The sequence below is a fragment of the Streptomyces sp. NPDC029152 genome, from assembly GCF_055564355.1.
Map to the genome: position 1 here is coordinate 119643 of NZ_JBVHWR010000008.1, position 115343 is coordinate 234985.

General features: G+C 73.6%; 93 protein-coding genes and 1 riboswitch (1 of these 94 only partly in view). Of the genes, 61 read left to right on the forward strand and 32 right to left on the reverse strand.

The features are described from left to right. Nucleotides 1-189 precede the first annotated feature (189 nt). Complete coding sequence (locus ACZ4V6_RS18840; RefSeq protein WP_467828480.1) at nt 190-744, reverse strand: hypothetical protein; 555 nt, start codon at nt 742-744, stop codon at nt 190-192. Between the two features lie 154 nt (nt 745-898). On the opposite strand from ACZ4V6_RS18840, the gene tsaB reads away from it, so the two are divergent. From tsaB to ACZ4V6_RS18890, 10 genes are all read left to right on the forward strand, one after another. After that, nucleotides 899-1552: a tRNA (adenosine(37)-N6)-threonylcarbamoyltransferase complex dimerization subunit type 1 TsaB gene (tsaB, locus tag ACZ4V6_RS18845; RefSeq protein ID WP_467828481.1), complete on the forward strand. Its 654-nt coding sequence runs from the start codon at nt 899-901 to the stop codon at nt 1550-1552. Nucleotides 1553-1581: 29 nt separating this feature from the next. Next, nucleotides 1582-2055, forward strand: a complete 474-nt coding sequence (rimI, locus tag ACZ4V6_RS18850) for a ribosomal protein S18-alanine N-acetyltransferase (protein WP_467828972.1) — start codon at nt 1582-1584, stop codon at nt 2053-2055. Continuing rightward, entirely contained in the window at nt 2048-3145 is a 1098-nt protein-coding gene (gene tsaD / locus ACZ4V6_RS18855) for a tRNA (adenosine(37)-N6)-threonylcarbamoyltransferase complex transferase subunit TsaD (protein ID WP_467828484.1), read from the forward strand. Before rimI ends, tsaD begins: the two co-directional genes overlap by 8 nt. Then, entirely contained in the window at nt 3142-3396 is a 255-nt protein-coding gene (locus ACZ4V6_RS18860; protein WP_467828487.1) for a hypothetical protein, read from the forward strand. Before tsaD ends, ACZ4V6_RS18860 begins: the two co-directional genes overlap by 4 nt. An 82-nt stretch (nt 3397-3478) precedes the next feature. Continuing rightward, nucleotides 3479-3874: a CU044_2847 family protein gene (locus tag ACZ4V6_RS18865; RefSeq protein WP_467828490.1), complete on the forward strand. Its 396-nt coding sequence runs from the start codon at nt 3479-3481 to the stop codon at nt 3872-3874. 3 nt (nt 3875-3877) lie between these two features. Continuing rightward, nucleotides 3878-6025, forward strand: a complete 2148-nt coding sequence (locus ACZ4V6_RS18870; RefSeq protein ID WP_467828493.1) for a VMAP-C domain-containing protein — start codon at nt 3878-3880, stop codon at nt 6023-6025. Then, nucleotides 6022-6972 carry an AAA family ATPase gene (locus tag ACZ4V6_RS18875; protein ID WP_467828495.1) on the forward strand — a complete coding sequence of 317 codons (951 nt, stop codon included), beginning with the start codon at nt 6022-6024 and terminating at the stop codon, nt 6970-6972. The genes ACZ4V6_RS18870 and ACZ4V6_RS18875 overlap by 4 nt, the downstream gene beginning before the upstream one ends. Before the next feature lie 2 nt (nt 6973-6974). Beyond that, nucleotides 6975-10301 (forward strand): SAV_2336 N-terminal domain-related protein, encoded by a 3327-nt coding sequence (locus tag ACZ4V6_RS18880; protein WP_467828498.1) that lies wholly within the window; start codon nt 6975-6977, stop codon nt 10299-10301. 124 nt (nt 10302-10425) lie between these two features. Next, the gene (locus ACZ4V6_RS18885) at nt 10426-11478 is read left to right on the forward strand and encodes a LacI family DNA-binding transcriptional regulator (RefSeq protein WP_467828501.1); all 1053 of its coding nucleotides are present in this window, start codon (nt 10426-10428) and stop codon (nt 11476-11478) included. Between the two features lie 207 nt (nt 11479-11685). Continuing rightward, nucleotides 11686-12708: an LCP family protein gene (locus tag ACZ4V6_RS18890; protein ID WP_467828974.1), complete on the forward strand. Its 1023-nt coding sequence runs from the start codon at nt 11686-11688 to the stop codon at nt 12706-12708. A gap of 38 nt (nt 12709-12746) precedes the next feature. On the opposite strand, the gene ACZ4V6_RS18895 is transcribed toward ACZ4V6_RS18890, so the two are convergent. Next, nucleotides 12747-13922 (reverse strand): class I SAM-dependent methyltransferase, encoded by a 1176-nt coding sequence (locus tag ACZ4V6_RS18895; protein ID WP_467828504.1) that lies wholly within the window; start codon nt 13920-13922, stop codon nt 12747-12749. A gap of 90 nt (nt 13923-14012) precedes the next feature. On the opposite strand from ACZ4V6_RS18895, the gene ACZ4V6_RS18900 reads away from it, so the two are divergent. From ACZ4V6_RS18900 to groL, 4 genes are all read left to right on the forward strand, one after another. Beyond that, entirely contained in the window at nt 14013-14963 is a 951-nt protein-coding gene (locus tag ACZ4V6_RS18900) for a polysaccharide deacetylase family protein (RefSeq protein WP_467828507.1), read from the forward strand. Next, entirely contained in the window at nt 14960-15655 is a 696-nt protein-coding gene (locus tag ACZ4V6_RS18905) for a polysaccharide deacetylase family protein (protein ID WP_467828509.1), read from the forward strand. Before ACZ4V6_RS18900 ends, ACZ4V6_RS18905 begins: the two co-directional genes overlap by 4 nt. Nucleotides 15656-15938: 283 nt before the next feature. Then, entirely contained in the window at nt 15939-16247 is a 309-nt protein-coding gene (gene groES / locus ACZ4V6_RS18910) for a co-chaperone GroES (RefSeq protein ID WP_077796719.1), read from the forward strand. A gap of 145 nt (nt 16248-16392) precedes the next feature. Beyond that, on the forward strand, nt 16393-18018 hold the full coding sequence (gene groL / locus ACZ4V6_RS18915; RefSeq protein WP_467828512.1) for a chaperonin GroEL: 1626 nt from the start codon (nt 16393-16395) through the stop codon (nt 18016-18018). 477 nt (nt 18019-18495) lie between these two features. On the opposite strand, the gene ACZ4V6_RS18920 is transcribed toward groL, so the two are convergent. The 4 genes from ACZ4V6_RS18920 to ACZ4V6_RS18935 all read right to left on the reverse strand — a co-directional run bounded on the left by ACZ4V6_RS18920 (nt 18496) and on the right by ACZ4V6_RS18935 (nt 22317). Next, nucleotides 18496-18990: a hypothetical protein gene (locus ACZ4V6_RS18920; RefSeq protein WP_467828977.1), complete on the reverse strand. Its 495-nt coding sequence runs from the start codon at nt 18988-18990 to the stop codon at nt 18496-18498. Between the two features lie 385 nt (nt 18991-19375). Beyond that, nucleotides 19376-19837, reverse strand: a complete 462-nt coding sequence (locus tag ACZ4V6_RS18925; RefSeq protein WP_467828514.1) for a hypothetical protein — start codon at nt 19835-19837, stop codon at nt 19376-19378. Nucleotides 19838-19926: 89 nt separating this feature from the next. Beyond that, the gene (locus tag ACZ4V6_RS18930; RefSeq protein ID WP_467828516.1) at nt 19927-21846 is read right to left on the reverse strand and encodes an alpha/beta hydrolase; all 1920 of its coding nucleotides are present in this window, start codon (nt 21844-21846) and stop codon (nt 19927-19929) included. Nucleotides 21847-21852: 6 nt separating this feature from the next. Continuing rightward, nucleotides 21853-22317 carry a hypothetical protein gene (locus ACZ4V6_RS18935; RefSeq protein WP_467828518.1) on the reverse strand — a complete coding sequence of 155 codons (465 nt, stop codon included), beginning with the start codon at nt 22315-22317 and terminating at the stop codon, nt 21853-21855. 992 nt (nt 22318-23309) lie between these two features. On the opposite strand from ACZ4V6_RS18935, the gene ACZ4V6_RS18940 reads away from it, so the two are divergent. Then, entirely contained in the window at nt 23310-23705 is a 396-nt protein-coding gene (locus tag ACZ4V6_RS18940; RefSeq protein ID WP_467828521.1) for a hypothetical protein, read from the forward strand. Nucleotides 23706-23865: 160 nt separating this feature from the next. On the opposite strand, the gene ACZ4V6_RS18945 is transcribed toward ACZ4V6_RS18940, so the two are convergent. The 3 genes from ACZ4V6_RS18945 to ACZ4V6_RS18955 all read right to left on the reverse strand — a co-directional run bounded on the left by ACZ4V6_RS18945 (nt 23866) and on the right by ACZ4V6_RS18955 (nt 27252). After that, nucleotides 23866-25566, reverse strand: a complete 1701-nt coding sequence (locus ACZ4V6_RS18945; protein ID WP_467828523.1) for a hypothetical protein — start codon at nt 25564-25566, stop codon at nt 23866-23868. Nucleotides 25567-25713: 147 nt separating this feature from the next. After that, nucleotides 25714-26487, reverse strand: a complete 774-nt coding sequence (locus tag ACZ4V6_RS18950) for an SDR family NAD(P)-dependent oxidoreductase (protein WP_467828526.1) — start codon at nt 26485-26487, stop codon at nt 25714-25716. A 96-nt stretch (nt 26488-26583) separates the two neighbouring features. After that, a complete protein-coding gene (locus ACZ4V6_RS18955; protein ID WP_467828528.1) occupies nt 26584-27252 on the reverse strand; it encodes an MOSC domain-containing protein in 669 nt (222 codons plus the stop codon). A gap of 81 nt (nt 27253-27333) precedes the next feature. On the opposite strand from ACZ4V6_RS18955, the gene ACZ4V6_RS18960 reads away from it, so the two are divergent. Next, the gene (locus ACZ4V6_RS18960; RefSeq protein ID WP_467828531.1) at nt 27334-28254 is read left to right on the forward strand and encodes a LysR family transcriptional regulator; all 921 of its coding nucleotides are present in this window, start codon (nt 27334-27336) and stop codon (nt 28252-28254) included. Between the two features lie 74 nt (nt 28255-28328). On the opposite strand, the gene ACZ4V6_RS18965 is transcribed toward ACZ4V6_RS18960, so the two are convergent. Next, nucleotides 28329-28673 carry a WhiB family transcriptional regulator gene (locus tag ACZ4V6_RS18965; RefSeq protein WP_467828534.1) on the reverse strand — a complete coding sequence of 115 codons (345 nt, stop codon included), beginning with the start codon at nt 28671-28673 and terminating at the stop codon, nt 28329-28331. A 380-nt stretch (nt 28674-29053) separates the two neighbouring features. Here ACZ4V6_RS18965 and ACZ4V6_RS18970 point away from each other — a divergent pair, with 380 nt between their 5' ends. From ACZ4V6_RS18970 to ACZ4V6_RS18985, 4 genes are all read left to right on the forward strand, one after another. Beyond that, a complete protein-coding gene (locus ACZ4V6_RS18970) occupies nt 29054-29665 on the forward strand; it encodes a response regulator transcription factor (protein WP_003948568.1) in 612 nt (203 codons plus the stop codon). Nucleotides 29666-29945: 280 nt separating this feature from the next. Further along, a complete protein-coding gene (locus ACZ4V6_RS18975; protein WP_077796710.1) occupies nt 29946-30533 on the forward strand; it encodes a sigma-70 family RNA polymerase sigma factor in 588 nt (195 codons plus the stop codon). 139 nt (nt 30534-30672) lie between these two features. Next, nucleotides 30673-32178, forward strand: coding sequence for an IMP dehydrogenase (gene guaB, locus ACZ4V6_RS18980; protein WP_467828537.1), 1506 nt, complete (start codon nt 30673-30675; stop codon nt 32176-32178). 116 nt (nt 32179-32294) lie between these two features. Further along, nucleotides 32295-33419 (forward strand): GuaB3 family IMP dehydrogenase-related protein, encoded by a 1125-nt coding sequence (locus ACZ4V6_RS18985; RefSeq protein WP_467828540.1) that lies wholly within the window; start codon nt 32295-32297, stop codon nt 33417-33419. A 68-nt stretch (nt 33420-33487) separates the two neighbouring features. On the opposite strand, the gene ACZ4V6_RS18990 is transcribed toward ACZ4V6_RS18985, so the two are convergent. After that, nucleotides 33488-34696 carry a nucleotide sugar dehydrogenase gene (locus ACZ4V6_RS18990; protein ID WP_467828541.1) on the reverse strand — a complete coding sequence of 403 codons (1209 nt, stop codon included), beginning with the start codon at nt 34694-34696 and terminating at the stop codon, nt 33488-33490. Nucleotides 34697-34980: 284 nt separating this feature from the next. Here ACZ4V6_RS18990 and ACZ4V6_RS18995 point away from each other — a divergent pair, with 284 nt between their 5' ends. The 8 genes from ACZ4V6_RS18995 to ACZ4V6_RS19030 all read left to right on the forward strand — a co-directional run bounded on the left by ACZ4V6_RS18995 (nt 34981) and on the right by ACZ4V6_RS19030 (nt 50152). Beyond that, nucleotides 34981-36687, forward strand: coding sequence for a glycerol-3-phosphate dehydrogenase/oxidase (locus ACZ4V6_RS18995; RefSeq protein WP_467828544.1), 1707 nt, complete (start codon nt 34981-34983; stop codon nt 36685-36687). Nucleotides 36688-36891: 204 nt separating this feature from the next. Next, nucleotides 36892-38877, forward strand: a complete 1986-nt coding sequence (locus ACZ4V6_RS19000) for a serine/threonine-protein kinase (RefSeq protein ID WP_467828546.1) — start codon at nt 36892-36894, stop codon at nt 38875-38877. 168 nt (nt 38878-39045) lie between these two features. Continuing rightward, the gene (locus ACZ4V6_RS19005) at nt 39046-41631 is read left to right on the forward strand and encodes a protein kinase (RefSeq protein WP_467828548.1); all 2586 of its coding nucleotides are present in this window, start codon (nt 39046-39048) and stop codon (nt 41629-41631) included. A 186-nt stretch (nt 41632-41817) separates the two neighbouring features. Next, nucleotides 41818-43533 carry a serine/threonine-protein kinase gene (locus tag ACZ4V6_RS19010; protein ID WP_467828979.1) on the forward strand — a complete coding sequence of 572 codons (1716 nt, stop codon included), beginning with the start codon at nt 41818-41820 and terminating at the stop codon, nt 43531-43533. 115 nt (nt 43534-43648) lie between these two features. After that, entirely contained in the window at nt 43649-44803 is a 1155-nt protein-coding gene (locus ACZ4V6_RS19015) for a serine/threonine-protein kinase (protein ID WP_467828550.1), read from the forward strand. Between the two features lie 87 nt (nt 44804-44890). Then, nucleotides 44891-46552 carry a serine/threonine-protein kinase gene (locus ACZ4V6_RS19020; RefSeq protein ID WP_467828552.1) on the forward strand — a complete coding sequence of 554 codons (1662 nt, stop codon included), beginning with the start codon at nt 44891-44893 and terminating at the stop codon, nt 46550-46552. Nucleotides 46553-46681: 129 nt separating this feature from the next. Continuing rightward, on the forward strand, nt 46682-48295 hold the full coding sequence (locus ACZ4V6_RS19025; RefSeq protein WP_467828554.1) for a succinic semialdehyde dehydrogenase: 1614 nt from the start codon (nt 46682-46684) through the stop codon (nt 48293-48295). A gap of 39 nt (nt 48296-48334) precedes the next feature. After that, nucleotides 48335-50152: a GMC oxidoreductase gene (locus tag ACZ4V6_RS19030; RefSeq protein ID WP_467828556.1), complete on the forward strand. Its 1818-nt coding sequence runs from the start codon at nt 48335-48337 to the stop codon at nt 50150-50152. 88 nt (nt 50153-50240) lie between these two features. Here the strand turns inward: ACZ4V6_RS19030 and ACZ4V6_RS19035 are convergent, their stop codons facing one another. After that, a complete protein-coding gene (locus tag ACZ4V6_RS19035; RefSeq protein WP_467828558.1) occupies nt 50241-51230 on the reverse strand; it encodes an LAETG motif-containing sortase-dependent surface protein in 990 nt (329 codons plus the stop codon). Nucleotides 51231-52422: 1192 nt separating this feature from the next. Further along, complete coding sequence (locus ACZ4V6_RS19040) at nt 52423-52710, reverse strand: chorismate mutase (RefSeq protein WP_467828561.1); 288 nt, start codon at nt 52708-52710, stop codon at nt 52423-52425. Nucleotides 52711-53058: 348 nt separating this feature from the next. Here ACZ4V6_RS19040 and guaA point away from each other — a divergent pair, with 348 nt between their 5' ends. Then, complete coding sequence (gene guaA / locus ACZ4V6_RS19045; protein ID WP_467828564.1) at nt 53059-54639, forward strand: glutamine-hydrolyzing GMP synthase; 1581 nt, start codon at nt 53059-53061, stop codon at nt 54637-54639. A gap of 9 nt (nt 54640-54648) precedes the next feature. Here guaA and ACZ4V6_RS19050 read toward each other — a convergent pair whose 3' ends face one another. Then, a complete protein-coding gene (locus ACZ4V6_RS19050; RefSeq protein WP_467828566.1) occupies nt 54649-55137 on the reverse strand; it encodes a pyridoxamine 5'-phosphate oxidase family protein in 489 nt (162 codons plus the stop codon). A gap of 77 nt (nt 55138-55214) precedes the next feature. Beyond that, nucleotides 55215-56153, reverse strand: a complete 939-nt coding sequence (locus tag ACZ4V6_RS19055; protein WP_467828568.1) for a DUF4429 domain-containing protein — start codon at nt 56151-56153, stop codon at nt 55215-55217. Between the two features lie 192 nt (nt 56154-56345). Here ACZ4V6_RS19055 and ACZ4V6_RS19060 point away from each other — a divergent pair, with 192 nt between their 5' ends. Both ACZ4V6_RS19060 and ACZ4V6_RS19065 read left to right on the forward strand, forming a co-directional pair. Then, nucleotides 56346-57641 carry a hypothetical protein gene (locus ACZ4V6_RS19060; protein ID WP_467828571.1) on the forward strand — a complete coding sequence of 432 codons (1296 nt, stop codon included), beginning with the start codon at nt 56346-56348 and terminating at the stop codon, nt 57639-57641. Nucleotides 57642-57801: 160 nt separating this feature from the next. After that, entirely contained in the window at nt 57802-58332 is a 531-nt protein-coding gene (locus tag ACZ4V6_RS19065; protein ID WP_467828574.1) for a DoxX family membrane protein, read from the forward strand. Between the two features lie 6 nt (nt 58333-58338). Here ACZ4V6_RS19065 and ACZ4V6_RS19070 read toward each other — a convergent pair whose 3' ends face one another. Next, a complete protein-coding gene (locus ACZ4V6_RS19070; protein WP_467828576.1) occupies nt 58339-58587 on the reverse strand; it encodes a hypothetical protein in 249 nt (82 codons plus the stop codon). Continuing rightward, entirely contained in the window at nt 58574-59980 is a 1407-nt protein-coding gene (locus tag ACZ4V6_RS19075; RefSeq protein WP_467828579.1) for a PspC domain-containing protein, read from the reverse strand. The genes ACZ4V6_RS19070 and ACZ4V6_RS19075 overlap by 14 nt, the downstream gene beginning before the upstream one ends. Before the next feature lie 180 nt (nt 59981-60160). Here ACZ4V6_RS19075 and ACZ4V6_RS19080 point away from each other — a divergent pair, with 180 nt between their 5' ends. Together ACZ4V6_RS19080 and ACZ4V6_RS19085 are read left to right on the forward strand one after the other, a co-directional pair. Then, nucleotides 60161-61453 (forward strand): ATP-binding protein, encoded by a 1293-nt coding sequence (locus ACZ4V6_RS19080; RefSeq protein WP_467828581.1) that lies wholly within the window; start codon nt 60161-60163, stop codon nt 61451-61453. Continuing rightward, nucleotides 61450-62169 carry a LuxR C-terminal-related transcriptional regulator gene (locus ACZ4V6_RS19085; protein WP_077801178.1) on the forward strand — a complete coding sequence of 240 codons (720 nt, stop codon included), beginning with the start codon at nt 61450-61452 and terminating at the stop codon, nt 62167-62169. Before ACZ4V6_RS19080 ends, ACZ4V6_RS19085 begins: the two co-directional genes overlap by 4 nt. A 42-nt stretch (nt 62170-62211) precedes the next feature. On the opposite strand, the gene ACZ4V6_RS19090 is transcribed toward ACZ4V6_RS19085, so the two are convergent. Then, nucleotides 62212-62631, reverse strand: a complete 420-nt coding sequence (locus ACZ4V6_RS19090) for an ATP-binding protein (protein WP_077801177.1) — start codon at nt 62629-62631, stop codon at nt 62212-62214. Between the two features lie 130 nt (nt 62632-62761). Here ACZ4V6_RS19090 and ACZ4V6_RS19095 point away from each other — a divergent pair, with 130 nt between their 5' ends. The 3 genes from ACZ4V6_RS19095 (at nt 62762) to ACZ4V6_RS19105 (ending at nt 65120) form a co-directional block, all read left to right on the forward strand. Next, nucleotides 62762-63577, forward strand: a complete 816-nt coding sequence (locus ACZ4V6_RS19095) for a helix-turn-helix domain-containing protein (RefSeq protein WP_467828584.1) — start codon at nt 62762-62764, stop codon at nt 63575-63577. Beyond that, nucleotides 63577-63825 (forward strand): DUF397 domain-containing protein, encoded by a 249-nt coding sequence (locus ACZ4V6_RS19100; protein WP_467828587.1) that lies wholly within the window; start codon nt 63577-63579, stop codon nt 63823-63825. Before ACZ4V6_RS19095 ends, ACZ4V6_RS19100 begins: the two co-directional genes overlap by 1 nt. Nucleotides 63826-64067: 242 nt before the next feature. Then, nucleotides 64068-65120 carry a hypothetical protein gene (locus tag ACZ4V6_RS19105; protein WP_467828589.1) on the forward strand — a complete coding sequence of 351 codons (1053 nt, stop codon included), beginning with the start codon at nt 64068-64070 and terminating at the stop codon, nt 65118-65120. Here the strand turns inward: ACZ4V6_RS19105 and ACZ4V6_RS19110 are convergent. Together ACZ4V6_RS19110 and ACZ4V6_RS19115 are read right to left on the reverse strand one after the other, a co-directional pair. Then, nucleotides 65108-66664 carry a pectate lyase family protein gene (locus ACZ4V6_RS19110; protein ID WP_467828592.1) on the reverse strand — a complete coding sequence of 519 codons (1557 nt, stop codon included), beginning with the start codon at nt 66662-66664 and terminating at the stop codon, nt 65108-65110. The two genes, ACZ4V6_RS19105 and ACZ4V6_RS19110, sit on opposite strands and share 13 nt — an antisense overlap. 318 nt (nt 66665-66982) lie before the next feature. After that, a complete protein-coding gene (locus ACZ4V6_RS19115; RefSeq protein WP_467828594.1) occupies nt 66983-68032 on the reverse strand; it encodes a C40 family peptidase in 1050 nt (349 codons plus the stop codon). A 314-nt stretch (nt 68033-68346) separates the two neighbouring features. Here ACZ4V6_RS19115 and ACZ4V6_RS19120 point away from each other — a divergent pair, with 314 nt between their 5' ends. Continuing rightward, complete coding sequence (locus tag ACZ4V6_RS19120; protein WP_467828596.1) at nt 68347-68700, forward strand: hypothetical protein; 354 nt, start codon at nt 68347-68349, stop codon at nt 68698-68700. Here ACZ4V6_RS19120 and ACZ4V6_RS19125 read toward each other — a convergent pair. After that, complete coding sequence (locus ACZ4V6_RS19125) at nt 68678-69691, reverse strand: tellurite resistance/C4-dicarboxylate transporter family protein (protein ID WP_467828599.1); 1014 nt, start codon at nt 69689-69691, stop codon at nt 68678-68680. The two genes, ACZ4V6_RS19120 and ACZ4V6_RS19125, sit on opposite strands and share 23 nt — an antisense overlap. Nucleotides 69692-70124: 433 nt before the next feature. On the opposite strand from ACZ4V6_RS19125, the gene pcrA reads away from it, so the two are divergent. Then, on the forward strand, nt 70125-72617 hold the full coding sequence (gene pcrA, locus ACZ4V6_RS19130) for a DNA helicase PcrA (RefSeq protein WP_467828602.1): 2493 nt from the start codon (nt 70125-70127) through the stop codon (nt 72615-72617). Between the two features lie 76 nt (nt 72618-72693). Here the strand turns inward: pcrA and ACZ4V6_RS19135 are convergent, their stop codons facing one another. Then, the gene (locus ACZ4V6_RS19135) at nt 72694-74307 is read right to left on the reverse strand and encodes a M23 family metallopeptidase (protein WP_467828605.1); all 1614 of its coding nucleotides are present in this window, start codon (nt 74305-74307) and stop codon (nt 72694-72696) included. A 284-nt stretch (nt 74308-74591) separates the two neighbouring features. Then, nucleotides 74592-75596, reverse strand: a complete 1005-nt coding sequence (locus ACZ4V6_RS19140) for an esterase/lipase family protein (RefSeq protein WP_467828608.1) — start codon at nt 75594-75596, stop codon at nt 74592-74594. Nucleotides 75597-76090: 494 nt separating this feature from the next. On the opposite strand from ACZ4V6_RS19140, the gene ACZ4V6_RS19145 reads away from it, so the two are divergent. Beyond that, on the forward strand, nt 76091-76507 hold the full coding sequence (locus tag ACZ4V6_RS19145; protein ID WP_467828611.1) for a cobalamin B12-binding domain-containing protein: 417 nt from the start codon (nt 76091-76093) through the stop codon (nt 76505-76507). A gap of 318 nt (nt 76508-76825) precedes the next feature. Here ACZ4V6_RS19145 and ACZ4V6_RS19150 read toward each other — a convergent pair whose 3' ends face one another. Together ACZ4V6_RS19150 and ACZ4V6_RS19155 are read right to left on the reverse strand one after the other, a co-directional pair. Then, nucleotides 76826-78445 carry a DUF5691 domain-containing protein gene (locus tag ACZ4V6_RS19150; RefSeq protein WP_467828613.1) on the reverse strand — a complete coding sequence of 540 codons (1620 nt, stop codon included), beginning with the start codon at nt 78443-78445 and terminating at the stop codon, nt 76826-76828. A gap of 23 nt (nt 78446-78468) precedes the next feature. Next, entirely contained in the window at nt 78469-79833 is a 1365-nt protein-coding gene (locus ACZ4V6_RS19155; protein ID WP_467828616.1) for an SWIM zinc finger family protein, read from the reverse strand. Between the two features lie 143 nt (nt 79834-79976). Between ACZ4V6_RS19155 and ACZ4V6_RS19160 the strand changes: the two genes are divergently transcribed. From ACZ4V6_RS19160 to sucD, 5 genes are all read left to right on the forward strand, one after another. Continuing rightward, nucleotides 79977-81110, forward strand: coding sequence for an ATP-binding protein (locus tag ACZ4V6_RS19160; protein ID WP_467828618.1), 1134 nt, complete (start codon nt 79977-79979; stop codon nt 81108-81110). 96 nt (nt 81111-81206) lie between these two features. Next, complete coding sequence (locus tag ACZ4V6_RS19165) at nt 81207-83570, forward strand: DUF5682 family protein (protein WP_467828620.1); 2364 nt, start codon at nt 81207-81209, stop codon at nt 83568-83570. An 11-nt stretch (nt 83571-83581) separates the two neighbouring features. Next, nucleotides 83582-84736 (forward strand): VWA domain-containing protein, encoded by a 1155-nt coding sequence (locus ACZ4V6_RS19170; protein ID WP_467828981.1) that lies wholly within the window; start codon nt 83582-83584, stop codon nt 84734-84736. A gap of 676 nt (nt 84737-85412) precedes the next feature. Further along, on the forward strand, nt 85413-86594 hold the full coding sequence (gene sucC / locus ACZ4V6_RS19175) for an ADP-forming succinate--CoA ligase subunit beta (protein ID WP_467828623.1): 1182 nt from the start codon (nt 85413-85415) through the stop codon (nt 86592-86594). A 28-nt stretch (nt 86595-86622) separates the two neighbouring features. Beyond that, nucleotides 86623-87507 (forward strand): succinate--CoA ligase subunit alpha, encoded by an 885-nt coding sequence (gene sucD / locus ACZ4V6_RS19180; RefSeq protein ID WP_467828625.1) that lies wholly within the window; start codon nt 86623-86625, stop codon nt 87505-87507. Nucleotides 87508-87575: 68 nt separating this feature from the next. On the opposite strand, the gene ACZ4V6_RS19185 is transcribed toward sucD, so the two are convergent. Beyond that, nucleotides 87576-88625: a helix-turn-helix domain-containing protein gene (locus ACZ4V6_RS19185; RefSeq protein ID WP_467828628.1), complete on the reverse strand. Its 1050-nt coding sequence runs from the start codon at nt 88623-88625 to the stop codon at nt 87576-87578. Nucleotides 88626-88721: 96 nt separating this feature from the next. Here ACZ4V6_RS19185 and ACZ4V6_RS19190 point away from each other — a divergent pair, with 96 nt between their 5' ends. Continuing rightward, on the forward strand, nt 88722-90368 hold the full coding sequence (locus tag ACZ4V6_RS19190) for a cell division protein PerM (protein WP_467828630.1): 1647 nt from the start codon (nt 88722-88724) through the stop codon (nt 90366-90368). Between the two features lie 142 nt (nt 90369-90510). Here the strand turns inward: ACZ4V6_RS19190 and ACZ4V6_RS19195 are convergent, their stop codons facing one another. Beyond that, complete coding sequence (locus ACZ4V6_RS19195) at nt 90511-91299, reverse strand: hypothetical protein (RefSeq protein ID WP_467828633.1); 789 nt, start codon at nt 91297-91299, stop codon at nt 90511-90513. Between the two features lie 307 nt (nt 91300-91606). Between ACZ4V6_RS19195 and purN the strand changes: the two genes are divergently transcribed. Both purN and purH read left to right on the forward strand, forming a co-directional pair. Beyond that, nucleotides 91607-92245: a phosphoribosylglycinamide formyltransferase gene (gene purN, locus ACZ4V6_RS19200; RefSeq protein WP_467828636.1), complete on the forward strand. Its 639-nt coding sequence runs from the start codon at nt 91607-91609 to the stop codon at nt 92243-92245. Further along, complete coding sequence (gene purH, locus ACZ4V6_RS19205; RefSeq protein ID WP_467828639.1) at nt 92242-93810, forward strand: bifunctional phosphoribosylaminoimidazolecarboxamide formyltransferase/IMP cyclohydrolase; 1569 nt, start codon at nt 92242-92244, stop codon at nt 93808-93810. Before purN ends, purH begins: the two co-directional genes overlap by 4 nt. Before the next feature lie 390 nt (nt 93811-94200). Here the strand turns inward: purH and ACZ4V6_RS19210 are convergent, their stop codons facing one another. Then, nucleotides 94201-94821 (reverse strand): tetraspanin family protein, encoded by a 621-nt coding sequence (locus tag ACZ4V6_RS19210; protein ID WP_467828642.1) that lies wholly within the window; start codon nt 94819-94821, stop codon nt 94201-94203. A 282-nt stretch (nt 94822-95103) separates the two neighbouring features. Here ACZ4V6_RS19210 and ACZ4V6_RS19215 point away from each other — a divergent pair, with 282 nt between their 5' ends. From ACZ4V6_RS19215 to ACZ4V6_RS19255, 9 genes are all read left to right on the forward strand, one after another. Then, on the forward strand, nt 95104-95958 hold the full coding sequence (locus ACZ4V6_RS19215) for a bifunctional methylenetetrahydrofolate dehydrogenase/methenyltetrahydrofolate cyclohydrolase (RefSeq protein WP_077800383.1): 855 nt from the start codon (nt 95104-95106) through the stop codon (nt 95956-95958). A 13-nt stretch (nt 95959-95971) separates the two neighbouring features. Then, on the forward strand, nt 95972-96469 hold the full coding sequence (locus tag ACZ4V6_RS19220; protein WP_467828983.1) for a DUF3017 domain-containing protein: 498 nt from the start codon (nt 95972-95974) through the stop codon (nt 96467-96469). A 559-nt stretch (nt 96470-97028) separates the two neighbouring features. Further along, on the forward strand, nt 97029-98297 hold the full coding sequence (locus ACZ4V6_RS19225) for an XRE family transcriptional regulator (RefSeq protein WP_467828645.1): 1269 nt from the start codon (nt 97029-97031) through the stop codon (nt 98295-98297). Between the two features lie 618 nt (nt 98298-98915). Then, a complete protein-coding gene (locus ACZ4V6_RS19230) occupies nt 98916-99905 on the forward strand; it encodes a malate dehydrogenase (protein WP_467828648.1) in 990 nt (329 codons plus the stop codon). Nucleotides 99906-100725: 820 nt separating this feature from the next. Beyond that, nucleotides 100726-102246, forward strand: a complete 1521-nt coding sequence (locus tag ACZ4V6_RS19235) for an aldehyde dehydrogenase family protein (protein WP_467828651.1) — start codon at nt 100726-100728, stop codon at nt 102244-102246. A gap of 48 nt (nt 102247-102294) precedes the next feature. Further along, nucleotides 102295-103827 carry a GMC family oxidoreductase gene (locus ACZ4V6_RS19240; protein ID WP_467828653.1) on the forward strand — a complete coding sequence of 511 codons (1533 nt, stop codon included), beginning with the start codon at nt 102295-102297 and terminating at the stop codon, nt 103825-103827. Beyond that, the gene (locus ACZ4V6_RS19245; protein ID WP_467828656.1) at nt 103824-105062 is read left to right on the forward strand and encodes a quaternary amine ABC transporter ATP-binding protein; all 1239 of its coding nucleotides are present in this window, start codon (nt 103824-103826) and stop codon (nt 105060-105062) included. The genes ACZ4V6_RS19240 and ACZ4V6_RS19245 overlap by 4 nt, the downstream gene beginning before the upstream one ends. Further along, nucleotides 105062-107005, forward strand: a complete 1944-nt coding sequence (locus ACZ4V6_RS19250) for an ABC transporter permease (RefSeq protein WP_467828658.1) — start codon at nt 105062-105064, stop codon at nt 107003-107005. The genes ACZ4V6_RS19245 and ACZ4V6_RS19250 overlap by 1 nt, the downstream gene beginning before the upstream one ends. A 1-nt stretch (nt 107006) precedes the next feature. Then, nucleotides 107007-107957, forward strand: a complete 951-nt coding sequence (locus ACZ4V6_RS19255; RefSeq protein WP_467828661.1) for an ABC transporter substrate-binding protein — start codon at nt 107007-107009, stop codon at nt 107955-107957. A gap of 3 nt (nt 107958-107960) precedes the next feature. Here the strand turns inward: ACZ4V6_RS19255 and ACZ4V6_RS19260 are convergent, their stop codons facing one another. Genes ACZ4V6_RS19260 through ACZ4V6_RS19270 form a run of 3 tightly spaced genes read right to left on the reverse strand, consistent with a single transcriptional unit; the run spans nt 107961 to nt 109629 of the window. Beyond that, a complete protein-coding gene (locus ACZ4V6_RS19260) occupies nt 107961-108680 on the reverse strand; it encodes an isocitrate lyase/PEP mutase family protein (RefSeq protein ID WP_467828664.1) in 720 nt (239 codons plus the stop codon). Then, complete coding sequence (locus ACZ4V6_RS19265) at nt 108677-109123, reverse strand: carboxymuconolactone decarboxylase family protein (RefSeq protein WP_467828666.1); 447 nt, start codon at nt 109121-109123, stop codon at nt 108677-108679. The genes ACZ4V6_RS19260 and ACZ4V6_RS19265 overlap by 4 nt, the downstream gene beginning before the upstream one ends. Continuing rightward, complete coding sequence (locus tag ACZ4V6_RS19270) at nt 109120-109629, reverse strand: carboxymuconolactone decarboxylase family protein (RefSeq protein ID WP_467828669.1); 510 nt, start codon at nt 109627-109629, stop codon at nt 109120-109122. Before ACZ4V6_RS19270 ends, ACZ4V6_RS19265 begins: the two co-directional genes overlap by 4 nt. A 47-nt stretch (nt 109630-109676) precedes the next feature. Here ACZ4V6_RS19270 and pdxR point away from each other — a divergent pair, with 47 nt between their 5' ends. From pdxR to ACZ4V6_RS19290, 4 genes are all read left to right on the forward strand, one after another. Further along, entirely contained in the window at nt 109677-111062 is a 1386-nt protein-coding gene (pdxR, locus tag ACZ4V6_RS19275; RefSeq protein ID WP_467828671.1) for a MocR-like pyridoxine biosynthesis transcription factor PdxR, read from the forward strand. A 77-nt stretch (nt 111063-111139) separates the two neighbouring features. Further along, entirely contained in the window at nt 111140-111490 is a 351-nt protein-coding gene (locus tag ACZ4V6_RS19280; RefSeq protein ID WP_467828673.1) for a hypothetical protein, read from the forward strand. Nucleotides 111491-111496: 6 nt separating this feature from the next. Next, nucleotides 111497-112681, forward strand: coding sequence for a glutathionylspermidine synthase family protein (locus ACZ4V6_RS19285; RefSeq protein WP_467828675.1), 1185 nt, complete (start codon nt 111497-111499; stop codon nt 112679-112681). Between the two features lie 172 nt (nt 112682-112853). Continuing rightward, a riboswitch (ZMP/ZTP riboswitch) is annotated at nt 112854-112940 on the forward strand. Between the two features lie 29 nt (nt 112941-112969). Then, nucleotides 112970-114415, forward strand: a complete 1446-nt coding sequence (locus ACZ4V6_RS19290; protein ID WP_467828678.1) for a glycine hydroxymethyltransferase — start codon at nt 112970-112972, stop codon at nt 114413-114415. A 14-nt stretch (nt 114416-114429) separates the two neighbouring features. Here ACZ4V6_RS19290 and ACZ4V6_RS19295 read toward each other — a convergent pair whose 3' ends face one another. Next, on the reverse strand, nt 114430-115089 hold the full coding sequence (locus ACZ4V6_RS19295; protein WP_467828681.1) for a hypothetical protein: 660 nt from the start codon (nt 115087-115089) through the stop codon (nt 114430-114432). A 111-nt stretch (nt 115090-115200) separates the two neighbouring features. On the opposite strand from ACZ4V6_RS19295, the gene trpS reads away from it, so the two are divergent. Further along, nucleotides 115201-115343, forward strand: the start of a protein-coding gene (trpS, locus tag ACZ4V6_RS19300) for a tryptophan--tRNA ligase (RefSeq protein WP_467828684.1). The gene runs 871 nt beyond the window's last position; the window shows 143 of its 1014 coding nt (coding positions 1-143); it begins with the start codon at nt 115201-115203; the stop codon falls past the right edge of the window.

The window sequence follows — 115343 nt, forward strand, 5'->3', positions numbered from 1 at the left end:
ACCTGCTGGCCGATCGTCGCGAACCGCCACATGGCGTCGCCGTCCGCGCGGGACTCCCGGATGCCGCCGGTCCGCAGGCCCGGGGAGGGCTTCGGCGGCGAGCCGTCCACGGCCGCGCTGAAACCGACGACCACGCCCTCGACGCTGGTGACCTGATCCGGGGGTGCCGCCGGGGCGCGGCGGCACGGATCAGGGGATGACGACGACCTGCTGGCCGATCGTCGCGAACCGCCACATGGCGTCGCCGTCCGCGCGGGACTCCCGGATGCCGCCGGTCCGCAGGCCCGGGGAGGGCTTCGGCCGCGAGCCGTCCACGGCCGCGCTGAAACCGACGACCACGCCCTCGACGCTGGTGAAGCGCACGACGTGCTCGACCGGGACGCCGTCCGATCCGGTGATCCTCTTCGAGCGCGACGTGACCGCGTAGGTGCCCGGTGCCGGATCGACCTTGCCGGGGGTGACCGTGAAGGTGTCCTGGACCTTGCCGTCCGGGCCGACCAGCCACACCCGGTCGTCGTCCAGCGAGTACACCACCCGTTCGCCCCGTCCCGAGCCGAGGGGCAGGGCGTCCGGGTGCCGGGCGTCGCGGGGCGCCTTGGAGGGGCCGGGGGCGGGGGCGCCGGTCGCGTGCGGCCTGCTCGGCTCGGCCGGCCCGCGCTCCGACGCCTGGTGGGCGAGGAACCCGACCGTGCCGAGGGCCGCCGCGGTGAGCGCGGCCACCCAACCGGCGCTGCTGCTTGCCACTGGGACCACCTAGGCGTCGTACGTCCTGCTCACGGGCGCGGCGTCACGCACAGTGCGAGATATGTCACACAGAGTGCTTCCGGTGACGGTAGCAGCAGCCGGCCGTCCGACCCGGTCGTCCGACACGGGCCCGTGAGCGCCGTAGGCTGTTTGCGTGCTCTTGCTCGCTCTGGATACCGCCACGCCCGCCGTGACCGTCGCGCTGCACGACGGTACGGACGTCATCGCCTCGTCGAGCCAGGTGGACGCACGCCGGCACGGTGAGCTGCTGCTCCCCGCCGTCGACCGGGTGCTCGCCGAGGCCGGACTGCGGCTCGACGCCGTCACCGGCGTCGTCGCCGGCATCGGCCCCGGCCCGTACACGGGACTGCGGGTCGGCCTGATGACCGCGGACACCTTCGGGCTCGCGCTCGGCGTGCCCGTGCACGGCGTGTGCACGCTGGACGGACTGGCGTACGCCGCCGACCTGGAGGGCCCCTTCGTGGTGGCGACCGACGCCCGCCGCAAGGAGGTCTACTGGGCGCGCTACGCCGACTCCCGCACCCGTCTCACCGACCCGGCGGTCGACCGCCCCGCCGACATCGCGCGGCAGGTGGCCGGAGTCCCGGCCGTCGGCGCGGGCGCCCTGCTGTACCCGGACACCTTCCCGCGGGCGCACGAGCCCGAGCACGTGTCCGCCGCCGCCCTGGCGTGCCTGGCCGCCGAGAAGCTGGCGGCGGGCGAGGAGCTTCCCGCGCCCCGCCCGCTGTACCTGCGCAGGCCGGACGCCCAGGTGCCCAAGAACTACAAGGTGGTCACCCCCAAGTGACCGAGTCAGCCGCTGCCGTACTGCGCGAGATGCGCTGGTGGGACATCGACCCCGTGCTCCGGATGGAGCGGGAGCTGTTCCCGGAGGACGCCTGGTCGCGCGGCATGTTCTGGTCCGAGCTGGCCCACGCGCGCGGCCCCGGCGCGACCCGGCGGTACCTGGTCGCGGAGGCGGACGGACGGGTCGTCGGCTACGCGGGCCTGGTGACCTCCGGGGAGCAGGCCGACGTGCAGACCATCGCCGTCGCCCGCGACCACTGGGGCACCGGCCTCGGCGCGCGGCTGCTGACCGAACTGCTCAGGGCCGCCACCGCCTTCGAGTGCACCGAGGTGCTGCTGGAGTGCCGGGTGGACAACACCCGCGCCCAGCGGCTGTACGAGCGCTTCGGCTTCGAACCCATCGGCTTCAGGCGCGGCTACTACCAGCCGGGGAACGTGGACGCCCTGGTGATGCGCCTGACCGACCCCGCCAACTCCGTACAAGGAACCGAGACCCATGGCTGACGAACCCCTGGTGCTGGGGATCGAGACCTCCTGCGACGAGACCGGCGTCGGTGTCGTGCGCGGCACCACCCTGCTGGCCGACGCCGTCGCCTCCAGCGTCGACGAGCACGCCCGGTTCGGCGGCGTCGTCCCGGAGGTGGCGAGCCGCGCCCACCTGGAGGCGATGGTCCCCACCATCGACCGCGCGCTGAAGGAGGCGGGCGTCAGCGCCCGCGACCTCGACGGCATCGCCGTCACCGCCGGCCCCGGCCTGGCCGGCGCCCTGCTGGTCGGCGTCTCGGCGGCCAAGGCGTACGCCTACGCCCTCGGCAAGCCCCTGTACGGCGTCAACCACCTCGCCTCCCACATCTGCGTCGACCAGCTGGAGCACGGCCCGCTGCCCGAGCCGACCATGGCGCTGCTGGTCTCCGGCGGGCACTCCTCGCTGCTGCTGTCGACCGACATCACCTCCGACGTCCGCCCGATGGGCGCCACCATCGACGACGCGGCCGGCGAGGCCTTCGACAAGATCGCCCGCGTGCTGGACCTGGGCTTCCCCGGCGGCCCGGTCATCGACCGGTACGCGCGCGAGGGCGACCCGAACGCGATCGCGTTCCCGCGCGGGCTCACCGGGCCGCGCGACCCGGTCTACGACTTCTCCTTCTCCGGCCTGAAGACGGCCGTGGCCCGCTGGATCGAGGCCAAGCGGGCGGCGGGCGAGGAGGTGCCGGTGCGGGACGTGGCGGCCTCCTTCCAGGAGGCGGTCGTGGACGTGCTGACCCGCAAGGCGGTGCGCGCCTGCAAGGACCAGGGCGTCGACCACCTGATGATCGGCGGCGGCGTGGCCGCCAACTCCCGGCTGCGGGTGCTGGCCCAGGAGCGCTGCGAGGCGGCCGGCATCCGGCTGCGCGTGCCGCGGCCCAAGCTGTGCACGGACAACGGTGCGATGGTCGCCGCGCTCGGCGCCGAGATGGTCGCCCGCGACCGGGCCGCCTCCGACTGGGACCTGTCGGCGGACTCCTCGCTGCCGGTGACGGACCCGCACGTCCCGGGACGGGGCCACACCCACGACCACGTCCACGAGGCCGGCGAGGAGAACCTGTACTCGTGACCGTCGCGCTGATGTGGGAGGCCCGGGCCGTGCCCGGCCGGGGCGAGGACCTGCTGGCCTGGGCACGGGCGCAGCCGCTCGACGCCGAGCCGCTGCGCCGGGAGACGCTGCGCGCCCCGCAGGACCGGGTCCTCGTCATCACCTGGTGGGACGCCGCCTACGACGCCGACCTGCCCGAACTGCCGGAGCCGGACGGGGAGCTGGTCACGCGGGCGGTGCACCGGTGGCGGTTCGAGTCGGCCGGTGACTGACCCGGTACGGAAGGCATCGATCCGATAACCGAGTTGGCCGAGATCCAGGCCGAAGTCCCGCCCGCCGAGGACAATATGCCGCGTGTCCACTACACCTGACCTCGAACTCGACGACGGCACGCCGGTCCGGTTCCTGCTGGGGCCCGCCGACGGCACGGTCCCGGTCCCGCCCGACGACGACCTGCCGGAGGGCATGGGCCGTGCGGTGCCCGTGGCCCGGGGCACGGGCACGGTCGCCCGCTTCGCGGCCGGGGCTCTGCGCGGCGCGCTCAGCCCACTGGGGCCGCTGATCCAGGAGGTCCACGACGCGGCCACCGCCGTGCCCGACCCGCCCACCGAACTGAGCGTCACCTTCGGCGTCCAGGTCGGCCAGGACCTCAGACTCGGCGTCGTGGGCGGCACGGGCCAGGCCCACCTCACCGTCACCGCGAGCTGGAGACCGGCTCCCGGAACCGGCGCCGCGCCCGCCGCGGACTGAGGCGTGGGATGGTTCATCCCGGCGGAGGACGGGGCCGACGATCCCTCCCGGTACGTCGTCTCCGTACGCCGGGCCGAGGACGGCAAGACCGTCGGGGCGGGTTTCGTGCTCGGCGCCGACACCGTGCTGACCTGCGCCCACGTGGTCAACGCCGCCCTGGACCGGCCCCTGCTGGAGCCGCGGACGCCCGGCCCGCACGAGGTCTGCGTCCAGATGCGCCCCCACGGGCACGCCGTCCGCCGGTACGTCGCCCGCGTGGCCCACTGGATCGCCCCGCGTGCCCGTGACGGCGGACCGGTGCCGCCGGGGGACGACGAGTGGCTCGGCGACCTCGCCGTGCTGCGGGTCGACGGCCCGCCCGGCGGACTGCCCGCCGGACCCCGCTCGTCCCCCATGACCGCGGGCCAGGAGGTCGAAGCCTGGCACGGCACCGGTGAGGCGGCCACCTTCGCCCGCCTCACCGTCCACGGGCCGGACGGCTCCCGGGCCTACCTGGACGGCGCCCCCACCGGCATGGCGGTGGGCCCCGGTTACAGCGGCGGCCCGCTGTGGTGCCGCAGGGAGCGGGCCGTGGTCGGCCTGGTCGTCGCCCACTTCATGCCGCCCCGGAACGCGGCCACCGGCGCCCCGCTCCCGCACAGCCCCCAGCATCTGGTGCGGCGCAGCTGGGGCGTGCCCTGGCAGCGCGTCGAGGCCGAACTGGGCCCGCTGGGCGTGCTGGACGGCGCGTCCTCGGACCTGCCCGACCCGGACGACCCCGCCTTCCTGCTGCTGGTGGAGGCGATCGAGGACATCTTCCCCTCGCCGAGCAGCCGGGTGACGGGCGCCCAGCGGCTCGCCCGGGCCTGTGGGGTCTGGCCGGGCAGTGATGTCGTCCCGCCCACGCCCGAGGAGTTCGCCGCGTTCCTCCTCACCCATCCGCGGGCCCTCGCCGCGCTCTCGGGCCACCTGCGGCGCGACGCCCCGCAGGACGCCGACCGCGTCCTCGCCGCGGGCGGCCTGTCCCGTACCCCCCGGCTGCTCTCCCCGCAGGAGTACGCCGCCCTGCGGGGACACCTGCGCTCCATGGAACCGGACGTGCTCGCCCGCTTCCCCGAGGCCGTCCGGGCCGCCCTGCCGCACGTGGCGGCGCTGCCCGGCGGTGACACCGCGGAGGCCCTCCTCGACCGTCTGGAGGCCCTGCCCGGGGACGGCCGCGCCCACGGCGGAGAGCGCAGGGTCCCCGCGCTGCTGCGGGTGATGGAGTACGTCGGCGCCCTGTGCCCCGGCGCCAGGCGCGCCGGGCTGCGGCTGTGGGCGGACGGCGTGGCGTCCCGGCTCGGTATCGCCCGGGCCGCGCTCGGCGAACGCCGCTCCGACGCCCAGGAGTGGGTGCGCTCCCTGCGCGCCCGGTCCGCCCGCGTCCGTGTCCTGGTCCAGGTGACCCGGGCCGGACAGGGCCGGCACCGGCTGCGGATCTGGTGCGACGAGGGCGCCGGGCCGCGCCAGGTCTCCACGGACAGCGTGCGCTCGTACTCCGCGCCGGAGGCGGCGCGCGAGGTGCTGCGCGTGCTCGACTCCCTCACCCCGCCCGCCGAGGACGAGAGGCCGCCCCTGGTCGAGGTGCTCGTCGACCGGACCGGCCTCAACCTGCCCGTCGACGAGTGGACGGCACGGGGCCCGGACCAGCTGGTGCCCGGAGTGCTCGGCGTGGAGTTCCCGCTGGTGGTGCACTGTCCCGAACTGCTGCGCAGGCACGGACGTTTCCTGTCCCACTGGCGCAGCCGGTGGAACCGCCTCGACTCGGGCAAGACCTTCGTGGTCTCCGAGTCGATGGACCGGGACACCATCTACTCCCGGCTGGTCAACCAACTCGACACCGTACGCGTCTGTGTGGACGTGCCGCCCGGCCCGCGCGACGGCATCGTGCAGACCTGTCTCGCCCTGGGCATACCGGTGGTGGTGTGGGACCGCGGCCGGGACGGCGCCGCGCACGCCGTCCGGTACATGGCGGAGGTCGCCACCCGGGAGATGCCCGACGGCGTACGCGACTACCGCGCCCACGCCAAGGCCAGCCCGCCCGACTACCCCGGCCGCCCGGTACTCGCCTGGGCCGACGCCGACCGCACCGTGCCCCGTCTGCACCTGACCGAGCCCCAGGAGAGCGCATGACATCCGCAGCCGACGCCGAATGGCGCCTGTTCCGCGGCAACGGCGTCCCCCGGTCCGTCGCCCTGCCCTCGGCGCCGCCCTGGCGCCGCTTCGCCCCGGCCCCCTCGACGCGGCCGGAGCTGCCCTACGTGATCGCCCCGCAGCACGCCGACGTCGTCAACGCGGCACTGCACCTGCGCCGCCCGCTGCTGGTGACCGGGCCCGCCGGCACCGGCAAGTCCTCGCTCGCGCGGGCCGTCGCCCACGAACTGCGCCTGGGCGAACTGCTGCGGTGGCCCGTCAACAGCCGGTCCACCGTGAAGGACGCCCTCTACCAGTACGACGCGATCGGCCGCCTGCGGGAGACGACCCTCAGCCGGGACCGCGGCGAACGCGAACCGTCCATCGGCACGTTCGTCCGGCTCGGCCCGCTCGGCACCGCCCTGGTGCCCTCGGCCGGCCCCCGCTGCCTGCTCATCGACGAGATGGACAAGGGCGACGTCGACCTCCCGAACGACCTGCTCACCGTCTTCGAGGAGGGTTTCTTCGACATCCCGGAACTGACCCGGCTGCCGGAGGACATGGCCGACGTCGAGGTGCAGACCCACGACCACCGGGGCACCGTCCGCGTGCACCAGGGGCTCGTGCAGTGCGCCGAGTTCCCGGTCGTCGTCATCACCAGCAACGGCGAGCGCGACTTCCCGCCCGCGTTCCTGCGCCGCTGTCTCCGGCTCGACCTGCCGCTGCCCGACGAGGAGCGCCTGCGCACCATCGTCGTCGCGCACCTCGGGCAGGAGGCGATGCGGGAGGCGGACGACCTGATCGAGGCGTTCCTGCGCCGCCGCGCCCTCGGCGAACTCGCCACCGATCAGTTGCTCAACGCGGTGTTCCTGCGCACCGGCGGCGTCGACCTGGACGCGGAGGGGCTGCTGGACGCCGTCCTGCACCAGCTCACCGGGGCGATGTGACCGTGCCGGCCGGGGGAGAGCGGCTCGCCGAGATGCTGCGGCTTCTCGGCGCCTGCCGCGTGGACCTGGACGCCGACCAGGTCCTCGACGTGCTGTGGCTGGCCCGGCGGCTGCCCGCCGGCCCCGGGGCACCCCTCCACCGGCAGGCGCCCGCCCCTCCGCAGCCGCCCTCGCCGCCCGACGCCCCGCAGGCGGAGGACCGGGCCGCCCCGCAGCAGCCCCCGCCCGAGCCCGGCGACCCCGAGCTGCCCGATCTCACCAGCCCCACCACCCTGCACGCGGCGGCCCGCAACACCCCGGAACCGCAGTTCCGGCCCGTGTCCACCGGCCAGGAACCCCGGCGGGCCCTGCCGGTCCGGGTCCCGGAGGAGAAGGCCCTCGGCGACGAACTCGAACTGGGGCGGTCGCTGAGGCCCTTGCGCCGCCGTCACGACAGCCGCCACCGCACGGAGATCGACGAGGACCGTACGGCCGCCGAACTGGCCGAGACCCACCTGCCCGACGTGGTGGAGCGGCCGGTGCGCGAGCGCTGGCTCGACCTCACGCTGCTCGTCGACGACGGCCTGTCGATGCTGCTGTGGCACCGTCTCGGCACGGAACTGCGCACCCTGCTGGAACGCCTGGGGGCCTTCGCCCTCACCCGGGTCCTCGGCCTCGACACCCGCGCCGCGGGGGGACCGCGCCTGCACGCCCGGCCGTTCCGCCCCGGCAGCACCGAACTGCCGCTGAGCACCGTCAACGACCCCTCCGGACGCTCCCTGCTGCTCGTCGTCAGTGACGGCATGGGCCCGGCCTGGCGGTCCGGCGCGATGCACGCGCTGCTGGCCGAGCGGGCGGCCCGCGGTCCCGTCGCCGTCGTGCACACCCTCCCTCCGGACATGTGGGAGGCCTCCGGTGTCTTTGCCGAACGCTGGCAGGCCACCACCAGGCGGGTCGGCGGCGCCAACACCTCGTGGAGGATCGCCGACCCGGTGCTGCCGTCGGAGCTGAGCCGGTTCGACGACATCCCGGTCCCCGTCCTCGAACCCACGCCCGACTCCTTCGGGGTCTGGGCCCGCCTGCTCGCCTCCCCGGGCACCACGGTCGAACTGCCGCTGCTGGCCCGCCCCGACCGGTACGCGGCCGTCGCTCCCGCGCAGGACCTGAGCAGCGCCCAGCACTTCCGGGACGCGGCCACCCCGGAGGCGTACCGCCTGGCCGCCCACCTCGCGGCGGTCGCCCCGCTGTCCGTGCCCGTGATGCGGCTGGTGCAGTCGGCGGTGCCCTGGCAGGCCACCACCTCCCACCTGGCCGAGGTGTTCCTCGGCGGCCTGGTCCGGCCGCACCCGGCGCCCGTGTCGGGCCCGCTGCCCGCCAAACACCGGGTCTTCGACTTCTCCGAGGCGTCCAAGGCCGTCCTGCTGGACGCGGTGCCGCAGGCGGAACTGCTGCGCACCGGCCGCCGGATCGGGCGCCGGCTGGAGGAGCTCGCCGGCCGCTCGCCGGACTTCCCGGCCTGGCTGCTCCACCCGGACGGCACCGACCCGCTGCCCGGTTCCCAGCACCCCTTCACGCGGGTCGAGCGCAGGCTGCTCAGCCGGTTCGGGGTGTCGCTCGGCGGTACCCGCCCCGCCGGGCCGGGCTCGCCGGCGCCCGGCACCGGTACCGACGACTGGGAACCGCTCACCGAGGGCGACCCCCGCCACATCGGGGGCTACGAGCTGCGCGGCCGCCGGCGCGGGCGGCGTACGGTCGTCTACCGGGGCGTCGACGCCCGGGGCCGGGAGGCCGCTGTGCGGGTGCCGCGTCCGGACCTGCCCGCCGTCAACGCGGGGCTCGTCGCGGTCGAGGCCGAGGCGCTGGCCCGGCTCCAGGGCCAGTACGCGCCCGCGCTGCTCGCCGCCGGGCTCGAGGACTCGCCGCCCTGGCTCGCCATGACGCCGATCGCGGACGCCCAGGCCCCCGACGCCCGGCCGCTGCGGCTCGCGGAGGTCTTCACCAGGGCCCTCACCGACGGCACGGCCCCCTTCGACATCCTCCAGGGCCTGCTCGTCTCCTGCTACCTCGCCAACGCGGTCGCCCTCTGCCACCTCAACGGTCTCGTGCCCGCCGCCCTGGACGCCGAGAGCGTGTACGTGCTGCGCCGCACCGTCGTCCTGGGCGGCCTGTCCGACTGCGCCGTCGACGGCGCGTACCTGGGCTCGGGCCCGGCGCCCACCCGCGAGGACAACGTACGCGCCCTGGGCGAGCTGCTCCAGGTCATCAGCAGCAAGGCCGGCTGGGACATGCCGGGACTGCCCGAAGGCATGCACCTGTGGCAGGGCGACACCTGGGAACATCTGCGGCGGCTCGTCCTGCGCTGCACGGACCCGGACCCGTCCGTGCGGCCCGCCGCCAGCGAGGTCGCCGAGGTCCTGGCCCGCTACGTGGCCCGCACCCGCCTCCAGCTGGGCGAGGCCGGAGCGCGCGGCGCACAGGGCGGACGGGTCCCGCGCGTGCCGCTCACCCCGCCCGGCACCGCCACCGCGGCGCCGGGCCCCGCGCTGCGGCTGCCGCGCTTCGGCGCCGCCCGCAAGCAGGCCCGGAACCGGCTGGAGCGGCTGCGGGCGCCCGTGGCGCACAGCAGACGCCTCACCCTGATCGGCGCCTACTACTACAGCGGGCGCGCCACGACGACGATGCTGCTCGGCTCCGTCCTCGCCGCCGCGCGCGGCGAACCCGTCCTGGCCCTCGACGGCTCCGCCTCCGAAGGGTCGCTGGACGCCTTCCTCACCGACCGCAACCCGGCCGTCGTGCGAGACCTCGGCGTCCTGCCTCCCGCGCCGTCCTACGAGGAGATCCGCGCCCGCACGACCCGGTTGCCGTCCGGCCTGGAGGTCGTCGCCCACCGCAGCGGGCACTTCGGCTCCAACCCGGCCCACCAGCAGGAGTACGCGCACGTCCTCAGGCTGACGGCGCCCTACTACCCCTTCGTCCTCACCGACTGGTCCCCGCTGCGGCTCGACCGGTCGGCCGACGTCGTCCTCGACCACACCGACCAGCTGATCCTGTGCTGCGGCACCGCGGAGTGGTTCCTGGACGCGGCGGTCCGCACCCTCGCCATCGTCCGGGGGAACGGCCGCGAGGAACTGGCGCGGCGGGCCCTCGTCGTCGCCACCGACCTCCACGGGCCCTCGGGACGGAGTCTTCCGGGGGCGTTCGCCCGGCGGCTGCGCGTCGAGCCGGAACAGGTGGTGCACATGCCCTTCGACGCGGCCCTGCAGTCCCCCGGCTGGGAGCTGCACCGGCTGCGCCCGGCCACCACGGAGGCGCTGCTCGCGCTGGCCGAGCTGGTGACGCGGGACGACTGACGACGGCCGACCCGGAGGAGCCGAATGTTTCGGAGTGGATACCGAACGACCCGAGGGTCCGTGGGAGGCCCGTAGGGGATCCGAAGTGTTCGTCAGAAACGCTCGCGGGGATACGATCGCCCCCATGACTTCCCCCCAGCCCGCGGAAACCGGCTCGCGACGGCGGTCCGGGCAGACCGCGACCCTCGCCGAGATCGCCCGCGAGGCCGGTGTGTCGGCACCGACTGTTTCGAAGGTCCTCAACGGCCGCGCCGACGTCGCTCCCGCCACCCGGGCCCGCGTGGAGGAACTGCTGCGGACCCACGGCTACCGGCGCCGGCGGGCCGAGGCGGCCCGCTCGCCCCTGATCGACCTGGTCTTCCACGAACTGGAGAGCGCCTGGGCGATGGAGGTCATCCGGGGCGTGGAGAACGCGGCGCGGGACGCCGGGCTCAGCGTCGTGCTCTCCGAGAGCGCGGGCCGCCTCACGCCCGGCAGGACCTGGGCCGACCAGGTCGCCGCCCGCCGTCCGCACGGCGTGATCCTCGTGCTGTCCGGGCTGGACGAGTCCCAGCGGGCCCTGCTGACCAGCCGCTCCATCCCGTTCGTGGTGATGGACCCGGCCGGCGACCCGGGCGCCGACGTGCCGTCCATCGGCGCCACCAACTGGCAGGGCGGACTCGCCGCCACCCGCCACCTGATCGACCTGGGGCACACCCGCATCGGCGCGATCAGCGGACCGACCCGGATGATGTGCAGCCGCGCCCGCGTCGACGGCTACCGCGCCGCCCTGGAGACGGCCGGGCTGCCGGCCGACCCCGGCCTGATCGTGACCGGCGACTTCCACCACGAGGCCGGCTACCGGCAGGGCCTGGAGCTGCTGCGCCGCCCCGACCGGCCGACCGCGGTCTTCGCCGGCAACGACCTCCAGGCGCTCGGGCTGTACGAGGCCGCGCGCGAACTGGGACTGCGCATCCCGCAGGACCTGAGCGTGGTCGGGTTCGACGACCTGCCGGTGGCGCGCTGGGTGGGGCCGCCGCTGACGACCGTGCGGCAGCCGCTCATGGAGATGGCCGAGGCCGCGGCCCGCCTGGTGCTGGACCTGGGCCGCGACGGAGGCGCGGCCACGACCACCCGGGTGGAGCTGGCCACCAGCCTGGAGGTGCGCAGCAGTACGGCGCCGCCGCCGTCCGCCTGAGGGAGCGGACCGGCCGGCGGACCGGGGCCTTCACCCGGGACCCGCCGGTGCCGCCCCGTCCGCCCCGTCCGCCGCCCGCGTGGCGAGAAGTCTGAGAATTTCCGCAGAATCCCGTCCGCGCCTACCGCCGTCCAATAATTCGGACTTATGTTCCTCCTGGTGGGGGCACTCGGGCGGGGACGCGAGCGGGACGGGCGGGGGCGGCGCATGGCTGCGCGGGCGGGGCGGAACGTACGGTCGACGACACTGAGGGCCGTCGGCCTCACCCTGGCGGGCGCGCTGCTGCTGGGAGTCGCCGCGGCGGGCTGGGCGTACTGGCACCTGAGCGGCAACATCAGGAGCGTCGACATCGACGGCGCGCTCGGTGACGACCGCCCCGCACGGCCCCTCGCCGCACCCTCCGCGTCCGGTTCCCCGACGCCCGCCGGCGCCCTGAACATCCTGGTCCTCGGCTCGGACTCGCGCAGCGGCGAGGAGAACCGGGAACTCGGCGGCGGCGACAGCGAGGGCGCCCGCTCCGACACGGCGATGGTCGTCCACCTCGACGCCGGCCGGACCTCCGCCACCGTCGTCAGCATCCCGCGCGACACGCTCGTCACCCGCCCGTCCTGCCCGCTGCCGTCCGGCGGCACGACCCCGCAGGCGGACGGCGCGATGTTCAATACCGCCTACGCCCTGGGCGGGCCCGTCTGCGCCGTCAAGACCGCCGAGTCGCTCACCGGCGTCCGCATGGACCACTACGTCGAGATCGACTTCTCCGGCTTCGCCGAACTGGTCGACGCGCTCGGCGGCGTCACCGTCACCGTCGACGAGGACATCGACGACGACAAGAGCCACCTCCACCTGGACGCCGGCACCCGCCACCTCGACGGCGCCCAGGCCCTCGGACTGGCCCGCACCCGGTACGGGCTGGCCGACGGCAGCGACCTCGCCCGCATAGAACTCCAGCAGAAACTGGTCAAGGCACTGCTGGAGCGGGTCTCCGGCGCCGGACTGCTCACCGACCCCGCCCGGCTGTACCGGGTCGCCGACGCGGTCACCGGCAGCCTCGTCACCGACTCCGGCCTGGACTCGCTGGGCGAGCTGACGGAGCTCGGCCGCAGCCTCGCGGGCCTGTCGGCGGACGCCGTGCGGACGGTGACGATGCCGGTGCTGCCGGCCCCCTGGGACGTCAACCGGGTGGTGGCCAGGGAACCGGACGCCCGGAAGCTGTGGGAGTCGCTGCGCTGACCCGCCCCGCGACGCCGGCCCGATCCGGACGGCGGGGCCTAGCGCACCGGACGCCCGATCAGCATCGTCGGCGCCCCCGCGACCCGGGTCAGGAACACCGTGGCCGCGTTCGGCCCCTGGGGCCTGACCTTCTTCCGCAGTTCCTCGGGCTCGACCGCCGAGCCGCGCTTCTTCACGGTCAGCGTGCCGACCCGGCGCTCCCGCAGCAGGGCCTTCAGCTTCTTGACGTTGAAGGGCATCCGGTCGGTGATCTCGTACGCCGTGGCGTACGGCGTCGGCACCAGCTCGTCGGCGGTGACGTAGGCGATGGTCGCGTCGAGCAGCCCGCCGCCGACCTGTGCGGCGACCTCGGCGACCAGGTGGGACCGGACGACGGCGCCGTCCGGCTCGTACAGGTACCGGCCGGGCGTGCGGACCTCCGGGTCGGGCAGGCCGGTGCCGAGCAGGGTGCGCGGCCCCGGCAGCAGCGTGGCCCGGACCGTCCCCGGCGCGGTGGCGAACCACAGCACCGCCTCCTTCACGTCCCCGCCGTCCGAGATCCACTCGGCCTCGGCGTCCGCGGGCACCGCCTCGTGCGGGATGCCGGGCGCCACCTTCAGCGCGGCGGCGCGGGACGCCGTACGGGCCGCCTGGACGGCCCAGGACAGCGGTGGCGAGTAGGCCTCCGGGTCGAAGACGCGGCCGCGTCCGCCGCGCCGCGCCGGGTCGACGAACACGGCGTCGTACCCGGCCGTGTCCACCTCCGTGACGTCCGCCTCGCGGACCTCGATGAGGTCGTCCAGTCCCAGCGCCTCGGCGTTGGCGCGGGCCGCCCCGGCCGTCGCCGGGTCGCGGTCGACGGCCAGGACCCGGATGCCCGCGCGGGCCAGCGCGATCGCGTCGCCGCCGATCCCGCAGCACAGGTCGGCGACGGAGGCGACGCCCAGCTCCTTGAAGCGTTCCGCCCGGTGGGCGGCCACGCTCGCCCGGGTCGACTGCTCCACCCCGTTCGGGGTGAAGAACATCCGCCCGGCGTCCTCGGCCCCGAACTTCGCCACCGCCCGCTGCCGCAGCCGCGCCTGACCGAGCGCGGCCGACACCAGCCCGGCCGGGTGGTCGCGGCGCAGCCGGGTGGCGACGGCCAACTCCCGCGCGGGGTCGGTGTCGCGGACCTCGTCGAGCAGGGCGCGGCCTTCGGGGGTGAGCAGGGCGAGGAGGGCGTCGAGGTCGTTCACCGGCCCATTGTGGGCCAGTCGGTGGATGGTGCGCCTCCGGCGCGGTGTCGGGCGCGGGAGGGGGGCCAGGGACTGCGAGGATCCGGCACCATGCGAGTAGTAGTACAAAATGACAAAAGCCGGGCACGTGGAGTGTCCCGGGCCGCCTCCAGGATGTCTTCGGGGACCAGGGCGCGCGGCGGCCTTGCCGTGCTCCTCGTCGCCGCCCTCGCCTCCGGCTGTGCGCAGGACACCGCCGAGGTGCGGGGCGCCCCCGGCCGGCAGCCCCTCCAGGCGCCCCCGGCCCACGCGCTCGACACCTACGCGTCCGAGCTGCGCGCCGCGCAGGCCGCCCGGGCCGCCGCCGCCGAGCGCTGGAACCTGAGACAGGTCCCGCTGACGGCCCCGCCGCCCCCCGCGAGGAAGCCGGAGATCACCGCGCGCGAGGGCTTCGAGGTGGACGGGCAGGAGGACCTCCCGCCGGTCTTCACCACCGTCCCCACGAAGGAGAGGATCCTCTTCCTCACCATCGACGACGGCGCCGAGAAGGACCCGGCGTTCCTGCGCATGATGAGCGAGCTGGAGATCCCGTACACGGTCTTCCTCACCGACGACGAGATCAAGGACGACTACGGCTACTTCGAGGAGATGCAGGCCCGCGGGGTCACCCTCAACAGCCACACCCTGAGCCACCCCTACCTCCCGGCGCTCTCCTACGCGCAGCAGGAGCACGAGATCTGCGGCATGCAGGAGGTGATCGAGAAGCGCTACGGCAAGCGCCCGGCCCTCTTCCGCCCGCCCTTCGGCAACTACAACCGGGACACCCTGCGCGCCGCGAAGTCCTGCGGCGTCAAGTACGCGCCGATCTGGAACGAGGAGGTCTACGTCGACCACTGGGAGTACCGCGAGTGGGACCAGGACCTCCACCCGGGCGACATCGTCCTCACCCACTTCCGGGGCCGCGGCGACTGGGACGGCACGATGACGGACATGGTCCGCCGCTTCCTGGACCGGGTCACCGCCGAGGGGTACGCGGTGGCCCGGCTGGAGGACTACCTGTGAGGCGGGGGCGGTTCCGGCCGGCCGGGGCCGCCCTGGCCGCCGTACTGCTCACGGGCTGCGCCCAGTTCGCCGGCCCCGCCGGCCGGTCCACGGCAGGGAAACCGGCCGGGGACGGCGGGCGGGGCCGCGCGACGCCCGCCGTCCTGGACCACGTCCGCACCACCGACAGGGTCGTCTTCCTCACCTACGACGACGGCGCCGACCGGGACCTCCGCCTCGCCGCCCTGGTCCGCGAACGACGGCTCCCGGTCACCCTGTTCCTCACCGACACCGTGGCCGGGCCGGCGTACGGCCACTTCGCCCGGCTGCGCTCGGCCGGCGCGAGCCTGCAGAACCACACCCTCGACCACCGCTCCCTGCGCGGCCTGCCCCGCGCCGGCCAGCGCGCCGAGATCTGCGGCCAGCAGACCAAGCTCCACTCCCGCTTCGGCGTCCGGCCCCGCCTCTTCCGCCCGCCCTACGGCCGGTACGACCCGACGACCCTGCGCGCCGCCGCCGACTGCGGCATCACGGCCGTCGTCCTGTGGCGGGCCGAACTGACCGCCGACGGCACCCTGGCCTACACCCGCGGCGCCCCCCGCCTGCACCCCGGCGACATCGTCTCCGTCACCGCCCCGGCCCGCACGGAGGAACTGCTGCGGCGGATCGAGCGGCAGGGGCTGCGAGCGGGCCGCCTGGAGGACTACCTCTGACCTCCGCGGACGGGCCGCCGTTCCGGCGCTCCGGACGACGCCCGCACCCGCGCCGGGCGGGCCGAAGAACCGGTGTCCGCGCGAGAAAGTCCGCCGACGCGCCGCGGGCATTGGCACTCCGCTTGACCGAGTGCTAATCGCGGTCATAGTCTCGGCTCTGGCACTCCCCCCCGGAGAGTGCCAACAACGCGACGGGCAGGTCCGGCACCCGCGACGACGGATCCACCTGGTCGCCACCTCAGACAGTTAACCCCGTGAGATCTCCGAAGGGGGAGGTCGGATCGTGACGACCGCCAGCTCCAAGGTTGCCATCAAGCCGCTCGAGGACCGCATCGTGGTCCAGCCGCTCGACGCCGAGCAGACCACGGCTTCGGGCCTGGTCATTCCGGACACTGCCAAGGAGAAGCCCCAGGAGGGCGTCGTCCTGGCCGTGGGCCCGGGCCGCTTCGAGGACGGCAACCGTCTTCCGCTCGACGTCACCGTCGGCGACGTCGTGCTCTACAGCAAGTACGGCGGCACCGAGGTGAAGTACAACGGCGAGGAGTACCTCGTCCTCTCGGCCCGCGACGTGCTCGCGATCATCGAGAAGTAAGACGTCGAGAAGCACGTCGTAGGTCGACTCACCTCGACTCTGCTCGACAGCTGCGCCCCTGGCCCCCGCGACCGATGAGAAGCCGGGCGCGAGGGGCGCAGTCTGTTTTCCGTTAGATCAGATTTCCGAGAGGGCTCCCGCTCCCATGGCGAAGATCCTGAAGTTCGACGAGGACGCCCGTCGCGCCCTCGAGCGCGGCGTCAACAAGCTTGCCGACACGGTCAAGGTGACGATCGGCCCCAAGGGCCGCAACGTCGTCATCGACAAGAAGTTCGGCGCCCCCACCATCACCAACGACGGTGTCACGATCGCCCGCGAGGTCGAGATCGAGGACCCGTACGAGAACCTCGGCGCCCAGCTGGTGAAGGAGGTGGCGACCAAGACCAACGACATCGCGGGTGACGGCACCACCACCGCCACCGTCCTGGCCCAGGCGCTGGTGCGCGAGGGTCTGAAGAACGTCGCCGCGGGTGCCTCCCCGGCGCTGCTGAAGAAGGGCATCGACGCGGCGGTCAAGGCCGTCTCCGAGGACCTCCTCGCGACCGCCCGCCCGATCGACGAGAAGTCCGACATCGCCGCCGTGGCCGCGCTGTCCGCCCAGGACCAGCAGGTCGGCGAGCTCATCGCCGAGGCCATGGACAAGGTCGGCAAGGACGGTGTCATCACCGTCGAGGAGTCCAACACCTTCGGCCTGGAGCTGGACTTCACCGAGGGCATGGCCTTCGACAAGGGCTACCTGTCGCCGTACTTCGTGACGGACCAGGAGCGCATGGAGGCCGTCCTCGAGGACCCGTACATCCTCATCAACCAGGGCAAGATCTCCTCCATCGCCGACCTGCTGCCGCTGCTGGAGAAGGTCATCCAGACCAACTCCTCCAAGCCGCTGCTGATCATCGCCGAGGACGTCGAGGGCGAGGCCCTCTCCACCCTCGTCGTGAACAAGATCCGCGGCACCTTCAACGCCGTCGCGGTGAAGGCCCCGGGCTTCGGCGACCGCCGCAAGGCGATGCTGCAGGACATGGCCGTCCTCACCGGCGCCACCGTCATCTCCGAGGAGGTCGGCCTCAAGCTCGACCAGGTCGGCCTGGACGTGCTCGGCTCCGCCCGCCGTGTCACCGTCACCAAGGACGACACCACGATCGTCGAGGGTGCCGGCAACGCCGAGGACCTCCAGGGCCGCGTCGCCCAGATCAAGGCCGAGATCGAGAACACGGACTCCGACTGGGACCGCGAGAAGCTCCAGGAGCGCCTCGCGAAGCTGGCCGGCGGCGTGTGCGTGATCAAGGTCGGCGCCGCCACCGAGGTGGAGCTGAAGGAGCGCAAGCACCGTCTGGAGGACGCCATCTCCGCGACCCGCGCCGCGGTCGAGGAGGGCATCGTCTCCGGTGGTGGCTCCGCCCTGGTCCACGCCGTCAAGGTCCTCGAGGGCAACCTCGGCAAGTCCGGCGACGAGGCCACCGGTGTGTCGGTCGTCCGCAAGGCCGCCGTCGAGCCGCTGCGCTGGATCGCCGAGAACGCCGGCCTCGAGGGCTACGTGATCGTCTCCAAGGTCGCGGAGCTCGAGAAGGGCAGCGGCTACAACGCCGCCACCGGCGAGTACGGAGACCTGGTCAAGGCCGGCGTCATCGACCCGGTCAAGGTCACCCGCTCCGCCCTGGAGAACGCCGCCTCCATCGCCTCCCTCCTGCTGACGACCGAGACCCTGGTCGTCGAGAAGAAGGAAGAGGAAGAGCCGGCCGCCGCGGGCCACGGCCACGGCCACGCCCACTGAGCGCTGCGCTGAGCTGAGCTGAGCCGACGGTGCCCGGTGCCCCCGCGGGGGCACCGGGCACCGTGCGTTCTTCAGGGGCGCCGGGGTCGCGTCCGCCCCGTCCGGCCTGTTGCCGGGTGCGGCTTCGCTCTTCGAGTGATCAGGACCGCTCGGCTTACTGGTCGGCCGGGAAGCATCGGACTTCTCCCCGCAGAGGGTCGTGGCGCTCAGGTGAGCTTGGCCTTTGGCCTGATCAGGACCTCCAGTTGAAACCCGTCCTGCGTCTTGAAGCGGGCAGTCGGCCCGTTCGGACTCGATGCAACATGATGGCTGCACAGGTCGTCGACAACAGAAATCCTGACCGCCGGCTCTCGTGCATGGCCGTCGCACGTCCCGCGAGAAAGTCCTGGTCGTGCTCGGCGCGCAGCGCAGTACGGGAACTTCGGCCCGTCGTCGGTCCGAGCGCGCAGGTCGTCTTTCAGAGGGCGGGCTGGTTCCTCAGCCCGAAGACGTCGATGGGAGGGGTTCACTGGAGGACCAGAAGGCGTCTTCCATGTTGGGCCTCGGAATCGCCTCACCGTAGTAGCTGCGGCCGTTCACTTTCGTCGCCGGCGGGGCCACGCTCGACTCCTTGACGCAGGAGGTTTGGACGTCCAGGAAGAACTGGCCCTCCCCGCCGACCACCAAGCTCATGCGGAGCAGTCCGTCACCGCTTTCGGCGTAAATTTCCGGGAAATCGACACTCGGGTTGACGTCGGTGATTTTGTTTCCGTTCTTCTTCCAATGGCGCTCGATGATGCCGAGCAGGGCGCCCCTCCTCTCCTTCGAAACCTTTGTCATGACAACCGCGCGGCGCGTAACGTCCCCCAGCCCGGTCGACTCTCCACCACAGCTGCCGTGATCCGACACGTCGTGAGTCCACTCGATGGGAGGCTTCACCGTCGAGAAAGTTTCGTGAACAAGCGCGTCGGCCTTGTCCGCCGCCTCCTGCATGTTCACATTCGAAGCCTTCCGTGCGTCTTCCGAACGCCCATGGTCACCGCCGCAACCGACGGCGGTGAGGAGTGCGAGTGAGGTTCCGATCACTCCGATGGGAAACCTTTTCATCGTGACTCTTCTGTCGTGACTAGATCTGCTCTTCCGGAGACGATCTTGGCGATATTGTTTGCAGCGGACGGATTTCTCTCGGAATCGAAGTACCCCGAGTGGGCCGGGCCCCACGGCCCGCACCCCGTCCTGCCAGTGCTGCAGGAGGCTCCGGGCGACGACCGAAGGCCGCCGACAACCCCGCGGAACCACTCAGACGCGTGAGCGGCTTGTATGGGCGACCCTGAGCCGACCTGACACGTTGGGGCGCCGGCGATCGGGTGCGAGCACCTCACGAAGAGATCGGCGTCGTCTCCGACCAGAACTCGGACTTGACGTCGGGATCCGGAATGGGGCCACCTGCGTAGTCGGGCCCCACGGTCTTACTTTTCGGCGGCGACACAGAAGATTTTTCTACACAAGGAGTGGCCACCTCGAAAAACACTTGCCCATTGCCGCCGACAAGAAGTCGTACGTTGAACTCATCTGGCGTCTGAAAATACATGGCAGGGCTTTCAGTGCTACGGTTGACGCCGAGTTGCCGAAACCCCTCTTCCTTCCAGTGTCGTTCCACGACTCCCATAAAGTTGCCGCGGCGTTGCGGGCTGATGACAGTCATCACCGCCCGACGGCGCGACACGTCACAGTCACCCTCAGTGGATTCACCATGGGTCCAGTGAACCGTTGGCTTGATGGCATCGAACGTACGGTCCAGGATCTTGTCGGCATGCTCAGCAGCCTCCTGCATGTCCATCTCGGCACGCTCTCCTCTCGGCTGGCTTGAAGTACACCCTGTTACCAGGAGCAGTATCCCCGCCATGGCCAAAGGTGCCCGGAAGCTTCTCATCGCGGACGCTCCAGAATGATCTCGTCGGACTTACCGGCGACGATCTTCGCGATATTGTCGGCTGACATTTGGTCCTTTGTGGGGGTGAAGTACTGTGAATGGGCGGCAGTTCCGGCTTCAGTCAGAGTGGGGCCGTCGCTCACCAGGAAACGCGTAGCACCGAACTGCTTGTTGGCCGGGTCGGTTCCGAACCATATCTGGCTGGGGTCCGTCTGTTGGTCCTGAGCCGAGTAACCGGCGATACCGCCGATCAGAGTGCCGCTCACGCCACCGACAAACCCTCCCACCGGACCACCCATACCCAGACCCAGCACTAGCCCCGCCGACCCGCCGCCGGCGGCTCCGGCCCCCATCCCGCTGGCCTCCTCATGGTTGGGGAGCTTCGTGACGATGTCGTTGTCCGCAGCGCCGACAAAAACGTGTCGGCTGCCCACATTGAGTTCATCCGCGTGCTGCGCTCCAGTGCCTGGGCTTCCGACAAGGATGATGTCGTCGGCGCCGGGCACACCGCCTTTTTCCTGAGCTGCCAGGCCAACAGTGAGGGAGCCGTAGGAGTGCCCAATGGCTGTGATATGTGGATCATCGTTCGTGTTCGTGGCGGATATTCCGGCCATAAAGCTGTTATATGCAGGAGCGCCGGCTTCGGCGTTGTCCCGGAACATGACGTCGGTGTTGGCGGCGAGGTCATCGACGGAAGTCTGTGGTGCGTCGTAACCGAGCCAGACTATCGAGGCCGTCGAACTGTGGGGGTCCGCCTCAGCGGCACCGAGTGCTGTGTCTTGGGCTCTCTTCATCGTCTCGCCGGCGAATCCCTTGTCCAGCTTGGTCCCGAGCCCCGGGACGTAGGCCGAAACATTCTTCGCCGTGTCGGGATTCCCGTACGAGACGATGGCGCGCCCGTTGCCTTCGAGGCCGATGCCCAAGAGGTACATCGGCGGCACACTGGGTTTTCCGAGCTTCTCCTGGATTTTCTCCAGACCACCCAGCTTGGTCTGCGACGCCTCGTCGTGCCGGCCCTCCAGTGACGCGATGAGCAGGGGCAGGTTCTCGCGGTTCGCCTCGTCGCGCACCGCTGCCGGAATGCCGTCCAGGTTTCCGATGATCTCCGGGAACGCCATCCTGTACTCGTCGCGTTCCTCGTCGCTGAGGCTGTCCCACCACTCTTTGCGGTCGGCGGGAGGCTTGTCCAGCGGGATGGTGTCCCGGAGGTATTCGCTCGCGGCCGAGCTGACGGCACCGACGTCGGACGCCACGTCCGCCCACGTCTTCGTGGTGACGCCCAGCCCCGGCGCCGCCTTGAGCTTGCCGAGTGCCTCGCTGTAGCGCTCGTCGATCTCCGTGGCTTCCCGCAGGGCGTGGGCGATGCGGTCGGCGATGTCCTGGGCCTTCGCGTGGTGCGGGTTGCCGTGGTGGATGTCGATACCGCTGGTTCCCGCGTCCGGCGAGTACAGCCCGTCGGGGCCAGGGCCGTACAGGGCTCTGTTGCCGGGACTCAGCATGCCGTTGTTGCCCACGGCCGTGCCGCCCGGGACCTCGCCTCCGGTCGCCTTGTTCTCGCCACCGGCGGGAAACGTGACGTCTCCAGCCGGGCTGACCGGATACCCCAGGGCCGCCGCGTCGTCCAACGCCTCGATCAGACGGCGCCTGGGGGAGGCGATCTCGGCGGAGAAGCCGTTGAGCGCCCCGCTGACCAGACCGCACTCGACCTGGGTGTAGTGAAGGTTCTCGGAGAGCTTCTTCAGCTGCTTCTGCGCCGCGTCAGCGGCCTCGCCCTCGTTGGCCGCGTCCATGGCCTTGGTGATCTGCTTGCCGATGCGCTCCGCGGCTGCGTCGGACGCATCGCTCACCGCGCGGTATCCGTCCGCGGCCTCCGCGTACTCGGCCGGCTTGAGCGCCTTGAGCGCCTTGATGTCCACGACCGGTCACCGGTCCTTGCCGTGGCCGGCGGACGCGTCCTCGGAACCGACGCTCAGCGCGGCGATCTCGGCCTCGATCGCCTGGTCCGTCCTCAGCTGGTCGTTCCCCGTCTTCTCCAGGACACCGGCGAGACCCTCGCACCACTCGTCGATGTCCTTCACCCGGCGCGCCCACGAGTCGAAGACCCCCTTCTGCGCCGCGGCGGTCAAGAACGCGGAACCCTCGTCGAGACCGGTCTGGGATTCCTCCAGCTTCGTCAACGCCTTGCCGATGCTGGTCTGCACCTCGCCGAGGCCCTCCCCCGCCTTGGACCATGCGGACTTGTCCGACCGCAGCCTGCCCGACGGAGGACCATAGGTGCCGCCACCGCCCGCTCCTGCCTGGTCGGCCGGCAACTGGTTGAGCTGCGTGTGCGCGGACTGACGCTCGGCTGCCGCAGTTTTGAGCCGCTCCCACTCCTCCCACGCCATGCGTGGCCCCTCCCCGACTTCCTGGCCCCACCACCGGCCCGAACAGCCCTCGTTCACCGGCAATGGTGTGTGAACGGAGTGAACGCTAATGTGCCGTCACCACCGGCCCCACCCGTATCCGGCATCAAGAAGTCTGAGTAGCCGTACTCAGACTGGAACAAGCCGCGAACTGGCCGGATCGTCGTTTCTCGTCGCAGCGCCGTCGCGCACCCGTTGCCCGAGTGCGTGCGCACGCCCTACCTCGGCACCGCCGACAGGTGGGGAACGTCCGTGCGGAGCCCGTGACGCAGCCGAGGAATCCGTGGACGCGCGATGAGGCGGATTCGGCGAGGCGTCGAGGGCCCTGGACTCCGCGAGCAGTCGCGCGTCCTTCTCCTGGTCCAGAGCGACCTCGAAGACCCGCAGGGAACTCTCCGCCGGGGGCCCTCCGCTCCTTCGTCAGCCGTACTGCGCACCAGCAGGGCGCGGGCCGTCGCGCCGGTACCGAGCACACGGACCACGGACCAGGCACCGTTCAGGCGCTGTCCGGGCTGGACGTTGGGGGGATCTGCCTCCGGTCCGCCGGCCCCCTGCGGAGCCGTCGCGTCCAACTCGGCGGCGGCCAGGAGTTCGAGGAACTCGTCGACGGAAGCGAGACGGTCCTGCACGTCCGCCGCGGTGGCCCGGAAGACGAGCGTGTCCAGGGCGGCCGAAACGGAGTCGGAAACGGCGTGGGGACGCAGCCCCTTGCCACTCTGCAGCCGTTCCAGCAACGCGCTGCGGTGATCGGCGGGTGGACGTCCGGTGGACAGGACCACCCGGCCGGCATGCCCTTCCAGCTCCAGCAGATACAGCCCGCCCCGTCCGCCGGTCCGCCGCTCCGGTTCGTCGCAGGGGGCGGCGCCGTGGGGTGTTCGCGCGGTTCCCCGCGCCCGAACCGTGATCAAGGAAGTGGTCCCTCTTCCCGCCCCGCCGTGAATACTGTCCCGAACCGTCGACACTTCGGGATGGACATGACCACCACCAAGCTCCTGGGATCCGCACTCGTCGCCGCGCTCCTGGCCACGGTCACCGCCTGCGGCGCGTCGTCCGGGCCGGACGCCCCGGCGGAGACCACGCCGCCCGCGTCGGGGAACACCGAGGCGCGCCGTTCGGCGGACCCCGAACCGGTCGCCGCGAGCATGCCCGACGTCATCGGCGGCAACGCCGGGCGCGCGCAGGAGCAGATGGGCTCCGAGATCGACATGGCCTTCGAGGACGCGAGCGGACGGAACCGTCCCGTGGACGACCCGGCCGAGTGGAGGATCTGCGCGTCCCGGCCGGTGCCGAACCAGCAGATCACCGACTACCCGGTGGTCTTCGAAGTGATGAGGACCTCGGAGAGCTGCGAGGACGCGTCGCCACAGTGACGTGTCCGGGGCCTTTGGCGTCCCGCCGCCCGTTCTCCGACGGGCACGTCCTCCCCGGACGGACCGCCGGTCCCCGGCGGGGAGCCCGCACGACGGGTGGCCACCGCGGACCGGCCCGTCGCTCTCCCGGCCGGACCGGGCGGGACGTGCGCCACCGGCGTCACAGCAGCCCTCCCAGCGGCAGGACCCGCTCGGCGAGCCGGCCGCGCAGCCTCCCTCCGGCGGTGTCGGCCTCGGTGAGCCAGTCGGCGGCGACCAGTCGTTCGACGTGCCCGGTGACGTCCTCGGGCGGCACGGCGCAGAACGCGGCGACCGCGGTCAGGTCCAGCCCGTCGTCCCCGGCGCCTCCGAGACGGCCGTCGGGGCTGCAGTGGGCGGCGGTGTAGAGGGCGAGGAGCCGGGTGGCGGCGTCCGCCCTCTTCTTGCGCAGCTTCCGGTCGCCCACCACCTTCTGCGCCCAGCCCGAGAGCCTGGCGCGGGTGACCTTGCCGAACGAGAACGGGCGGGGCCCGGTGGGCAGGAGCGCGGGGACGGTGACCGGGGCGGGGTCCTCGGGCCGGGCGGCCAGCACTTCGGCGGCCGTCCCGGGCAGACGCAGCCAGCCGGCGTCGACGAGCCGCTGGAGCACCGGCTCGGCATCGTCCCGCAGCCAGCCGGTGAGGTCCTGTCCGGTGACGTTCCCCACGCCCGCGCGCGCGGCCCGCAGGGTGAGCATGAGCACCGCGAGGCGCGCCTCGGCCCCGGGGCACGGCGCATGGGCCCCGACGTGCTCCAGTACGGCGCGGGCGTGCGCTCCCTGACCCCGGGTCAGCAGAAACTCGACGGCCGGACCGCCGTCGACCGCCGTGACGCCGACGCGGTTCCGGTGCATCTCGAGGGTGGCCTGCACGGCCTTCTCGGCCCGGTGCGCCTCGTCGCGCAGGGAGTCGTCGCCCGTGACGTCGGCCCACAGGGCGAACGCGCGGGCCTTGCGCTCGTGGAGCCCGGCGAGGAGGGCGAGGTCGGGTTCGGGGCGCCGCTGGTAGGCGCGGAAGGCGTCCCCCAGCTCGACGAGCTCCACCCGCAGCGCCTCGGGTCGCAGGTCGGGCGGCACGACCCGCTGTGCGATCTTCCGCCACCGCGTCGTCCTCGTCCGCCGGGACGCTTCCCGGGGCGAGGCGGCCCGGGGGACCGGCGGGCCGGCGGGGGCGGGGACGGACGGGGCGGGGGCGCGGTCGGAGAACACCGCCGCCATCCCCGGGCCCGCCGCCACTCCGGGGCCCGCCGGCTGCCCGCCCGGTGCCGGGACCGGCCCGCCCGTGGGCGACGGCGGGACGGACCGGGGCGGGGGCGGGGCGGTGTCCAGGACCCGGCAGTCGTGGGTGGCGGCCGCGCAGCGTGCGCACACCTCCGCGATGCGCCACAGTCGTCCGGCACGGTCCGCGTACACCGTCAGCACCACCGGCCCCCCGCACCGCACGGTCCCCGCGGCCGGCCGCGCCCCGGCGCGCCGTCCGGCCGGAACGCCGGGGGAGTGCCACGCGCAGTCGGCGGCCCGGCAGCCGCACCAGGCGTCGCCGCGCGGTCCGCCGCCCTCCCGTACCCGGGCCAGATGCCCGTTGACGTGCGCGGTCGCGGCCCTGCGCCCCGCGGAGGCGTCGGACAGACGCTGATCGGCGCAGTCCGGGCCGGAGCACGTGAGCCGGACCGTGCCCGAGGAGGTGCCGCCGTGCGGATCCAGGCGCACCGTCCACACCCGTCCCGCGACGCGCTCCTGCTGCGCGCCGTCCCTCACCGCCCCGTCCGCACGGCGCCCGTCGGCGTTCCGCCCGTCGGCGCCGTCGGCGAACAGCCCGTCCCGGCCGCCGGTGTCCGCGATCACGCGATGCCGTCCTCTCCCCTGCCACGACCTGCGCACGCTGCGGCGCAGACGCCTGGACGTTACGTCGCATCCGTACACCTGGTGAGGGCCGAGCAAGGGCAGACCACACGTTCGGGTGACGGCCTCACCGGGTCGCCCGGTCTTCCCCTACTGCGGCCCGTACTTCCGCCCCGTCCGGGACGAGATCCCGCCCAGCATCCCCCGCGGCACCAGCTTCGCCGCGCCCATCAGCGCCTTGTAGCGCGGGTCGGGGATCGACAGGGACTTGCCGCGGGACAGGTCGGCGAGGGCCGCCGAGACCAGTTTGTCGGCGTCCAGCCACATCCAGTTCGGGATGTTGTCCGTGCCCATGCCGGCCCGCTCGTGGAACTCCGTGCGCACGAAACCGGGGCACAGGGCCATCAGCCGTACGCCGCTGCCGGCCAGGTCCTTCGCCACGCCCTGCGTGAACTGCACGACCCACGCCTTGGACGCGCCGTACGTGCCGCGCGGGACGAAGGCCGCGACCGAGGCCACGTTGACCACGCCGCCGCGGCCCCGTGCCCGCATCGCCTCCGTCGCCGCCGCGGTCAGCCGCAGCACCGCCTCGCAGTGCACCTTGAGCATCGTCAGCTCGTCGGCCATCGAGACCTCGAGGAATCGGCCCTTGTTGCCGAAGCCGGCGTTGTTGATCAGCAGGTCGACGGGGTTCCTGCGGTCGTCCAGCCGGGCGGCCACCGCCTCGATGCCCGTGTCCGTCGCCAGGTCGGCCGTCAGCACCTCGGCCTCGATGCCGTGCCGGTCGTGCAGTTCGGTCGCCTGTTCGCGCAGCCGCTTGGTGTCGCGGGCCACCAGCACCAGGTCGTGCCCGTCGGCCCCCAGCCGCCGCGCGAACGCGGCGCCGATGCCCGCCGTCGATCCCGTAATCAATGCCGTTGTCATGGCGCAAGGTTATGGGGCCGGACCAGGCGGGTCCGTTTCGCTCACCAGGACTGCGGATCGTGAAGGGCGTGTGGAGGGGGCCCTGGTGAGCCCGGGTCAGGCTCCCTGCCGGTCCATGTACTTGCGCGCCGCGGCCAGGGCCTCCGGGTGCAGGGCGTCGCCCGCCGCGAGCAGCCGGGGCAGCAGCTCCCGCTCCGTGGTCACCGCCCGGAACTGAAGCGCCACCGTCACCTCGTGGGCGGGCCGGTGCACGATCTCCACCGGGTCGCCCGCCCGTATCCCGCCGGGCTCGATCACCCGCAGGTACGCGCCCGGCGCGCCCTTGGCCGTGAAGCGCCTCACCCACCGCCGCTCACCCAGGTGGCCCTGGAAGGTCCGGCAGGGGATCCGGCCGCTGGTGACCTCCAGGACCAGGTCGGGGCCGACGCGCCAGCGCTCGCCGATCAGCGCGCCGGAGACGTCCACGCCCGTCGTGGTGAGGTTCTCGCCGAACGAGCCGTGCGGCAGCGGACGGCCCAGCTCGCGCTCCCAGTCGTCCATGTCCTCGCGCGCCACGGCGTACACGGCCTGGTCGACGCCGCCGTGGTGGCGGGTGTCGCACACCGTGTCCCCGGCCAGCCCGCTCGCGCCGGTCCCCTTCGGCCCGGGCGCCGTCACCCGGACGGGTCCGTCGGCCGGACGCTTGTCGATGCCGGTGACGCCGTCGGGCTGGTCGGTGTACGGCACGGCCTTCGGGCGGCCCAGGTTGACTGACAGAAGCCTCATGGACGAACGGTAGGACAGGCCCCGTCAAAGCGGCGACGCATTATTGGGCGTCCGGTCAAAGGGTCGCTTATCCTCGGCGGTGTGATCGAGGCCCGTCATCTCCGCGTCCTGCGCGCCGTGGCATCCACCGGCTCCTTCTCCGCCGCGGGGCGTGAGCTGGGCTGCACCCAGCCCGCCGTCAGCCAGCAGATGAAGGCCCTGGAGGCCTCCGTCGGCACGCCCCTGCTCGTGCGCACCGGCCGCGCGATGCGCCTGACCCAGGCCGGTGAGGCGCTGGTGCGGCACGCCGCCGGGATCCTCGCCGGGCTGACCGCGGCCGAGGAGGAGGTCGCGGCCATCGCGGGCCTGCGGGCCGGGCGGGTCCGCCTCGTCTCCTTCCCCAGCGGCAGCTCCACCCTCGTCCCCACGGCCCTGGCCGCGCTGCGCGCCGCCCACCCCGGCACCCGGGTCTTCCTGGAGGAGGCCGAGCCGCCCAGGTCCGTGGAGCTGCTGCGCGAGGGCGACTGCGACGTGGCGCTCGCCTTCCGCTACGAGGGCGCGGCGGGTGCCGAGGAGTGGGACGACCTGGTCGTCCGGCCGCTGCTGGCCGACCGCCTCGTGGCCCTGGTGCCCGAAAGCCACCGGCTGGCCGGTGGCGGCGCCGGGGCCTCCGTGGCCATCGGGGAGCTGGCCCGGGAGCCGTGGATCGCCGGCTGCCCGCGCTGCCGCGGCCAGCTGGTCGAGGTCTGCGAGGGCGCCGGCTTCACCCCGCGCATCGACTTCGCGACCGACGACTACCCGGCGGTGGTCGGCCTGGTCGGGGCCGGTCTCGGCGTCGCCGTCCTGCCGCAGCTCGCCGTCGAGTCCGTACGGCCCCGGGGCGTGCGCACGGTGGCGCTGGAACCCGAGGTGCGGCGGGAGATCGTCGCGCTGACGCTGCCCGACCTCGCGCAGGTGCCCGCGGTGACGGCGACGCTGGACGAGCTGGCCAGGGCCGCCTCGGGCCAGGCCGCCGCGCGCTGAGCGGAAAGGGCACGCGTGCGCGTGCCCCGGCCGGCTTTCGCCGGTGATCGACGATCTATCGGAAAAACGTTCCTTCAGTGGTGTGCGGCGGCGTCCCCGCCGACCGACACCGTCCCCTGCGCGGACGCCGCCACCAGGCGGTTGCGCGCCCGTCCCATGAGCTCCTCGCGCTCGTCCTCGGTCAGCCCGCCCCACACGCCGTACGGCTCGCGCACCGCCAGTGCGTGCGCCGCGCACTCCGCGCGGACCGGGCACCTCATGCAGACCTCCTTGGCCGAGTTCTCGCGAGCGCTCCGGGCCGCACCGCGCTCGCCCTCCGGATGGAAGAAGAGCGAGCTGTCCACCCCGCGGCAGGCAGCCAGGAGCTGCCAGTCCCACAGGTCCGCGTTCGGTCCGGGAAGGCGGGAGAAATCTGCCATTGCGTGACCCCTTGTAGCCGATCTGGGTGGATTCGGTGTCCACGACCGTACAAGTACGATCTAAGGAGATGAAAATATGACCCATTGCGAATCTAGCCGCAGACACCAGCGAAGCGGAAGAAAAGCGGCCAAATAGGGCATGGCTTGTGATGAAAGGGCGTGGGTCCGCCGCGCATGTCTGCACCGTGAGCACCCCCTCACGTAGAGTGCCGAAGACGACACACAGCCCCGTAACTCTTTCGAGTGACCGTCGTTGAGAGTGCGGAGGCGGTTGAAGGAACAGGTGCTCGGGCGGGCGTCCGGGACGGTCGACCGCACAGGTGAGATTTCGTAACAGCCTGGAGGCTCAACGTGACGCGCATCAGCTGCGGAGGACGGCCATGACTTCCGTCCTCGTCTGCGACGACTCCCCGCTTGCCCGAGAGGCGCTCCGCCGCGCGGTCGCGACCGTGCCCGGCGTCGAGCGCGTGACGACGGCCGCCAACGGCGAGGAAGTCCTCCGCCGCTGGGGCGCCGACCGCTCGGACCTGATTCTGATGGACGTGCGCATGCCCGGCCTGGGCGGCGTCGAGACCGTCCGGCGCCTGCTGTCCGCCGACCCCGGTGCGCGCATCATCATGCTCACCGTCGCCGAGGACCTGGACGGCGTCGCCCTCGCGGTCGCCGCCGGCGCCCGTGGGTACCTGCACAAGGACGCCTCGCGCGCCGAGCTGCGCGCCACCGTCACGCAGGCCCTCGCCGACCCGACCTGGCGGCTCGCCCCGCGCCGGCTGCGCTCGGCCGAGATGGGCGCCGCGCCCACGCTCACCGCGCGGGAGATCCAGGTCCTGGAGGGCATGAGCCACGGCCGGTCCAACGCGGAGATCGGACGCGAGCTGTTCCTCTCCGAGGACACCGTCAAGACGCACGCCCGGCGGCTCTTCAAGAAGCTCGGCGCATCGGACCGGGCACACGCGGTGGCGCTCGGTTTCCGGTGGGGCCTCGTCCGGTAGGGCGTCCCCGTGCGGTGGACGCCCGCGGGGTCCGACGGGGACGCCCGGTTCCCCGCTTACCGCGAGGTGGGCGGGGGTGACAAGCCGACCCGCCGGATGCCCGCTGCTCGTTTCGCCGCGGATGACGCATCCTTGAGGTGTGGAGTTCCTCGGGGACGAGTCGGTCGAGCGGAAGGGGAGGGCGCAGGGGATGGGTTCCGGCGCACCTGCTCATAACGCTTCGGTGCACAACAACGGGCACGGAGCCACGGATCGGACAGCCGCAAGGCACCATGGACCGATGCGTGACGACGAGGCGGCCCCCGGCCAGGGGACGGTCGGTGGGCTCGTGCACCGTGCCGTCGACGGGGACGAGCAGGCCACGCACGACCTGCTCGCCCATGTCCATCCCCTGGCGCTGCGCTACTGCCGGACACGTCTGTCCCGGCTGCCCGGCGACGCCAGGCACTTCGTCGAGGATCTCGCCCAGGAGGTCTGCGTCGCGGTGCTCCTCGCGCTGCCGCGCTACAAGGACACCGGGCGCCCCTTCGAGGCGTTCGTCTTCGCCATCGCCGCCCACAAGGTCGCCGACCTCCAGCGCGCGGCGATGCGGCACCCCGGCTCCACGGCCGTGCCGTCCGACGAGATGCCCGAGCGGCCCGACGACTCGCTCGGGCCGGAGGAGCGGGCGCTGCTGAGCAGCGACGCCGCCTGGGCCAAGAAACTCCTCGCCAACCTGCCCGAGAACCAGCGCGAGCTGCTCCTGCTGCGCATCGCCGTGGGGCTCACGGCCGAGGAGACCGGACAGATGTTGGGAATGTCACCCGGGGCCGTGCGCGTCGCCCAGCACCGGGCGCTGAGCCGTCTGCGGGCCCTGGCGGAGCAGTAGTCCGCCGCGCGGACGGGCGGAGCGGCCGCTTCGTACGAAACCACGAACGCCGCGGGCTCCCATGATCGTGGAATGAGCCACGTCCGGTTCCCGTTAGCATGGACATCCGCACCGATCAAGGCCATTTGGGGAAGGTGTCATGACTGCCAACGTCGACGGAGTGCCCGAGAAATTCGCGACACTCGGGCTGACCTACGACGACGTGCTGCTGCTGCCGGGCCCGTCGGACATGGCACCCGACGAGATCGACACCGCCTCGTACGTCTCCAAGAACGTGCGGGTGAACATCCCGCTGCTGTCCGCGGCCATGGACAAGGTCACCGAATCGCGCATGGCGATCGCGATGGCCCGCCAGGGCGGCGTCGGGGTCCTGCACCGCAACCTGTCCATCGAGGACCAGGCCAACCAGGTCGACCTGGTCAAGCGCTCCGAGTCGGGCATGGTGGCCGACCCGATCACCATCCACCCGGACGCCACCCTCGGCGAGGCCGACGCGCTGTGCGCCAAGTTCCGCATCAGCGGCGTCCCGGTCACCGACGGCAACAAGAAGCTGCTCGGCATCGTCACCAACCGCGACATGGCCTTCGAGACCGACCGCTCCCGTCAGGTGCGCGAGGTCATGACGCCGATGCCGCTGGTCACCGGCAAGGTCGGCATCTCCGGCGCGGACGCCATGGAGCTGCTGCGCCGGCACAAGATCGAGAAGCTGCCGCTGGTCGACGACAACGGCGTCCTCAAGGGCCTGATCACGGTCAAGGACTTCGTCAAGGCCGAGAAGTACCCCAACGCCGCCAAGGACGGCGAGGGCCGGCTGCTGGTCGGCGCCGCGGTCGGCGTCGCCGGTGACGCCTTCGAGCGCGCCCAGGCGCTGATCGAGGCCGGTGTCGACTTCATCGTCGTCGACACCGCGCACGGCCACTCCCGCCTGGTCGGCGACATGGTCGCCAAGATCAAGTCGAACTCCACCGGCGTGGACGTCATCGGCGGCAACATCGCCACCCGCGACGGCGCCAAGGCCCTCATCGACGCCGGCGTGGACGGCATCAAGGTGGGTGTCGGCCCCGGCTCGATCTGCACCACCCGCGTCGTCGCCGGCATCGGCGTCCCTCAGGTCACGGCCATCTACGAGGCGTCGCTCGCCGCCAGGGAGGCCGGCGTCCCGGTCATCGGCGACGGTGGCCTGCAGTACTCCGGCGACATCGCCAAGGCCCTGGTCGCGGGTGCCGACACGGTGATGCTCGGCTCGCTGCTCGCGGGCTGCGAGGAGTCGCCGGGCGAGCTGCTGTTCATCAACGGCAAGCAGTTCAAGTCGTACCGCGGCATGGGCTCGCTGGGCGCCATGCAGACCCGCGGCGACCGCAAGTCGTTCTCCAAGGACCGCTACTTCCAGGAGGGCGTCGCCTCCGACGAGCAGCTGGTCCCCGAGGGCATCGAGGGCCAGGTGCCCTACCGCGGCCCGCTCTCCTCGGTCGTCCACCAGCTGGTCGGCGGCCTGCGCCAGTCGATGTTCTACGTCGGCGGCCGCACCGTGCCCGAGCTCCAGGCGAACGGCCGGTTCGTGCGGATCACCTCCGCCGGCCTCAAGGAGAGCCACCCGCACGACATCCAGATGACGGTCGAGGCGCCGAACTACAGCCGCAAGTAGGCGGAAGGCCTCACCAGGGCGGTCCCGGGCGCGTTCCGGGACCGCCCTCGCCGTGCCCGGAGGGGACATCGGGGATACTGGAAGGCGCTGCAACGCATCAGGGAAAGGCCACAGACGTGACTGAGATCGAGATCGGGCGCGGCAAGCGCGGCCGCCGGGCGTACGCCTTCGACGACATCGCCGTCGTCCCCAGCCGCCGTACGCGGGACCCGAAGGAGGTCTCGATCGCCTGGCAGATCGACGCCTACCGCTTCGAGCTGCCGTTCCTGGCCGCTCCCATGGACTCGGTCGTCTCCCCGGCCACCGCCATCCGCATCGGCGAGCTCGGCGGCCTCGGCGTCCTGAACCTCGAGGGCCTGTGGACGCGGTACGAGGACCCGCAGCCGCTGCTCGACGAGATCGTCGGGCTGGACGCGGACACCGCGACCCGCCGCCTCCAGGAGATCTACGCCGCTCCCATCAAGGAGGAGCTGATCGGGCTGCGCCTCAAGGAGGTCCGCGACTCCGGCGTGGTCACCGCCGCCGCGCTCTCCCCGCAGCGCACCGCCCAGTTCTCCAAGGCGGTCGTGGACGCCGGCGTCGACATCTTCGTCATCCGCGGCACCACGGTCTCGGCGGAGCACGTCTCCGGTTCGCACGAGCCGCTGAACCTGAAGCAGTTCATCTACGAGCTCGACGTCCCCGTCATCGTCGGCGGCTGCGCCACGTACACGGCCGCCCTGCACCTGATGCGCACCGGCGCCGCGGGCGTCCTCGTCGGCTTCGGCGGCGGCGCCGCGCACACGACGCGCAACGTGCTGGGCATCCAGGTCCCGATGGCCACGGCCGTCGCCGACGTGGCCGCCGCCCGCCGCGACTACATGGACGAGTCCGGCGGCCGGTACGTCCACGTCATCGCCGACGGCGGTGTCGGCTGGTCCGGCGACCTGCCCAAGGCCATCGCCTGCGGCGCCGACTCGGTGATGATGGGCTCGCCGCTGGCCCGCGCGACCGACGCGCCGGGCAAGGGCAACCACTGGGGCATGGAGGCCGTCAACGAGGAGCTGCCGCGGGGCAAGAAGGTCGACCTCGGCACGGTCGGCACCATCGAGGAGGTCCTCACCGGCCCGTCCCACACCCCGGACGGCTCGATGAACTTCTTCGGCGCCCTGCGCCGCGCGATGGCCACGACGGGCTACAGCGAGCTGAAGGAGTTCCAGCGCGTGGAGGTCACCGTCGCGGACGCGCAGCACCGGCGGTAGTCACCCGAACGGCGTAGCGAGGGGCCCGGAGCGAGAGCTCCGGGCCCCTTCGCGTGCCCGGGGGCCGCTCAGAGACGGTGCGCCGCACCGGTGGGCGTCGCCCCCCGGGTGTCCAGCAGCAGCTGCGCCTTCACCGACAGGCCCTGGAGGTCGTACGTGCGGTGCTGCTGGAGGAGGATCGTCAGGTCGGCGTCCGCGGCGGCCTCGTACAGGGAGTCGGCGCGGGGGACGGGGCGGTCCAGGACGTTCCAGGACGGGATGTGCGGGTCGTGGTAGCTGACGGCGGCGCCCATCGACATCAGGCGGGTCGCGATCTCCTCGGCCGGGCTGGCCTGCCGGTCGGCGAGGTCGGCCTTGTAGGTGACGCCGAGGAGCAGGACGCGGGCGCCGCGCGCGGACTTGCCGTGCTCGTTGAGGAGGGCGGCGGCACGCTGGACGACGTAGCGGGGCATCTGCTCGTTGACCTGCTGGGCCAGTTCCACCATGCGCAGGCCGCGGGGGGCCCGGCCGGTCAGGTCCTGGGGGACGGAGTGGCCGCCGACGCCGGGGCCGGGGCGGAAGGCCTGGAAGCCGAACGGCTTGGTCTCCGCGCAGCGCAGGACGTCCCACAGGTCGACGCCCAGGTCGTTGCAGAGGACGGCCATCTCGTTGACGAGGGCGATGTTGACGTGCCGGAAGTTGGTCTCCAGGAGCTGGACCGTCTCCGCCTCGCGGGGGCCGCGGGCGCGGACCACCTTGTCGGTGAGGCGGCCGTAGAAGGCGGCCGCCGACTCGGTGCAGGCGGGGGTGAGGCCGCCGATGACCTTCGGCGTGTTGGCCGGCGTGAAGTCGCGGTTGCCCGGGTCGACGCGGCTGGGGGAGTAGGCGAGGTGGAAGTCGCGGCCGGCGCGCAGCCCGGAGCCCTCCTCGAGGAGGGGGCGCAGGAACTCCTCCGTCGTCCCCGGTTCCACGGGCGACTCCAGGATCACCGTGGTGTGGGGGCGCATGTGGGCGGCCAGGGTGCGGGCCGCGGCCTCCACCTGGCCGAGGTCCAGGCCGCCGTCCGGGCCCGGCGGGGTCGGCGCGCAGATGACCGCGGTGCGCACCCGGCCCAGCTCGGCGGGGCCCGCCGGGGTCCGGAAGCCCCCCGAGAGCATCCGGCGCAGTTCGGCGGGGGTCAGGGGCCCGGGCTCGGGTCCGGTCTTGTAGCCGAGCGTGGGGACGCCGGCGGCGACGGCGGCCTGGGCCAGGGGCAGGCCGTACGGGCCGAGTCCGATGACGGCGAGATCTGCGGGCATGGCGTGGGCCGTCCTTCCCAGTAGCCGAAGCGGGACAGGTGTGCAAGCCCGGTGGACCGATGGGGCGAGCACAACGTCAGACTAGGAGTAAATATGACCGATTTGCGGGATTGATCGGTCGAGTCCGGGTGAGTGTCGACGGTGACCGGCGGGGAGGTTGTCCACAGGCTGGGGGCGCGTGGTGGCTGAAGTCGGGCAACCCGGTCAGAATCTGGGCAGGGGGTACACGGAACCGAGCTTCGCCCGACGGGTGCGGCCGACGCGACCGACAGCGGGAGGCAGCAGTGAGGACAGCGACACTGGGGCCGGCGCAGCGTGCCGAGGCACTCGCGGCCATGGCCGAGCGGGAACTGGACGTCCTGGTGGTGGGCGCGGGCGTGGTCGGCGCGGGCACCGCGCTGGACGCCGTGACGCGCGGCCTGTCCACCGGTCTGGTCGAGGCGCGCGACTGGGCGTCGGGCACCTCCAGCAGGTCCAGCAAGCTGATCCACGGCGGCCTGCGCTACCTGGAGATGCTCGACTTCGCCCTCGTCCGGGAGGCGCTGAAGGAACGCGGACTGCTGCTGGAGCGGCTCGCGCCGCACCTGGTGAAGCCGGTGCCGTTCCTGTACCCGCTGCAGCACAAGGGCTGGGAGCGGCTGTACGCCGGATCGGGCGTGGCGCTGTACGACGCGATGTCGATGGCCCGCGGACACGGCCGGGGCCTGCCCCGGCACCGGCACCTGAGCAGGCGTCACGCGCTGCGCGTCGCGCCCGCCTTGAAGAAGGACGCGCTGGTCGGCGCGCTCCAGTACTACGACGCCCAGATGGACGACGCCCGGTTCGTGACCACGCTGGTGCGCACGGCCGCGGCGTACGGCGCCCAGGTCGCCAACCGGGCGCGCGTGACCGGCTTCCTGCGCGAGGGCGAACGCGTGGTCGGCGCGCGCGTGCAGGACGTCGAAGGGGGCGGCGAGTACGAGATCCGCGCCAAGCAGGTGGTGAACGCCACCGGTGTGTGGACCGACGACACCCAGTCGCTGGTGGGCGAGCGGGGCCGGTTCCACGTCCGGGCGTCCAAGGGCATCCACCTGGTCGTGCCCAAGGACCGCATCCACTCCACCACCGGACTGATCCTGCGCACCGAGAAGTCCGTGCTGTTCGTCATCCCCTGGGGTCGGCACTGGATCATCGGGACCACCGACACCGACTGGGACCTCGACAAGGCCCATCCGGCCGCCTCCAGCGCGGACATCGACTACCTGCTGGAACACGTCAACTCGGTGCTGTCCGTGCCGCTCACGCGCGACGACGTCGAGGGGGTGTACGCCGGACTGCGCCCGCTGCTGGCCGGCGAGTCGGACGCCACCAGCAAGCTGTCGCGCGAGCACACCGTCGCCCACCCGGTGCCGGGGCTGGTCGTCGTGGCGGGCGGCAAGTACACGACGTACCGCGTGATGGCCAAGGACGCCGTGGACGAGGCGGTGCACGGGCTGGACGTGCGGGTCGCCGACTGCGTCACCGAGGAGACGCCGCTGCTCGGTGCCGAGGGCTACCACGCGCTGTGGAACGCGCGGGCGCGGATCGCCGCGCGCACCGGACTGCACGTGGTGCGCGTGGAGCACCTGCTCAACCGGTACGGCGCCCTGGCGGAGGAGCTGCTGGCGCTCGTCACCGCCGACCCCTCGCTCGGCGAGCCCCTGCACGCCGCCGACGACTACCTGCGCGCCGAGGTCGTCTACGCCGCCTCGCACGAGGGCGCGCGGCACCTGGACGACGTACTGACCCGGCGCACCCGCATCTCCATCGAGACCTTCGACCGGGGAACCCGCAGCGCCCGCGAGGCCGCCGAGCTGATGGCGCCGGTCCTGGGCTGGGGCGAGGACCAGATCGAACGCGAGGTCCAGCACTACGAGAAGCGGGTCGAGGCCGAGCGGGAGTCGCAGCGCCAGCCGGACGACCTGACGGCCGACGCGGCCCGGCTCGGGGCGCCCGACATCGTGCCGCGGTAGGCGGGCACCGGGCGCGCCGGCGCGGGGCCGGCACACCGCGCGGCGCGTTCCCGCGCCTTCCGCGCGGGCCTGCGGAACGCGCCGTTCCCCGGGTCCCGCGCCGTGCCGGGCCGGGGCGCGGCGCGAGAGGCACCCTGGGCGTCGGGCACTTGTCGGGTGAGAGACAATGAAGGCTCTGTCAGGGCGGGTTGCATGAGGGGACGCATGTCGGAGGCGGAGCGGGCGGGGACACCCCGTACGGACAAGAGCGCACGTCTCCTCGCCGGGCGGTACCGGCTGGGAGACGTGCTCGGCCGCGGCGGCATGGGGACGGTGTGGCGCGCCGAGGACGAGACCCTGGGACGCACGGTCGCCGTCAAGGAGCTGCGGTTCCCGGGCAACATCGACGAGGAGGAGAAGCGCCGCCTGATCACGCGCACGCTGCGCGAGGCCAAGGCGATCGCGCGGATCCGCAACAACAGCGCCGTGACGGTCTACGACGTGGTCGAGGAGGACGACCGGCCGTGGATCGTGATGGAACTCGTCGAGGGCAAGTCGCTCGCCGAGGTCATCCGGGAGGACGGCCTGCTGGAGCCGAAGCGCGCCGCCGAGGTGGGCCTCGCCGTCCTCGACGTGCTGCGCTCCGCGCACCGCGAGGGCATCCTGCACCGTGACGTGAAGCCGTCCAACGTCCTGATCTCCGAGGACGGCCGGGTCGTGCTCACCGACTTCGGCATCGCCCAGGTCGAGGGCGACCCGTCCATCACCTCCACCGGCATGCTCGTCGGCGCCCCCTCCTACATCTCCCCGGAGCGCGCCCGCGGCCACAAGCCCGGACCGGCCGCCGACCTGTGGTCCCTCGGCGGCCTGCTGTACGCGGCGGTGGAGGGCACCCCGCCCTACGACAAGGGCTCCGCCATCGCGACGCTCACCGCGGTGATGACGGAGAACCTGGAGGAGCCGAAGAACGCCGGGCCGCTGCGGGACGTCATCTACGGGCTGCTCACCAAGGACCCCGCCCAGCGGCTCGACGACGCGGGCGCCCGCGCGATGCTCAACAAGGTCATCCACGCGCCCGCGGCCCGCGCCGGCGAGGCGGAGCCGCTGGACGCCACCAAGGTCGTACCGCTGCCGGCGCAGCTGGACGAGCACACCCGGCGGAGCGGCCCGGCGGGCGGCGCGGGCAAGCGGGAGGAGGCCGGGGAGCGGCTGCGCGGGGCACTGCGCTCCGTGCGGAAGGCCGGCGCGGGTGCGGCGGGCGCCGCGGCCGCGACCCGCACCGGGCCGGACGGCGGCCGGAGCCGGACGGGCTCCGCCGGGGCGGCGCCCGCCCCGGCCCGGGCGACGGCCTCCGGCGCCGGTGCCGGCGGGAGTGCGGGTGTGCCGAACGCCGGCGCGGGAGCCCGGGGTTCCGGCTGGCCCGTCGTACCGCCGCCGGACCTGCCGCCCCGGCCCGTGCCCCGCGCGCCGCTCACCGACGTGGTGCCGAAGCGGACGCTCGTGATCATCGCGGTGATCGTCGCCCTCGCCGTCCTCGGCACCGTGCTCGCCCTCACCCTCGGAGGCGACGACGACGCGGCCAAGGGCACGGCCGGCGGCGCCGCGACCGCCGCCACCACCTCCGTGAGCGGGGACACCGGGCAGGACGGGACCGGAGGGCCCAGCACCGACGGCTCCGCCTCGGGACCGGCGACGGGCACCTCCACGGACCCCGCGGGCAGCCCCGGCGCGAGCGCCTCCGGCGACGCCGGGACCGACGCGGGCGAGGACGGGGACGGGGACGCGGCCGTCACCCACCGGGGCGGGCAGGGGTACTCCATCGGGCTCCCCGAGGGGTGGAAGTTCCGGTCCTCGGGCGCCGCCGGCGACCGGTTCACCGGGCCCGACGGACAGAAGCTGCTGGTCGCCTGGACGTCCACGCCCAAGGACGACCCGGTCGCGGACTGGAAGAACCAGGAGCGGTCCATGGTCCGCCCGCAGTACAAGAAGATCCGCATCGAGAAGGTGGACTACCGCGGCTGGAACACGGCCGACTGGGAGTTCACCTACACGGACGACGGCACCGGGTACCGGACGATCGACCGGGGGTTCGTCGTCGACGACCACCAGGGCTACGCGCTCATGTACACGGCGAAGGCCGCCGACTGGGGCAGTGACCAGCGCCGGGACACCTGGCGGACGCTGACGAAGACCTTCACGCCCAAGTCCTGAGCCCGGCGGGCCCGGGTTCGAGCGGTCCGGGATCCGGCATCCCCTCTTTGCGGGTTGCCTCCGGCACGTATCGTGAGTGGTTGCGGACCGTACGCAGCAGGAACGGGCCGCCAGGCGAACGGAATTGACCGACCGGCACCGACCGGCCGGGCTGCCGGGGGAGGCAACGTGGACGACTACGCGGGACGGGTGCTCGCCGACCGCTACCGCCTGCCGCTGCCCCCGTCCGACGAGTACGAACCGACCGAGAGCCGGGCCTTCGACACCTACAGCGGCCAGGAGGTCCTGGTCCGGCAGGTGCCGTTGCCGGAGGTCGTCGAGGCGGAGGTGCTCGACGCGGACGGCCTGCCCGACGGTTTCACGGGCCGGGACGGCGGCGCCCGCCACCCCGGCCCGCGGCCCCAGGCGTCCCGTGGCGGCCCGAGGCGACCGGCCGACCCGGTGGTACGGCGTGCCGTCGAGGCCGCGCAGGCCGCGGCCGCCGTTCCCGACCACCCCCGACTGGACCAGGTCTTCGACGTCTTCGCCGAGGGCGGCTCGCTGTGGATCGTCAGCGAGCTGGTGGCCGCCAGGCCCCTGGCCGCCCTGCTCGCCGAGCAGCCGCTGACCCCGTACCGGGCGGCCGAGGTCGCCTCCGACGTCCTCATGGCGCTGCGGGTGCTGCACGGCTACGGCTGGGTGCACCGGAACATCACCGCACGCACGGTGCTGGTCTGCGACGACGGCCGCGTGATGCTGACCGGCCTGGCGGTGGGGGCGGCGGAGGAAGCGCTGTGCGGCTACGACCCGGTGCCCGCCCCGGAGGACGACGGGGACGCCCCGGAGGCCGGTGCCGGCGCCTCCGGCCCCGGTGGGACGCGTGGCGGGGCCGGGACGCCGGACACCGGCCTTCCCGGTCCCGCGACCGGGATGTCCGGCGGCGGTCGCGCGACCGGCGTCTCGGGCCCCGGCGGCGGTCGCGCGACCGGCGTCTCCGGCCCCGGCGGTGCCGATCCCGAGGCCGCCCGGCGGGCCGCCATCGAGGCGCGCAACGAGCGCGGACTGCCGGCGACCGGCCCGGAGGGCCCCCGCGGGCTCCCCGCCGGCTTCACCCCCGCGCCGCGCGACGCCGAGGGCGACGTCCGCGCCGCCCGCGCCGGGGCCATCGCCGCCTACCGCGCGGGCGCCCGCGCCGCGGCCCGCGTCCAGGAGGCGCAGAACGGCCACGCGGCCCTGCCCGGCGCCCGCCCCGCCCCCGACGACGGCACCCCCGGGCACGGCGGCACACCCGCGCCGCCGGGACGGATCACCGACCCCTACGGCGTCCGTACGGCGGCCCCCTGGCACGGCGCCACGCCCCGCACGGCCGGCGATCAGGCGGGCGCCGCCGTCCCCGCGCCGGCCGGCGACCGCACCGCCCTGCCCCCCGCCCCGCGTCAGGAGGCCGCCCCCGCCCCGGCCACCGGGGGCTGGGACGATCAGGACGCCCGCACCCCCGCGCGGCGCGGACCGGGCACCGCACTCGCCGCCGAACGGGCACGGCAGGCCCGGATGGCCGTGGTCGGGCCCGTGACCGAGCGCTGGGCCCCGGAGCAGGCCGGGCCGGTGCACGAGAACTGGCAGCTGGCGGCGCCCATCGGCCCCGCCACCGACCTCTGGGCGCTGGGCGCGCTGCTCTTCCGCGCCGTGCAGGGGCACGCGCCCTACCCGGAGGAGTCGACCGCCGAGCTGGTGCAGATCGTGTGCGCGGAGCCGCCGGCGTTCGCCGAGGAGTGCGGACCGCTGCGGCCGGTCGTGGAGTCGTTGCTGCGTCAGGACCCCACCGAGCGCATCGACTTCGAGGAACTGAGCGGCTGGCTGCGCTCCCTGGTGCGTTCGGCGCCCGAACCGGAGGCCGGACTGCACGTCGTCGCGGCCCCGCCCGTCGACGCCGGCCGGCTGCCCATCGTGCGCCGCCGGGGCGAACTGGTGCGCAGGCGGCGCGCCGGGCTGCCCGTCCACCACGGACGGCACAAGAGGGGCCGGCGGGAACCGGACCGCTCACCGCGCAGCCTCGGCCGGACACTGCTCCTGCTGATACTGCTCGCCCTGGCCGGGGCGGTCGCGTACGCCGTGTTCTTCATGCCGAAGAGCGGCACCGACGGCGCCGGCACCCCCGGACGGTCGGGCGCGGCCGCCGAGACGGGCCGGACGCCGTCCGGCGGGTCCCCCGAGGCCGACGGCGAACCGCGGCCCGAACAGCCGTCCCCGGACGGCGGATCCGGCCCCTCGGAGTCGGCCGGGTCCGCCGAGACGCAGACCACCGGGCCCGACGTCGCCGACGGGTTCGCGCTGCGCAAGGACCCGGAGGGGTTCCAGGTCGCCGTCGCCGAGGGCTGGACCCGCACGCCGCGCAACGGCAGCGGCCAGGTCGTCTACGCCAAGGGCGACTTCGAGCTCGTCGTCGTGCCCGGACGGGACGGCTCCGGCGAGTTCGGCACCGACCCGATGACCTACCAGCGCGACGGGGAGCCCGAGCTGGCGCCGTACCGCGCCTCCAGCTGGGCCACCGCGGGCGGACTGAAGACCATCGAGGTGGGCGGACGGACCATGGCCGAGGGGCAGTTCACCTGGACCGGCGCCGACGGGGGCGAGCTGTACGTGCGCAATGTCGCGATGCTGATCGACGGGCGCTACCACGTGGTGCAGGTGCGCGGCCCGGAGACGGAGCGCGACGAGGTGACCCGGCTGTACGAGCAGGCGTCGGCGACGTACCGGTACACGGGCCGACGGTAGTCGGGGCGGACGGGGGACCGCGCGAGCGTCCGCCGGACGACGTGGTGACCGTCCCGATGGTTGCCTCCGGACGCGGGAAGCGACAACCGTCACAGAGTGGTCTTCAGGCCACCCCACCCGTTCCCCGAACGGGGTCCGGTCCCTAGTCTGACCTTGACAAGACCATTGCGGGGCAACGTGAATCAGATGCAGGGCCGGCTCGTCGCGGGCCGTTACCGGCTCGGCGAGTCCATCGGCAGCGGCGGCATGGGGCGGGTGTGGCGCGCTCACGACGAGATACTCCACCGGGCCGTCGCCATCAAGGAGTTGACCGCCGCGCACTACGTCTCCGAGAGCGACCAGGCCATCCTGCTGGCGCGCACCCGGAGCGAGGCGCGCGCGGCGGCGCGGATCAACCACTCGGCCGTCGTCACCGTGCACGACGTCCTCGAGCACGACGGCCGGCCGTGGATCGTGATGGAGCTGGTCGAGGGCCGCTCACTGGCCGACGCGGTCAAGGACGACGGGCGCGTCGAGCCGCGGGAGGCGGCCCGTGTCGGCCTGTGGGTGCTGCGCGCCCTGCGCGCCGCGCACACCGCCGGGGTCCTGCACCGCGACGTCAAGCCCGGCAACGTCCTGCTCGCCGACGACGGGCGGGTGCTGCTCACCGACTTCGGCATCGCGCAGATCGAGGGCGACAGCACCATCACCCGCACCGGCGAGGTCGTCGGCTCCGTGGACTACCTGGCGCCGGAGCGGGTGCGCGGCCACGACCCGGGTCCCGCCTCCGACCTCTGGGCGCTCGGCGCGACGCTGTACACGGCGGTGGAGGGCAGGTCGCCGTTCCGCCGCACCTCGCCGCTGTCCACGATGCAGGCGGTCGTCGAGGAAGAGGCCTCCGAGCCCCTGAACGCCGGCCCGCTCGCGCCCGTCATCAGCGCCCTGCTGCGCAAGGACCCGGCCGGACGGCCCGGTGTGACCGAGACCGAGCAGCTGCTCGCCGAGGCGGCCGAGGGACGGCGCCCGAACGCGGCCCAGGCGTACGTCCCGACGCAGTACTCGGGCACCGGGCACGTGCCGTCCCCGGCCCACCCGGGACCGGCGGGCACGGCCGGGCGGACGCCGTATCCGCCGGTGACCGGCCCGACGGCCGTCGGCCACCCGGCGGCGGGCGCCGGTGCGCCGGCCATGGGGTACCCGCCCGCCGCTCCCGCGGGCGGTGCTCCCGCACGTCCCCGGCGCCGCCTGCGGACGCTCGCCCTGGTGGTCGCCGTCGCCGCCCTGGTCGGCGGCGGCACCGCCGTGCTGCTCCAGGCGTCGGACAAGGGACGGGGAACGGACCAGGGGGCCGCCGTCACCCGGACGCCCGCCCCGTCCGCCTCCGGTTCTCCTTCCGCGTCCGGCTCCCCCTCCGGCTCCTCCTCCGCGGACGGGGGCCCCACGGGATCCGTCCCGGCCGACTGGGTCCGTCACGACGACCCGCTGGGTTTCAGCCTCTCCCTGCCCCCGGGCTGGGAGCGGGAGGAGCTCGCGGGCAGCGGTGATCTGCGGCAGGTCGACTACAGCCCCGACGGCGGCGAGCACTTCGTCCGCATCGCCGTCGACACCGCGCCCGACTTCGACGACCCGTACGCCCACCAGCTCGACCTGGAGCAGCAGCTCCAACGGCTCGTCGACTACCGGCGCCTGACGCTGGAGCACTCCACGTACCGCGACCGCGACAGCGCCCGGTGGGAGTACACCTGGACGGCACTGGCAAAGGACACGCCCTTCCCCGGCCCGCGGCGCGCCGTCGAGGAGATGTACATGTCCCGGGACGGCGCCGAGTACGCCCTCTACATGTCCGCCCCCGCCGAGGACTGGGCGGCCACGGGCGAACACTTCGCGTACGTGCTGCGGAGCTGGCAGGAGAAGACGGCCTGACCGGCGCCCCGCGCGTGCCGGGACCCTGCCGGTGGCGCCGGTGCGCCCGTCGGTTGTCGGCCACCCGCCGCCCGGCGGTCCGGAGCCGACACGTTCGGTGGGGCATCATGGACGCATGGTGACCCAGGGGTCGGGCGGGCGTGTCATCGCCGGCCGTTACCGTCTCCACGAGCGGCTCGGCGCCGGCGGCATGGGCATCGTGTGGCGGGCGACCGACCAGCTGCTGGGCCGTCAGGTGGCCGTCAAAGCGCTCCCGCGCGACGAGACCCTCTCCGCGGCGGAGGCCCGGCGGCGCCGCGAGCGCACCCTGCGGGAGGCCCGCGCGGTCGCGCGGCTGCGGCATCCGCACGTCATCGTCGTCCACGACGTCGTCGAGGACGACGAACGCGCCTACATGGTCATGGAGTTCGTCGGCGACGGTTCGCTCGCCGACCGCGTCCGCGACCACGGCCCCGTCGACGCCCCCGAGGCCGCCCGGATCGGCGTCGCCCTGCTCGGCGCCCTGCGCACCGCGCACGCGGCCGGGATCCTGCACCGGGACGTGAAGCCGTCCAACGTGCTGGTCGCCGAGGACGGCCGGGTCGTCCTCACCGACTTCGGCGTCGCCCAGGTCGCGGGCGCCACCACGCTCACCGAGACCGGATCCTTCGTCGGCTCGCCCGAGTACACCGCCCCCGAACGGATGTCCGGCGCCGGGACCGGACCGGAGTCCGACCTGTGGTCGCTCGGCGTGCTGCTGTGCGCGGTCCTCAGCGGCGAGTCACCCTTCCACCGCGACTCGCTGGGCGGCGTCCTGCACGCCGTGGTCTGGGAGGAGATCCGCCCGCCCGCGCAGGCCGCGCCGATCCTGCCCGTCGTGCGGGGCCTGCTGGAACGCGACCCGGCACGCCGCCTGGACGCCGCCGAGGCGGAACGGATGCTGCGCGCCTTCCTCGCCACGGGCCGTACGCCCGCGTCGTCCCGCACCGGTCAGCCGCGGTACTCCACGCGCGGCGTGCTCCTGGCGGTGCTCCTGGTCGCCGCGGCGGCCGGCGCGGGCATCTCGGCGGCGGCGCTGCTCGCGGACGGCGGCGACGACGGCGGCGGGGGCGGCACGCCGACGACGTCCGCGCCCGGGACACCACCGGCGGCGCCCCCGTCCGCCTCGTCCCCGGGGGCCGGGTCCGTGCCCTCCTCCGACGCCCCCGGCGGATCCCCGAAGATGCCGACCGCCACGGTCACCGTGACCCGCCCGGCATCCGTCCCCGCGACCGCGAACACACCCAAATAGGGGATACGTGCCAGGACGCGTCACGGGTCTGTGACCGCGGTCCACGGGCGGTGGATACCGGCGCGTCCGGCGCGATATGGATGGTCCATGAGCAACAACGGGGGAACCGGAAGCAGGCCGGACGAGCCGACGAGCTTTGCCCTGCGGCCGCCGCATCCGCCCGCCGCCGTACCGCATCCCGGCAACCCGTACGCGGCGCCCCACCAGGTCGCGCCGCCGCGGTCGCCGGCCCCCGCCGGGCCCGGGCCGGCGCGGGCGCCCGCCCGGGAGCCGGGCGCCGGACGGCTGATCGCGGGCCGCTACCGGCTGGTCGCCAAGCTCGGGCACGGCGGCATGGGCACCGTGTGGCGGGCGCGGGACGAGACCGTGGACCGCGAGGTCGCCGTCAAGGAGCCCCGCCTCCCCGACCACCTCCCCGAGCGCGAACGGGACAACGCCTTCGAGCGGATGCGCCGCGAGGCGCGCGCCGCGGCCCGGCTCGACCACCCGGCCGTGGTCGAGGTGCACGACGTGGCGGTGGTCGACGGCCGGCCCTGGATCGTGATGGAGCTGGTGCGGGGCCGCTCGCTGGGCGACGTGCTGCGGGAGGGCACGCTGGGCGCGCGCGAGGCGGCCCGGATCGGCCTGGAGGTCCTCGGCGCGCTGGAGGCCGCGCACGCGGCGGGCGTCCTGCACCGGGACGTGAAGCCCGACAACGTCCTGCTCGGCCGGTACGGCCGGGTCGTGCTCACCGACTTCGGCATCGCCCGGATCGAGGGCGACACCGACCTGACCGACACCGGCGGCTTCGTCGGCTCGCCCGAGTACATCGCCCCCGAGCGGGTGCTGGGGCAGCGTCCCGGGCCGGCGAGCGACCTGTGGTCGCTGGGCGTGGTGCTGTACGCGGCGACGGAGGGCGTCTCGCCGTTCCGCCGCAGCAACACCCCCGCCACGCTCCAGTCGGTGCTCAACGCCGTGCCGGCGCCGCCCGCCTCCGCCCGGGGCCCGCTGGCCGAGGTGATCACGGGGCTGCTGGACAAGGACCCGGCGCGCCGCCCGGACGCCGCCCGGGTGCGTGCCCTGCTGGAGGCCGCCGCGAACCCGCCCGCGCCGCAGCCCGTCCAGGTGGTGCGGGCGCCCGTGCCGGGCGGCCGCGGGTTCCGGCTCGGCCGCAAGGCGTGGGCCGGCCTCGCCGCGGCCGTCGTCGCCGCGGCGGTGGCGGGGTACCTGGTGGTCGCGGACCCGTTCGCGGGGCCGTTGCCCGAGGGCTGGAAGACCCCGCACGAGAAGCAGCTCGCCGCCACCCTGGCGGTGCCCGGGGACTACCAGCGGACCGTGTCCGACGAGGCCGACGAGCACTGGGTCACCTACACCGACTGGAGCGGCGGCATCTGGATCGACCTGGCCCTGGAGCGGAAGGCGGAGGACACCGGCGGCGACATCGCGGGGTCCGCCGCGGCCGAGATGTACGACGACGACGGAGAGTTCAAGGAGAACGGCGCGTACGAGCTCTCCATGCCCGAGAACCCGAGGACCGAACCCGGGGAGACCACGTACAAGGGCGAGAAGGCCGCCGAGAACACGGTCGTCTACACCACCACCGACAGCCAGGACCCCCGCCCGCGCGAACTGCGGATCTTCTACTACAGGACGTCCGCCGGCGACATGTACAAGCTCACCGTGAGCTACCCGGGCAAGGGCGACTTCACCGAGCGGGGGCGCGAGGTGGCCAGGACGGCCGTCGCCAATCTGGACATCGACGGCACGTGAACGCTCCGCCCGCACAACGCCCTGATCAGCACGTTCGTTGCCAGTGATCGCTGGCGCCGTGTGAGCACTCGGTGAATCCCCATTACCGACGGGTACACAAAGCTCGCGCGGCGTCATACCCTGCGGCTCATGACGGAAGCGCAGGCCCCGGAGACCACCGGCACCAACCCCCTCGCCCCCGCCCCCGCGGGCGCCCGCACCGCGGCGGACGTGGTGACCCCCGAGCTGGTCGCCCAGCTCACCAAGGGCGTCACCGGTTCCGGACGGACCGCCAACCACACGCCCTTCACCGGCGAGAAGCTGGCCGACCTGCCCGAGTCGACGCCCGAGGACGTGGCCGGCGCCTTCGAGCGGGCCCGCGCCGCCCAGGCCGTGTGGGCCCGGACGCCGGTGCGGCAGCGCGCCGCCGTCCTGCTGCGCTTCCACGACCTGGTCCTCCAGCGGCAGGCCGAGGTCCTCGACCTCATCCAGCTGGAGACCGGCAAGGCCCGCCTGCACGCCCACGAGGAGGTCCAGGCCGTCGCCGTCGCCGCCCGGCACTACGGCCGCCGCGCCGCCGCGTACCTGAAGGCCAAGCGGCACACCGGCGCCATCCCGGCCCTGACGAAGGTCACCGAACTGCGCCACCCGCGCGGGGTCGTCGGCCAGATCGCCCCCTGGAACTACCCGCTGGAGCTGTCCGTCGGCGACGCGCTCCCCGCCTTCGTCGCGGGCAACGCCGTCGTCATGAAGCCCGACACCGAGACCTGCCTGACCGCCCTGTGGGCCCGTGACCTCCTCATCGAGGCCGGGCTGCCCGCCGAGGTCTTCCAGGTCGTCCTCGGCGACGGCCCGGTCGTCGGCCCCGAGGTCGTCCGCCACGCCGACTACGTCTCCTTCACCGGCTCCACCCGCACCGGCCGCGAGGTCGCCCGGGGCGCCGCGGACCGCCTGGTCGGCGTCTCCCTCGAACTCGGCGGCAAGAACGCCATGCTGGTGCTGGAGGACGCCGACATCGAGAAGGCCGCGGCGGGCGCCGTCCGCGCCTGCTTCTCCTCCGCCGGCCAGCTGTGCATCTCCATCGAGCGGCTCTACGTCCACGAGTCGGTCGCCGACGCCTTCCTGGACCGCTTCGCCGCCCGCACGAAGGCCATGCGGCTCGGCACCTCCCTCGCCTACGGCGCGGACATGGGCTCGCTGGTGGGGGAGCGGCAGCTGGAGACCGTCGAGCGGCACGTCGAGGACGCGCTCGCGCAGGGTGCGAAGCTGATCGCCGGCGGGGTGGCCCGCCCGGACATCGGCCCGTACTTCTACGAGCCGACCATCCTGGACGGCGTGTCCGCCCCCATGGCCGTGTGCACCGAGGAGACCTTCGGCCCGGTCGTCTCCGTCCACCGCTTCACGACCGAGGAGGAGGCGGTCGAGCTCGCCAACTCCACCCCGTACGGACTGAACTCGTCGGTCTGGACGAAGGACGCCCGGCGCGGCCGGGAGGTCGCCGCCCGGCTGCGCACCGGCACCGTCAACATCAACGAGGGCTACGCGCCCGCCTACGGCAGCGTCCAGTCGCCGATGGGCGGCATGAAGGACTCCGGCCTCGGCCGCCGGCACGGCTCCGAGGGCATCCTCAAGTACACCGAGGCCCAGACCGTCGCCCACCAGCGGCTGCTGCCGATGGCGCCGTCGCTCGGCATGGACGACGAGAAGTACGCGGCGTTCATGAGCCGGAGCCTGCGGCTGATGAAGGCCTTCCGCTTCCGCTGAGCGGCCCCCACCCGTACCCGTTCTCAACGAGGAGAGCACGTGTCGCAGGAGAAGTCTGTCCAGACCCGGGACGAGGACGGGTACGACTACGACGTCGTCGTCGTGGGATCGGGGTTCGGCGGATCGGTGTCCGCCCTGCGCCTGACCGAGAAGGGCTACCGCGTCGGCGTCCTGGAGGCGGGCCGCCGCTTCACCCGCGCCACCCTCCCGAAGAACTCCTGGGACCTGAGGAACTACCTCTGGGCACCGAAGCTCGGGCTCTTCGGCATCCAGCGCATCCACCTGCTCGGCAACGTCATGGTCCTGGCGGGCGCCGGCGTCGGCGGCGGCTCCCTCAACTACGCCAACACCCTCTACGTGCCGCCGAAGCCCTTCTTCGAGGACCCCCAGTGGCGGGACATCACCGACTGGCACGAGGAGCTGTCGCCGTACTACGACCAGGCCCGCCGCATGCTCGGCGTCCGCCTCAACCCGACGATGACCCCCTCCGACGTGCACCTGAAGGCCGCCGCCGAACGGATGGGCGTCGGCGACACCTTCCACATGGCGCCGGTCGGCGTCTTCTTCGGCGACGGCGAGGACGCCGACGGCGCGGTGAGGGCGAAGCCGGGCGAGCGGGTGCCCGACCCGTACTTCGGCGGTGCGGGCCCGGACCGCAGGGCCTGCAACGAGTGCGGCGAGTGCATGACCGGCTGCCGGCACGGCGCGAAGAACACCCTCAACGAGAACTACCTGTACCTCGCCGAGAAGGCGGGCGCCGTCGTGCACCCGATGACGACGGTCGTCTCGGTCACCGAGGACTCGCGCGGCGGCTTCGCGGTGGCCACGCTCCCCACCGACCGGAAGAAGAAGGGCGCGGGCCGCACCTTCACCGCCCGCCGCGTCGTCATCGCCGCCGGCACCTACGGCACCCAGACCCTGCTGCACCGCATGAAGGCCAACCGCCAACTGCCCCACGTATCCGACAAGCTCGGCGAGCTGACCCGCACCAACTCCGAGGCCCTGGTCGGCGCCCAGACCGACGACCGGCGCTACCGCAGGGCCACCGGGGAGCCGCGGGCCGACTTCACGCGCGGCGTCGCCATCACGTCGTCCGTCCACCCGGACGCCGACACCCACATCGAGCCCGTCCGCTACGGCAAGGGCTCCAACTCGATGGGCAGCCTGTCCATACTCCAGGTCCCGTACGCCGGTGCCACCGCCTCGGGCGCCTCACGCGTCCTGGGCTTCCTCGGCAACGCGGCCCGGCACCCGCTGCAGGTGCTGCGCTCCCTGTCCAACCGCAAGTGGTCGGAGCGGACCATCATCGGCCTGGTGATGCAGTCGCTGGACAACTCCCTGACGACGTACCTGAAACCGGCGGGCGTCGGCAAGGGCCTGCTCACCGCCCGTCAGGGCCACGGCACGCCCAACCCCAAGCAGATCAAGGCGGCGTCGGACGGCGCCTCGGCCCTCGCGGCGGAGATCAACGGCTTCGCCGGGTCCAACGTCGGCGAGCTGATGGGCACCCCGCTCACCGCCCACTTCCTCGGCGGCTGCCCGATCGGAGCCTCCCGCGAGACCGGCGTCATCGACCCCTACCACCGGCTGTACGGCCACCCCGGCATCTCCGTCGTCGACGGCGCCGCGGTCTCCGCCAACCTGGGCGTCAACCCGTCCCTGACCATCACGGCCCAGGCCGAGCGGGCGATGGCGTACTGGCCCAACAAGGGCGAGGAGGACCCGCGTCCGGCGCAGGGCGCGGCGTACGAGCGCCTGGCTCCCGTCGAGCCCAAGTCCCCGGTGGTCCCGGCGGAGGCCTTCGGCGCGCTGCGGCTGCCGTTCCTCGGGATGCCGGCGGTGCCGCCGAAGAAGTAGCCGTCGCGCCCGGCACGAGGAGAAGGACCTGCGCCCCCCTCCGAGCGCAGGTCCTTCTTGTCTCGCGTCAAGCCGTGCGGTTCAGCGCTTACGCCTCGGCACCGGTCTTGCGGCGACGGACGGCGAACACCGCACCGCCACCGACGAGAACGGCGAGCCCACCGGCGAGGCCGATCATCGGCAGCGCGGAGCTGGAACCGGTCTCGGCGAGGCTGCCGGTGACCTCCGGGGTGGTGGCGGCGGGCTTCTCGTTGGTGACGGGAGCCTTGCCGCCCTCCTGCGGCTTGGTGCCTTCCGTGTCCGTGCCGGGTGCCACGATCTGGAACTTGTACGCGGCCTCGCCGGCGCCCGCGCACTGACCGTCGGCGTCACCGTAGAGGGTGGCGCCCAGGGTGAAGCCGGCGCCGACCGGGGCACCGGCCTTCACGTTGATGCGCAGCGGGACGTCGACCTCGTAGCCGGGCTTCAGTTCGGGGGTGTAACCGGCCCAGCCGAAGGCGTAACCGTACTCGTCGAGGTCGTCCCAGCCCTTGGTGTCGGGGTTCCAGGCCTGCAGGCTGACCTGCTTGGACTTGAACAGGTCGTAGCCGTCCTCGTCGGGGGACGCGCCGGCCAGGTAAGCCAGGTCCTGGAGGGTGGAATCGGAGTTGTTGACCACGTTCAGCGTGAACTTGTGCCAGCCGCTGCCCGTCGCGATCTTGCCGGGCAGACCCGTGAAGCCGACGTCGACCTTGGCGTCCTCGCACTCGGACGGCTCGGGCTCCGGGGACTCCGTCTCCCCGGGCGCGGAGGTGCTCGGCGCCGGGGACGTGGAGGCGGAGGGACTCGCGGAAGCGGAGGGGGTGGACTCCGACGCGGTGGGGTCGGGGGTCCCCGACTCCGTCTTGGTCGGCTCGGGGTCGGTGCTCTCGCTCGCCGGGGGCGTGGACTCGCCCTGGGACGGAGGCGTGGCCGTCTCCGACGTCGTGTTCTCCGCCGGCGTGCTGGCCGGGGCGGACGGGGACTCGGTCGCGTAGGCGGCGGGGGCCGCGAGCAGCGCCAAGGGGGCTATCACTGCTGTAGCAGCCGCTGCTGCCATGGCGCGACGAAGCTTCATGAAGACCTCGGAAAGTCCGGCGTACCGCGTGGACGCGGTACGGGGCGAGTCGGGGGAGGCCTCCGCGCGTGGGACGCGGGACGGCCCTTGGTTCATCTGTTCGGCGTGTTTGATCAGTGAACCCCGCGAATGGTTGTCCCCGAACTCACAGAACTTTTATGTGTCCTGCGTCACTCGCCGGATGTCCCGTCCGAACCTCCGGTTCCCGGTTGAACGCGCCGGTTCATGGGAGACGACCGGGGGACCGTGCGAAGAGCGGCAGTGGACGGGGCGGACGGCGGCAGGGCCGGCGGAGCGGGTGCGGTGGGGTGGCGGGCGGCCGCCGCGTTGACCGCCCTGTGCGTCACGGGATGTTCGGCCGTGGTGACACGGATTCCGGACGGCCGTCCGGAGGCGGGGAGTCGCCGATGAGTGCGGTCTCGTCGCCGGGCGCCGGGGGAGCGGACCGCTCGCCTGCGCCGGATCCGTCCTCCGCATCACCCGGCCCGGCGCGGTCGACGCCCGCCGCGACGCCGACGAGGACCGGGACCGCGCGGCCGGCGTCGTCCTCGGACGCGCGCGGGACGGGTTCCGGCGGCTCGGACGCGGTCGGCGGGTCGGCGGACCGCGGCGGATCGGCCGGTTCCGTCGGCTCGGGCGGTACGGGCGGCGGTGTCGAGCGGCAGCAGGACGTTCCGCAGAACCCCCACCGCGGACCCAGCCCCCCGCCCGCGCCCCCGCGCCCCCGCGCCCGACGCCCGCGCCCGACTGGACGTCGGCGGAGTGGCAGCCCGGTGACCCGGTCGAGACGGTGCAGGAGGCTGTGGAGCAGGAGGACGGAGCCGGCGCGGCCGTGCGGGTGAGGGCGCGTACAGGGGACTCGGGTCCGTACGGCTTCGTGCTCGACGGGGGGTGGGCGCCGCGACCGTCCGGCCCGACCCGGGCCTCTTCCGTCGGCCGGCCCCGGGCGTCCCCGGGGCCGGCCGTTCTCTGGGGTGACCGGGCTGCTGTCCCCTGCCGTCCGGTCACTTCCTGGAGCGAGGTCCCACGACGCACGGCACGATCCGTACGTCTCATCGCTCCAGCGAGCCACGCGTGGTTCTTGCGGGTCCGCCCCTGGCTGGCACGGACAACGGGACCAACGAAGCGTTCCGCGCGACGGTCACGCGCCGTACGGGTGAGAGCGCGCCCGAACTCAGATGCGACCCCGGCACAGCTCCAGCAGCGTCATCGCCAGCGCCGTTCCCGGCTTGCCCAGGGCGTCCCTGTAGTGGCCGAGGACGTCCATCTCGCGGGAGAGGTTCACGCGCCGGCCGCCGGAGGTGATCCGCGCCTCCTGGATGACGGCGGAGACGGCCATCCGTTCCTGGATCAGTCCGATGATCCGGTCGTCGAGCGCGTCGATGCGCTCGCGGGCGCCGGTGATCACGTCGGCGGCCTCGGTGGTGTGGGCGCCGGTCCTGTCTGCGGTGGTGACGGTCATCTCGGGGGCTCCTCGCCGGGGTGGGGTGGTGGCGCCCCGGGGCCGGCAGGGCCCGGAAACGACAGGCGCCCCGGACCTTGTCGGCCCGGGGCGCCTGGGAAGTCGCTTGTCAGTTGCTCAAGCAGCACGACCATGGCAGCCGGTGGGCCGGTTGCCATAGGTAAAGAGGAAGGTCTGGTGCGTGAGCATGGGCCCAGTATGCCCCGGGAACGGACCGTGTCCAAGCGGGTTCGCATGGTGAGACGTGGGACCGGGCGCGGGCGGGGCCCCACGGGCGGGACGTGCCACCCGCCCACCTCGGTAGAATCGGGAGCACAAGACCCCCGCCCGACCGCCGGAAGGCACCCCGTGTCATCAGCGACTCCCGCTGCCGCCGCCCCCGACACCGTCCTGGTCGTCGACTTCGGTGCGCAGTACGCCCAGCTCATCGCCCGTCGCGTCCGCGAGGCGCGGGTCTACAGCGAGATCGTGCCGAGCTCCATGCCGGTCGAGGAGATGCTCGCCAAGAACCCGGCGGCCATCATCCTCTCCGGCGGCCCCTCGTCGGTGTACGAGCCGGGCGCCCCGACCGTCGACCGCTCCCTGTTCGAGGCCGGCGTCCCCGTCTTCGGCATGTGCTACGGCTTCCAGCTGATGGCGCAGGCCCTCGGCGGCACCGTCGACAACTCCGGCGCCCGTGAGTACGGCCGCACCGAGCTGACCGTCTCCAAGCCGTCCTCCACCCTCTTCGAGGGCACCCCGGCCGAGCAGTCCGTGTGGATGTCGCACGGCGACGCCTGTTCCGCCGCGCCCGAGGGCTTCACCGTCACGGGCTCCACGCACGTCGTGCCGGTCGCCGCGTTCGAGAACGACGTCAAGAAGCTCTACGGCGTCCAGTACCACCCCGAGGTCATGCACTCCACGCACGGACAGCAGGTGCTGGAGCACTTCCTGTACCGCGGCGCGGGCCTGACCCCCGACTGGACCACGGGCAACGTGATCGAGGAGCAGGTCGCGGCCATCCGCGAGCAGGTCGGCGACAAGCGCGCCATCTGCGGCCTGTCCGGCGGCGTGGACTCCGCCGTCGCCGCCGCCCTCGTCCAGAAGGCCATCGGCTCCCAGCTCACCTGCGTCTACGTCGACCACGGCCTGATGCGCAAGGGCGAGACCGAGCAGGTCGAGAAGGACTTCGTCGCCGCCACCGGCGTCCAGCTCAAGGTCGTGGACGCCCAGGAGCGCTTCCTGGACGCGCTCGCCGGGGTCACCGACCCCGAGGAGAAGCGGAAGATCATCGGCCGCGAGTTCATCCGCGTCTTCGAGCAGGCCCAGGCCGAGATCATCGCCGACGAGGGCCCGGCCGTGGAGTTCCTGGTCCAGGGCACCCTCTACCCGGACGTGGTCGAGTCCGGCGGAGGCACCGGCGCCGCGAACATCAAGTCCCACCACAACGTGGGCGGCCTGCCCGAGGACCTCGAGTTCAAGCTCATCGAGCCGCTGCGCAAGCTGTTCAAGGACGAGGTCCGCATGGTGGGCCAGGAGCTCGGCCTGCCCGAGGAGATCGTCCAGCGCCAGCCGTTCCCGGGTCCGGGTCTCGGCATCCGCATCGTCGGCGAGGTCACCAAGGAGCGGCTCGACCTGCTCCGCGAGGCCGACGCCATCGCCCGCGAGGAGCTGACGGCGGCCGGCCTCGACCGCGACATCTGGCAGTGCCCCGTGGTGCTGCTCGCCGACGTCCGCTCGGTCGGCGTCCAGGGCGACGGCCGCACCTACGGCCACCCGATCGTGCTGCGGCCCGTCTCCTCCGAGGACGCGATGACGGCCGACTGGTCGCGCCTGCCGTACGAGGTCCTCGCCAAGATCTCCACCCGCATCACCAACGAGGTCAAGGACGTCAACCGCGTGGTCCTCGACGTCACCTCGAAGCCGCCGGGCACCATCGAGTGGGAGTAGTCCCGGCGGTCACGTCCGCTTGAGAGTGCGCACCGGCTCTCCGGGCTTCCAGACCTGGGCGACCAGATACGTGTCGTCCTCGACGCAGGTCCGTACGACCTCCGTCAGCTCGGTGCGGAAGAGGTGGAACGGCTGCGGCGGTTCCACCTCTTCCACGTACCGGCCCTTGGTCCGCGGGTCGTCGACCTCGACGGCCCGTCCGCAGATCCGTACGTCGCCGCCGCCCATGCCGGTGCCCTCCCCGGGGTTCGCCTGGAGCGCGAAGCGCGGGTCGCGGCGCAGGTCGAGCGCCTTGAGCGAGCCGTGCATCATGCCGAGCCACAGCTCGCCGCCGAGGAAACGCACCTCCAGCCCCGAGGTGCGGGGCGATCCGTCCCGGCGCAGGGTCGCGAGCGTGTGGTGGGTGTACGCGCCGAGGCGCGCCTCGACGAGGGCGGCGAGTGCGGGTTCGGCAGCCGCGAAGGAGGCCCAGCCGGGGCCCTCGGTGCTCGGTGTCATACGGGGAGTGTGACGCCGATACCGGACATCTTCCGTCGTGTTTCCGTCGGCCCCGCCCGCGTGGCCGGACCGGCCGGTCAGCCGCTCCCGTCGTCACCCGCCCCGAAACCCCGGAGCACGGCCGCCTTCGTCCTGGCGAACTCCTCGTCCGTGAGGACACCGTCGCGGTGCAGCTCACCCAGTTCGCGCAGCCTGCGCAGCAGTACGTCGTGATGCCCGGCCGGGGGCCCCGCGGCGGCCTCCGGCCGGGGCCGGACCACCGCCGCCGCCGGGACGGCCGCTCCGTCCTCGCCGGGGGGAGCGACGCGGGCCGACGGGTGCGGGAGCCGGGCCGTGACCGCGGTGGCGATCAGCACGGTGAGCAGATCGCGGCGGGCACTGCCCCACAGGTCCAGGGCGTAGGGGTCCTTCTCCGGCGGCAGCGCGGAGAACACCGTCTCCCGGGTCACGAACCGCAGGAAGCCGCCCTCGTGCCCGGAGTTGGGCAGCCACTCGACCCGCACCAGGTCGCCGAGGGCGATGAGCCGCGGACCGGTGACGCGCTTGACCCGGTCGGAGGTGTCGGCCCAGTCGATGCGCACCCGGCTGCCGTCGAAGGAGACGGTGCCGTCCGAGGAACGGACCGAGACCGGCACCGGCGGCCCGGGCAGCAGGTAGGCCCGGGTGGGCCCCTCGGGGACCCGGTCGAGCAGCAGCGCGCGGCGGACCTCCTCCGCGACGTACTCGGCCGTCCCGCAGCGGTCGGCGTCCACCGCCAGCCGGTACGGGTCCGCCGCCTCGGGCAGCCGCCCGCCGGCCGCCTGGAGCAGGGGGTCGGCGCCCTCGCGCAGCCGCAGGCGCAGGCGGCCGCGCCGGCGCTCGGACTCGAAGGTGATGCCCGAGACCGCCTCCAGCGGTACGGAGACCTCCCCGTACGTCTGCCGGAACAGCGGCACCGAGCGGTTCAGGCCCGGCGTGATCCGGACCGTGCTGCCGTCGAACGCCCAGGTCCCGTCACGCTGGATGATCTCGGCCATGGGGGAATTCTCCCAGCCGGGTCAACACGGCGGTCCGCGCGTCACCCGCGCTGAGCAGAGGGGGCCGGGGGCGCCCGGGCGCGCGGGGCGTGGTGTGCGGCACAATTCGCTTTCGTCCCAAGGGACTTACGGGTGTCGGCACATGCGTGTGCCGCAGGTGTGCGGCAGGCTTCGGGAAGGCGGGCGTCGGGCGTGGCGGTGCAGGAGACGAGACGCGGGAGCGGCTCGGACAAGGGCGCGTACGGGGCGCCGCACACAGGCGGCTGCACGTGCGGGGACTGCCCGCACGGCGCCCGCGAGGGGCACCGCCGGGCGGTCGCCGCGTTCCTGCTCAGGCGGGACGAGTTCGCGGCCGGGCAGGGGCTGCCGGCCGCGGTGGCCCACTCGGCCTCGGCGTCCCGGCAGTGGGTCTCCGAGGAACTGACCCAGTCCGCGGAGGCCGTCGCCGAGCGCGGCCGGGCCGAGGGCGAGGCGTGGCTCGCGGGCCTGGGACGCCGCACGACGGGGGTCGTGTGGGCCGCGGTCGTGGTGCTGCTGCTCGCCCAGTCGCTCACCGCGGTCGGCGCCGGCTGGTCGGCGGCGCGCACCGCCTCACTGGCGGCGGCCGTGGTCGTGGCCGGGGCGCTGACGGCGGCGTCCTGGTTCCACCGGGCGCGGGGCGGAGTGCTCGCCCCGGTCATCGGCGAGGACAACCGTCTCTCCACGTCCCGGGCCGTGGCGGCGGCGTGGGTGCTCTTCGTCGCCTACGCGGTGCTCGTCCTGGCCGGGCAGCTCGCCGTGGCCTCGGGGCACGCGCGGCGGGACGCGCTGATCTCCGGGCTCGAACTCGCCCGCGGCGCCGGAGTGGTCACCGTGCTCGCCGTGGTGTGCGGGATCGCGGTGCTGGTGCGCCGGGTGGTCGGGCTGCGGGTGCTGGGGCAACGGCTGCAGAAGGTCCGCGCCGACCGGCCGCGCGCGGCCGACCTGCTGACGGACGACGCGGGCCGCGGGACGTTCGCCGACATCCAGTACGTCGTGATCGGCGCGGTCGCCCTGGTGTTCGCGGCGGTACGGCTGGCCCGGCGGCCGGACCAGCTGCCCGACCTGCCGTGGGGGCTCGCGGTGGTGGTGCTGGTGTCGGCGGCGACCTACGTGGCCGGCAAGTACGCGGAGGGCGGCCGGCCCGTCATCCTGTCCGTGGTCCGGGCGCGCGAGGCCGGTGACCTGGACGCCCCGATCCGCACCGGCGACGACATCGAGATCCGCGGCGCCGGCTTCGTGCCGCCGGGCGCCCAGCGCGCGGACCGCCTGTCGCGCATGGTCGTCCGCATCGGCGCCGTCAACGTCCACGTGCCCCTCGTCCCCGTGCCCGGCGGCTTCAGCAACCCGACGGACGCCCTGCTGACCGTGCCGGTGCCGGCGGACGTGGAGCCGGGACGGGTGGAGGTCCAGGTGATCACGAGCGCGGGCGTGGAGACGAACCGGTACGCGATCGACGTGACGGACTGACCTCCCCGATCGCCCGATCGGGTCCCGGCGTGCGGCCGCCTGTCGGACCGGCGGGAGGACGGGGAAGGAACGGAGCGGACGGCGGTTGAACTCGATCCGGACGTCGTACGTATGGTCGGTGAGGGGGTTGGACACGCGTGGCGAGAGGCGGCTGGCAGCGATGACTCACGAGGTGCGGACGGAACCGCACATGTCCGGCCTCGAAGGCCGCCGGGACCGGCGCGACGTCGCCACCCGGTACGCCCTCCTGCCCCTGCGGATCTTCCTGGGCGTCACCTTCGTCTACGCGGGACTGGACAAGCTCACCGACAGCGCGTTCCTGAAGGACTCGGGTGCCGGGTCCATCGGCGACATGATGCGCGCCGTCCGGGACTCCTCGGCCGTCCCCGCCCTGGTCGACCTGGCCCTGAAGAACCCGCCCGGCTTCGGCTGCGCCATCGCCCTGGGCGAGCTGGCCGTCGGCATCGGCACGCTGCTCGGGCTGCTGGGCCGGCTGGCGGCGCTCGGCGGCGCGCTGATCTCGCTCAGCCTGTGGCTGACCGTCAGCTGGGCCTCCGACCCGTACTACTACGGCAACGACCTCGCCTACCTCATGGCCTGGCTCCCCCTCGTCCTCGCGGGCACCCCCTTCCTCTCGCTGGACGCGGCACTGCGCGCCCGGCGCCGCCGGCGGTCCGGCGGGTACTGGTAGGCGCCGTCAGCCCGCGAGGTCCGCCCGGGGGCCGTCCGCGTCCGGGTCCGTGCGCAGCGCCCGACGGCGTCGGCGCACCGCCCGGGTCAGCGCCCCGACCGCGCCGGCCAGGCAGAGGCCGCCGGTGACGACGGGGACGATCACGAACCACGGGGTGTCCCACAGGCCCTCCGCGTCGCCGGCGTAGATCACGCCCGCCAGGGTCAGGAAGGCGCCGGCGACCAGTCGGCCGGGCTGGACGTCATGACGCAGCACGGGACACCTCCGCCTGTCCGAGGCCGACCTGGAGGTCGAGGTCGAGCGTGCCGGCCCCCTCGGCGCCCTCGGCGGGAGGCAGCGTGACCTCCTTGTGCTTGCCGGGGGCCACGTCCACGTCCTTCGCGTCGTCGCCGGGCAGCTGGATGTCGCCCACGCCCACCTCGGCGCTGAGCCGCACGGTCACGTCCCGCGGCACGATCACCCGTATCCGCCCCACGCCGACGTCGGCCCGGGTGGTCACCGTCTGCCCCCGGGCCAGGTCCAGGCGGGACAGGTCGAGGGTGCCGGTGCCGGTGCCCACGTCGTACTGCTCGCGGACGTCGGCGACCGTCGCGGGCGTCCAGGTGTTCCGCGTCCACTCGGTGCCGGCGTCCTTCGGCAGGGCGGCCGACCCGGCGAGCAGGCCCGCGGTGATGATCGCCAGGAAGACCGAACCGGCCCCCGTGCGGCCCAGGAACGCGCTGACCGCGATCCCCACGCCGAAGACCGCCAGCGCACAGGCCAGCCCGGTCTGCAGGCTGGTGCCGAGCGGGTGGTCGTCCCAGGTCAGACGGGTACCGAGGAAGCCCGCCAGCAGGGCGAGCAGGAAGACCCAGCCGCCGATGCCGCGGGCGCCGCGCGGCTGCGGGCGCCGGAAGGACCGGTCGGCCGGGACGTCGTGGTCGCGGTACGCGCCGCGCCCGATGGCGACGGCCGCCGCGATGTCCCGGTCGCGGGAGTCCTGGGGGCCCCACAGGTATCCCGTGCCGCCGACGTGGGTGCCGTCCTTGACGATGGGGTCGCGCCACCAGGAGGGGTGGGTGACGGCGGCCGGCGGTGCCTTGGCCTCGGGCGGGGCGTCGGCGACGGCCTGGGCGGCGAGCGGGTCGGGGCCCGGAGCGCCGCGCTGCCGCGACCAGTAGCCCGCCCCCGCGAGGAGGAGGGAAAGTATCACGGCGAAGGAGAGCATCCCGCCGTTGTTCAGCATGGTCAGGAACACCCCGCAGCCGACCAGGGCGAACAGCACGGCCGTCAGGGCCTGGCCGTCGACCCGGCCGGTCAGCAGCTTGCGGACCTCGTTCTCGTCCTCGTCGTCGTACGGGACGAAGAGCCAGGCGAAGCCGTAGAAGATGAGGCCGAGGCCGCCGGTCGCGGCCAGCACCGCGAGCGTGATGCGGAAGATCACGGGGTCCATGTCGCACTGCCGCCCGAGGCCGGCGCACACCCCGGCGAGCGTCTTGTGCCGCCGGTCGCGGCGGAACCGGCGGGGCGGCTCCGAGGCGTCCGTGCCGACCGCGCCGCCGCCCACGGAGCCCGGGGCGTCCGCGGCACCGCGCGGGCCGGTGTCCCGCGGCGGGCGCGGTCCGGAGCCGGGCCCCGCACCCGTCGCGGCGTGCTCGTGATCTGTCATGGCTCCATGGTGACGGGCGCGGCGCCGCGGCGGCAGCCGGTACGACCCTGGTCGGACCCTGATATCGGCCCTGACCCGGCGCCCGGGGAGCGTTCGAGGGGCCCGCGGCCCGAAGATCAGGGGAGTCTCCGGGACCGACCCTGATGCTCCCCCTCGACCGGCCGTGTGACCATCGTTGACATGCCGGACGCCGCAGCACCGCCCCTCCTCGAACCACGGCCGCCGCGCAAGCTCTACCGCAGCAGCGACGGCCGCTGGCTCGGTGGCGTGGCGCGGGGGCTCGCCGGGCACCTCGGGCTGCCCGTCGTCTGGGTACGGCTCGTCTTCGTCGGCCTGTTCATGGCCGACGGCCTCGGTGCGCTGCTCTACGCGGCCTTCTGGTTCTTCGTACCGCTCGGCGTCGGCGGCGTCGACGCGCAGAGACCGCCGTCCCTGGTCACGACCGGGACCTCGCCGGACGGCCGCCGCAGACTCGTCGCCCGCAAGCCGGACAGGGGGCAGATCGTCGCCCTGCTCCTCATGGTCGTCATCGCCATGATCTTCGTGGGCAACGTGGACCTCGGCAACGGCGCCAAGGCCTACCTGTGGCCGGTCGTGCTGGTCGGCGCGGGCGTCGCCCTCGTCTGGCGCCAGGCGGACAACGCCCGCCGGGCCCGCTGGGCCGAGGTCGGCCGCGACCGGCGCACCGTCACGCTGCTGCGGTCGGTCGCCGGCGTCCTGCTGGTGACGGCCGGCGTCTCCGGCATCTTCGTCCTCCAGGGGTCGGCCGCCCACCTCGGCTCCGTGCTGCAGGCCGCGCTCGCCGTCCTCGTCGGCATCACGCTCCTCGCCGGCCCCTACCTAGTGCGCATGACGCAGGACCTCTCCGAGGAGCGGCTGATGCGCATCCGCGCCCAGGAGCGCGCGGAGGTCGCCGCCCACGTCCACGACTCGGTGCTGCACACCCTCACCCTGATCCAGCGCAACGCGGAGAACGCGGGCGAGGTGCGCCGCCTGGCCCGCGCGCAGGAACGGGACCTGCGCGCCTGGCTCTACAAGCCCGAGGGCAACGGCAAGGACGAGGACGACGAGCCCACCACCCTCGCCGAGGCCGTCAAGCGCAACGCCGCGGAGGTCGAGGACAAGCACGGAGTGCCCATCGAGGTCGTGGTCGTCGGCGACTGCCCGCTCGACGAGAGGATCGGAGCACAGATGCAGGCGGCACGCGAGGCTATGGTGAACGCCGCCAAGTACGGTGGCGAGGGCGGCGCGGTTCAGGTCTACGCCGAGGTCGAGGGCAGGACGGTCTTCGTGTCCGTGCGCGACCGCGGCCCCGGCTTCGACCTCGACTCGATACCCGCCGACCGCATGGGCGTCAGAGAATCGATCATCGGCCGCATGGAGCGCAACGGCGGCACGGCGCGGCTGCGCGCGGTGCCGGACGGCGGCACGGAGGTCGAGCTGGAGATGGAGAGGGCGGAGAAGACGTCATGAGCGACCCGACCGAGGGCAACGCAACGGCGGGACCGGCGGACGGCGGTGCGGGGGAGCGCCACGTGCGCGTGGTCCTCGTCGACGACCACCGCATGTTCCGCACCGGTGTCCAGGCCGAGATCGGCCAGACCGCGCAGACCGGCGTGGAGGTCGTCGGAGAGGCCGCCGACGTCGACCAGGCCGTCACCGTCATCACCGCGACCCGGCCCGAGGTGGTCCTCCTCGACGTCCACCTCCCGGGCGGCGGCGGCGTCGAGGTCCTGCGCCGCTGCGCCCCCTTGATGGCCGACGCCGAGCGGCCCGTCCGCTTCCTCGCCCTGTCCGTCTCGGACGCGGCGGAGGACGTGATCGGCGTGATCCGCGGCGGTGCGCGCGGCTACGTCACCAAGACGATCACCGGCACGGACCTGATCGACTCGGTCTTCCGCGTCCAGGAGGGCGACGCGGTCTTCTCCCCGCGCCTGGCCGGCTTCGTCCTGGACGCCTTCGCCTCCACCGACGCCCCGCCGGTCGACGAGGACCTCGACCGCCTCACCCAGCGCGAGCGCGAGGTGCTGCGCCTGATCGCCCGCGGCTACGCGTACAAGGAGATCGCCAAGCAGCTGTACATCTCCGTCAAGACGGTCGAGTCCCACGTCTCCGCCGTCCTCCGCAAGCTCCAGCTCTCCAACCGGCACGAACTGACCCGCTGGGCCACGGCACGCCGGCTGGTGTGACGGCAGGCGGGCACGGGGAGGTGCCCGGGGGCGGCCCCCGCGTCACACCTCGAACCACACCTCCTTGCCGATGCCGCACTCCCTTCGCCGCACGCCCCAGTCCGCCGCCAGCGCCGCCACCAGGGCGAGTCCCCGGCCCGACTCGTCGTCCGGGCGGGCCGCGGCGGGCGTCGGCAGGACCTCGGAGGCGTCCGTCACCGTGACGCGGAGGCGGTCCTCCGTCAGTTCGCAGCGGGCCCGGATCTCACGCCCGGCCGGGACCTTCGCGTGGCGGTACGCGTTCGTCATCAGCTCGCTCAGGAGCAGTTCCGCCGTGTCCGTGACGTCCTGCGGCAGCTCCCAGGAGGCCGCCTGTTCGCGGAAGAGGGTGCGCGCCCGGCCGACACTGCGCGCATGGCGGGGCAGTCGCCACTCGATGTCCTTCGGGGCGGTCGTGGGGAGCGGCGGCCACGGGGTCTGCATGCCCTGTTCATCCCTTGCGTCGATGTTTCGCGGTTGACGGGATCACCGTCCCGGTCCGCGCGTAGCCTCACGAGTGACGGAGCGGGTACAGCGCGTGGTTGTACCCGGCGTGGCCCCGGCGGAGGTGTGCGTGGCGACCGAGGTGAACTCCCAGCCGCCGATCGCGTGGCGGTACTGCGGCAGCCAGATCAAGATGTGGCGCGCGGAGGCCGGCGTCGGCCGGGAGGCGCTGGCCAAGGAGGCCGGTTACGACTACGAGTACGTCAAGTCGATGGAGAACGGACGCCGTCGGCCCACGCTGCGGCTGCTCCAGGTCGCGGACCAGGTGTGCGGGGCGGGCGGAAAGCTGGTCGCCGCGCAGGAGTACTTGAAGCCGGAGCCGTTTCCGGCGCGGTCGAAGGAGTTCATGGCCATCGAGGCCGAGGCCATCAGCTTCTCCTGCTACGAGCCGCTGCTGATCCCTGGCCTGTTGCAGACGGAGGCCTACGCGCGTGCGCTGATCGGCGGCAGTTCGCCTCCGCTGGATGACGAGACGGTTGCCGAGCGAGTGGCGGCCAGGCTCCGTAGGTCCGAGGCCCTCCGCCGCAAAGTTGGCGTGATGTACGGGTTCGTGATCTACGAAGCTGCGCTGCGTACCAACGTCGGCGGGAGCAAGGTGATGCGTGAGCAGTTGAGGCACCTCTTGGACGTGGGTGTGCTCCGCAATGTCTCGATCCAAGTCCTGCCGTTCGGTCGCTGTAGCGGCGTAGCGCTGAACGGAAGCATTGTTCTGTTGGAGACGCCCGATCACGAGCATTGTGGGTACGTCGAGGCACCAGAAGTCAGCGTCCTGCACAGCAGCCCCGACAAGGTGAGTGCGCTCACCCAGGCTCATGCGATGATCCGCATGCACTGTCTCGGCGTGGAGGAGTCGGCCACGTTCATCAGAAGGGTGGCGGAGGAGTGATGACTGAACGCCTGACATGGTTCAAGTCGAGCTACAGCGACAGTCAGGGCGGCAACTGCCTTGAAGTGGCTCTCGACTGGCGCAAGTCCAGCCGCAGTGACAGTGAAGGCAGCAACTGCGTCGAAGTCGCCCCCTGCCCCCACACCGTGCACGTCCGGGACTCGAAGCTCGGGCGTCGGAGTCCTCGGTTCGCCGTCGCCGGGGGAGCCTGGACGGCCTTCGTCGCCTACGCCCGCACCGGCGCTTGAGCTTCGAGACACGAGCCTCGGGATCCGAGCGGCGTTTGCAAGGAACGGGTGGTGGGGTTCTCCCCACCACCCGCCCTCCCCGCCGCAACCGGCCTCTCTACCGGTCAGGGTGACTTTTCGTGACCGGCTTGCGACGCCCCGTCATGCCCCTCTAGCGTTCGCAGCGATAAACAACCCCGGTCGGGTGTTCACAGCACCCGCCGGGGTCTCACCCCAAGATCGCAGACTCTAGGAACGATCTCGTGGCTTACGAAGACTCTAGCCCCGCCCTGCCCGCACCCGCAGCTCATCCCCTGGCCAATCCCGGCTACGGCAAACGCACGGCCCCCACCGAGTCCGGCGCCGCCTCCCGGCCCGTCGACTTCTCGCACCTCCCCGCCCGCGAGGCCTACATCGCCGCCTACGTCGACCGGCTGCCCGAGGGCGCCGCCATGGACGTGAAGAGCCTCGCCAAAGTGCTGCCCCTGTACGGTCAGCAGGCCGTCCGCAGCGCGCTCAACCACCTCTCCCGCGCCGGGCACCTCCACCGCGTCCGCGGGCTCGTCCTGACCGGCGAGGGCGGGACGCGCTGGGTGTTCCGCACGTTCTGGTCCAGCACCGCCCGCGACAGCGCCTGGTGGGCCCGACTCCTGGGCGGCGACGAGGTCGTGGACGCGGTGAGGCGGATCGAAGACAACGCCGAGGCCGCCCCTTCGGGTGAAGCCGGGCCCCCGCCCACCGCCGCCGCAGCCCACCGCGCCACCGCCTACCGCACCCTCGCCCGGCTCGGCCGCGTCGAGCCCCGGCTCGCCCTGTCCGACGCGGACTGCCACGACCTGACCGACCTGGTCGTCCCGTGGCTGGAGCGGGGCGCGACCCCCGTCTCGCTGACGAAGGCCCTCACCACCGGCCTGCCGGACGACGTCCACGCGCCGCGCGGCCTCGTCGCCCGGCGGCTGCGGGACAAGCTGCCGCCCGTGCCGATGCCGTACGCGGACTGTGGAGCGGAGCCGGACGACGGCGATCCCGGCCCCCGTCTCGTCGGCCGTCTGATGCCGGAGTGCACCGAGTGCGGCGTACCGGGACGTCCCGCCGCGTTCGTCGGTGGGCTGTGCCAGGGCTGCCGCATCGGCTCGCCGCACGGTGCCGCCCCGCGTGAGGTGCCGCCCGCTCCGTCCGCGCCGCCGTCCCGCGCCGCCGTTCTCGCCCGCGAGGCCGTCCTGGCCGCCAGGGGGTCCCGGCCGGGAGCGGCGACGCCCGCCGGCCGGGGTGACGGCCGGCGGGCGCCTTCAGTGCGGGCCGGTCATCCCGCGTAGGTCTCGAACTCGGCGACCTTCGGGGTGCCCGACGCGCTGGTGATCTGGAAGGTGACCTTCTTCAGCGAGGTCGCGGGGAAGGCGATGACTCCCGCGCCGTTGCCCGAGGTCAGGGTCGCGCCGGTGTCGCCGTTGACGACCTTCCAGGAGCCGATGGTGCCGGCGCTGCCCGCCGCCTCCCTGATGTTGACCTTCGACACGGTGGTGGCGGTGCCCCACTTGACGGAGATCGAGCCCGTCGAGCCGGCCGGGGACCAGTAGGTGCTCAGGTCGCCGTCGCGCACGTTGCCGTAGCTCGTGCCGCTCGCCTTGGAGGAGCCGTCGGCGCCGGCCCCGAGGCTGAGGTTGGTGCCGCTGGGCTGGGACGGGCCGGGCGTCGGGTCGGTCGGGTCCGGCGTCGGCTCGGTCGGGTCAGTGGGACCCGGGGACTGGACCGAGCAGCTGCCGTCCGACACCGCCAGGCCCTTGTTCGCGCCCGCCGTCCGGCTCACGATGCCCGGCACGCAGGACGCGTCGTCCAGGCTGTAGGAGTACGGGATGCTGACGCTGGTGTTGGACCGGGGGTCGGGCCCGGCCGGGTTGTTGTCGGTGCCGGGCGCGGACCAGGTCACGTTGTCGAAGATGTTGCCGCTGACCTGCCAGTAGCCGGCCGCGTCGGTGTAGAAGGTGCCGAGGACGTCCTTGGAGTCCTCGAAGTAGTTGTTGTCGACCCTGGCCTTCGCGCCGGCCCGGGAGTTGATGCCGGACTCGTTCAGGTGCACGTAGTGGTTGTTGTAGATGTGGGCGATGCCGCCGCGCAGCAGGGGCGCGCGGGAGTCGAGGTTCTCGTACAGGTTGTGGTGGAAGGTGACGTAGCCGTTGGAGCGGTCGCTCTCGCTGGAGCCGATGAGGCCGCCGCGGCCGGAGTTGCGCAGGACGCTGTAGGACAGGGTCACGTACTGGGTGTTGTCCTTCATGTCGAAGAGGCCGTCGAAGCCCTCCGACTCGCCGCCCGAGGCCTCCAGGGTGGCGTGGTCGACCCAGACGTTGCGGACGTCGCTCTCCATGCCGATGGCGTCGCCGCCGTTGGAGAGGGGCGAGCCGGACTTCTTGACGTTCCGGACGGTCACGTTCTGGATGACGATGTTGCTGGACTCCCGTATGTGGATGCCCAGTTGGTCGAAGACGGCGCCGCTGCCGACGCCGACGATCGTGACGTTGCTGACCTGCTTCAGCTCGATCTTGTCGGCCGCGGTGCTGCAACTGGCGCCCGACACCTTGGTGGTGTTGCCGTGGTTGATGGTGCCCTCGACCTGGATGACGATCGGGGTGCTGCTGGAGGCCCGGTTGCACAGGGCCTGGTGGATCGCGGTGCCCGTGGTGGCGCGGACGGTCTGCCCGCCCGCGCCGCCGGTGGTCCCGCCGTTCTGGGTCGCGTAGCCGGTGGCGCCCGCGGCCGCGGCCGAGGCCGAGGCCCCGGGCGCCGTCAGGACCGCGCCCGCCGCGGCCGCCAGGGCCAGCGTGCCCACCGCGGCCGAGAGCCGTACGGCGACTGGTCGTCTCATGTCTCGCCTCGCCTTTCGTCTTCGCGCGGCGGGGGCGCCGCGCGCCGTTGTCGTTCGGCGGGGCCGTGAGGTTGCCGCCCGGTGGATATGAAGCGGTTTCCCTCGTGCCCGCCCGTCTGCGTTCCGTGGCACGGTGACGTGCTGCGGTGACAGCGCCTTGCACGCGGTTTCAGCTCAGGCAAGTCGGCGAAATGGATTGCTTGAGCTGATCATGACAATCCGCAGGAAGTGAGAAAGCGCTTTCACCGGTCGTGAGAGTAGGGCGGGACCTTCGGCGTGACAAGGGTTCGCGCGCGCATCCGGTCCGGCCCGTCGGTCTCACACCACGCGCGTGGCCCCCGCGAAGGGCATCTGGTCGACGGGCGCGACACGCACCGGCGCCGAGGGGTTCGGGGCGTGGATCATCTGCCCGTTGCCGACGTAGATGCCGACGTGGCTGATGCCGGAGTAGAAGAAGACCAGGTCGCCGGGGGCGAGCTCCGAGCGGGAGACGCGGCGGCCCGCGCCGATCTGGGCGTAGGACGTGCGGGGGAGGGAGACGCCCGCGGCGCGGTAGGCGGCCTGGACGAGCCCCGAGCAGTCGAAGGCGTTCGGGCCGGTCGCGCCCCAGACGTAGGGGCTGCCGAGCTTCTGGTAGGCGTACGCGACGGCCGCCGCGGCCCGGGAGTTCGGTGCCTGGGCGGAAGCGGACAGGCCCTCGCGGGCGCCCGCCGAGCGGGTGGCGCGGCCCGCGCCGTGGGTGAGGGGGGCGCGTTCCTCGGCCGTCAGCCGGGACAGCAGGCGGCGCGCGGTCTCCAGCTTGCCGGTGACGGTGGCACGGTGCCGCTTCAGCTCGGCCCGCCGCGACGTCAGCGAGGCCAGCTCGATCCGGGCGGCCCCGCGCAGCTGCTCGACGTCCCGCAGCTCCTCGCGCGCCCGGCCGACGGCGGCCGTCTGCCGGCTGCCCACCCGCTCGACGAACGCGGCGCCCTCCAGGTACCGGTCGGGGTCGGAGGAGAGCACGAGCTGCAGGGCCGGGTCGAGGCCGCCGCCGCGGTACTGAGCCGCCGCGACCGAGCCCAGCGACTCCCGCGTCGTGTTCAGCCGTTCCTCCTTGCGGGCCACCTCGTCCCGCAGGTCCTCCAGGCGCCGCTCGGCGGCGTCGGCCTTCTCCTTCGCGCCGTTGTACTTCTCGGTGGCGGCCTCCGCCTCCTGGTACAGCTTGTCGACCTCCGCCCTGACCTGCGCCGGGGTCGCTTCCGGGTCGGCGTGCCCGGTCCCGCCCAGCCCGGTCGCGCCGGCCGCGCCCACCAGGGTGACCGTGACGGCCGCGCGGGCCGCCGTCCCGTTGCCCGCGGGGCGCTTGCGTGGCCTGCGATGCGCTGCCACCAGGGATTCACGTCCTTCCATGCCGAGCGCCGGCCGCGGTTCGTGCCGGTCACCTGCCGCAGGACGCTAGGCCGGTCGGTAACGGACCGGTGACGGATTGCGCGGAACTGGCGGTACCGGGCCGGAGGCCGACCGCAAGTGATCACGGGCCGGACGGGGGGCCGTCTTCTTCACGCAGGGTGATGACCGAAATGCCGGATCGGGGACGTGCGGGGGTGGTGAGCTGCTATGGGCCGCACCTGCGCGTCCGAGGCGGCCGGGGCCGGGCGGCCCGGTGTCGGAGCGCGTCCGGCCGCTGATTAGGCTCCGGCCTCATGGACGTACTCATCCACCTCTTCGTCGGGCTGCACATCATCGGCATCGCGGCCCTCCTCGGGGGCTTCCTGACCCAGATGAAGGCGATGGGCCGGGGCGACGCCCGCTTCACCCCCGCCATGCTGCACGGCGCGCTGACGATGCTGGTCACCGGTGCCGTCCTGGTCGGCCTCAACCAGGCCCAGGACTACGCGGTCGACAACGTCAAGATCGGCGTCAAGCTGGCCGTGCTGATCGTCATCCTCGGCCTCGTCTACGTCAAGCGCGACGACGAGAAGGTGGACAAGCCGCTGTTCGGCCTGGTCGGCCTGCTGACCCTGGTGAACGTCTTCATCGCGGTGCTGTGGACCTGACGCCCCCCGCGTCCTCCGCGGTGACGGTCCGCAGTTCCCCCCGCGCCGAGACCACCGCCCCCGCGGCGACCGCCAGCCACCCGGCCACCGCGATCCACACCAGCGCCCGACCCGGCCCGTCCAGCCACGGGACGTCCACGGCGGCGGCGACGGACAGCGTCGCCGCCGCCGTCATGCCGAGGGGGAAGACGGTCGACCAGCGACGCACGTCGTAGCGGAGCCGCGGCCACACGATCTCGCAGACGAGCAGCACGACGTACCAGGCGAGGTCGAGCGCCAGCAGGGCCACGGTCGCGTCGTGCAGCACGGCCGCGTCGTCGTCGTTCCACAGGTACGGGCCGGCGTGGGACGCGGCGAGCAGCTTGGACCCCGCGAGCGCCGAGATGGCGAGCGCGCCGCCCGCGACCCAGTGGTCCCCGGCGCCCCGGGCCACCTGCCGCGGATCGAAACGGAACAGCGCGATGGCGTAGAGCACGAGTCCCAGCCAGAACGGCACCAGCGACACGTGCGCCGGCCAGGCCGTCGACGTGGCCGCGGCCAGCGTGGCGCCCAGCACGGCGAGCCCCTCCGTGGCGACGCAGCCCAGGAACACCGCCCCGGGCATCCGGCGCTCCCAGTGCCGCACGACCGACAGCAGCAGCCCCGGCCACAGCAGCGCGGCCAGCGCCAGCAGCGCCGCCGCCAGGGGCGTCCAGCCGAGCAGCGAGAAACGGGTGCCGAGCACGGTCGTCGCCGCCACCGCGGTGAGCGCGCCCGGCGTCCCCGCCCGCGTCATCCACTTCGCCCGGTCGGTCAGCAGCAGCGAGACGAAGTTCGCCGCCAGCGCCAGCCAGGCGGCGCAGGCCAGGACCAGCACGACACGGGACAGCGGCTCGTGGTGCGTCAGGTGCAGACCGACCGACAGGATGCCGGTCGCCATCACCGCGGCCCCGGCCGCCGGCGGTCGCCGCGCCCACCAGGCGCGCAGGGAGTGCAAGGTGCCGGATGACATGGGCCGATGCTAGGCAGGGCCGCACGCCGGGCCGGACGCACCACGCTGTGCGCCGACGACCCGCCGTCGCGGGGGACCGGCTCCTCGCGGACGTGCGCACCCGGCTCCGGCCGCCGTGCGGTACCTGGCTCCGGCCGCCGTGCGGCACCTGGTTCCGGCCGCCGTGCGGCACCTGGTTCCGGACGCCGTGCGGCACCCGGCTCCGGCGCCGCGTGGCACCCGGGTCCGGACGCCGTGCGGCACCCGGCTCCGGCGCCGCGTGGCGCCCGGGTCCGGCGGAGACCGCCGGGGCCGCGCCCGGCGCCTTTCGTGGCCTCCGGCGCACGGGTCGCTCCGTGTGACGGCGCCCGCCGCGGGGGACCGGGCCGCGGATGCCGGCCATTTTCCGGGGTGGCGACCGGTTGTCGGTGAGGCGCCCTAGACTCGGAGAGCGATGAGCAGCCTCTTTGACGAAAGCTTCCTGGCGAGCCTCCAGACCCCGCACGGTCACGAGGAGGAACCCCCGCCGCCACCCGAGGACGATTACGTGACGGAGCCGGTTCCGCACGATCTGTTCGGCGGGAAGTTCGACGTGCCGCCGGACCGGGACACCCACTACCGGGACGGCGCCCCGCGCCCGGTCCTGGACCCGGCCGCGCTCCTGGAGGGGCTGAACGACAACCAGCGCGCCGCCGTCGTGCACTCCGGCTCCCCGCTGCTCATCGTGGCCGGCGCCGGCTCCGGCAAGACCCGCGTGCTCACCCACCGCATCGCCCACCTGCTGGCCGCGCGGAACGTCCACCCGGGCCAGATCCTCGCGATCACCTTCACCAACAAGGCCGCGGGCGAGATGAAGGAGCGCGTCGAGCAGCTCGTCGGCCCGCGCGCGAACGCCATGTGGGTCATGACGTTCCACAGCGCCTGCGTGCGCATCCTGCGCCGCGAGTCGAAGAGGCTCGGCTTCACGTCCTCCTTCTCGATCTACGACGCCGCCGACTCCAAGCGCCTGATGGCGCTCGTCTGCCGTGACCTGGACCTGGACCCGAAGCGCTTCCCGCCGAAGTCCTTCAGCGCGAAGATCAGCAACCTGAAGAACGAGCTGATCGACGAGGAGGACTTCGCCGCGCGGGCCGCCGACGGCTTCGAGAAGACCCTCGCCCAGGCCTACGCCCTCTACCAGTCGCGGCTGCGCGAGGCCAACGCCCTCGACTTCGACGACCTGATCATGACGACGGTCAACCTGCTGCGCGCCTTCCCGGACGTCGCCGAGCACTACCGCCGCCGCTTCCGGCACGTCCTGGTCGACGAGTACCAGGACACCAACCACGCCCAGTACGCCCTCGTGCGCGAGCTGGTCGGCATCCCCTCGGAGCACCCCGCCGACGTGCCGCCCGGGGCCGAGGCCCCGCCCGCCGAGCTGTGCGTGGTCGGTGACGCCGACCAGTCGATCTACGCCTTCCGCGGCGCCACCATCCGCAACATCCTCCAGTTCGAGGAGGACTACCCGGACGCGACGACGATCCTGCTGGAGCAGAACTACCGCTCCACCCAGACCATCCTCAGCGCCGCCAACGCCGTCATCGAACGCAACGAGTCCCGCCGCCCGAAGAACCTGTGGACCAACCAGGGCGCCGGCGCGCGGATCACGGGCTACGTCGCCGACACCGAGCACGACGAGGCCCAGTTCGTCGCCGACGAGATAGACCGCCTCACCGACGCGGGCGAGGCCCGGGCCGGCGACGTCGCCGTCTTCTACCGCACCAACGCCCAGTCCCGCGTCTTCGAGGAAGTGTTCATCCGCGTCGGCCTGCCCTACAAGGTCGTCGGCGGCGTCCGCTTCTACGAGCGCAAGGAGGTCCGGGACGTCCTGGCCTACCTGCGCGTCCTCGCCAACCCCGAGGACTCGGTGCCGCTGCGCCGCATCCTCAACGTCCCCAAGCGCGGCATCGGCGACCGCGCCGAGGCGATGATCGACGCGCTCGCCCAGCGGGAGAGGATCAGCTTCCCGCAGGCCCTGCGCCGCGTGGACGAGGCGTACGGCATGGCCGCGCGCTCCGCGAACGCCGTCAAGCGGTTCAACACGCTCATGGAGGACCTCCGCACCATCGTCGAGTCCGGCGCCGGCCCGGCGACCGTGCTGGAGGCCATCCTCGAACGCACCGGCTACCTCGCCGAGTTGCAGTCCTCCACGGACCCGCAGGACGAGACCCGCATCGAGAACCTCCAGGAACTCGCCGCCGTAGCCCTGGAGTTCGAGCAGGAGCGGGCCGAGGGCGAGGGCGAGGGCGCCGGGACCCTGGCCGACTTCCTGGAGCGGGTCGCGCTGGTCGCCGACTCCGACCAGATCCCCGACGAGGAGGACGGCGACGGCGTCGTCACCCTCATGACCCTGCACACCGCCAAGGGCCTGGAATTCCCGGTCGTCTTCCTCACCGGCATGGAGGACGGCGTCTTCCCGCACATGCGCGCCCTCGGCCAGACCAAGGAGCTGGAGGAGGAACGGCGCCTGGCCTACGTCGGCATCACGCGCGCGCGAGAGCGGCTGTACCTGACCCGGTCCACGCTGCGCAGCGCCTGGGGGCAGCCGTCGTACAACCCGCCCTCGCGCTTCCTCGAGGAGATCCCGGCGCCCCACCTGGAGTGGAAGCGCACCGGGGCGAACGGGCCCGCGCCCTCCGCGCCGGTCTCGGGAGTGGCGGCCTCGCTGTCGTCGTCCCGGTCCCGCTCCTCGGCGTCGGGCGCGTCCGGTTTCGCCACGCGCCGGTCCGCCTCCGAGAAGCCGACGGTCTCGCTCGCGGTCGGCGACCGTGTCACGCACGACCAGTTCGGGCTCGGCACGGTGGTCGGCGTCAAGGGCACGGGGGCGAACGCCGAGGCGTCGATCGACTTCGGGGACACCAAGCCGAAGCGGCTGCTGCTGCGGTACGCGCCGGTGGAGAAGCTCTGAGCAGGTGCTGAGGGCGCTCAGCGGGTGAGCCGCGCCGGAGGGCGCGGCTCGCGGTGGCTGCCGGGACGGTGCTCCGTCACTGCGGGTCGAGGCCGTGGCTGCGCAGCCACGAGAGCGGGTCGATCGCCCCTCCGCCGGCCGGCCGCACCTCGAAGTGCAGGTGCGGTCCGGTCGAGTTGCCCGTGTCGCCGGAGAGCGCGATCGGATCGCCGGCCTTGACCTTCGCTCCGTAGGGAACCTGGTAACTGGAGAGGTGGCAGTACCACGTCTCGGTGCCGTCCTTCGCGGTCAGGATCAGCATGTTCCCGTACGCGACGTTGAACTGCGTGCGCACCGTGCCGTCGGTCGCCGCCATCACCTTCGTGCCGTACGTCACGGGGAAGTCGATGCCGGTGTGCGCGGACATCCAGTTGATGCCGGCCTGGCCGTAGTAGGCGCTGAGTCCGTGCTGCTCGACCGGGAGCGCGAACTTGGGGCGCAGCCGCTCCTTGCGGGCCGCCTCCTTCGCCGCCCTCTTCTTCTCCAGAGCCTGCTCGGCCTCGAGGTCGATGCGCTCCTGCGTCCGGCTGGCCCGGTCGGCGAAGTCGTCGGCACCGGCGGAAAGACTCGCGAGCTGCGTGTCCAGCTTGTTGTTGGCGGTGGAGGGCTTCACCGGCGCGGCGCCCGTGTCGGCCGCCGACGCGGCGGTCTCCTTGCCGTCCTCACCGTTCAGGCCGCCGACGGAGGCCGCGGCGATGCCGGCCACGCTCATCACGCAGGCCGAGGGGACCGCGATGGTCATCAGCGCCGAGCGCTTGGCCGGCTGACGCCGACGGGAACGCGCCGCGGTCCGGGAGGCGGTGCGCGCGGCCGGGACCAGGGGGGCCGGGACGACCTCTTCCTGGTCCTCCAGCAGAGTGGTCATGGCCGGGAGTTCGCCGGTGTCGGTCGTTCCGTCGTCGTGCGGGGCGGGATCCCCGGCATCGGCCGGTGCGGCGTCCGTCACGGTGTCCTGCACCGCCGCGCCGTCCGAGTTCCACTGCGTGGCGTCGTAGGCACCGGTGTCGAACGTTCCGGTGCCGAACGTGCCGGTGCCGAAGGCCACCGCTTCGAAGGGTCCGGTCCCGGAGGCCTCTGTTCCGAAGGACCCCGTCGTGAAGGTCCCGGTCGCGAAGGTCTGGGTGCCCCAGTCCCACTGCTGGGTCCGGTCGGCGGGGTCGCCGGACCGGTCGGCCCGGTCCCAGGCGCCCGTGTCCCACTGGCCCGTCGACTCGACGCTCGTCGCCTGTGCCGGCACCGTGACGGGCTGCTGGGCACCGGCCGTCCACGTGGTCGTGTCGTAGGCGCCGGTGTCGTAGGCGGCGTGGTGCCGGGCCGCGTACGAGTCGTGGTGGAGCGTCTGGTGGCCGCCGGTCGCCCACTGGGCGGAGTCGTACGCGCCCGTGGTGGTGGCGTAGGCACCGGTGGTGTCGTACGAGCCGGTGTCGTAGTCGTTCGCGGCCTGGTCCGGGAGGCCCCCGAAGAGCGGATCCGCGGCGAAGCCCGCCGTGGCGTGGAGCCCGGTGGCGAAACCGGTGGTGTCGTGGCCGCCGTACGTGGTGAGGTCGCCGTACCGGGCTTCCCCGGTGCCGTACGACGCGTAGTGCGCCGGGTCGGCGTCGGAAGCCGGGGCCGGGGTGGTCATGTCCCCCGACGGGTGACGGTCGTTCACCAACTTCTCTTTCGCCTCGACAACAGGGCTGCCAGAGCAGTGCGGCGACTGTACCCGGCGGTATGCGGGCGCGACAATCTTCTGCAGGTTTCGCGCGCGCAGGAAACGGGCAATCGGCCGTGTTTCGGGGGACGGCGGGCAAGAGCTTGGTTTTGTGTTCGACGCTTGTTCGACATTGACCGGAGTGTGTCCGCGGAGGTCATCGCCGTGGTGATCGCCTCGGCGGGCACCCCGGAGACCTTTCCGGCGGCCGATCGGGTGAGGATTCCGTGAGGGTCGCGGCCTCAGGCGACGGTCAGTCCGCCGGAACGGCCGCCGGCCGCCGTGCCCGGTTCCGGCCCGGGCGTGTCGAGCGCCTGCCGCACCCCGGTGGCCACGGCGGGGTGCACGGGAAGGGCGAGGTGGCCGACGCCGCTCACCCGGACGTTCTGGACGGTCAGGTCGGGGTGGTCGAGGCAGGCCGTCTCCAGCGGGTCCATCACGCGGTCCAGGTCGCTCCAGAAGCTGACGAACCGCGTACGGCAGCCGGGCGCCGGCAGGGCCAGCTCCTCCAGCAGCGGCGAACCGGGGCGCATCTGGCGCACGATCGGGTGGGCGTTCGCCAGCGGCAGCACCCGGGTGCCCGCGTGCGGGGTGCCGAGCGTCACGAGCGTCCGGACGCGGAGGTCGCCGCCGAGACGCTGCACGTAGTACCGGGCGATCAGGCCGCCGAGGCTGTGTCCGACGACGTCGACGCGGTCACTGCCCGTGCGTTCGCAGATCTCCTCGATGTGCCGGCCGAGCAGCTCGGCCGCGCAGCGGATGTCGCAGGTCAGCGGCGAGTAGTTCAGCGACTCGACCTGCTGCCTGCCGTGCTGGGCCAGGCTGCGGCGCAGAAGGAGGAAGACCGAGCGGTTGTCGATGAAACCGTGCAGCAGGACGACCGGGGGGCGGACGCGGGCCGGCAGCTGCGCGGTGGGTGCGGAGGAGGACTCGGTGTCCCGGGAACCGGCCCGGGACGGCTCGGGGACGCACCGGCGCTCCTGGACGATGCCGGAGGGGTAGAGGAGGAGGTGTCCGGCGAGGATCGCGGCCTCCAGGGCGGTGGCCTTCAGGAGGGTCACGGAGAGCCCCGTCACCTTGCCGGGAAGGCCGGAGAGGCCCGCGAAGCCGGTGAGGACCGACATTCCCGGGAGCGCCGCGAGTCCCGGCAGGGCCGGGATCGCCGGGAGCGCCGAAAAGGACGGGAGGGCGGGCAGGAAACGCTGACAGAGCGGGAGAAGGGGAAGTGCTGCCGTCGTGACCTTCATGGGCCGACCTCCTGTCGGCACGCGGAGGGACGCCTCTGTCCCCGTGTGCCCTTGTGGAGAGCCGTGACACCGGTGGTGGGTGGTGTTCGCGAGGTTTACATAAACCAGTGTGTCAGTGCAGTGGGTTCTGTGCCCTCCGGTGCCGTTGGATACGGCGACGGACCCGCGGCTGCTCCGTCCTGTCCTCGCTGCGGTTCTCCGTGCGCGTGTTCCCGCCGCGGTCCCTGCGACTCCGGTGCGCGGCGAACGTGTCTCACCGTGTGATTTCCCCCTCTGTCTCCACCGCGAAACTGCCGGTTGCGGGATGCTGGCGATAACGTTCGTTCACTTCCCCGGACGGCATGGTGCGGGGTGTCTGTGCCGTGAGGGCGCACACTTCGCGCACTTGGTGCGGAATGTGTGGCCCATGCGCACCGTGCTCCTGTGTACGGGCATGGGTGATGTGTGCGGTACTTGTCGGTACGGATGGATGTAGTCGCTTCATGGAGGCAGTGATGGGTGTGGCAGCCGGTCCGATCCGCGTGGTGGTGGCCAAGCCGGGGCTCGACGGCCACGATCGCGGGGCCAAGGTGATCGCGCGGGCCCTGCGCGACGCCGGTATGGAGGTCATCTACACCGGGCTCCACCAGACGCCCGAGCAGATCGTGGACACCGCGATCCAGGAGGACGCCGACGCGATCGGGCTGTCCATCCTCTCCGGTGCGCACAACACGCTCTTCGCCGCCGTGATCGACCTGCTGCGGGAGCGGGACGCGGCGGACATCCTGGTCTTCGGCGGCGGGATCATCCCCGAGGCGGACATCGCCCCGCTGAAGGAGAAGGGCGTCGCGGCGATCTTCACCCCCGGCGCCACGACGGCGTCGATCGTGGACTGGGTACGGGCGAACGTACGGCAGCCGGCGGAGGCGTAACCGCTCCGCTCCGCCGACGGGGCGCTCCGCCGACGGGGCGGGTGCGGCGGACTCCGCCGACGGGCGGGTACGGGCGGCCCGCGCGGACGTCCGCAGCCACGCGACGCCCGAGCGCACGCCCCCGAAGGACGGCACCGGAGGACGGCACCGGGGAGGTGTGTGCCGGTGTGACGGCGCGTCGGGGCGGCTCGGCCGGGGGCGCGCGGCGGCGCCCGCGGGCCGCGGCGCCGGGCCGTGCGTCCCGCCTCGGGCCGCGGCGCCGTCAGGTGCGCCGGGCCTCGTGCGCCGCGCGGCCGCCTCCGCCCGGTGCCGCACCCCTCACACCGCCCCCAACTCCTCGGTCATCGCCGCGCGCAACCGCAGTGTCGTGACCAGCCGTTGGAACGCCTCCGCCCAGTAACCGCCCGCCCCCGGCGACGCGTCCTCCGGTTCGTCCGGCACCGCCAGCAGCCCGTCCAGGCGGCCGGCCTCGGACGGGTCGAGGCAGCGCTCGGCCAGGCCCATGACGCCGCTGAAACTCCAGGGGTAACTTCCGGCGTCCCGGGCGATGTTGAGCGCGTCGACCACCGCCCGTCCGAGCGGCGGAGCCCACGGCACCCCGCACATGCCGAGCAGCTGGAACGCCTCCGACAGGCCGTGCGTCGCGATGAACCCCGCGACCCACTCGGCCCGTTCACCCGCGCCGAGCGTACCGAGCAGCTTGGCCCGCGCGGCCAGGGACACCGCGCCGGGGCCGCCCGCCTCCGGCGCCGTAGGCGCTCCCAGCAGCGCCCTCGCCCACGCGGCGTTCCGCTGCCGTACCGCGGCCCGGCACCACGCCGCGTGCAGCTCGCCCTGCCAGTCGTCCGTCACGGGCAGCGCGACGATCTCCTCCGGTGTGCGCCCGCCCAGCCGGGCCGGCCAGATCCCGAGCGGCGCCGCCTCCACCACCTGGCCGAACCACCAGGACCGCTCGCCCCGCCCCGCGGGCGGCTGGGGCACGACCCCGTCCCGCTCCATGCCCGCGTCGCACTCGTGCGGCGCCTCCACGGTGATCACCGGTGGGTCCGGGGCGCGGTCCAGCGACACGCACGTCAGGGCCCGTGCCGCCATCCGCGCGGCCAGCGCCGAGTCCGGCAGCGCCGACAGCAGCTCGGCCGCCGTCGCCCGTACGTTGCGGCTGCGGTCGGCCAGCGCCTGCTCGAGGAACGGCTCGTCCGCCGGCGTCAGCCCCGCCCGCAGGGAGTCGAGGAACATCAGCCGGTCCTCGGCCCGTTCCGTCGTCCAGGTCGAGGCGAGCAGTGCGCGGGCGGCGGCGGGATCGCGGGAGCGCAGGGACGCCAGCAGGGCGACGCGCTCGGCGAACAGACCCTCCTGCCACAGCCGCCGTACCCGCTCCGCGGCCTCGGGACCGGGCAGCGCGGTGCCGCCGCCCGGCGTGGCGCGCAGGACGAACCGCCAGTCCGGGTTCAGCCGGGCCAGCCACAGGGCGCGCGGCCCCGCGAAGGCCAGCGCCGCCGGGCGCAGGTCCGTGCGCCCCCGGGCCGCGTCCAGCAGGGCCGGAAGCGCTTCGGGCGGTGCCGCGAAACCGCGGGCGTTCGCCGCCGCCAGCCACTGGGGCAGCAGCTCCATCAGGTCGGGCGCCGTGCCTCTGCGTCCGCCGCCCGCCGTTCCGGGGCGGTCGGCGAGGAGCGTCGTGAGCCGGCGGGCGGCCGCGGCCGGCAACGGCGGACGGTCGTCGTCGGGAGCCGGCTCCGGGCGCCGGGCCGCGCGGGCCGGGGTCAGTCCGGCGCGTCTGCGGACGGTTTCCACGGCCGCGGCGTCCAGCAGCGCCGCCGGTGCGTCCCGGCCGGGCTCGCAGCCCCGGGGGGTGCGCCGCTGCGTGCCGAGCAGCGCCGAGGTGACGAGTTCCTCCCAGGCGGCCGACGGGGGAGCCTGCGGAGCGGGCGTCCTGGTCATGCGGTTCCCTTCCGTGGGGCGGGTCAGCACAGCGACACCGCCGGACCCGGTCCGCCGGGCCAGGCCGTCAGCGGGGTGAAGCCCCGGTGGCCGCATTCGCCGAAGACCGTGACCGGCCTGCCGCCCGCCAGGGCGACCAGGCGCCACAGGCCGGGACGGTCGCGGGCCGCCGGGGTGAGGGGCAGCGCCGTGTCCCCGTCGGCGTCCGCCAGTTGCCAGGAGTCGCCGTCCGGTACGGGCACGACCCGGCCCAGGGTCACCGGGACCGACTCCAGCCACGGATCGTCGCCGAGGGCCTCGCCGTAACGGGCGACCGCGCGGGAGGCCGTCACTCCCGGCGGGCGCGCCTCCGTCCACGAGGGCGGCGCGAACTGCTTGCCGAGCGCGACCCGCCGCTGTCCGGCGCCCGGGTGGAAGGACACCTCCGCCTCCAGCGTCAGACCCACCGGAAGCGCGAGCTCCGGGGCCCGGCCCGCGGCCCCGTAGGAGAGGAGCAGCGCGGTGCGGTCCGACCCGGTGCCGTACAGCCAGACGCGCCGGGTCGTCAGCCGCGGGTCCGCCGTGTCGTACTGGGCGAGGACCAGCCACCGGTCCCGCACCGGCGGGCCGTCCGCCGAGGCGGGCAGGCCGACGCGCGAACGGACCGTCGCCGCCAGCGCGTCCGGAAGCCGCTCGCGGCGCAGCCAGCCCCGGTCGAGGAGGTGGAGCAGGGCGCACTCCTCCAGCAGCCGGACCGGCCAGCCGGGACCGGACGACGGCAGGGCGCCCAACTCGCGCACCCGGGCGGCCAGCCCGGGCGCCTGGGCGTCGACCATGCGGGCAGCGGTCTCCTCCCACCACGCGTACCCGGCCTGCTCCGCGCCGGCCAGGCCGTCGCGCAGCAGGTCCGCCAGGCGCTGCTCCAGCTCCGTCGCGCCCGCGGTGATCCGCTCGGCCCGGCGCTCCGCCCGCCGTCGCGCCGCCTCGGGATCACCGGTCCCGTCCGCGTCCCCCGAGGAGCCCCCCGCACCCCCCGTCCCCCTCTCCGCCGCCCGCTCACGTCTGTCCGCGATCCACCGCTGCGCCCAGTCCGGCGCCTCGGCCCGCGGCACCGCGTCCGCGTCGCCCGCCCACAGGAGCAGCAGCCCGAGCGCGTGCTTGCACGGGAACTTCCGGCTCGGACAACTGCACGTGCAGGCGGGCCCGGTCACGTCCGTGACGTCGACGGCCGTCCGGTACGGCGTGCTGCCGCTCCCCTTGCACAGCCCCCACACCGTGCCCTCGCCTGAACTCCCCGTCCCGGACCACGGGCCGGCCGCGCCGAGTTTGCTGCCCGCTTTGCGCGACGCGGCGTCAGGTGCCAGTGCCAGCACCTGGTCCGCGGTCCAGCGCGCCCCCTGCTGAGTCATGTCCCCGAAGGTAGAACGTGCCACTGACAACCGGCCCCGCAAGAGCGCTCGCCGGGTCGTTCGCACAGGTCAAAGTGATTGTCAGTGGTGTGGTGCACGGTTGGTGCCAGACCGAACCGGCCGCGCTGGAGGGGGACTCCGCCATGACTGTGTCCGCAGAACAGACGTCCGTCGATCCGCCCCGGGACGGGACCGTCGCGGAGGCGTTGCGGCCGCACGCCGAGCACGCCTTCGCGGCCGAACTCGCCGCCCTGGCGGCGCAGGACGACCGCCCGCGCCCGGCCCGCTGGAAGCTGTCGCCGTGGGCCGTCGTCACGTACCTGCTCGGCGGCACGCTGCCCGACGGCACGGTGATCACTCCGAAGTACGTGGGACCGCGCCGCATCGTCGAGGTCGCCGTCGCCACCCTGGCCACCGACCGCGCGCTGCTCCTGCTGGGCGTGCCCGGGACGGCGAAGACGTGGGTGTCCGAGCACCTCGCCGCCGCCGTCAGCGGCGATTCGACCCTGCTGGTGCAGGGCACCGCCGGCACCCCCGAGGAGGCCATCCGCTACGGCTGGAACTACGCGCGGCTGCTCGCCCACGGCCCCGGCCGCGACGCCCTGGTGCCCAGCCCGGTCATGCGGGCCATGGCCGAGGGGGCGACCGTCCGCGTGGAGGAACTGACCCGCATCCCGGCCGACGTGCAGGACACGCTCATCACCATCCTGTCGGAGAAGACGCTGCCGATACCGGAGCTGGGCCAGGAGGTGCAGGCGGTCCGCGGCTTCAACCTGATCGCCACCGCCAACGACCGCGACCGCGGGGTCAACGACCTCTCCAGCGCGCTGCGCCGCCGCTTCAACACGGTGGTGCTGCCGCTGCCCGGGAGCACCGAGGCGGAGGTCGACATCGTCACGCGCCGCGTCGACCAGATCGGCCGGTCCCTCGATCTGCCGGCCGTGCCCGACGGCGTCGACGAGATCCGGCGGGTCGTCACCGTCTTCCGCGAGCTGCGCGACGGGGTGACGGCCGACGGGCGCACGAAACTGAAGTCGCCCAGCGGCACCCTGTCGACGGCCGAGGCCATCTCCGTCGTCACCGGCGGCCTCGCGCTGGCCGCCCACTTCGGGGACGGAGTGCTGCGCTCCGACGACGTCGCCGCCGGCGTCCTCGGCGCCGTCGTCCGGGACCCGGCCGCCGACCGCGTCGTCTGGCAGGAGTACCTGGAGACCGTCGTCCGCGAGCGCGACGGCTGGAAGGACTTCTACCGCGCCTGCCGGGAGGTGAGCGCGTGAACGGCGTGCGGACGCGGTCGCGGGCGGTCCTTCCGGTCACCGGCCCGAGGGGGGACGACGGGGACTCGACCTGGTCCCGGAGGCGGAGGGGACGGCGTGAGGGGCACTGACGGGGAGGCCGGGAGGGAGCCCGGGGACGGGCCGCTGCTGCTCGGCGTGCGTCATCACGGGCCCGGGTCGGCACGGGCGGTCCGGGCGGCGCTGGAGGCGACCCGGCCGGGGGTCGTGCTGATCGAGGGCCCGCCCGAGGCCGACGCCCTCCTCCCGCTCGCCGCCGACGAGGACATGCGGCCGCCGGTAGCCCTGCTCGCCCACGCCGTGGACGAACCCGGCCGCTCGGTGTTCTGGCCGCTGGCCGAGTTCTCCCCGGAGTGGGTGGCCGTCCGCTGGGCCCTGGAACACGACGTACCGGCCCGCTTCATCGACCTCCCGGCCGCGCACACGCTGGCGTGGGACGCCCCCGGGAGCGCGATGACGGACACGGGCCCGGGGGAGGAGGAGCACGAGCCGGACGCCGGCTCCGGCGTGCGGGCCGATCCGCTGGCCGCGCTCGCCCGGGCCGCAGGCCACGACGAACCGGAGCGGTGGTGGGAGGACGTCGTCGAGCACCGGGGCGGCGGAGAGGGGGACGCGCTCGCGCCGTTCACCGCGCTGGAAGAGGCCATGGGGGCGCTGCGGGAGACGGAGGAGGACGGCGGACGCGACCGGGACCTCGTCCGGGAGGCGTACATGCGCCTGCGGGTGCGGGCCGCGCAGCGCGAGTCCGGGGCGGGCGTGGCCGTGGTGTGCGGGGCCTGGCACGTGCCCGCGCTGCGCCGCAGGGTCACCGTCGCCGCCGACCGGGCCCTGCTGAAGGGGCTGCCCAGGACCAAGGTGGACATGACCTGGGTGCCCTGGACCCACCGCAGGCTCTCCCGGGCCGGCGGATACGGGGCGGGCATCGACTCGCCCGGCTGGTACGGGCACCTGTTCCGCACCCCGGACCGGCCCGTCGAACGCTGGCTGGCCGAGGTGGCCGGGCTGCTGCGGGAGGAGGACCAGGCCGTCTCCCCGGCCCACGTCATCGAGGCGGTGCGGCTGGCCGAGACCCTCGCGGCGGTGCGCGGCCGGCCGCTGCCCGGTCTGAGCGAGACGACGGACGCCGTACGGGCGGTGATGTGCGGGGGCTCGGACGTGCCGCTGGCCCTGGTGCACGACCGGCTGGTCGTCGGGGACGTGCTGGGTGAGGTGCCGGCGGGGGCGCCCGCGGTGCCGTTGCAGCGCGACCTCGCGCGGATCCAGCGGCGGCTGCGGCTCAGACCGGAGGCACGGGAGCGGGAGCTGGGGCTCGACCTGCGCAAGGAGACCGACGCGGGCCGCAGCAGACTGCTGCACCGGCTGCGGCTGCTCGGCATTGGATGGGGGGAGCCGGCCGGCTCGCGGGGCGGCACGGGCACGTTCCGGGAGACCTGGCGGCTGCGGTGGGAGCCCGAGCTGTCCGTGCGGATCGCCGAGGCCGGGGTGTGGGGCACGACCGTGCTCGCCGCCGCTACCGCCAAGGCCGAGGCGGACGCCCTCGCCGCCCGGAGACTCGCCGAGGTCACCGCGCTCGCCGAACGCTGTCTGCCGGCCGGACTGCCGGACGCGCTCCCCACGGTCATGCGGGTCCTCACCGACCGGGCGGCGCTCGACACGGACGTCGGCCACCTCGCCCAGGCCCTGCCCGCCCTCGTCCGCGCGCTGCGCTACGGCGACGTGCGCGGCACCGACACCGGCGCGCTGGCCACGGTCGCCGCGGGGCTCGCCGAGCGGGTCTTCGTCGGCCTCCCCGCGGCCTGCGCCGCGCTGGACGCCGACGCCGCCGAGGAGATGCGGCGGCACGTGGACGCCGTGCACGGGGCGGTGGGCCTGCTCGGCGACGACCCCGCGCCCGGCCACGGCGGCCTGCGGCCCCGCTGGCAGGCGGTGCTGCGGACGCTGTCCGTGCGGGACACCGTGGCCGGCGTCGTCCGGGGCCGCGCCGTGCGGCTCCTGCTGGACGACGGCGCGCTCGCGGCGGACGAGACGGCGCGGCTCATGGCGCTCGTCCTCTCACCGGGCACACCGCCGGCGGACGCGGCGGCCTGGATCGAGGGCTTCGTCGGAGGCGGATCCGGGGGCGGGATGCTCCTCGTCCACGACGAGCGGCTGCTCGCCCTGGTCGACGCCTGGCTGACCGGCGTACCGGCGGGCGCGTTCACGGACGTGCTGCCGCTGCTGCGACGCACCTTCTCGGCCTACGAACCAGGGGTGCGCCGCACCCTCGGTGAGCTGGTCCGGCGCGGACCGGAGGGGCGCGGCGCCGTGACGGCGGCCGGCTCGGCCGTACCCGGCTTCGGCGCGGGGTCCGACACCGCGCGCGCGGACGCCGTGCTGCCGGTGGTCCGCCTCCTGCTCGGGCCGGACGCGGAGGACGACGATCTCGTGGGGGTGGACGCGTGACGACCGAGGACATGCGGACGGACCCGGCGCAGGAGCGGCTGCGGCGGTGGCGGCTCGTGCTCGGCGGTGACACGGCCGACGGCACCGGATGCGCGCTGTCCGGACGGGACGCCGCGATGGACGGGGCGCTCACCGCGCTCTACGGGAAGAGCGGCGGGCCGGGGAAGCGGCGGGACCGCTCGGCGGGGCTCGGCGCCTCGGCGCCGTCCGTGGCGCGCTGGCTGGGGGACATCCGGACCTACTTCCCGTCCTCCGTCGTGCAGGTCATGCAGCGGGACGCCATCGACCGGCTGGGCCTCGCCTCCCTGCTGCTGGAGCCGGAGATGCTCCAGGCCGTGGAGGCCGACGTCCACCTCGTCGGCACGCTGCTGTCCCTCCACGAGGCGATGCCGGAGACGACGAAGGAGACGGCGCGGGCCGTCGTCCGCAAGGTCGTCGAGGACCTGGAGAAGCGGCTCGCCACCCGCACCCGGGCCGCCCTCACCGGCGCTCTCGACCGCAGCGCGCGGGTCGGCCGGCCCCGCCACCACGACATCGACTGGAACCGCACGATCGCCGCGAACCTCAAGCACTACCTGCCCGAGCACCGGACGGTGGTGCCGGAGCGGCTCATCGGCTACGGGCGGGCGTCGCGCTCGGTGAAGAAGGAGGTCGTCCTCTGCATCGACCAGTCGGGATCGATGGCGGCGTCCGTCGTCCACGCCTCCGTGTTCGGGGCGGTACTGGCCTCCATGCGGTCGATCGACACCCGGCTGGTCGTCTTCGACACGGCGGTCGCCGACCTCACCGACCGGCTCGACGATCCGGTGGACGTGCTCTTCGGCGTGCAACTGGGCGGCGGGACGGACATCAACCGGGCGCTGGCCTACTGCCAGTCGCAGATCACCCGGCCCTCGGAGACGGTGGTCGTGCTGATCAGCGACCTGTACGAGGGAGGCATACGCGACGAGATGCTCAAGCGCGTCGCGGCGATGAAGGCGGCGGGGGTGCAGTTCGTGACACTGCTGGCCCTGTCCGACGAGGGGGCGCCCGCGTACGACCGGGAGCACGCGGCGGCGCTGGCCGCACTGGACACACCGGCCTTCGCCTGCACGCCGGATCTCTTCCCGGAGGTGATGGCGGCGGCGCTCGAGAAGCGGCCCTTGCCGGTGCCCGACGCCGGATGACGGCGCGGCGACGTGCGGTGGCCCTTTCCCGCGCAGCGGAACGGACATCGCCCCCCATCGGTGACGGAGGGCTTGCGCACCCTCCGGAGTCCCGCGCGGGGATCGCGCGTCCGTTCCGCCGCGCGGGAGGAAGCTCCCCTCGATCTCGTCAGCAGTCCTGCCCGGTGCCGCCCCGCGCGTGACGTGCACGGCGGCCGGGTGGCGTGCGCTGCGCCCGGCGCTGCCGGCGGGCGGAGTGTGCGTGCTCGGTCCGCTCTGCGGGGAGCGGGCGCGGGCGGCCGGGGGAGTGCCGTCGGCGGGGTCCTGGACGCCGTTCCGGAGGAGCGCGACGGACCTCACCGGGCCGGCCCCGGCCCGGTGAGGTCCCTCAGCGCCCACCGCCCGCCCGCCCGGCCCGTGCCCGCCGCGCGGCGCCCCGCCCTCCGTCCCCCTCCCCGCACCCCTCACATCCGGCACCCCGTGCCAGTGAGGGCGGCATCATGTGACAGGTATCACCGCTCAGGTGTGACCCGCGATTTAGAGACCCCCCGCATGCGGCGATAACCTGCGAGACGGACATGCCGCGCGCTCGGTCACCGTGTGCGCCCCCCTTGTGACACAGCGGACGTCACGTTGCCCTTCGCGGCACGCCCACGCATCCAACGAACCGCGAGATCACTGATAGGGACGGAAGCGCGTGGACCTGTTCGAGTACCAGGCGAGGGACCTCTTCGCCAAGCACGATGTACCGGTGCTGGCCGGTGAAGTCATCGACACGCCTGAGGCGGCGCGCGAGATCACCGAGCGTCTGGGCGGCAAGTCCGTCGTCAAGGCTCAGGTGAAGGTCGGTGGCCGCGGCAAGGCCGGTGGCGTGAAGCTGGCCGCCACCCCGGACGAGGCCGTCGCCCGCGCGACGGACATCCTCGGCATGGACATCAAGGGCCACACGGTCCACAAGGTGATGATCGCCGAGACCGCCCCGGAGATCGTCGAGGAGTACTACGTCTCCTTCCTCCTCGACCGTGCCAACCGCACGTTCCTCTCCATCGCCTCCGTCGAGGGCGGCATGGAGATCGAGGAGGTGGCCGCCACCCGTCCGGAGGCCGTCGCCAAGACCCCGATCGACGCGATCGACGGTGTGACGCCCGAGAAGGCGCGCGAGATCGTCGCGGCCGCGAAGTTCCCGGCCGAGGTCGCCGACAAGGTCGCCGACGTCCTGGTCAAGCTGTGGGACACCTTCATCAAGGAGGACGCCCTCCTGGTCGAGGTCAACCCGCTGGCCAAGGTCGCCTCCGGTGACGTCATCGCCCTGGACGGCAAGGTGTCGCTCGACGACAACGCCGAGTTCCGTCACCCCGACTTCGAGGCCCTCCACGACAAGGCCGCGGCCAACCCGCTCGAGGCCGCCGCCAAGGAGAAGAACCTCAACTACGTCAAGCTCGACGGCCAGGTCGGCATCATCGGCAACGGCGCGGGTCTCGTCATGAGCACCCTGGACGTCGTCGCGTACGCCGGTGAGAAGCACGGCAACGTGAAGCCCGCCAACTTCCTGGACATCGGCGGCGGTGCCTCCGCCCAGGTCATGGCGAACGGCCTGGAGATCATCCTCGGCGACCCGGACGTCAAGTCCGTCTTCGTCAACGTCTTCGGCGGCATCACCGCCTGCGACGAGGTCGCCAACGGCATCGTCCAGGCGCTGAAGCTCCTGGAGGACCGCGGCGAGAAGGTCGAGAAGCCGCTCGTCGTCCGCCTCGACGGCAACAACGCCGAGCTGGGCCGCAAGATCCTCACCGACGCCGACCACCCGCTGGTCCAGCGCGTCGACACCATGGACGGCGCGGCCGACAAGGCCGCCGAGCTGGCCCACGCCGCCAAGTAAGCACTCAGGACGAGGACACCAACACACCATGGCTATCTGGCTCAACAAGGACAGCAAGGTCATCGTCCAGGGCATGACCGGCGCCACCGGCATGAAGCACACCAAGCTCATGCTCGGCGACGGCACCAACGTCGTGGGCGGCGTCAACCCGCGCAAGGCGGGTCAGTCCGTGGACTTCGACGGCACCGAGGTACCGGTCTTCGGCACCGTCAAGGAGGCCATCGAGAAGACCGGCGCCGACGTCTCCGTCATCTTCGTGCCGGAGAAGTTCACGAAGGACGCGGTCGTCGAGGCCATCGACGCCGAGATCCCGCTGGCCGTCGTGATCACCGAGGGCATCGCCGTGCACGACTCGGCCGCCTTCTGGGCGTACGCCGGCAAGAAGGGCAACAAGACCCGGATCATCGGCCCGAACTGCCCCGGCATCATCACCCCGGGCCAGTCGAACGTCGGCATCATCCCGGGCGACATCACCAAGCCGGGCCGCATCGGCCTGGTCTCGAAGTCCGGCACGCTGACGTACCAGATGATGTACGAGCTGCGTGACATCGGCTTCTCCACCGCCGTCGGCATCGGTGGCGACCCGATCATCGGCACCACGCACATCGACGCGCTCGCCGCGTTCGAGGCCGACCCCGAGACCGACCTGATCGTCATGATCGGCGAGATCGGCGGCGACGCCGAGGAGCGGGCCGCGGACTTCATCGCGAAGAACGTGACCAAGCCGGTCGTCGGCTACGTCGCGGGCTTCACCGCGCCCGAGGGCAAGACCATGGGCCACGCCGGCGCCATCGTCTCCGGTTCTTCCGGCACCGCACAGGCCAAGAAGGAGGCCCTGGAGGCCGCCGGCGTCAAGGTCGGCAAGACGCCGACCGAGACGGCCAAGCTCGCCCGCGAGATCCTCGCCGGCTGAGCGACCCGCCCCGCACGAGTGGGCCCGCCCCCGCACGGGGGCGGGCCCACTCGGCGTTCCGGCCGGTCTCACCCCGGCCGGGGCACCAGCCTCTCCGGCCCGTCCTGCACCTGGTCCCGCAGCTTCTGGCGCAGCTCCAGCTCCCTGTCCGACAGCGCGCCCGGCGCCACCCGGGGCGGCACGCCGCGCACCGCCCGCCCCGGGGGAACGGACGGTTCGTAGTGCGTGGGAGCCGTGCGCAGCGTCAGGGCCGTGGTCCCGATCAGGGCGGCCGTGAAGGCGATCGCCGCCCGCGTCCACAGCCGCGCCCGGCGTTCGCCGCCCGCCCGCACCGTCGGCGGCCGGGACGCCCGCAGGCGCTCGGTGGACGCCAGCTCGGCCAGCCGCCGGTGCAGCACCTGCGGGTCGCCCAGCTCGGGCAGCCGGTCCGCGACGGCCTCACGGGCGCGCAGCAGCCGGCCGGCCGCCGCCGGGGTGCTCGCCTCCGTCTCCGCGGCCGTCTCGGGCAGGCCGAGGCCGACGCCGTCGTACAGCAGGAGCGTGCGGCGGCGCGGCGGGGGGAGCCTCAGCAGGACGTCCAGCAGGGTGCGGTCGCCGGGATCGGCGGGCGGCGGCTCCGGCTGCCGGTGCCGCGGCCGGAACCGGTGCCAGGGCGAGAGGGCGTACGCGTGCGCCGTCGCCCGCACCCAGCCCACCGGGTCCCGGTCACGGGCCACCTCGGGCCAGTGCTCCCAGGCGAGTTGGAAGGCCCGCTCCACCGCCTCGCGCGCCAGCTCGCGGCGTCCGGTCAGCAGGTACGTCTGGCGGACGAGAGCGGGGGCGCCGAACTCGTACAGCGCGTCGAAGGCCTGAGCGGGCGTCAGCGCGGGCGGCTGCGCCGCCCCCGCCGGTCCGGGCTCCGGCTGCCGGGCCGCCTCACCGGCCAGGGCGCCCAGCAGCTTCGCGTACGCCTTCCCCCTGCGGCCGCGCGGAGTCTCGCGGCCGTCCTCCCACGCGTCGACCGTCTCGCGCGGGACGCCCACCCGCGCGGCGAGCTGATCCCGCGTCAGTGCGGCGGCCTCGCGCAGCTGTCGGCGCGCCGCGGGAGGGGGGAGCGGGATCGTGGGGCTCCTCTTCACAGGACACCCCTTCGTACGAAAAAGTACATAAACGTATATTGAGCGACACAACGGCGCTTCGCCTGTTACATCACGAAAGCGCGTGTCGTTGGGAGCATGGCGGGCGTGATCCAGACGACCGCTCGCCGAGCCCCGTTGTCCCTGCTCCGCACCCGGTGGCACGACCGGGCGCCCGGGATGGCCGCCGGTCTCCTGGGCGGCGTGTTCGCGGCGGCCCTGGGGGTGGCCTCGATCGCGGTGCTGGTGACGGTGGTGTGGATCAGCTCGCCGTACCCCGACCGCGGGCCCGGCGACGCCCTGCACGTCGCCGCGGCGCTGTGGGTGCTGGCGCACGGTGCCGAGCTGATCCGCACCGACACGCTCTCCGGCGTCCCCGCGCCCATGGGCGTCACCCCGCTGCTGCTGCTCGTGCCGCCCGTGTGGCTGGTGCACCGGGCGGCGCGGGACGCCACGGACCCCGGCGACGGCGTGGGGGTGGCCGTGGGAGCGGGCGCGAAGGCGGGTGTCGGCGTGCGCCTGGGCGGCGCCGGGGGGCGGGACGACGGGCCGCACCCCCTCTCCGCGCGCCTCGCCTGGGCGGGGGTCGTCGTGGGCTACCTCTCCGTCGCCGCGCCCGTCGTGCTGTACGCGGCGGGCGGCGGACTGCGGCCCTCCCCGGGCCGGGCCGCGGTGTGCCTGCCGCTGGTCGCCATGGCGGCGGCGGGCGCGGGCGCCTGGACGGCGTTCGGCCGCCCCGGCGGGCCGGTGGGGCGGGCGCTGCGCGTGCTGCCCCGGAACCTGCGGGACCTGCTCGTGGAACCGGACGCCCGCCTGGGCGTCGCGACGCGCGCCGCGGCCGCGGGGGTGACGACGCTCGTCGGGGGCGGGGCGCTGCTGCTCGCACTCTCGCTGGTGTGGCACGGCGGCGCCGCACGCGGGGCGTTCCTGCGGCTGAGCGAGGGGTGGTCGGGGCAGTTCGCCGTGCTGCTGCTCTGTCTGGCGCTGGTGCCGAACGCGGCCGTCTGGGCCGCGGTGTACGGCCTCGGGCCGGGCTTCGTGCTCGGCGCCGGGCACGTGGTGGGGCCCCTGTCCCCCGCGCCGGCTCCGCTGCTGCCGCCGTTCCCGCTGCTGGCGGCGGTTCCGGAGGCGGGGGCCGGGACGCCGCTGCACTGGGCGGTGGGGGTGGTGCCGCTGGCGGCGGGGGCGGCGGTGGGGTGGTTCACGGCGCGGGTCGCCGCGGCGGGGGGCGGGCCGGCGGGGTTCGCCACGACGCAGTTCGTGACGGTGGGGTTCGCCACGACGGGGGCGGGCCGGGAGAGGGCCAGGGAGGGCGGCGGGGGCGCGGACGACGGTGGTGCCGGCGAGCCGTGGACCGTGCGGCGGACCGTTGTCGCGGCCTGGGTGGCCGCGCTCCTGTGCGGGGCGGCGGTCGCCCTGCTGGCCGCGTGGGCGGGTGGGCCGCTCGGGGGCGCGGGGCTGGCGCGGTTCGGGCCGGTGTGGTGGCAGGCCGGGGGCGCGATGGCGGCGTGGGCGGGGGTGGTGGCCGCGCCGGTGGCGGTGGCGGGGCGGTGGTGGCTGCGCCGAGGGGCCGGGGCGGGCGCCCGTCCCGGTGTCGGTGGGGGGCGGTGGTGGAGACGGGTGCGGGTGCGGGTGCCCTCGGTGGGGGGCTGGTGGGGGCGTGGTGCGGGGCGGTCGTCCGGGGGCGGGGAGGCGTACGATCTGCTGCCCGCCGACGCTCCGGGGGAGCCGCCCCGGAGGCCCTGACCGGCGGGTGGCCCGTGCTCTCCGTCGAGCAGGGCTCCTCCCGCCCCCGCCGCCCCTTCCCGTCCCCGGGAGCTGCCGTCCCGGCCCCCGCCCCGGCCCGGACGGCCTCGTCCTCGAGCGCCGGACGGGCCGGTGAGGACGGTCAGTCCTCCGTGCCCAGGACGTCGCGCAGGTGTTCCGGGAGCAGTTTGTCGCAGGTCTGCTTCGCCTCTTGGGTCAGGGCGTCGTTCTGGCAGGTGTAGTAGTCGCTGTAGACCAGCTGCGCGGTGAAGGACGCGGCGACGAAGAGGACGGCCAGGGAGGACGTGACCAGGCCGCTGATCGCGGCGGTCCGCTGGGGGCGGGTGTCCTGGGGAGCGGCCGGGGCCGGGTCGTCCGGGTCGGTGGCCGTGCGGGGCTTGGCGCGCAGGGCGCTGATGCCCCAGTACAGGGCGAGGGCGCCGAGCAGCAGGGCCACGTACTGCCAGGTGAAGAGCGCGAAGAACAGGGACCACATGCCGCACAGCAGGGCGTAGCGGGCGCGTCGCTGGACGGGGTCCGTCGGGTCCCAGCGCGGGCCCCCGCCGCCGCCCGGGTCCTCGGGGCCGGAACCGCCGGGCCGCTCGCCGAAGCCGCCGGAGGAGCGGCCCGGCTGGCGGTCGCTCCACTGACGGCCCCACGGGGAGCGCCCGCCGTCGCCCTGCGGACCCTGCGGACCGTCGCCGCCCGACGGGTGCCGCGGCTGCCAGGGGCGGTCCGGCGAGCCCTCCGGGGGCGGGGCGAACGGGTTGTCGTCCTGGGGGGTGCCGCCGCCCTGCTCGCCGCCGTTCTTCCGGTCCGAGGAGGCGTCGGACGGCGTGGAGGGACGTTCCCGCAGCAACACGGCGCTGCGCTGGTCTGGCTGCGCCGACTGCTGGGGGAGCGTGAGCAGTCGCAGGCTGCGGTCCGGCATCAAGTGAGCGTCTTCCCCTTGGCGATAACGAACGGGCGGCAACGGAACGGAGGGCACGAACGAGGCGGCACGACCGGTGAACGTGCGGCACGCGGGTCCCGTTCCCCGTCCGGTTCCACGCAGACGCTACCTGTCGGCCGAGCCCCCGTCCCGAGGGGGCCGCCCGGTGTGCCGGTATCGTTGCTGACGGTCGGCCGCTTCGTAGACTTCCCCGTATCCCGGGGCGCGAAGCATTCGTAGGACTGCACAAACCGGCGAATGCGGGGGCCGACCGCACAGACCCGCTCCCCCGAGAAAGGCCCCCACCGTGGCCGCCAAGCCCGTGGCCCAGCGAGCCAAGCGCCTCGTCGTGCTGGTCTCCGGATCCGGCACCAACCTGCAGGCGCTCCTCGACGAGATCGCCGCCACCGGCGTCGAGGCCTACGGAGCCGAGATCGTGGCCGTCGGCGCCGACCGCGACGGCATCGAGGGCCTCGCGCGCGCCGAGCGCGCCGGGCTGCCGACCTTCGTGCGGAAGGTCGGGGACTACGGGACGAGGGAGGAGTGGGACGCGGCGCTCGCCGAGGCCGTCGCCGCCCACCAGCCGGACCTCGTCGTCTCGGCCGGGTTCATGAAGATCGTGGGGAGGGAGTTCCTCGCGCGGTTCGGCGGGCGGTTCGTCAACACCCACCCCGCCCTCCTCCCCAGCTTCCCGGGGGCCCACGGCGTGCGGGACGCGCTCGCGTACGGCGCCAGGGTCACCGGCTGCACCGTCCACTTCGTCGACGACGGCGTCGACACCGGGCCGATCATCGCGCAGGGCGTGGTGGAGATCCGGGACGAGGACGACGAGGGCGCTCTGCACGAGCGCATCAAGGAAGTCGAGCGAAGGCTGCTCGTCGATGTCGTGGGGCGGCTCGCCCGCAACGGCTATCGCATTGAGGGACGAAAGGTAGTTATCCAGTGACCGCCACCGCCGAGAGCAACAAGCGGGCCATCCGTCGCGCGCTCGTGAGCGTCTACGACAAGACCGGGCTCGAGGAACTCGCCCGCGGGCTCCACGAGGCCGGCGTCGAACTCGTCTCCACCGGGTCCACCGCCGGCCGCATCTCCGCCGCCGGCGTCCCCGTCACCAAGGTCGAGGACCTCACCGGCTTCCCCGAGTGCCTGGACGGCCGGGTCAAGACCCTGCACCCGAAGGTGCACGCGGGCATCCTCGCCGACCTGCGCCTGGAGAGCCACCGCCGGCAGCTCGGCGAGCTGGGCGTGGAGCCGTTCGACCTGGTCGTGGTGAACCTGTACCCGTTCCGCGAGACCGTCGCCTCGGGCGCCACCCCCGACGAGTGCGTCGAGCAGATCGACATCGGCGGCCCGTCCATGGTCCGCGCCGCGGCCAAGAACCACCCGTCCGTCGCGGTCGTCACCAGCCCGGCCCGGTACGGCGACGTCCTCGCCGCCGTGCGCGACGGCGGCTTCGACCTCGCCGCCCGCAAGCGGCTGGCCGCCGAGGCGTTCCGGCACACGGCCGCGTACGACGTCGCCGTCGCCTCCTGGTTCGCCTCCGAGTACGCGCCGGTCGACGAGTCGGGTTTCCCGGACTTCCTCGGCGCCACGTACGACCGCGCGCACACCCTGCGCTACGGCGAGAACCCGCACCAGCCCGCCGCCCTCTACACCGCGGGCACCGGCGGCCTGGCCGAGGCCGAGCAGCTGCACGGCAAGGAGATGTCGTACAACAACTACACGGACACGGACGCCGCCCGCCGTGCCGCGTACGACCACGACGAGCCCTGCGTCGCGATCATCAAGCACGCCAACCCGTGCGGCATCGCCGTCGGCGCGGACGTCGCCGAGGCCCACCGCAAGGCGCACGCCTGCGACCCGCTGTCGGCGTTCGGCGGCGTGATCGCGGTCAACCGCCCGGTGTCCAAGGAGATGGCCGAGCAGGTCGCGGAGATCTTCACCGAGGTCATCATCGCGCCGGACTACGAGGACGGCGCCCTCGAAGCCCTCACCAGGAAGAAGAACATCCGCGTGCTGCGCGCCCCCGAGGCCCCCGCCGCCCCGGTCGAGGTCAAGCCCATCGACGGCGGCGCCCTCCTCCAGGTCGCCGACCGCCTCCAGGCCGAGGGGGACGACCCGGCCACCTGGACGCTCGCGACCGGCGAGGCCCTGTCCGGGGCGGAGCTGGCCGAGCTGGCCTTCGCCTGGAAGGCGTGCCGGGCCGTGAAGTCCAACGCGATCCTGCTCGCCAAGGACGGCGCCTCGGTCGGCGTCGGCATGGGCCAGGTCAACCGCGTCGACTCCGCGAAGCTCGCGGTGGAGCGTGCGGGCGCCGAGCGCGCGGCCGGTTCCTACGCCGCCTCGGACGCGTTCTTCCCGTTCCCCGACGGCCTGGAGATCCTCACCGAGGCCGGCGTGAAGGCCGTGGTCCAGCCCGGCGGCTCGGTCCGCGACGAGCTGGTCGTCGAGGCCGCGAAGAAAGCGGGCGTGACGATGTACTTCACCGGCACGCGCCACTTCTTCCACTGACGGCCCGTCCGCCCGTCCACGGGGACGGGCGGACGCAGCCCCCCACTTGTCCACCTCGTACCGGCCGGCCTCGAGGAGGTGCCGCAGCTCCTCGGGCGTACCGTCGACGACCTCCTCGGCCGCCGCGCGGAGCGCGTCGCGGCGTCGGCGCGTGCCTCCACGGTGCCGCCGGGGAGCGGGAGCACGTCCATGGGCGTGACGTGGGCGAGAACGCCGAAGGCCCGGACGCCGGCCGACGGACGGATCCGTGTGCCCCGCTCGTCGGTCCCGGGCCGACGGACGAGGACTCCGTGGGCACGCCGGTCCGATCCGGTGGACCCGGACGCGCCAGGGCCGTGTCCCCCTCGTGCGGGTGGGACACGGCCCTGGCGCGCGGCGGTCGGAACCGGCTCAGTACTGCGGGCGGTTGAACCAGAACCCGCCGTTCTTGTTGGCGCAGAACACGATGATCAGGATGCCGAGCACCAGGCTGATCAGCGCGAAGATGTTGGCGCCGAGCAGGCTGATGACGCTGAACAACGTGACCAGCGAGGCGTAGATGATGGCGGAGACGCGCACACCGCCGCGGCCCTTGGAGAACTTGGCGGCCGTGAAGATCGCCCAGAACGCGAACGCCAGCACGATGACACCGAGCGCGATCATGATGCCGACGCCGATGCTGGCGGCGGTGTCCACGTCCTCGGCGGAGACGTTCGGTTCCTCGGAGAGGAGGTCCTCGAAGTAGTCCGCGAACCAGGCACTGGCGGCCACCATCAGCACGCCGCCGAGCGCCTGGAGGCCGCCGAGTACGTACAGCATCACCCGCGCGGCCTTGACGCTGCCGGGCATGAACGCCGGCGGGGCGGGCTGGCCGTAGGGCTGCATGGGCGGGGCCGCAGGGTAGCCGTAGGCGGGCTGGCCGGGCTGCTGCGGGTGGCCGTAGGCGGGCTGGCCGGGCTGCTGCGGGTGGCCGTAGGCGGGCGGCTGACCCTGGGGGGCACCATAGGGGTTGTTCGGGTCGCCGAAACTCATGGCGGTTCTTCCTCCGTTGCGCTTCAGGTGCGGGGACGACGCGAGACTCGGCGCGGAGGAAGTTCTACAGATGCGGTCCGTCCCCCCGGTTCTGCCCGCGGCACTGTGTCCTCATCGTTCTTGACCGTTCCTTTCCTTGTCCAGGCGCAGGCCGTATGTGTTGTGCAAGTGCAACATCACGATCTTGGCCGGAAACGGGTGATACGTGACGAGAGGGGGCCGCGGTCGCCCGGTATGCGGCCGGATTGGAACAGGGGGCCGGTCATCCGCGAGGATGGGGGCATGACCGCCCAGATTCTCGATGGCAAGGCCACCGCAGCCGCGATCAAGTCCGAACTGGCCGCCCGCGTGGCGGCGCTGAAGGAGAAGGGCGTCACGCCCGGCCTCGGCACCGTCCTGGTCGGCGACGACCCCGGCAGCCAGAAGTACGTCGCGGGCAAGCACCGCGACTGCGCCCAGGTCGGCATCGCCTCCATCCAGCGTGAACTGCCCGGTACGGCGACCCAGGAGGAGATCGAGGCGGTCGTCCGCGAGCTGAACGAGGACCCGGCCTGCACCGGCTACATCGTCCAGCTGCCGCTGCCCAAGGGCATCGACGAGAACCGCATCCTCGAACTGATGGACCCGGACAAGGACGCCGACGGCCTCCACCCGATGAACCTCGGGCGCCTCGTCCTCAACGAGCCCGCCCCGCTGCCCTGCACCCCCAACGGCATCCTCACCCTGCTGCGCCGCTACGGCGTGGAGATCAAGGGCGCCGAGGTCGTGGTCGTCGGCCGCGGCGTCACCATCGGCCGCCCGATGCCGCTGCTGCTCACCCGGCGCAGCGAGAACGCCACCGTGACCCAGTGCCACACCGGCACCCGCGACCTGTCCGCCCACCTCAAGCGCGCCGACATCATCGTCGCCGCGGCCGGCTCCCCGCACCTGGTGCGCGCCGAGGACGTCAAGCCCGGCGCGGCCGTCCTCGACGTCGGTGTCTCCCGCAACGCCGAGGGCAAGATCGTCGGCGACGTCCACCCGGACGTGGCCGAGGTCGCCGCCTGGATCTCCCCCAACCCCGGCGGCGTCGGCCCGATGACCAGGGCCCAGCTGCTCGTCAACGTGGTCGAGGCGGCGGAGCGCAGTGCCGGCTGAGGGGCGCAGCGCGGTGCCGGCCGAGGGGAGGAAGGGGACCGGGGGCGCCGACGAGCGCCCGGAGGACGAGCTCATCGTCCGGGACCCCGTCAGCGCGCCCGGCGCCGACGGCAGGCCGCGGCGCGTCACCCGGCGCTTCCCCCTCTTCACGCGGGACACCGCGCGCCCCGAGGGCGGCGGCCGGGCCGCGCCCCGTGACGCCCCGGCACCCGCCCGGCAGTGGCCGGTGATCACCGTGGTGGGCCTCGTCGGGATCGGCCTGCTGCTGACCGCGCTGGACGTGTTCCGCTGGGGGACGCTGCTGATCGGTGTCGCGCTGCTGGTCGGCGCCGCGCTGCGCTGGGCGCTGCCCGACGTCGGCATGCTGGCGGTGCGCTCGCGCTTCACGGACATCGTCACCTGCACCGTCCTCGGCCTCGCCATCGCCCTGCTGGCGCTGATGGCGCAGCCCGACCCGGTGCTGCAGATCCCGTTCCTGAAGGACGCCCTGCACTTCACGGTCAGCCGGTAACCGGCCCGCGTACGGCGGCCCGTCCTCCACCCCCGTGGGAGGACGGGCCGCCGTCGCGCCCCACCCTCCTGCAGGCGGAACGCCCTGTTCAACGCCTGGCGGGACGCTGTGGCACGGAAGTGACCGTTCCGCTACGGAGTGGGTGAATGACGGGCTCCTCGTGCCCGGCGTGACCGCACATGTGCGTTCCGTGTGCCGAAGTGCCGACAAGTTCGCGGATGTGCCCCCGAGCCGTTCGACGGCGGGGCTAGCGTGGTCGAACGGGTCGGTCCGGGCGTTCCGTACACGGCCGGGGGCGTTCCGTGCGGCGGCAGGGGTTCCGTTCGGTGCACAGGAGCGCCGGTGGGACACTGGACCACGGACCAGCGAGCGTGCGACGGTGCATGCTCGCGGCCTCCTGTGCTCCTGTGCGCCCCCACCCCGGGAACTGGGATCCTGACCGGGCGCATCCCTGTGGGTAGCCAGAACCGGGGGCCCGCCGCGGGACGCCGCGCGCGAGGACCACGGGGAACGAGCGGGGAAAGAAACAGCACGTCACCGGGGGAAGAGGGGGGAAGCGATGCCTCGTTGGAAGGCCTTGCCCGAGGAACTCGATCCACAGATCAGGGAGTTCGTCGGCCAGTTGCGCCGACTCGTGGACCGCAGCGAGCTGGGTATCGCGTCGCTGGCCGACGCCACGGGCTACAGCAAGACGTCCTGGGAGCGCTACCTGAACGGCAGGCTGCTCGCGCCCAAGGGCGCGATCGTGGCCCTGGCGGAGGTGACGAGGACCAACCCCGTCCACCTGACCACCATGTGGGAACTGGCCGAGCGCGCCTGGAGCCGCTCGGAGATGCGCCATGACATGACCATGGAGGCCATCCGGATCTCGCAGGCGCGGGCCGCGCTCGGTGAGCTGGGCACGCCCGCGGCCGGCTCCGGGAACGGCCGGAGCGGCAGGTCGGGCCGGCACGGCGGCGGTGCGGCGGCCAAGCCGGGGATCGCCGGGCCGGGCGGTGTGGCGCCCACGTTGCCGCCGGCGTCGGTCCCCGCGCAGCCGACGGCCGCCGACAGCCCCGACTCGGCCGTCGGCCCGGTCCGGGGCGGCGGTGCGCCCGGCGAGCCCTCGGTCATGTCCTCCGGCGGGCCCTCCGAAGGCAACTCGTGGGGGCTCGCGGGATACCGGGGGCCGTCGCCGGCCGGTGAGCGCGCGGCGCGCACGGGCGCCGGGGCCGGAGCCGGGGCGTACGCGGGCGGTCCGGCCGCCACCGCGCCGGTGCCGGAGGCGCGCGGGGCCGCGGACGCGTACGGCCGGCCTCCGCAGGGCGGCTCCGGGGCGCGGAACGGCGCCTCGGGGGGCGGCAAGCGGATGGGGATGTTCGTCGCGGGCGCCGTCGGCGTGCTGGTCGTGGCCGCCGGCGCGTTCTTCCTCCTGAACGGCGGTGACAAGGAGGACGAGGGCGCCGAGCCGACCCCGTCGCCCACCGTGAGCACCAGCACCCAGCTGCCGCCCGGGGTGAAGTGCGGCGGCGACCAGTGCACCGGCAAGGATCCCGAGACCATGGGCTGCGGCGGCGACCTGGTGACCACCGCCGCGAAGGCCACCGTCGGCACGGCGTCCGTCGAGGTCCGCTACAGCAAGACCTGCGGCACCGCGTGGGCCCGTGTCACCCAGGCCGGCCAGGGCGACGAGGTCCACGTCAGCGCGGGCGGCAAGAACGAGCAGACGGGCAGGATCACCGACGCTGGCGCCACGGCCGCGTACACCCCGATGGTGGCGGTGAGAACCGCGGACGAGGCCAAGGCGTGCGTGACCCTGGCGGCGGGCGGCCAGGGCTGCACGGGCTGAGGGGCCGGCCCCGCCGGGGCCCGGTCCGCCCGGAGGCGGGCCCCCGGGCCCGGTCCGGGGACGCCGGCGGCGAATCCCCCGACGCCCGACAGGCACCCCCTCGCCGTGGTCGCGCCGGGATTCGCCGACCGTGTCGGGCCGGGCGCGACGGGCGCCGGGCCGCGGCTCGCGCGGCGAGGCGTTGGGCCGTTCGGTGGAGATCTCGAGGATATGGAAGAAAATCTTCCCGGCGCAGGCATGGCCGGCGCCCCCACGGGCACGCGACAGACATCCCCCCACGGGAGTCCGGCAACGGTCCCCGAACGGCGGTCGCCTCAGTCCCTCCCTCTCCCGGACAGGCGGCCGCCTCTTCCTGTCCGGGCCGGCGTGCGGCCCGTGCCCCCTGCGGGTGACCGGACGCGGGTCTGTGGGCCGGGCCACACCGACCCGGACGTCCCGGACACCGCGGGCGCGATAGCCTGACCGCTGGATCTCTCTTGACGCCAAGAGATCGATCATCCGTCGGTGATCCATCCGTACCGGCGATCGATCATCACGGCGGGCCGGTCACGAGCCGGAGCGGGATCCCGCACCCCGGGGCAGGGACGCCCCACCGCCAGCTGTCATACGGAGAACGCCATGACCCGCACTCCCGTGAACGTCACCGTCACCGGCGCGGCCGGCCAGATCGGTTACGCCCTGCTCTTCCGCATCGCCTCCGGCCAGCTGCTCGGCGCGGACGTGCCGGTCAAGCTGCGCCTCCTGGAGATCACTCCGGCGCTCAAGGCCGCCGAGGGCACCGCGATGGAGCTGGACGACTGCGCGTTCCCGCTCCTGCAGGGCATCGAGATCACCGACGACCCGAACGTGGCCTTCGACGGCGCCAACGTCGCCCTCCTCGTCGGCGCCCGCCCGCGCACCAAGGGCATGGAGCGCGGTGACCTCCTCGAGGCCAACGGCGGCATCTTCAAGCCGCAGGGCAAGGCCATCAACGACCACGCCGCGGACGACATCAAGGTCCTCGTCGTCGGCAACCCGGCCAACACCAACGCCCTGATCGCCCAGGCCGCCGCCCCGGACGTCCCGGCCGAGCGCTTCACCGCGATGACCCGCCTCGACCACAACCGCGCGCTGACCCAGCTCGCGAAGAAGACGGGCTCCACGGTCGCCGACATCAAGCGCCTGACCATCTGGGGCAACCACTCCGCCACCCAGTACCCGGACATCTTCCACGCCACGATCGCCGGCAAGAACGCCGCCGAGGTCGTCGACGACGAGAAGTGGCTGGCCGACGACTTCATCCCGACCGTCGCCAAGCGCGGCGCGGCCATCATCGAGGCCCGCGGCGCGTCCTCGGCCGCCTCCGCCGCCAACGCCGCCATCGACCACGTGCACACCTGGGTCAACGGCACCGCCGAGGGCGACTGGACCTCCATGGGCATCCCGTCCGACGGTTCCTACGGCGTTCCGGAGGGCCTGATCTCCTCCTTCCCGGTCACCTGCAAGGACGGCAAGTACGAGATCGTCCAGGGCCTGGACATCAACGAGTTCTCCCGCGCCCGCATCGACGCCTCCGTCAAGGAGCTGTCGGACGAGCGCGAGGCGGTCCGCGGTCTCGGCCTCCTCTGATCCGACGTGGTGTCCCCGGCGCCGGTGCGCTACAGTTGATCACGCACCGGCCGCCGGAGAACGGCACCAGGTGATGCGTTGGTGGTCCAAGGAAAGACGCCCCGCTTCCTGCGGGGAGATGCAGGTGCAAGGCCTGCCCGGCGCTCCGAAACGAGGCCCGTCCCGCTCACGCGGGGCGGGCCTCGTCCCGTTCCGCGGGACCTGCCGACCGGACCCGGCACCGTCCGCGCCCCGGCAGGCATCCGGCACCGTCCGCGCTCCGGTCGCAGACGTCGCGTGTCCCGGTCCGGGGCGGCGGGAGGTTCAGGCCGCAGGCCCCCACCGGTGACGGCCGTGCCGGGGGTCGGGGCGTCGGGGGTGGGGCGGCCGACGCCGTGGTGGCCCGCCGCCACGACCGCCGTCGCTCCCGCCACCACGACCGGCACCGCCGGACCGACCGTGCGCAGGGCCGGGCCCGCGCCGGTTGCGGACCCTGTGACCCGTCGGGGCCGCGCCCGCCACCACGACGCCCAGGGTCGCGCCGATCTCACGGCCCCGGCCACTCGGCCGGAGACCCGGCCTCCGTCGGGTCCGGCCCGCCTCCGTCGGGTCCGGCCCCCCGCCGACGGGCCCGGTCCGGCCGGCGCGCTCGGCACAGGTCGGCACGGTGCGCCGACGGGTCCCGTTTGTCCGTCGACGTTCCTGATTTCCGTGAGGCAGCGCACTTTCGTCGACGGATTCCGCATGGCTCCGAGGGGTACGGGCATGCGCTCACGGTCCCCGTGGGTGACACGGATGTGACACACGGGCACCGGACAGGAACGAAAGGCAAGCACCGATCATGGCGGACCACATACAGCAGTACGCGGGGCGGACCCACCACGTGGGAGGGGAATGGCGAGGCGCCGTCTCGGGGGCCACGCGCGAGATCCTCGACCCCGCGGACGGCCGGCCGTTCGCCGTGGTCGCGGAGGGCGACGAGAAGGACGCCGACCTCGCGGTGGCCGCCGCCCGGCGCGCCTTCGACACCGGCGACTGGCCGCGCACCCCGGTCGCCGAACGCGCCGCCCTGCTGCGCCGTGTCGCCGGTCTGCTGGTCCGCGACCGCGAGGAGCTCGGTCTGCTGGAGAGCCGTGACGCGGGCAAGACCGTCGAGGAGGGCCGGGTCGACATCGACTGCGTCGCCGACGCCTTCCGCTACTTCGCGGACCTGGTCGCCGGCGAGGCCCCCGGCCGGGTCGTCGACGCGGGCTCGCCCGAGATCCACAGTGTCGTCGTGCACGAGCCGGTCGGTGTCTGCGCGATGATCACGCCCTGGAACTACCCGCTGCTGCAGGCCAGTTGGAAGATCGCGCCCGCTCTCGCCGCCGGCAACACCTTCGTGGTCAAGCCCAGTGAGATCACCCCGCTCACCACCGTCGCCCTGATCGGCCTGCTGACCGAGGCCGGACTCCCCACCGGCGTCGCCAACATCGTCACCGGTCCCGGCCACTCGGTCGGCGCCCGGCTCGCCGAGCACCCCGACGTCGACCTGGTCTCCTTCACCGGCGGCCTGGCCAGCGGCACCGAGGTCGCCCGGGCCGCCGCCGTCACCGTCAAGAAGGTCGCCCTGGAACTCGGCGGCAAGAACCCCAACGTCGTCTTCACCGACGCCTGCGAGACCGAGGAGGGTTTCGACACCGCCGTCGACCAGGCCCTCAACGCCGCCTTCATCCACAGCGGTCAGGTCTGCTCCGCCGGCGGGCGCCTCATCGTCGAGGAGTCGGTCCGCGAACGCTTCGTCGCCGAACTCGCCCGCCGTGCCGCGAGGATCCGCCTCGGCCGCGGCACCGAGGAGGGTGTCGAGTGCGGCCCGCTGGTCTCCGAGCAGCAGCGCGCCAAGACGGAGGACTTCGTCGCCTCCGCCCTCGCCGAGGGCGCCGTGCTGCGCTGCGGCGGCAAGCGCCCCGAGCCCTCCCCCGAGCGGCCCGAGGGCGGCTACTTCTACGAGCCGACCGTCCTCGACCAGTGCCACCGCGAGATGCGGGTCGTACGGGAGGAGGTCTTCGGACCGGTCCTCACCGTGGAGACCTTCCGCACCGAGGACGAGGCCGTGGCCCTCGCCAACGACACCGAGTACGGACTCGCCGGCGCCGTCTGGACCGCCGACGCGGGCCGCGCCCGCCGGGTCGCCGGCCGGCTGCGCCACGGCACCGTCTGGATCAACGACTTCCACCCCTACCTGCCGCAGGCGGAGTGGGGCGGCTTCGGCAAGAGCGGCGTCGGCCGCGAACTGGGCCCCGCGGGACTGGCCGAGTACCGCGAGACCAAGCACGTCTACCAGAACCTCGCGCCGAAGCCCGTCCGCTGGTTCGCCGGCTGACCTCCCCGCCCACCCCCGACCGTCCCCACGCCCTTCTGGAGTACCCCCATGCCCGAGACCTCCCAGGTCTACGACTACGTCGTCGTCGGCGGCGGCACCGCAGGCTCCGTCATCGCCTCCCGCCTCACCGAGAACCCGGACGTCACCGTCGCCGTCATCGAGGGCGGCCCCAGCGACGTCGGCCGCGACGACGTGCTGACCCTGCGCCGCTGGATGGGCCTGCTCGGCGGCGAACTCGACTACGACTACCCCACCACCGAGCAGCCACGCGGCAACTCCCACATCCGGCACAGCCGCGCCCGCGTCCTCGGCGGCTGCTCCTCCCACAACACCCTCATCGCCTTCAAGCCGCTGCCGTCCGACTGGGACGAGTGGGAGGCCGCGGGCGCCAAGGGCTGGGGCGCGGTGCAGATGGAGGCGTACTTCGCCCGGCTGGAGAACAACATCGTCCCGGTCGACGAGAAGGACCGCAACGCCATCGCCCGCGACTTCGTCGACGCGGCGCAGAAGGCCCTCCAGGTCCCCCGGATCGAGGGCTTCAACAAGAAGCCGTTCACCGAGGGCGTCGGCTTCTTCGACCTCGCCTACCACCCCGAGGACAACAAGCGCTCGTCGGCCTCGGTGGCGTACCTGCACCCGGTGATGGACGAGCGGCCCAACCTCACCCTCATGCTGGAGACCTGGGCGTACCGGCTCCAGCTCGACGGCACCCGCGCCGAGGGCGTCCACGTCCGCACCAAGGACGGCGAGGAGATCCTGGTCGAGGCCCGCAACGAGGTCGTGCTGTGCGCCGGCGCCGTCGACTCGCCGCGCCTGCTGCTGCACTCCGGCATCGGCCCCCGCGAGGACCTCGAAGCGCTCGGCATACCTGTGGCCCTCGACCTGCCCGGCGTCGGCGAGAACCTGCTCGACCACCCCGAGTCGGTCATCGTGTGGGAGACGGACGGACCCATCCCGGAGAACTCCGCGATGGACTCCGACGCCGGTCTGTTCGTGCGCCGCGACCCCGGACACGCGGGCCCCGACCTGATGTTCCACTTCTACCAGATCCCGTTCACGGACAACCCGGAGCGACTGGGCTACGAGCGCCCGGAGTTCGGCGTCTCCATGACCCCGAACATCCCCAAGCCGAAGAGCCGCGGCCGCCTCTACCTCACCAGCGCCGACCCGGAGGTCAAGCCCGCCCTCGACTTCCGCTACTTCACCGACGAGGACGACTACGACGGCCGCACCCTGGTCGACGGCATCCGCATCGCCCGGGAGATCGCCAGGACCGAGCCGCTCGCGCACTGGCTCAGGCGCGAGGTCTGCCCGGGCCCGGACATCACCGGTGACGAGGAGCTGAGCGAGTACGCCCGCAAGGTCGCGCACACCGTGTACCACCCGGCGGGCACCTGCCGGATGGGCGCCGCCGACGACGAGCGGGCCGTCGTCGACCCCGAGCTGCGCATCCGCGGCCTGGAGGGCATCCGCATCGCCGACGCCTCCGTCTTCCCGACCATGCCCGCCGTGAACCCGATGATCGGCGTCCTCATGGTCGGGGAACGTGCCGTCGAGCTGATCGGCGGTGATGCGCGATGACCGCCCCCGTCGACGGCACCACGCAGGTGCGGCCGCCGGTCTTCTCCGTGGACGGCCTGTGGAAGGTCTTCGGCCCGAAGGCCGCCCGCGTCCCCGCCGACCCCGAGCTGACCGCCCTGTCCCCGGCCGAGCTGCGGTCCCGCACCGGCTGCACGGCCGCCGTCCGCGACGTCTCCTTCGACGTGCGCAAGGGCGAGGTCTTCGTCGTCATGGGCCTGTCCGGTTCGGGCAAGTCCACGCTGGTGCGCTGCCTGACCCGGCTGATCGAGCCGACCGCGGGCACCATCGCCATCGACGGCGAGGACGTCCGCGCCATGGACCGGTCCCGGCTGCGCGAACTGCGCCGCCACCGGGCCGCGATGGTCTTCCAGCACTTCGGCCTGCTCCCGCACCGCACGGTCCTCGACAACGTGGCGTACGGCCTGGAGGTCCGGGGCATGGGCCGCGCCGAGCGCCGCGAGCGCGCCGCCGCGATCATCTCCAAGGTCGGCCTGGAGGGCCTGGAACACCGCCGCCCCGGCCAGCTCTCCGGCGGCCAGCGCCAGCGCGTCGGCCTGGCCCGCGCCCTCGCCGTCGATCCCGAGGTGCTGCTGTTCGACGAGCCGTTCAGCGCGCTCGACCCGCTGATCCGGCGGGACATGCAGGAGGAGGTCGTCCGGCTGCACCGCGAGGAGGGCCGCACGATGGTCTTCATCACCCACGACCTCCAGGAAGCCCTGAAACTGGGCGACCGCATCGCCCTGATGCGCGACGGCCGCGTCGTGCAGCTCGGCACCCCGGAGGAGATCGTCGGCTCGCCCGCCGACGACTACGTCCGCGAGTTCGTCCGCGACGTCCCGCGCGAGCAGGTCCTGACGGTCCGTACGGCCATGCGCCCCGCCTCCTCCGCCGACGAGGCGGGCACCGGCCCCGCGCTGCGCCCCGAGGCCACGGTCACGGAGGCCATCGAGGCCGTCGCCCGCGCCGGCTCCCCGGCCCGCGTGATGTCCGACGGCCGCTGCCTGGGCGTCATCGACGCGGACGCCCTGCTGTCGGTGGTGGCGGGCACGTCCGACACGTCCCCGGCCGGACCCGCCCCGGCCGGCGCAGCCGCGGGCGGTCGTGCCGCTGGGGCGGCACGGGTGGGCGACGGGGGTCCCTCCGCTCGAGCGAGGCCGAGAGCGGGGGAGGCACCCGTGAAGCGCCGTGAGCGGACCGGCCCCGCCCCCGCCCCCAGCGAGGAGCCGGTGGTCTGATGGCAACGATCACCGCGACGTCCCGGAAGGTGTCCCCGCCGGGCGTCCTCACCCGCCCCGCCGCCCGCAAGCTCCTCGCCCTGGCGGTCCTCGCCGCGGTCCTCGTCCCCCTGGCCGTCACCCGGTGGCCCGGCGCCGCCTGGCCCGCCGCCCTCACCGTCGACGTCTCCGCCCCGCTCGGCAGCGCCAGCGACTGGATCATCGACAACCGCGACAGCCACCCCCTCTTCCTCTACTTCCTCGGCCACATCAGCAACGCCGTCACCATCGCCGTACGCGCCGTCTACCTCGCCCTCCTCGCCGTCGGCTGGGCCGGGGTCACCGCGATCGGCGCCCTGGTCGCCTGGCGCGCGGCCGGCGTGAAGCCGGCGCTGGGCACCGCCGCCGCGTTCCTGGCCTGCGGCCTGCTCGGCATGTGGGTACCGACGATGCAGACCCTCGCCCTGATGGCCGTCGCCGTCCTCGCCTCGGTCGCCGTGGGCGTCCTGCTGGGCCTCGCCGCCGGCCTGTCCGACCGCATGGACCGCGTCCTGCGCCCGGTGCTCGACACCATGCAGGTGCTGCCCGCCTTCGCCTACCTCCTCCCCGTCGTCCTGGTCTTCGGCATCGGCGTCCCCGCCGCCGTCCTGGCCACCGTCGTCTACGCCGCCCCGCCCATGGCCCGGCTCACCGCCCTCGGCCTGCGCGGCGCCGACAAGGAGGTCCTGGAGGCCGTCGAGTCCCTCGGCACCACCGCCCGCCAGCGGCTGCTGACCGCGCGCATCCCGCTGGCCCGCAGGGAACTCCTCCTCGGCGTCAACCAGACGATCATGATGGCGCTGTCCATGGCCGTCATCGCCTCCGTCATCGGCGCCGGCGGCCTCGGCGACCGCGTCTACCAGGCGCTCGCCTCCGTCGACGTCGGCGCCGCCCTCGCCGCCGGCATCCCGATCGTGCTGCTCGCCGTCGTCCTGGACCGCGTCACCGGCGCGGCGGGGGAACGGCTCGGAGAGGCCGGGAAGTCCCCCGTGACCTGGCTGTACGTCCTGGCCGCCGCCGTGGCGGTGGCGCTCGCCGGACGTCTCGTCGGCCTCCTCGACTGGCCCGAGGCGTGGGAGGCGGACATCGCCGAGCCCGTCAACCGGGCCGTCGACTGGATGACCGCCCACCTCTACTCCGGCGTCCCCGTCGTCGGCGGCACCGCCGACTGGGCCGCCCACTTCACCAACGGGGTCCTCAACCCGCTGCGGGACGGCCTCCAGTGGCTGCCCTGGTGGTCCGTGCTGCTGGTCGTCGCCGCCCTGGCCTGGCTGATCGGCACCTGGCGCACCGCCCTCACCGCCGTCCTCGCCATGGCCGCGATCGGCGTGCTCGGTGTGTGGAACCCGTCCCTGGACACCCTCTCCCAGGTGCTGGCGGCCGTCGCCGTCACCCTGGTCGTCGGCTTCGCGACCGGCATCGCCGCCGCCCGCAGCGACCGCTTCGACCGCCTGCTGCGGCCCGTCCTGGACGTCTTCCAGACGATGCCGCAGTTCGTGTACCTGATCCCGGTCGTCGCCCTGTTCGGCGTCGGCCGCGCCCCCGCCGTCGCCGCCGCGGTCGTCTACGCCCTCCCGGCCGTCGTGCGCATCACCGCGCAGGGCCTGCGCCAGGTCGACCCGGCCGCGATGGAGTCGGCCCGCTCGCTCGGCGCCACCAGCGGCCAGCAGCTCCGCCAGGTCCAGCTCCCACTGGCCCGCAGGTCGCTGCTGCTCGCCGTCAACCAGGGCGTCGTCCTGGTCCTCGCCGTCGTCATCATCGGCGGGCTGGTCGGCGGTGGCGCGCTCGGCTACCAGGTCGTCTTCGGTCTCGCACAGGGCGACCTGGCGACCGGCCTGGTGGCCGGAGCGGCGATCGTCTGCCTCGGCCTGATGCTCGACCGCGTCACCCAGCCGACCGGACGCCGTACGACGAAGGGAGCCTGAGATGACCGCCAAGCGGATCGCGGCGGCCGCCGCCGTGCTGGTGCTGGCCACCGGCTGCGGCGCCGCCGACATGACCGAGCAGGCGTCCCCGTTCGCCAACGCCCGGGGCGCGAGGACCGTCACCCTGTCCGTGCAGTCCTGGGTCGGCGCCCAGGCCAACGTGGCCGTCGCCCGGTACCTGCTGGAGCACGAGCTCGGCTACCGCGTCGACACCGTCCAGGTCGACGAGGTCCCCGCCTGGGACGCGCTCAGCCAGGGCCGGGTCGACGCCATCCTGGAGGACTGGGGCCACCCCGAGCAGGAACGGCGCTACGTCGCGGACAAGAAGACCATCGCCCCCGGCGGCGACCTCGGCGTCACCGGCCACATCGGCTGGTTCGTCCCGACGTACTTCGCGAGGAAGCACCCGGACGTCACGGACTGGAAGAACCTCGACAAGTACGCCGAGCTGCTGCGCACCGCCGAGAGCGGCGGCAAGGGCCAGCTGATGGACGGCTCCCCGTCCTACGTCACCAACGACAAGGCGCTGGTGAAGAACCTCGGCCTGGACTACCAGGTCGTCTTCGCCGGCTCCGAGGCCGCCCAGATCACCCAGATCAAGCAGTTCGCCAAGGAGAAGAAGCCCTTCCTGACCTACTGGTACACGCCCCAGTGGCTGTTCGAGAAGGTCCCGATGACCGAGGTGGAGCTGCCGCCGTACAAGGAGGGCTGCGACGCCGACCCGGCGAAGGTCGACTGCGCCTACCCGGTCACCCCGCTGCAGAAGTACCTCAACGCCGGTTTCGCGGAGAACGGCGGCGAGGCGGCGGAGTTCCTGAAGAACTTCCGGTGGACGACCGAGGACCAGAACCAGGTCTCCCTGATGATCGCCGAGCAGAAGATGCGGCCCGAGGAGGCGGCGGAGAAGTGGGTGGACAGCCACGAGTCCGTCTGGCGGAAGTGGCTGCCCTGACCCTCACTTCGTCAGCCCGGCCGCGATCTCCCGCACCGCCCGCTCCGCGAGCCGCTGGAGACCCGGCCCGAACGTGACCCGGGTGGCCCCGAGTTCGCCGAGCTCGGCGGGCGAGGGGCCCTCCCCGGGGCGCGCGACGACGTTCACCGGCCCCCGGACGCCGGCCCGCAGCAGCGGCACCGCGTCCACGGGGGCGCCGATCGGGTACACGCAGTCGGCGCCCGCGGCGACGTACAGCGCGGCCCGCTCGACGGCCCGGTCCGGGTCGGCGACGCCCCGGACGAACGTGTCGACGCGGGCGTTGACGAACAGCCGGTCCCCGGCCGCCGCCCGCACCTCGGCCAGCCACTCGGCGTGCTCGTGCGGGTCCTTGAGCACCCCGCCCGTGGAGTCCTCCAGGTTGCAGCCCACGGCACCCGCCGCCAGCAGCCGCTCCACCAGCTCCCCGGGCGCCAGCCCGTACCCGTCCTCCACGTCCGCCGACACCGGTACGTCGACGGCCCGGGCGATCCGCGCGACCGCCGCGAACATCTCGTCGGCCGGGGTCCGCCCGTCCTCGTACCCCAGGGAGGCGGCGACCCCGGCACTGGGCGTCGCCAGCGCCGGGAACCCGGCCTGGGCGAACACGCGGGCGCTCGCCGCGTCCCAGGGGCCGGGCAGGACGAGGGGGTCGCCCGGGGCCCGGCCGTGGTGCAGGGCGCGGAAGGCGCCGGCCTTGCTCATGGCGTGTACCCCCCTGGTGGGATGCGGCGGGAGACCATCAGCCGGTTCCAGCCGTTGATGACGGCGATCAGCCCGACGAGGTGGGCCAGCTCGCCGTCCGCGAAGTGCGCGGCGGCCCGGTCGTACACGGCGTCGGGCACGAAGCCCTCCGTCAGGACCGTCACCGCCTCGGTCAGCGCGAGCGCGGCCCGCTCCCGCTCGCTGTAGAGGTCCTCGGCCTCCTCCCAGGCGTCGAGCAGGCCGAGCCGCTGCTCGCTCTCGCCGTTCTTCCGGGCGAGGGCGAGGTGCATGTCCAGGCAGAACGCGCAGTGGTTGAGCTGCGAGGCCCGGATCATCACCAGCTCGGCGAGCGCGGGGTCGCCGAGCCCCTTCTTGGCCGCCGCGCTGAGCGCGGACATGGCCTGCGCGACCTCCGGGTCCAGGAGCCGCGTGCGGGCCGTCATCCGTGCTGCCCCGGCCGGTAGTGGCCCGGGGTCATGCGGCAGGTCACGCCGAAGCGGTTCCAGGCGTTGATCACCGTGACGACGGCGATCAGCTGCGCCAGCTCCGGCTCGTCGAAGTGCTTCGCGGCCCGCTCGTAGACCTCGTCGGGGACGAAACCGTCCGTCAGCACGGTCACGGCCTCCGTCAGCTCCAGCGCCGCGAGCTCCTTCTCGGTGTAGAAGTGCCGCGACTCCTCCCAGGCGCTGAGCTGGATGATCCGCTCCACGCTCTCCCCGGCCGCGAGGGCGTCCTTGCTGTGCATGTCGATGCACAGGGCGCAGCGGTTGATCTGGGAGGCGCGGATCTTCACCAGCTCGAACAGCGTCGGGTCCACCCCCCGCCGGGCGGCCGCGTCGAGCCGGACCATCGCCTTGTACACCTCGGGCGCGTGCTTGGCCCATTCCAGCCGTACGGGCAGTTCGGAGGCGTGCTCCGCGGTCGTCGTGTCATCGGTGTGCGTCGTCATGCCCTCGACCCTAGGAACGAAGCAGCCCAGGAGTATGGTCCATTTCCATGGCGAGATCCTGGGCCACTCTCGGCGTCGACCTGCACCTGGAACCGGCCGGGCCCGGCCTGCGCCGCGGGCTGACCGACGCCCTGCGCGAGGCCGTGCGCACCGGCCGGCTGGCCGCCGGCACCCGGCTGCCCTCCTCCCGCGCCCTCGCCGCCGACCTCGGCATCGCCCGCAACACCGTCGCCGACGCCTACGCCGACCTCGTGGCCGAGGGCTGGCTCACCGCGCGCCAGGGCTCCGGCACCCGCGTCGCGGACCGCGCCGTCGTCCCGCCCGCCGGCTCGCCCCCGCGCCCCCGCGCCCGCACCCGTCCCGCCTACGACCTCCGCCCGGGCACGCCCGACCTGGCCTCCTTCCCGCGCGCGGAGTGGCTCAGGGCGGCCCGCCGCGCCCTCACCGCCGCCCCCCACGACGCCCTCGGCTACGGCGACCCCCGCGGGCGCCCGGAGCTGCGCACCGCGCTGGCCGACTACCTCGCCCGGGCCCGCGGCGTGCGCGCCGACCCCGAACGCCTGGTGGTCCTGGGCGGGTTCGCGCACGGCCTGACCCTGCTCGCCGCCGTGCTGAAGGCGCGCGGCGTGCACACCGTCGCCGTCGAGTCGTACGGCCTGCACGTGCACCGCGACCTGCTGACCGCCGCCGGACTGCGCACCGTCCCGCTGCCCTTCGACGCGCGCGGCACCGATCCCGCCGGGCCGGCCGACGCGGGCGCCGTGCTGCTCACCCCCGCCCACCAGTTCCCGATGGGCGTACCCCTGCACCCCGACCGGCGGGCCGCCGTCGTCGACTGGGCGCGGCGCACCGGCGGCCTGGTCCTGGAGGACGACTACGACGGCGAGTTCCGCTACGACCGCCAGCCCGTCGGCGCCCTCCAGGGCCTGGACCCCGACCGCGTCGTCTATCTCGGCACCGCGAGCAAGTCCCTCGCCCCCGGCCTGCGGCTGGCCTGGGCGGTGCTGCCGCCGGGCCTCTCCGACGACCTCACGGCATCCCGCGGGGGCCTCGACACCAGCGGCGTGCTGGACCAGCTGACCCTGGCCGAGTTCCTCACCTCCGGCGCCTACGACCGCCACGTCCGCTCCGGCCGCCTGCGCTACCGGCGCCGCCGGGACGCCCTGGTCGCGGCGCTCGCCGACCGCGCGCCCGAGGTGCGGGTCACCGGGATCGCGGCCGGTCTGCACGCCGTCCTCGGGCTGCCGCCCGGCACCGAGCAGCAGGTGGTCCGGGCGGCGGCCTGGCAGGGCCTGGGCCTGTACGGCCTGTCCGTCTTCCGGCATCCCGAGGCCGTGACCGAACCGCTGGACGCCGTGGTCGTCGGCTACGGCACCCCGCCCGACCACGCCTGGGCGGGGGCTCTGGACGCGCTGTGCCGGGCGCTGCCGTAGAGTCCACCGGCGGCGCGGTCCGTACACTCGAACGGTCCAACTGCCGTACATCTGTGGACGACGGGGGAGACGAGGACATGGCGGAGACCCGGCGACGGCTGCGGTCGAGCACGGTGGTGCTCGGCGGCATGGGAGTGCTCGCGGCGGCCCTGAGCGCGTGCGGTTCGGACCCCGACCGCCGCTGCGTGGACCGCGACAGCTACGACTACCTCAACGGCTACAAGGTCGTCGCCGACAAGAACTGCAAGCCGGGCTCGTCCGGCAGCTCCTCCGGCACGGGCCGCAAGACCTCGCGCGTCACGAACGCCGACTGGTACTACGACGCCGACGTCAGCAAGGGCTGGGCCGACTCCGGCACCTTCAGCCGGGACGAGGCCGTCGACCGCGGCGGCTTCGGCTGCTCGGGCTCCGGCAGCGGCGGCGGCTGAGCCGCGATGGAACGCCGCACCGTCGCCCCCCGCCCCGGCTGGCAGCAGACCGTCGAGGAACAGGGGCTCATCTACCCGCTCACCCGCTACCCCGACGGCTCCCTGCGCCCCTACTGGGACGAGAGCGCCTACTACGTCTTCCCTCTGGACGAGGTCGAGGCGCTGGAGGAGGTCGTCGAGGAGCTGCACCGCATGTGCCTGGCGGCGGCCGAGCACATCGTGACCGCCGGCCGCTTCACCGACCTCGGCATCACCGACCCGCGCGTCGTCCACGCGGTCACCGAGGCCTGGCGGCGGCGCGCCGAACTCCCCTCCGTCTACGCCCGCTTCGACCTGCGCTACGACGGAACGGGCCCGGCCAAGCTGCTGGAGTACAACGCCGACACCCCGACCTCCCTGGTCGAGGCGGCCTCCCCGCAGTGGTTCTGGATGGAGGAGCGCTTCCCCGGCGCCGACCAGTGGAACTCGCTGCACGAGCGTCTCGTCGACGCCTGGAAGAAGCAGGCCGCCCTCCTTCCGCCGGGCAGCCCCCTGTACTTCGCGCACTCCTCGGACGACGAGCTCGGCGAGGACCTGATGACGGTCGCCTACCTCAAGGAGACCGCCGAGCAGGCCGGCCTGGCCACCGACTGGATCTCGATGGAGGAGATCGGCTGGGACCGCCTGTCCGGCCGCTTCGTCGACAACAAGCTCCGCTTCATCCGCAGCATCTTCAAGCTCTACCCGTGGGAGTGGCTCACCACCGACCGCTTCGCCGGCCACGTCCTGGACACCCTCGACAACGGCGGCGGCACCGGAAGCACCCTGTGGATCGAGCCCGCCTGGAAGATGCTGCTCAGCAACAAGGCCCTCCTGGCGATCCTGTGGGAGCTGTACCCCGGCCACCCCAACCTCCTCCCGGCCCACCTGGACGGCCCGCGCGAGCTGGCCGGCACCACGGGCTGGGTCGCCAAGCCCCTCCTCGGCCGCGAGGGCGCCGGCGTCACGGTCCACGCCCCCGGCACCGACCCGGCACCCCGGGACGAACCCTGCTGCTACCAGGAACTGGCCCCCCTGCCCTCCTTCGACGGCAACCACGTCGTCCTGGGCGCCTGGGTCGTGGGGGACGAGGCGGCGGGCCTGGGCATCAGGGAGTCGTCGGGCCTGATCACGGACGAGTACGCCCGCTTCCTGCCCCACGTGATCCTCTAGGCGGACCCCGGGGCAGGCACCCCGAAGGGGCGCGGGGCCGTGACGTGTGCGGCTCCGCCGCGTGGACGCGACCGGTCACGGCGGGCGCCGCGCCCCGCGACGGACGGCGGCCACGCGGCCGCTCCCGCATCCCGGACGCCGAGGGCACCGGCAGAACACACCCGGTACCCTGGCCCCGGGCCGTGACTGGCGCGCAAGGATGGGATGAACCATCGGGAAGCGGTCCGAGCGACGAGTGCCGAGCGCCTGGGCCGACCTGAACGCTGATTCCCACGTCCGGAGGCCCCCGTGTCCGTAGACCTGACCCCCGAGTCCACCGCCTACCGCGCCGCCCTCGACGTCATCCGTGCGGTGGAGCCCCGCGTCGCCGACGCCATCGGCCAGGAGGTCGCCGACCAGCGCGAGATGCTCAAGCTGATCGCCTCCGAGAACTACGCGTCCCCGGCCACCCTGCTGACCATGGGCAACTGGTTCAGCGACAAGTACGCCGAGGGCACCGTCGGCCGCCGCTTCTACGCCGGCTGCCGCAACGTCGACACCGTCGAGTCCCTCGCCGCCGAGCACGCCCGCGAACTGTTCGGCGCCCGCCACGCCTACGTCCAGCCGCACTCCGGCATCGACGCCAACCTGGTCGCCTTCTGGGCCGTCCTCGCCGACCGCGTCGAGGTGCCCTTCCTGGAGAAGACCGGCGCCCGCCAGATCAACGACCTCTCCGAGGCCGACTGGGCCGAGCTGCGCCACGCCTTCGGCAACCAGCGCATGCTCGGCATGTCCCTCGACGCGGGTGGCCACCTCACCCACGGCTTCCGCCCGAACATCTCCGGCAAGATGTTCGACCAGCGTTCCTACGGCACCGACCCCGCGACCGGCCTGATCGACTACGAGGCCCTGCGCGCCCAGGCCCGCGAGTTCAAGCCGCTGATCATCGTCGCCGGCTACTCCGCCTACCCCCGCCTGGTGAACTTCCGGATCATGCGCGAGATCGCCGACGAGGTCGGCGCGACCCTCATGGTCGACATGGCGCACTTCGCCGGCCTGGTCGCGGGCAAGGTCCTCACCGGCGACTTCGACCCGGTCCCGCACGCCCAGATCGTCACCACGACGACCCACAAGTCGCTGCGCGGCCCGCGCGGCGGCATGGTGCTGTGCGACGACTCCCTCAAGGACCAGGTCGACCGCGGCTGCCCGATGGTCCTCGGCGGCCCGCTCCCGCACGTCATGGCCGCGAAGGCGGTCGCGCTGGCGGAGGCCCGGCAGGAGTCCTTCCGCGACTACGCCCAGCGCATCGTCGACAACTCCCGCGCGCTCGCCGAGGGCCTGGTGCGCCGCGGCGCCACCCTGGTCACGGGCGGCACGGACAACCACCTGAACCTGATCGACGTCGCCTCCTCCTACGGCCTCACCGGCCGCCAGGCCGAGCAGGCCCTGCTGGACTCCGGCATCGTCACCAACCGCAACGCCATCCCGGCCGACCCCAACGGCGCCTGGTACACCTCCGGCATCCGCATCGGCACCCCGGCGCTGACCACGCGTGGCCTCGGCACCGCCGAGATGGACGAGGTGGCGGGCCTCATCGACCGCGTCCTGACGGCCGCCGAGCCCGGCACCACCAAGTCGGGCGCCCCCTCCAAGGCGTCCCACGTCCTGGACGGGAAGATCGCCGACGAGATCTCCCGCCGCGCGACGGACCTGGTCGCCGGCTTCCCGCTGTACCCGGAGATCGACCTGGGCTGAGCGGCCGGCGGCGTTCAGAGGTCGATCAGCTCCTGACGCGGCTCGCCGCGCGGCGGTCCGGCACCGTGCCGGGCCGCCGCGCGGCGTACCAGCAGGGTCGCGGCGACCCCCGCCGCGAGCCCCGCGGCGCCCCACCGCACTCCGTCCCACGGTCCGCCGTCACCGCCGTCATCGGCGTCGGCGGGCTCCTCGCCGAGGAATCCCTCGGCGGCCAGCCGGTCGTACACCCGCCGCGGGGCCCGGCGCCAGCGGATGTCGTCGTCCGCGATGTCCGGCGCGGGGTCCGTACGCACCCACGGGGTGCCGTCCTCGGCCACCAGCAACTGGTCCTGGCGCAGCATCGCCACGTCACCGCCGGGCGCCCGCCGCGTCTGCGGCCAGCCCCCCACCCCCGTCACCCCCCACAGGACGGTGAGCCGCACGGGGGGCGCACCGCCCGCCGTCCAGGACCCGGGGACCCGCTCCGTGTCCGGGTGATCCTGCTCCAGCAGGTCCCGCAGCCGGTCGAAGTCGGGCTCCCCGGCGTGCCAGGACGCGGTACGCCCGGTGCCGGACCACACGACCACCGCCACGTCGGGCTGGTCGAGCGGCGCGCTCTTCGCCGCCGCGGCCCCCGGACCGCCCCCGAGCAGCACCGCCGCCGCCGCGGCCACCGCACACACCAGCCGTCGCATGACGCCCCCTCCCGCCCCGTCCTCCCTTGTTACACCACCGCGGCCGGCCGGGAACACCTCCGTACCGGACCAGTGCCCGACCGCCCGCCCCGGCCTGAGAGAATGGCTGGCATGGTGAATGACCGTCCCCGCGTGCTCTCCGGTATCCAGCCGACCTCCGGCTCGTTCCACCTCGGCAACTACCTCGGCGCCGTCCGCCAGTGGGTCGACATGCAGAACACCCACGACGCGTTCTACATGGTCGTCGACCTGCA

Coding starts and splice junctions, on each gene's coding strand:
- ACZ4V6_RS19215 (WP_077800383.1), top strand. CDS start 95,104: ATGACCGCCCAGATTCTCGATGGCAAGGCCACCGCAGCCGCGATCAAG.
- ACZ4V6_RS19195 (WP_467828633.1), bottom strand. CDS start 91,299: ATGCCGGACCGCAGCCTGCGACTGCTCACGCTCCCCCAGCAGTCGGCG.
- ACZ4V6_RS19150 (WP_467828613.1), bottom strand. CDS start 78,445: ATGACCAGGACGCCCGCTCCGCAGGCTCCCCCGTCGGCCGCCTGGGAG.
- ACZ4V6_RS19235 (WP_467828651.1), top strand. CDS start 100,726: ATGGCGGACCACATACAGCAGTACGCGGGGCGGACCCACCACGTGGGA.
- ACZ4V6_RS19210 (WP_467828642.1), bottom strand. CDS start 94,821: ATGAGTTTCGGCGACCCGAACAACCCCTATGGTGCCCCCCAGGGTCAG.
- ACZ4V6_RS18975 (WP_077796710.1), top strand. CDS start 29,946: ATGCGTGACGACGAGGCGGCCCCCGGCCAGGGGACGGTCGGTGGGCTC.
- ACZ4V6_RS19145 (WP_467828611.1), top strand. CDS start 76,091: ATGGGTGTGGCAGCCGGTCCGATCCGCGTGGTGGTGGCCAAGCCGGGG.
- ACZ4V6_RS18925 (WP_467828514.1), bottom strand. CDS start 19,837: ATGGACATGCAGGAGGCTGCTGAGCATGCCGACAAGATCCTGGACCGT.
- ACZ4V6_RS19240 (WP_467828653.1), top strand. CDS start 102,295: ATGCCCGAGACCTCCCAGGTCTACGACTACGTCGTCGTCGGCGGCGGC.
- ACZ4V6_RS19090 (WP_077801177.1), bottom strand. CDS start 62,631: ATGCAGACCCCGTGGCCGCCGCTCCCCACGACCGCCCCGAAGGACATC.
- ACZ4V6_RS19055 (WP_467828568.1), bottom strand. CDS start 56,153: ATGGCCGAGATCATCCAGCGTGACGGGACCTGGGCGTTCGACGGCAGC.
- ACZ4V6_RS18920 (WP_467828977.1), bottom strand. CDS start 18,990: ATGCAGGAGGCGGCGGACAAGGCCGACGCGCTTGTTCACGAAACTTTC.
- ACZ4V6_RS18990 (WP_467828541.1), bottom strand. CDS start 34,696: ATGCCCGCAGATCTCGCCGTCATCGGACTCGGCCCGTACGGCCTGCCC.
- ACZ4V6_RS19295 (WP_467828681.1), bottom strand. CDS start 115,089: ATGCGACGGCTGGTGTGTGCGGTGGCCGCGGCGGCGGCGGTGCTGCTC.
- ACZ4V6_RS19245 (WP_467828656.1), top strand. CDS start 103,824: ATGACCGCCCCCGTCGACGGCACCACGCAGGTGCGGCCGCCGGTCTTC.
- ACZ4V6_RS19255 (WP_467828661.1), top strand. CDS start 107,007: ATGACCGCCAAGCGGATCGCGGCGGCCGCCGCCGTGCTGGTGCTGGCC.
- ACZ4V6_RS19080 (WP_467828581.1), top strand. CDS start 60,161: ATGCCGGACGCCGCAGCACCGCCCCTCCTCGAACCACGGCCGCCGCGC.
- ACZ4V6_RS18955 (WP_467828528.1), bottom strand. CDS start 27,252: ATGAGGCTTCTGTCAGTCAACCTGGGCCGCCCGAAGGCCGTGCCGTAC.
- ACZ4V6_RS19075 (WP_467828579.1), bottom strand. CDS start 59,980: ATGACAGATCACGAGCACGCCGCGACGGGTGCGGGGCCCGGCTCCGGA.
- pdxR (WP_467828671.1), top strand. CDS start 109,677: ATGGCGAGATCCTGGGCCACTCTCGGCGTCGACCTGCACCTGGAACCG.
- ACZ4V6_RS19065 (WP_467828574.1), top strand. CDS start 57,802: ATGACTCACGAGGTGCGGACGGAACCGCACATGTCCGGCCTCGAAGGC.
- ACZ4V6_RS19110 (WP_467828592.1), bottom strand. CDS start 66,664: ATGAGACGACCAGTCGCCGTACGGCTCTCGGCCGCGGTGGGCACGCTG.
- ACZ4V6_RS19085 (WP_077801178.1), top strand. CDS start 61,450: ATGAGCGACCCGACCGAGGGCAACGCAACGGCGGGACCGGCGGACGGC.
- ACZ4V6_RS19125 (WP_467828599.1), bottom strand. CDS start 69,691: ATGTCATCCGGCACCTTGCACTCCCTGCGCGCCTGGTGGGCGCGGCGA.
- ACZ4V6_RS18890 (WP_467828974.1), top strand. CDS start 11,686: ATGGCTGCGCGGGCGGGGCGGAACGTACGGTCGACGACACTGAGGGCC.
- ACZ4V6_RS19120 (WP_467828596.1), top strand. CDS start 68,347: ATGGACGTACTCATCCACCTCTTCGTCGGGCTGCACATCATCGGCATC.
- ACZ4V6_RS18885 (WP_467828501.1), top strand. CDS start 10,426: ATGACTTCCCCCCAGCCCGCGGAAACCGGCTCGCGACGGCGGTCCGGG.
- ACZ4V6_RS18935 (WP_467828518.1), bottom strand. CDS start 22,317: ATGGCGTGGGAGGAGTGGGAGCGGCTCAAAACTGCGGCAGCCGAGCGT.
- ACZ4V6_RS19035 (WP_467828558.1), bottom strand. CDS start 51,230: ATGGCAGCAGCGGCTGCTACAGCAGTGATAGCCCCCTTGGCGCTGCTC.
- pcrA (WP_467828602.1), top strand. CDS start 70,125: ATGAGCAGCCTCTTTGACGAAAGCTTCCTGGCGAGCCTCCAGACCCCG.
- ACZ4V6_RS18965 (WP_467828534.1), bottom strand. CDS start 28,673: ATGGCAGATTTCTCCCGCCTTCCCGGACCGAACGCGGACCTGTGGGAC.
- ACZ4V6_RS18900 (WP_467828507.1), top strand. CDS start 14,013: ATGCGAGTAGTAGTACAAAATGACAAAAGCCGGGCACGTGGAGTGTCC.
- ACZ4V6_RS19285 (WP_467828675.1), top strand. CDS start 111,497: ATGGAACGCCGCACCGTCGCCCCCCGCCCCGGCTGGCAGCAGACCGTC.
- ACZ4V6_RS19190 (WP_467828630.1), top strand. CDS start 88,722: ATGGCGGGCGTGATCCAGACGACCGCTCGCCGAGCCCCGTTGTCCCTG.
- ACZ4V6_RS19140 (WP_467828608.1), bottom strand. CDS start 75,596: ATGAAGGTCACGACGGCAGCACTTCCCCTTCTCCCGCTCTGTCAGCGT.
- ACZ4V6_RS19000 (WP_467828546.1), top strand. CDS start 36,892: ATGTCGGAGGCGGAGCGGGCGGGGACACCCCGTACGGACAAGAGCGCA.
- groL (WP_467828512.1), top strand. CDS start 16,393: ATGGCGAAGATCCTGAAGTTCGACGAGGACGCCCGTCGCGCCCTCGAG.
- ACZ4V6_RS18970 (WP_003948568.1), top strand. CDS start 29,054: ATGACTTCCGTCCTCGTCTGCGACGACTCCCCGCTTGCCCGAGAGGCG.
- ACZ4V6_RS19050 (WP_467828566.1), bottom strand. CDS start 55,137: ATGACACCGAGCACCGAGGGCCCCGGCTGGGCCTCCTTCGCGGCTGCC.
- ACZ4V6_RS19025 (WP_467828554.1), top strand. CDS start 46,682: ATGACGGAAGCGCAGGCCCCGGAGACCACCGGCACCAACCCCCTCGCC.
- ACZ4V6_RS19260 (WP_467828664.1), bottom strand. CDS start 108,680: ATGAGCAAGGCCGGCGCCTTCCGCGCCCTGCACCACGGCCGGGCCCCG.
- ACZ4V6_RS19280 (WP_467828673.1), top strand. CDS start 111,140: ATGGCGGAGACCCGGCGACGGCTGCGGTCGAGCACGGTGGTGCTCGGC.
- ACZ4V6_RS19265 (WP_467828666.1), bottom strand. CDS start 109,123: ATGACGGCCCGCACGCGGCTCCTGGACCCGGAGGTCGCGCAGGCCATG.
- guaB (WP_467828537.1), top strand. CDS start 30,673: ATGACTGCCAACGTCGACGGAGTGCCCGAGAAATTCGCGACACTCGGG.
- ACZ4V6_RS18940 (WP_467828521.1), top strand. CDS start 23,310: ATGACCACCACCAAGCTCCTGGGATCCGCACTCGTCGCCGCGCTCCTG.
- ACZ4V6_RS19020 (WP_467828552.1), top strand. CDS start 44,891: ATGAGCAACAACGGGGGAACCGGAAGCAGGCCGGACGAGCCGACGAGC.
- ACZ4V6_RS19155 (WP_467828616.1), bottom strand. CDS start 79,833: ATGACTCAGCAGGGGGCGCGCTGGACCGCGGACCAGGTGCTGGCACTG.
- ACZ4V6_RS19225 (WP_467828645.1), top strand. CDS start 97,029: ATGCCTCGTTGGAAGGCCTTGCCCGAGGAACTCGATCCACAGATCAGG.
- ACZ4V6_RS19230 (WP_467828648.1), top strand. CDS start 98,916: ATGACCCGCACTCCCGTGAACGTCACCGTCACCGGCGCGGCCGGCCAG.
- ACZ4V6_RS19160 (WP_467828618.1), top strand. CDS start 79,977: ATGACTGTGTCCGCAGAACAGACGTCCGTCGATCCGCCCCGGGACGGG.
- ACZ4V6_RS19170 (WP_467828981.1), top strand. CDS start 83,582: ATGCGGACGGACCCGGCGCAGGAGCGGCTGCGGCGGTGGCGGCTCGTG.
- ACZ4V6_RS19250 (WP_467828658.1), top strand. CDS start 105,062: ATGGCAACGATCACCGCGACGTCCCGGAAGGTGTCCCCGCCGGGCGTC.
- ACZ4V6_RS18950 (WP_467828526.1), bottom strand. CDS start 26,487: ATGACAACGGCATTGATTACGGGATCGACGGCGGGCATCGGCGCCGCG.
- tsaD (WP_467828484.1), top strand. CDS start 2,048: ATGGCTGACGAACCCCTGGTGCTGGGGATCGAGACCTCCTGCGACGAG.
- sucD (WP_467828625.1), top strand. CDS start 86,623: ATGGCTATCTGGCTCAACAAGGACAGCAAGGTCATCGTCCAGGGCATG.
- ACZ4V6_RS19015 (WP_467828550.1), top strand. CDS start 43,649: ATGGTGACCCAGGGGTCGGGCGGGCGTGTCATCGCCGGCCGTTACCGT.
- ACZ4V6_RS19040 (WP_467828561.1), bottom strand. CDS start 52,710: ATGACCGTCACCACCGCAGACAGGACCGGCGCCCACACCACCGAGGCC.
- ACZ4V6_RS19010 (WP_467828979.1), top strand. CDS start 41,818: ATGCAGGGCCGGCTCGTCGCGGGCCGTTACCGGCTCGGCGAGTCCATC.
- ACZ4V6_RS18875 (WP_467828495.1), top strand. CDS start 6,022: ATGACATCCGCAGCCGACGCCGAATGGCGCCTGTTCCGCGGCAACGGC.
- rimI (WP_467828972.1), top strand. CDS start 1,582: ATGCGCTGGTGGGACATCGACCCCGTGCTCCGGATGGAGCGGGAGCTG.
- ACZ4V6_RS19100 (WP_467828587.1), top strand. CDS start 63,577: ATGACTGAACGCCTGACATGGTTCAAGTCGAGCTACAGCGACAGTCAG.
- ACZ4V6_RS19270 (WP_467828669.1), bottom strand. CDS start 109,629: ATGACGACGCACACCGATGACACGACGACCGCGGAGCACGCCTCCGAA.